The following is a 115,343-nucleotide window of genomic DNA, read 5'->3' as shown; positions in this document are numbered from 1 at the left end:
GCGACAGCGCGGATGTAGTGCCGACGCATCGCGGGAACTTCTTCCAGCGGCTGGGCGGCTGTGGACGTCGCTTCGCGCGCCGCTGCGTGACGGCGCGCAGGCACCATCGCGAGCAGGTCGCTGATGACCGCGCTGGCGGTCGGCTTTGCTCCGGCGCCGGGGCCGTGCAGTCGAATCGCTCCGGCGTGCTTCGCGATGATCTCGAACGCATTCTCGCATCCCCTCGCCGCCGCCAGCGCATGACCGCGCGGAACGAGAGTGGGCCCAACGCGCAGCGACAGGCGCCCATTGCCATCGCACTGCGCCTCGGCGACCAGGCGAATAACGCAGTGCTGCCGCAGCGCGCACTGCACGTCCTCGGCCGTGATCGATTCGATCCCGGTCGTGTGCACGTCCTGAACGCGCGGCCATCCCCAGCCGGCCCGGTGCGCCAGAACGCACAGTTTCTCCGCGCTGTCGCGGCCGGTGATGTCGGCCGAGGGATCCGGTTCGGCGTATCCGAAGCCCTGGGCCTGGACCAGCGCCTCAGAGATCGAACAGCGCGTCTTCTCAACGCGTTCGAGGATGAAATTGCACGTGCCGTTGACGATGCCGCGAATCGCGCTGATCCGGTCGCCGCGCAGCTGGTCGAGCGCGGCGAGCACCGGCACGCCGGCGCCGACCGCGGCTTCGTACCGCAAGTGAACGCCTCGCGTGCCGGCGATTCGGTGCAGCGATTCGCCATGCCGCGCGATGACCGACTTGTTGGCCGTCACGACCGGTACGCCGCGCTGCAGCGCCGCTTCGATATGCGTGCGCGCGGGCTCGACGCCGCCAAGCAGTTCGATCACAACGTCAGGCCGACTCACGAGTACGTCGTCAAATGAATCGGTCAGCAGGTCGCGCGGCGCGGGCCGCTCGCGTGCGAGATCGCGCACGAGCACAGAGACGACCTCGATCGACGACCGCGACTGCAGTTGCCGGACCACCTCCGAGCCGACGTTGCCGCACCCGAGGATGGCGATGCGGCTGATCGCCTTCGATATTGATACGGGTGTATCGAGCAGGCGGATCATGCCGACACCTGCTCTTCCCGCCCGGCCCGCGCCGACTGCTCCAGCGCTGCATCGAGGTCGTCGATGAGGTCGTGCACGTCCTCGATGCCGACCGAGAGGCGCAAGAGGCCGTCGCCGATTCCGATGCGACGACGCTCGGCCGGCTCGACCGCGGCGTGGGTCATGGTCGCGGGGTGGCACAGCAGCGACTTCACGCCGCCGAGGCTCTCGGCCAGCGGCCAGAGGCGCAACTGGCCGATGAGCGACCTCACCCGCTCGATGCCGCCTTCGAATTCGACGCTGACGACGGCGCCGAAGCCCGACGCCTGGCGCTTCGCGAGTTCATGCTGCGGGTGACTGCCCAGCCCCGGATAGATCACGCGTCGCACCTCTGGGTGCGCTTCGAGATGTTCGGCGATGCGCTGGGCATTGGCGGCGTGCTGGCGCACGCGCAGCGAGAGCGTCTTGATGCCGCGCAGCAGCAGGAAGCACTCCTGCGGCCCCGGAACGGCGCCGGTTGCATTCTGCACGAACTTCAATTCGGCGAATGTCTCTTCGTCGTTGGTCACCAGGGCTCCGCCGAGCACATCGCAGTGCCCGCCAATGTACTTGGTCGTCGAGTGCAGGACGATGTCGGCCCCGAGTTGCAGCGGCTGCTGATGCACCGGCGTGGCAAACGTGTTGTCCACGACGCTGCGGATGCCGCGCGCTCGCGCGACGGCGCAGCACGCCTGGATATCCGTGATCCGCAGCAGCGGATTCGACGGTGTTTCGAGCCAGAGTAGCCGGGTCGCGCCAGTGATGGCCCGCTCGACGTTGCGCACGTCCGTCGTGTCGATGAGCGAGAAGGTGACGCCGAAACGCGAGAAGATCTTCGTGAAGATGCGGTAGCACCCGCCGTAGAGATCCTGCGAAGCGACGACATGATCGCCCGCGCTGAGGGTCTGGAGCAGGGCGTTGACGGCCGCGAGCCCGCTCGCAAACGCGAGCCCGTATCGCGCGCCTTCGAGTGCGGCCAGGCTGGACTCGAGGGCCGTGCGCCCGGGATTGCCCGTGCGCGAGTAGCAGTAGTCGGGCTGTCCGCCAAGTTCATGCTGGGCGTAGGTGGTGGTCTGGTAGATGGGCGTAACGACGGCGCCGGTGAGGGCGTCGTTGGGCTGGCCGGCGTGGATCGCCAGCGTGTCAAAGCGGTAAGACATGATTCGATTCCCCTTGTTCGGGAGTGCTGAAGGCAGAAGCACAACGCGGTCCGGTGCAGGCCCGGACGGGGGAATCGAGTCATTGCGGTGGTGGGGAACGGTCGATCAGCGAGCGACGCCCAACCAGCCGCAGGATTCGAATCCCGCGCCCGGGCTGGGCATGGACATCATCATGTCCGTCGCGATGTGAAGGCGATCAACCATCGGCATCGAGGATAGCCTTGCGGCGGCGGCCGTCAAGCGGCAGTTCGCCTACGAGGCCGCGATGGCCTCCTGGTAGCAGCGAATGACCTTCGCGCGCGTGATCAGGCCGAGCGGCTGGCTCGGGTTGCGCTGCGCCAGCAGGCACAGGCTCGCCACGTCGTGTTGGGCGAACTTGTCGAGAACCGTGTCGAGCGTTTCTTCAGGATCGATCGTCGGCAGATCCGTGCGCAGCAGTTCAGCAACCAGCAGCAGGGGGATGGCCTCGCGATCGACCAGCGCCGTGCGCAGGTCTTCGCCCGTTACCATGCCGAGATAAGCGCCGTGTTCATCGACGACGACGAAGTCCGGAGCCGTGCGCGGCATGTGCATGGCGATGAGTTTGGACAGCGGATCAGACGGATAGATCGGCTCGCTGGGCAGGGGCGTCGGCGGCACGGTGCGGGCCTGCACGCGGCGCATGATGGTCAGGTCGCGCCCGCCGCCGAGCAGCACGCCCGCCTGGCGCAATTTCATCGTGTAGATTGAGTCGCGCATCCACAGGTGCGAGCCGATGGCCGCGATGATGGCCGTGAGCATTGCCGGTAGCATGACAAACGGCTCGCGGGTCAGTTCGAACAGCAGCAGAATCGCCGTGAGCGGCGCGAAGGTCGTGCCTGCGATCACGGCGGCCATGCCGACGAGGGCATAGGAAGCGGGCGTCACGCCAGCGGGTATGAGCGAGAGCCGTTCGAGAATGAGGCCGAACGCTGCGCCCGTCGTCGCGCCGATGTACAGGCTCGGCGCGAACACTCCGCCGGATCCGCCCGAGCCCAGCGTCAGGCAGGTGCCCAGTGCTTTGAACAGCGTCAGCAGCACGAGAACGCTGATGAGCAGCGGCGGCGCATCGGCCTCGGCGGCTGCGTCGTCGGCTCGGTCGTCCACCGTGTCCGGCTCATCATTCCGAACGGCGATCTCCGTCTGCACGCGCTCGATATCTGCCGCCGGCGCGGCCAGTGGCTGAGGCTCGTAGGTTCGTGGCTCGATGAGATGGACGATGGTGGGGTAGCCGTTGCCGTAGAACGGCGGCACGTGCTGGTTGGCGTTGTAGGGGCCCCGCATGAGCAGCACCCAGATGATTCCGGTGATGCCCAGCAGCGCCGCGCCCAGCACCGGCAGCAACACGCGCGGCATTTTCACTTTTGCGAACTGATCCTCCGCGAAGTGGAGCAGGCGCGTCATACCGACGCTCACCAGTACGCAGACCAGGCCCAGCAGCACGTAACTGGGCATCTCGGCAAAGGTAAATTCATAACCGGTCAGTTCGACGGCAAAGATCGCATCCTTGTTGTGCAGCAGCGCCTGCGTCACCGCAGTGGAAAACACGCTGGCGACCATGATCGGGGTGAACGTCTTGAGCGAGAAGTCGCGCAGCAGGATCTCAAGAGCGAACAGCACGCCTGTAATAGGCGCGTTGAAGATCGAAGCGATCCCGGCGGCAGCGCCGCAGCCGACCAGAGTGCTCAGATCAATACGCGTGACTCGCGCGATCTGCCCGAAGACCGAGCCGGACGTCGAGCCGATCTGCACGATCGGCCCCTCCGCTCCGGCCGAGCCGCCCGAGCCGACGGTGGCAATCGAGGCAAGGACTTTGACGACGCCCACTTTCCAGGAGATCTTGCCGCCGCGCCGGGCGATGGCGTCGATAACCTGCGGTACGCCGTGGCCTTCGGCGTCTTTGGCAAAGGTCTGAACGAGGATCCCGGTTACGAGCGCCCCGGCCATGGGCAGTAGGGGAAGCAGCCAGATCGGCCAGGATCGCTGCTGCTCGTAGCAGAGATGCTCGGTCCAGTGCAGCGCCTTGGCGAAGCCGACCGCGCCGGCGGCCGTCAGCGTGCCGATGATCGCGCCGTAGATGATGAGCACCCAGTCCCGGCCGAGGTCGAGATTCAGTCGCCTGATGCGGCCGACGAGGTTGCGCAGCAAATCAGTCATCGGCAGGCATGGTGCGGCTCGATCTCGGGGGCCGACGGGACGCGCCGGCTGCAATTGGGCCCGGAATGCATCAAGCCCCGGGAGTTCCGGGGCTTGCAAGAGCGGGTGATGAGATTCGAACTCACGACTTTCACGTTGGCAACGTGACGCTCTACCACTGAGCTACACCCGCGCGACGAGGCGGAGTATACCGGGTCATCGGGTTTTTGACAAGTGAGGTTGAAGGCTCATCGCGCTCCCGGCAGCCGCTGCCGCTTGCCCAGCCGATTGAGTGCCTCTTGCAGCCGGTCGAGAACCTCGCGCTCCAGCTCCGGGTCGCCGAACAGCCCGATCCGCAGATACGCCCGTTGCGGACCGGCGGCGCTTTCCCGGTCGCCGGTGACGATCAACATTCCCTCATCAGCGGCGAGTGTGCGCAGGGTGAAACGTGCCGCAAAGCGCCAGCGGTCCACGCTCACTACTGTGAGATCGACCGAATGTTCCGACACCCCAGCCCCCTTGACGGCGGCCTCGAGATCGATCCAGCGGCCGGTGATGGTCGCGGTGCTCCACGGGCCGGGCACTGGTGGCGCCGGTTCACTGCCGGCCGGCGCCTGGGTCAATCCCGCGGCGATCGCCTCCGCCAGGCGGCGCTCGCGCTCAGGCCGGCCCAGCAGGCCCAGCCGTGCTTCCACGGCGGTCTGATCAGGCAATTGGGGGTCGTACTTGATCACCAGAATCTCACCGGCTTCGTTCCCCTCCTCGAGGAGTCTGCCGTGCACGAAAGCCGGCGCCGACTCGCCCACGTGCAGCTCGAACCCCTCGCGTGAGAGCAGCGTAATAACCTGGCTGGGCAGGTCTTGCGCGCTGGTCTTCGCTGTAGACCAGCCCGCGGGCTCGGGTGGAGGCGCCTGGTAGAAGTCCCGTTGGGTCTCGGCGCAGCCCCAAACGAACAGCGAACAGAGCAGTGTTGCCGGTCCGTATTGAATTCGTCGCCCCCTCCCCGATAGCCGATTAGAATCATGGGCATCCCGCAATGGGGACACAGAGGCGGACGGAAGGAACTTCGCGCCGGCAGGTGCGAACGGAGTGGACCTGTTGCTCGAACGCACGCTCAAGATTCCTCCAGGCATCGATCGCACGACCCTGCTCGGCTCCTCCGACAGGAACCTCAAGATGATCCGCGAAGCGCTGGGTGTTCACATCACGGCCGCCCAGGACGGCCGCGTCGTCCTGCGGGGCGATGAGGCAGCGGTCAACAAGGCCGCCGCGGTGGTCGAACATCTCGCGCGCCTGGCGCAGAGCCGCCAGTCATTATCGCGCGAGCAAGTGCTCGAGGCCATCGTGTCGGCACCGGAAGCCCCGCGCGTGGATGAAACGCTCGTGGGCGATGATCTGCCCGCGTGGGACGGCCTGATCAATGTCTACGCCTCCGGCCGGCCCGTGCGTCCAAAGACGCCCAATCAGGACCTCTACCTCGAGGCCATACGAACCAACGACCTCGTCTTCGGCGTGGGACCGGCCGGAACGGGTAAGACCTACCTCGCCGTCGCCGCCGCGGTGCACATGCTCAAAACCGGCCGCGTGAAGCGCCTCGTTCTAGCGCGGCCCGCGGTCGAGGCTGGCGAGCGGCTCGGCTTTCTGCCCGGTGATCTGCAGCAGAAGGTCAACCCCTACCTGCGCCCGCTTTTCGATGCACTGGGCGACATGCTCGATTACCAGTCGCTGCAGCGCTTCATCGCCAACGACGTGGTCGAGATCATCCCGCTGGCGTTCATGCGCGGCCGCACGCTTAACGACGCCGCGATCATTCTCGACGAAGCCCAGAACGCCACTATTTCTCAAATGATGATGTTCCTCACGCGCACCGGCCGGCGCAGCAAGTGCATCGTGACCGGCGATCCGAGTCAGGTGGACCTGGATGACCCGAGCCAATCGGGCCTCATCGACGCGGTTCGCCGCCTGCACCGCATCCGAGGCGTGGAGACGGTCGCGCTGGGTCGCGAGGACATCGTGCGCCACCGCCTCGTGCAGCAGATTGTCGAGGCCTACGGCTCTGAAGCCGTGTCGCGGGCCAGCAAACCCGAGCGGCCCTTCCGCGCCGGGCCTGCGGAGAGTCCGCCGCGCCGGCCGGCCGAGAGCGAGGTGGCGCCATGACCCGCACGAATACCACGCGCGTGACGCGCCGCGGCGGGCGGCCGCAACTGCCCGGCCGGCGCGAGGAGTTCCGCCGCACGCGCTCGCCGGCCGATCGCCGCCCGCCCGCGACATGGCGCGACCGCCCCGAGATTCTCATTGCGCTGGGGATCGCGGCGTTGTATGTACTGGGTGCGGCGAGCCTGATCGTCTGGTCGCGCGGCCAGGCGATGCTCAGCGCGGGCCTGATCATGCGCGACACCTTCGCCGCGCGCGTGTCCTTCAACGTCCTCGACGAAAGCCGCACGCGCGCCCAGAAGGAAGTGGCGATGCAGCAGGCGCCGCGCATCTACACCGAGGTCGAGAAGGTGACCGGGCCGCTGCGCCAGTCGATTCTCGGCCTGCCGCGCGCCGTCGCCAACCGCGCTTCGCTCTCGGAAGTGAATGAAACGCTGGTGCGCTCGTTCAATCTGACGCCGCAGGCGTTGGGAGCGCTGCATCAGTTCACCGACGAAACCGGCGAGACGAAGCCGGAGTGGTCGTCGCTCGTCGATCAGTTCTTCGATCGCACGGTATACCGCCGGCCCATCATCGACAGCGACCGCTGGCAGCTCGAGCCCACGCTTACCCCCGTGCCCATTCACCTCAGGCTGGCCAGCGGCGAGACGCGGACCGTGTCCGTCTCCGATTTTGTCGATGCAGAGGGCGAGGCCCCCGAAGGCGTGCGCGAGAGTGTGATTCGCATCTTTCCCGAGCCGCTGCGGGCGCCGATTCTCCATCGGCTGCTCGCCGAGCAGCAGCCGACGTTCCAGTTCGACGAGGCGGCGACGCAACTGACGGCCCGGCGCAACGCCGACGCCGTGCCCAACCAGTGGAACACGCACAAGCGCGGGGAAGTGCTCTACACGAGGGGCGAACGGCTGACGAATGAGCAGGTGCAACTCGTGACCGCCGAGCACGCCGCCTATCTCGACAATCTGCAGGCGCTGCCGCGCTGGATCGGCCGCCTTGGCATCGCCGGACTGGTGGCGCTCATCGCCGGATCGCTCGGAGCGTATCTCTCGATCTTCTACTCGACGGTGCTCAACCGCCCGCGACACCTGCTGTCGATGTCGGTCATGAGCGTCGCCGCGCTGCTGCTGACCGTCCTGGCGGCCCGCGCCATGCCGCAAGCACTGGTGCTGGCGATTCTGGCGCCGACGCTGCTGCTTACGGTGATCGTGCACGTCGCTTTCGGCCGGCAGATGGCCATCGGCGTCAGCGCCATTCACGCGCTGATCGTGTGCTTTGCCCTCGATCTGCGCATCAGCGCCCTGATCCTGCTCGTGGTCGGCTCCTGCGTCATCGTCGCGTGCCTGCGCGACATCCGCGACCGGCACACGCTGGTGCGTGCCGGGGTCATGACCGGAGCGGTGCTGGGCGTGGGCGCGATTCTGCGCTCCATCTGGTCGCTGCCGATGACCGAGCCCGCGCCGTTCTGGCAGGCAGCGCTCTACGACGGCCTCTTTGCCGCGTCGGCAGGGGTGCTCGTCGGCGTGTTCGCGCTGGGCGTTCTCTCGACGATCGAGCGGGTGTTCGACGTCACCACCGGCCTGACGCTTGTCGAACTGCGGGACCCCAAGCACGAACTGCTGCGTGAACTCCAGCAGCGCGCCCCGGGCACCTGGAACCACTCGCTGCAGGTGGCCACCATCGCCGAGACCGCCGCCGAAGCGATCGGCGCCAATTCGCTGCTGACCTACGTCGGCTCACTCTACCACGACATCGGCAAGATGAGCAAGCCGCAGTACTTCGTCGAGAACCAGGACGACGGGCTCAACCGCCACGAGAAACTCAGCCCGGCCATGAGCCTGCTGCTCATTGTCGGCCACGTCAAAGACGGCCTGGAAATGGCCCGCGAGTGGGGTTTGCCCAAGCCGATCCACCACTTCATCGAAGCCCACCACGGCACGACGCTCGTCGAGTACTTCTACCAGGTCGCCAAGGAGCGGGCCGAGTCGGGCAAGACGCACGACGACGTGAACGAAGTGGCCTATCGCTACCCCGGTCCGCGGCCGCGCACCAAAGAAGTGGCGATCGTGATGCTCGCCGACGCATCCGAGTCGGCGTCGCGCGCTCTGCCAGACTTCTCGCCGACGCGCATCGAGCAACTCGTCCGAAGCATGGGGCAGAAGCGCCTGCTCGACCATCAGTTTGACGAGTGCAACCTGACGCTGCGCGAACTCACGCTGATCGAAGACTCGATCATCAAGTCGCTCTGCGCCATTCGACATGCACGCATCGTCTATCCGTCGCAGCAGGTCGAGCGAGAAACCGCTGAACGCGAGCAGACTCCGCCCACACCGGCCGCCACGGCCTGACCGGGCGTTACACGCGCTGCGCCTGGGCGTGGCGCACGGCATTGCGGAACATCGCCAGTCCGAGCGGCGTACCCGAAAGGGCCGATTGATCCAGCCGCGTCCAGCGGGGGTGCTGAATCCACCGGGTAAACCGTTCCGGATGCGGCATGAGGCCGAAGATCAGCCCGCTGGCGTCGCAGATGCCGGCGATGCGGTTCATTGAGCCGTTTACGTTGTGCCCCTCGGCGTAGCGCAGCGCGATGAAGTGCTCCGCTTCGAGCGCCGCGAGCGTGTCGGGGTCGGCGATGAAGCGCCCCTCGCCGTGCGCAATGGGCAGGACCAGTTCGCCGCCGACGTCATCGAGCTTCTGCGTCCAGATGCACGGGCACTGCGGCTCGATTTCGACGTTGACCCAGCGGTCGATGAAGCACCCGCCGGCGTTGTCCAGCAGCGTGACGCTCTGCGCCGGGGGCCGGTCGGTCGGCCAGGCTTGCCCGCGCGCCGGGCCCGGCAGCAGGCCCATTTTGACCAGCGCCTGAAAACCGTTGCACGGCGCAAAGATCGGCACGCCGCGCTCGATGCAGCGCCGCAACGCCGGATACAGCCGCTCTTTCATGAGCAGCGCCTGGATCTTCCCGGCTGCCACGTCGTCGCCGTAACTGAACCCGCCCGGCACGCCGAGCAGATCGAAGCGGTCGAGCAGCTCCGGCTGGTCCATGAGCACGTTGAGGTGGATCAACTGCGTTGCGGCGCCGGCACTGTCAAAGGCGTGCGCGAGCTCGCGATCGCAGTTCGTTCCCGCCGCCCGGATGATCAGTGTGTTCGGCTTCATGCGAGGTCAACTCGTTGCTACAGGTCGACGAGTTCCATGTCTGATTCGATGAACGAGCCCGCGAGGGGCGCGTGCACATCCGTCGTGAATTCCGTCAACTGCAACTCGCGCGCCATCTCCTCTCGCACCGTCGCGGCGTTGTAGCGCGGCAGGCCGTGGCCGTTGGCGCCCGCAGCGCGGCGGGCCAGCAGGTCGCTGAAGATCTGCCCTTCGCTCCGGCAGCGCTCGCGCGGCGGAATCGCCTGCTCAAATGTCTGCAGCAGGCCGTTCACGTTTTCGAACGTCCCGCTCTTTTCCGCCCATGTCGCGCCGGGCAGCACCACGTTCGCCTTGGCCGTGAAGTCATTGGGCAACGTGTCGATGAGCACGACGAACTTGCGGCTCAGGGCCTTGGCGAGGTCCTTGGTTACCCATTCGCTGGGATAGTTGCCCGTCAAGACCACCGCCTCGGCGTTCTTGATCGCCGCCAGCCACTGCTCAAACTCCGGCGGCTGGGCGGTGTCGCCGTCGAGCCGGTTGAATCCCTTGAGCACGCGCCGCACGCCGCGCGCATTTGGCGCTTTCTCGGCGCGGATGGTGAACGCGTTCTTATCCGAAGGCGAAGCGCCCGGCGGAAACGTCTTCTCTTCGCCGCTGACCGGCACCGGCCCGACGCCCAGGATCGGCTGGACCGGCTCGCTGCACAGCCCGCGCATCCACTTGCCCATGAGATACGCCTCTTCGCACGGCAGCATCGGGCTGATGAGCGCCGCCACCTTGCCGCCGCCCGCGACGACCGTCGAGAGCCGGTCGTGGATCTCGTCATAAGCCGCGGTGAAGCTCGTGCTCACCTGGTCGCCGTACTGCGCGCGCCGCGGCTCGTTGATGCGATCGTCGCGGTGGACGAAGTCCCAGCCGTAGCGCACCTCGTCGCTGATCCACCACTTGTTGACGGCGAGGTTGCGCCGCGGCTTGACGCGGTAGATCCGCCCGTCGTTGTGTTCGATGGAGATGTTGTCGCCCGACGCGGTGATGCCGTCGATGCTCGGTGTCTTCGTGAGCAGCCAGACGCGCTGGGCGAAGAGGAAATCCTTGTCGAGCAGCGCGCCAACCGGGCAGATGTCCGCCACGTTGCCCGAAAGTTCGTTGTCCAGCGCCTTGCCCGGAAACAGGTCGATCTGCTCGGCGGCCCCGCGCCCGACGACGCACAGCTCCGCCGTTCCCGTCACTTCGCGCGTGAAGCGCACGCACCGGCTGCACATGATGCAGCGGTCGCTGTAGAGGTAGATGTGCGGCCCGACGTCCTTCTTGGGCTGCTTGATCTTCGCCTCTTCAAAGCGGGATTCGCCTCGGCCGTATTCGTAGGAGTAATCCTGCAGGTAGCACTCGCCGGCCTGGTCGCAGATCGGGCAGTCCAGCGGGTGGTTGATGAGCAGGTACTCCATCACCGCTTTCTGGTTGGCGATCGATTTGGGGCTGTCGGTGCGGACCAGCTGCCCGTCGCCGCAGGGCGTCTGGCAGGTCGGCAGCAGGCGCGGAATCGCCTCGAGCTGGCCGGACTTCGGGTTGGGCGCCCAGACTTCGGCCAGGCAGATGCGGCACGACGCGACCACGCTGAGCCCCTCGTGGTAGCAGTAGCGGGGGATGTCGATGCCGTTGTCCAGCGCCACCTGGAGGATCGAAGGAGCGCCCTCAAACGCGCACGGCTTGCCGTTGATCGTGATCGTGCCCATGGAGCGCAATCGTAGCCGCCGACGGCGGCGGCGGGGACGCCGGGAAACGCCCGCATCTCTAGTTCAGAAGCGCGGCGTCCAGTCGTTCCACGCGTCTCGCGTCACCAGCACCTCCGCGTCGATGAGCCGGGCGTGCCCGTCTGCAAACAGCGCGTTCGAGCCGCTGCCGTGCCGATTGCTCGACAGGCGCCGGCCGCGATCGTAGTTCTCGAGCGGCGAACTGATGTGGACGCCTTCCCAGAAGTCGTACCACGACGCCACGCCCCGGTCGCCCCAGTTCGTGTACGCCACCCCGTAAGCGTTGGCGGCAAAAGATGCCGACTCGTCATCGGTGAATTCGGACAGGTAAATCGTCTCGGCGGGCCGGCGGAACTCGTCGAGCGTGGTGGCCGTGGCCAGTTCATCGCGCCCGCCGGTGCGGTCGAATTTGATTCCGTTCACGGCGTACTGGATGAAGTGCTCGCGCCGTGGGTGCGAGGGGCACTTGTACACGCTCAGAAATTCGAAGCGGTCCCCTTCGCCGCCGCGCTGCATGCGCTTGTAGTAGTCGCCAGGAGACGATGGATCGACATAGGGGCGAAAGGCAAACGCCCACGGAATGCTCGAAGCGGGCTTCCGAGCCCACGACGGCGCCGCCCGGTCGAAGTAGTGCCCTTCGCGCGGCACGAAGTCGTTGAAGTCGCGGGTGTAGAACTGGATGCCGCAGCCGATCTGCCGCAGGTTGGAGAGGCAACCCGTCCGCTGCGCCGCCCGCCGCGCCTGCGCCAGCGCCGGCAGGAGCAGCGCGATGAGCAGCGCGATCAGCGAAACGACGACGAGCAGTTCGATCAGCGTGAAACCGGATCGTCCGCGAGTGGCGCGATGCATGTTCACAAGCCTGCAGGTCTAGAAGCGGGGCGTCCAGTCGTTCCAGGAGTCCTTCTCGACCATGCTGTCGTCCTTGATCAGTTCAGCATGGCTGTCAGTGAAGAGGCAGTTCGACCCTGTCTTGTGGCGGTTTTTGGAGAGGCGGCGGCCCGTGTCGTAGTTCTCATTCTGTCCGTTGATATGGAAGCCGCGCCAGATGTCGTACCACGAGGCGACGCCGCGATCGCCGTAACTCGAGAATGCCGGGCCGTAGTTGTTCTGCGCGAATGACGCCGATTCGTCGTCCGTGAACTCTGACAAGTAGAGCGTCGTCGATGGACGTTGGAACTCCTCGTAGCGGGTGGCTGGACAAAGGTCATCGCGGTTTCCGCTGCGATCGAACTTGATGCCGTTGTTCACATACTGGATGTAGTGCTCCTTGCGGGGATGCGAAGGGCACTTGTACACGCTCAGGAACTCGAATTTGTCGCCCTGCCCGCCGCGCTGCATGCGCGTGTAGTAGTCTCCGGGCGTCTTGTCCACGTAGGGACGAAACGCGAACGGCCAGGGGATGTTCGACGAGAGGTTCGGGTTCCAACTTGAGTACCGTCGGTCGTAATAGTGCCCCTCACGCGGCACGAAGCTGTCGTAGTCCTTCGCGTAGAAGTGCATGCCGTACCCGATCTGCTTCATGTTCGACAGGCACGTCGCGCGGCGGCCGGCATCGCGCGCCTGCGACAGGGCCGGCAGCAGCAGGCCGATGAGCAGCGCGATGATGGAGATCACCACGAGCAGTTCGATGAGGGTGAAGCCCCGGCGGCGAGCGATCAGACGCGGCATTCGATTCTCCTTCAGTCAGCAGCCCACGAGCATCCGCAGAGCGTGCAGGCCGGCGAACGCGGCCCGATGCTCAATAATGTACCTGATTTGGCTATCTCACGCCAGTTTCTTTGGCGAATTCCTCACTTTTTGTTCGACTCCCGGTTGCAGGAGAGTCGCCGGGCACTCGCGTCGCTTGCAGTCGATTCGCCATCAAGCCGCCGCTACCCTCAGCCGCCATGGCTGAAAAGGAAGGTAAACGCGGCAAAAAGTTCCAGGGACCCAAGGGCACGCGCGACTTCTATCCGCGCGAGATGGCCCGCAGACGCTACATCGAGCGAGCTTGGCGCAAAGTGGCTATCCGGCACGGCTTTGACGAGATTGAAGGGCCCACCTTCGAATCCTCCGACCTTTACGCCGTCAAGAGCGGCGAGGGGATCCTCGGCGAACTCTTCCAGGCCTTCAGCGGCAAAAGCCCCGAAGAGGTCGAGCAGGTCAAAGCCACCGGCCGGGCGCCCTATGCCCTGCGGCCGGAGTTCACGCCCACGCTCGCCCGCATGTTCGCCGACAGGGCTGCCTCGCTGCCCCGGCCGACGAAGTGGTTCGCCATCCCGCTGCACTACCGCGCCGAGCGGCCCCAGCGCGGCCGGCTGCGCGAGTTTCTTCAGTGGAACGTCGATGTCATCGGCGACGACTCGCCCGCGGCCGACGCCGAGGTCATTGCGGCGGCCATCGCGCTCTTTCGCGAACTCGGCCTGGAATCGAAGCATCTCACGGTGCGCCTGAGCAACCGCGATCTCGTCTCCGAAATGCTGCAAAGCAGCGGGGTGGCCGAAGCAGATCTGCAGGCGGCACTTACGCTGCTTGACCGGCGCGACCGCATGCCGGCCGAGCAGTTCGATGCATCGTGCGCTGAGATCGGCCTCGATTCCGGCGCGTTTATCCGCGGACTCGACCAGGTACAGAGCCAGATGAACGAGGCGCTGGCCGCGCTCGAGAGCGGACGGACGATCCCGCCGATTGACAGGAGTTCCCCGGCGACGGCGGGCCTCGTGGCGTTGCTGTCCGAACTGGCGGCTCGCGCGATCCTCAGGTGGTGCGAGTTTGACTTCTCGATCGTGCGCGGCCTGGCGTACTACACAGGCACCGTGTTCGAGATCACCGCGCAGGGCCAGCGGGCCATTGCCGGCGGCGGGCGCTACGACCGGCTCATCGAGATGTTCGGCGGCCCGCCCACGCCTGCCGTTGGCTTTGGAATGGGTGACGTCGTGCTCTCGCTCGTGCTCGAAGAGAGCGGTCTGATGCCCGATGAGGAGATGCTCGCCGAACATCTCAACACGAGGCCCGACGCGTTCGTCATTTCGACGGGCGGCACGGAGTGCGACGCGGCGGTGGTGCCGCTGGTGGCTGAACTGCAGCGCGCCGGACTGCACGCGCGCCGCTCGTACAAGTCCACCAGCAAGGTCGAGAAGTTGCTCAAGGATGCCGCCTCGTGCTTCGCGCGGACGGCGATCATCATCGATGATGAGTACTCGGCCGGCACGGTGTCCGTGAAGGACTTCACCGACGGCCGTCAGCACATCCTCAAGCGCGAGGAACTGCTCGCCTGGATCCGCCAGCGCCGCGCGGCCAAGCCCTGAGCGCGCGACCCAAGCCGGGGGGCAGGCCGCCGAAGCCCCGGATCATCGCACACGTAGCGCGGAAACAACTTCAATCGCGTTCGAAATGTTCGGGTCGCGGCTTGGCGCGGCGGACCTGGCCCTCGACCGCGCGCGGCGGGGCCTTCTTGACATCCCAGATCAGACCGAGCTTTTCGGCCAGCAGGATGACGTAGTACGCCGGGTCAACCTGCCACCAGTGGAAGCCGAGGTTGGCCGAGTGCGGGTAGTAGTGGTGGTTGTTGTGCCAGCCTTCGCCGAAGTTAATCCACGAGAGCCAGGAGACATTGCGGCTGTCGTCGCCGGTGTCGTAACGCCGCCGGCCCCACAGGTGCGTGACTGAGTTGATGCAGAACGTGGCGTGCCAGGCCAGCACCGTACCCAGCACCGGTCCCCATACGAGCATCGCGCCGGCGCCAGCGCCAGCGCCGATGCCGCGGGCGTGTCCCAGCCAGGCGCCGAGCAGGCCGAAAGAGGTCCAGTAGACAATCGGTGGCGTCCAGTACCACTTGTCGAGGAAGCGCAGTTCGGGATACCGCGCCAGGTCGCGCACCCATTTGTAGTTCGACTGCTGATGCGCGTCTTCGAAGATCCAGACCATGTGCGATCGCCAGAACGCGAGCAGCGTGGGAGTGTGCGGGTCATCGACGGTGTCGGCAAATGCATGGTGCCGGCGGTGATGCGCCGCCCACCAAAGCGTGCCGCGCTGCGCGCCGCAGCCCGCCCAGAAGGCGAGGATGAACTGGAACGCGCGACTCGTGCGGAACGTGCGGTGACTGAAATAGCGGTGCATCCACCCCGCCATCCCGATCATCAGGAAGCAGTAGGTGAACACCGTCGCCGCCACCATCTCCCACGAGAAGAAGACGAACGGCACGAACACCAGCGACAGGTGGATCACCGTCACCAGCGTGAGCCGGCGCAGGGCGATGCCCAGGCGGACCAGGGGAGAGCGTCCGGCGCCGATCGCGGCCGGCGCGGGTGAGGCGCCGCCCAACGGCTGCCGGGCGTCCTCGGCCGCGAGGGCGACGGGCGCCGTTCCAGTTGCTCGGATCGACGGCAGAGGCCTGGACCCGATGGCCACGCCCCCGACACGTTCCACCACTTGCGTCATGCGCGTTCTCTCTCTTCTGCAGTCTCAGCCGCGGACCGTTGCTGGATCGCGCTGAGACACCTTCTCCCGCTCACATTGTCGGCGGTGTGCAAACCGCGTCGGAGGCGTGTGCTGCGACTGAGCCGTCGCCCCGATGCGTCCGTGCCGCCGACGGTCGATACCGGACGTATCAAGTGTATATCAGGATTTGTCCAAGACCCGCAAAACCTTGAACTGCCCGTTCAATTCTGCAGATCGGCGTTGCGGCGACGCCTGCGGTGGATTAAAGCGGAGGTCCGATGCCCGGTTATCGCCCGGATTGTCCCGGCCAGCGGCCAAACCTACCATCGCCGCCTATGGCACAAATCCGCGAGATCAAGAAGCGCATCAAGGCCGTCGGCAACATCCGACGCATTACCAACACGATGCAGATGATCGCCACGGCCCGCTTCAAGAGCGCCCTGGATCGCGCTACGGCGACCAAGCCATACACCGAGAAAGTCCGCACGCTCGTGGGCGAATTGGCCGCCAGCGCCGGCGGTGTCTCCCACTACCTCTTCCAGGCGCCCACGCCTTCGCCCAACCGCGAGCTGCTGCTGGTCCTGACGTCGGATCGCGGCCTGTGCGGCGCGTACAACTCGAATGTCCTGCGAACCGCCACCACCTACCTTCGCTCGATGCAGCGCGAGCGTCGCCTCGAGGTCGTGGGCAAGAAGGGCGTGCTGTTCTATCGCTTTGCCGGCTTTGACGTGGCCCGGCAGCACCAGTTCGGCGAGAAGCCGACCTACGCCGCCGTCGAGGTTTTGGCTGAGCGGCTCATGCGAGAATTCAAAGAGGGCGTGTACGACAAAGTGTCCGTGGCGTACATGAAGTTCATCTCGGCCGGGCGGCAGATGCCGGTCGTCGAGTCGATCCTTCCGCTGAGCGCGCCCGAGCACGCCGATGCGGGCGGTCCCAGGCGCATCGCGGAGTACGAGTTCAGTCCCGACGCCGAGAGCCTGCTGGCCGATCTGTTGCCCATCACCGTTAAGACGAGCCTGTTCCAGGCGATCAACGACGCGGTGGTCAGCGAGCATGTCTCGCGGATGGTGGCCATGAAGGCCGCGACCGACAACGCCGGTAAGTTGAGCAAAACCCTGCGACGCAACTACAACCGCGCCCGCCAGGCGCAGATCACCACCGAACTGAACGAAATCATCGGCGGCTCGGCGGCGCTGGGCTGAGAGTGATCGCCAAGATGGCTGGCCTGCTCCCGGACCCCCCGCACGGGTTATGATGTCCGCGTGGCGATCGGCGCGGAACCAACGACGGGCTCTGCTCGGCAGGTCGTGTTGCTCTTCAGCGACATCGTTGATTCCGTCGGCATGAAGACGCGGCTCGGCGACCAGGCCTATGTCCTGCTGCTCAAGCGCCACGCCGAACTGTTCCGCGATGCCATGTCCAACTCGCTTCGGGGCGTGCTGCTCAAGGACACCGGCGATGGGTTTCTGGCGCAGTTCGAGACGCCCGGTGAGGCGGTTTGTACGGCCCTTTCGTTCCAGTGGGCTTTGGCGAACGAGCCATGGCAGAGCGAGGCGATTCGTGTTCGAATCGCGATTCACGCGGGTACTGCGATCGAAGTCCCCGACGAGCGAGGCCGGTACGACGTGTCGGGGCTAGCCGTCGATCTGGCCGCGAGGGTGATGAGCCTGGCGGGTCCGAGCCAGATTCTGCTTACGAACCACTGCTTCAACGACGCGCGGCAGTACGTGCGCGAGCATCCCCGGATAGGTTCCGGTGAAGCGCCGCCGCTGGCGTGGCTGGCGCACGGCCCGTACGTTTTTCAGGGCGCAGACGAACCGATTCTCATCCACGAGGTCGGGGCGCGGGGCGTGGCGCCGCTCGAGCCTCCGCGAAATACGGATAAGGCGCGGCAGGCCGTTCCCGCCGGCGACGAGGAGACCTACGGCTGGCGCCCGGCGCGCGGCCTCGAAGTGCCGCATCGGCCAGGCTGGTTCATTGAGCGACAACTGGGAGTCGGCGGGTCGGGCGAAGTCTGGCTCGCGCAGCATCAGCGCACGCGCGGCTACCGCGTCTTCAAATTCTGCTTCGACCCGGATCGACTTCGTTCGCTCAAGCGCGAGTTGACTCTGTTCCGGCTCCTGCGCGATGTTCTGGGCGACAGATCCGATATCGCTCGGCTGTACGAGGTGAACTTCGAGTCTCCGCCGTTTTACCTCGAGAGCGAGTATGCGCCGCTCGGCGACCTGAGAATCTGGGCTCAGGAGCAGGGCGGCATCCAGGCGGTGCCGATGGACTTCCGACTCGAACTGCTCCGCCAGGTCGCGCAGGCCGTGGCCGCGGCTCATAGCGTGGGTGTGTTGCACAAGGACCTCAAGCCGTCCAACGTGCTCATCGACCGATCGGCGGACGGTACGCCGCGGCCGATGATCAGCGACTTTGGAATCGGCGTGCTGCAGGACCGCGCGCGCCTGCTCGAACGGCACATCACCATGTCTGGCTTCACGGTGACGCAGACGACGGCCAATCTGTCGAGCCGTTCGGGGACGCCGATGTATGCGCCGCCCGAAATGCTCGCCCCCGTTCCGAGTGGTCATGCAGATGCGAAACCTGCGGCCTTCACAGCACAGGGCGATGTCTACGCCATCGGCGTCATGCTCTACCAGATGCTCGCGGGAGACCTCGATCGGCCGCTCGCGCCTGGCTGGCAGCGCGACCTCGAACGGACTATCGAGGACCCGGTGCGGCGCGAGATCCTGACCAACGACGTGGCGGAGATGGTGGATGGAGATGTCGGCCATCGACTGGCCAGCGCGGCCGAAGCGGCTCGCCGTCTGGGCGCACTCGACCAGCGGTGTCATGAACTCGCCCAGGCGCGACAGGAACAGCTGGCGCGCGAAGAGGTCGATCGCCGCATGGCGGCGTTGCGGCGGCGCGTCGGCGCCGCGGTCCGCTGGACGATTGCGGCATCGCTGATGGCGCTGCTGGGTGTGTCGTGGTTCTTTCTGAATCGGGAGCGAGGCCTGCGGGCCCAGGAAATCGAGTCGCGCACGCTGGCGGAGAGCCGGGCGCGCGATCTGGAGGAAGTGAAGCGCTTTCTCGGTACGGTGCTGACCGGCGCGGATCTCGAAGCCATGAGCATGGACATGGTCGGCGAGATTCGCCAGGCCCTGCAGATGTCGGGCGCGCTGGGACGCAACCCGGACAGCCTGCCCGACCAACCGATTGCCGGCCCTGGCCCCGGGACGGGCGCGGACGACCGTCCGCCCCTCAGGCAGGACGGGCCGCCGATTGGCCGCGGCGGGCCGAACGACGCGCGCCGCCGGCCGGCAGTCGCCGCCCTCGACGAACTCACGCGTCAGGGCGCACCGACCGTGCTGGCGATTCACATCGTGAACAAGCACTTTTTCTCGCGTGCAATTGTCTCGTTGCGCGACGCCGACTCCGTTCGTCCCGTCGTGAAGGCGTCACTGTTTCAGACGCTGGCGGATCTGATGATGGACGTGGGCTTTCTCGAAGGGGCGGAGCAGGCGTTGTCTCGTGCGAGGGAGATCCGGGAGGAATTGCTCAGTCCTCACGATGCCGATTCGATTGAAACGAGGATCAGCCTCGGGGTGCTGCTCCGCGAGCAGGGGCGCATCGCGGATGCGGTAGAGCAGCTTGAGGCCGCATTGGAGACATGTCGCACCGCACTCGGTCCTGACGATCCGCTGACGATACAGGCGTCGCACAGACTCGCACTGACACTGATCCTCGGGGGCGAGCCGCGTCAAGCCATCGAACTCATCGGTGATCGCAGCGCGGCTGGCGGCGACGTCCTCGCCCTCAGCGGAGAGATCATCCACGCCCGAGCGTTGGGCGCGAGCGGCCGAGTCGATGAGGCCCGCGCCATGCTTGAGGCGACGTTCGCCAAAGCGAGTTCGGCGCTTGGGAGCGACTCGGCCCTGGCGATCGAAGCGGAACTGCGCTTCGCAGAACTGCTGGCGCGCGCGGCTCAAGTGGCTGATGCCAAGCCTCACTTCGAGAACGCGATTGCGCTGAGGCGGCGCACCCTCGGCCGGTCGCATCGTCAGACGCTTGAGGCAGAGTTGGGCCGGGCTTCGGTCCTGCTCGCGGTCGGCGAGTTGGATTCCATCGAACCGACGCCCGCCGCACTGTACGAGGACTGCCACAAAACGCTTGGTCCGGCGCATCGAGTTACAACAGAAGCGGCTGAAGTGCTGGCGCTGTTCCTGATTCAGTCTGATGAACTTGAAGAGGCAGAGTCGCTGCTCAACCGCATGCTCGACACAGCTGGTCCGGAGTTCGAGTATCGTGCGTGGAGAATCGCCGCGCCGGCGACAATCCTCGCCGATCGGTACGAGGCACTGCACGCGCAGTTTCCATCAGAGGACTACGGCGAGCGGGCGGCGATTTGGAGAGCGCGTTCGACAACGCTCCCGCCCGCGGGCGCCGATCAATGAAGCCGCTGGGCCGAAAGCGCGCTCTCGGATTGCCTATCGCACCGGCGTCAGCAGGGCGATCCGCGTCGCCGGGCCGCCGGAGGTGGACACCTGCGCTTCAGCGGCGATGCGGCGGGAGCCATCGATTGCCACGGCGTTGGAGATGTAGAGAATCGGCTCGCTCGAGTGGGCAATGAGATCGGTCAGGTCACGCATTACCCCGTCGCTCCAGACAAAGCCGTGCACCTGTCCGTTTGCCGCGGCGGACTCGCCGACGACCTGTCGTGCATCATTGATGCCGCGCGCGTAACTGTACGGCTGGCCGAGGTTACCCAGGCCAATCATCGACCGGGTGTCATCGAGATAGACGAAGGCTTCGGTGGTGAAATCCGGAAATGACGAGCGGCCGGCGATATCGCCCAGATCATTGATGCACAGCCCTTCACTGTTCATCGCGCCCGGAAGCACGCCGATGGGCAGCGGCGGCCGATCGACCCGATCCCAGCGAACGGCGACAAAGCCGTAGCCGGCGACGTTGTGCACGGCGCCGGCGACCTGGTTGTGTTCGTTGATGGCGAAGCAAGACCCGCGCGAAGCGTCGCCGAGGCCGCGCAATCGGATGCCGGCCGCCGCATGGTTCGGCCACACGACGGGGAACTGAGCGCCGGTGAAATCGCGGACGACTTCGCCGCAGATGATGCCCAGAGTATTGGCGTCGGATGCGGCGCCCTGCGGCAGGCCGCCGGCTGGCCGCAGCGCCCGGGGCCGGCCCTGCACCCACGCCACGGGAAACTGCGATGACGTGCCGACGACGAGCGCCGGGCCTGACAGGCCGAGGGGGAAGTTGAGAGAGCCCGTCGGCTTGGCGCCCTCGATGACGCGGCCATCGATAACGGCAACCGGTGTGGCGAGCGGGTCGTATCGATCATCTCCGCAGTAGCCGACGATCACTCCGTTGCCATCCATCGCGGTGGCAAAAATCGACGCCTGCCCCGTGATCGGCGAGAAGATCTCGGCGTCGTAAAGCGGCTGGGCGGACGCGGCGGCGGCAGCGAGCAGCGATGCGCTGAGGCACAGGGCAAAACGATCGAAGGCAGGCATGGGATTCCCTCCAAAAGGATCGGCTTTCTGTCAAATGCGTCATCATCGCCCAACGCACATTCGGCCGACGCGAAGGTGATACAATGAAGCCGATGGGCAGTGCTGCGGAAAAGGTGGAGCAATCGCCGGACGCCCGCCGGGCCGCGGGGGCAGGCGGGACTCCTCGATTCCCGGCGCCGACTCCGCAACTGCGCCTGCCCGATGTGCCGCTCGACCGGCTGCCGCGCAGCATCGCGATCATCATGGACGGCAACGGGCGCTGGGCAGTGGAGCGCGGCCTGCCGCGCATGCATGGCCACAAGACCGGAGCGCAATCGGTGCGGTCGGTCGTGACCGAGTGCGCCCATCTCGGCATCGAAGCGCTGACACTGTACAGTTTTTCCATCGAGAACTGGAAGCGGCCGGAGGACGAAGTCGATTTCCTCATGAGCCTGTATGAGGTTTATCTCATCGCCGAGCGGCAGGAGATGATCGACAACAACATCCGCTTCATCCAGTGCGGCCGCCGAAGCGGGCTGCCCGGGCGCGTCCTCGAAGAACTGGATCGCACCATCGAAGCGACGCGGCACTGCAGCGGCCTGAAACTGGTGCTCGCCATCAACTACGGGTCGCGGGCCGAGATCACCGACGCGGTCAAGGCGATTGCCTCGAAGGTGCAGGCGGGCGTGCTGCGCGCCGACGACATCAACGAAGAGACGATCCGCTCGCATCTCTACGTGCCGGAACTGCCCGATCCGGATCTGCTTATCAGGACGGCCGGCGAGATGCGCATCAGCAACTACCTGCTGTGGCAGATCAGTTATGCGGAACTGTACGTGACCAAGACGCTCTGGCCCGATTTCGGCGTGGAGGGATTGCGCGCAGCCATCCGCGACTACGCCAGTCGTCACCGGCGCTTCGGCGGCATTGACCACAGCAACTCGTGATCGGTCGCTGCGGCGTAAAGTTCAGTGCTGCCGGCCAGGCCTGCGGCACGCTCAGCAGAGCGCCGCAAACATCAGAATGGTCAGCAGCAGCACGCGGCGGCGGTTGTCGGTCAGGAGGAAGGTATTGAGCATGTCCAGTCTCCGCTTGTTCGTCCACAAGGGGATCAATCGCCGTGCCGCGGCAGTCGGTCCGGAAATACCGGCCCCTGTACGGCCGGCAGCGCGCCGCGGGCGCCATTGCCGGTACGGCCGCTCCGGCATGTGGCGGGCGGGCAACATGATGTTGGCGCCGCTCATCGCCTGTCTGGCGATGGCATTGCCGGCGCTCGGGCAGGGCGGCGGTGCGGCAACCTCGCAGATCGAGCCGGCCGATGCGCTTCGGACCTTCGCCGAGGTGTCCGAGTGGCTCGACGCATGGGAGACGCCAACCGACGCCCAGTTGCCGCGCGGCTGCGTGGGCGTGTGGGTCGCGATCCGGCTGGCCGGCCGGCCCGTGGGGGCCGGATCGGGGATAGACGCCAACAGCCTCGATACGCCGTCCTCGCGCGCTCTGACCGGCGCCGCGCGCCGGGCTATGGCCGCGGCGCTCGACACCGCGGGCGGCGTGACCGACGCCGACATCCGCGCCGATAAGCAGGAGCAGTTCCTCGCCTCTCCATTTCGGACCCTCGAACTCGATCTTGCCCATTCGCCCGAGCGAATCCGCGCCACCTCCCTTGACCGCGTGCTCGAATCAATTCGCCCCGGCCTCGACGGTTTGCTGCTCCGGCGCGAAGGGCAGACGTACTCGGTGTTCCCGGCGGAGATGCTGGCCTTTGACACGCGGCCGTCGAGCGCGATCGTCGCGCTGCTCAGCCGCAGTGGGGCGCCTACGGAAAGCCTCGACCGCGAAATCGGCGACGGCACGATTCGCATCTGGAGATTTCAGACCGTCCACCTGGCGCAGGCCACGCGCGACGGGGCGGCGGCGTTTCTGTACCGCGGCAGCCGCGCCGTGCCGCTGCAGTCGATTGACGTGGCCGAAATCCGCACCATGGCGCACGAAACGGCGGGCTACCTTCGGCGATCAACCATCGCCATCCCCGACCAGCCGGGTTACCTGCTGCTGCTTGGCGACTACCTGCCTCAGGTGGATCGCCGGCTGCAGGATCGGGCGACCCTTGCCGACCATGCGCTGGCGGCGCTGGCGCTGCTGAAATACGCCGCGATCGTGGAAAGCAGCGACTCCGCCGCCGCCCGCAGCAGCGCCTTGGCCCTGCTTTCGCTGCTCGGATACGACGAGGCCACGCGGTTGGCGGTGGGGCAGGATGCCCGCGCCGCAGCTTTGACCCATCTGGCGATCGAGCAACTGCAGCCCGCAGAATTGACGCCGGCGCTCTCGGAACTCTCGGCGGCGGTGGATGCGGGAATCGAGCGGGCGTTCCGCCCCGATCGCGGCTTCAGCGAGAACCTGTCTCCTGAAGACCGAGCCCTCGTGGCCGCGGCTCTGGGTACGCGCCAGGCCATCGATGCGGCGTGGGTATCTGTGGGACCGGCGATGCAGCCGCTGCTGATGCCCTGGCTGGCCATGGCGGAAGTGGAGCAGGCCCGCTCCGGCCGGGGCATCCCCTCGCTGCCGGCGCTTCGGGCCTTGCGGCAGCGCGTTCTGGCCGAGCAGCCGGGCTATGACCCGGGACAGATCGCCGAGCCAGACATGATCGGGGCGCTGAAGTACCGGGCGGCGATGGATCCGGACTGGCGGGCGGCGCACCTGGTGACGTACAGCGCGGTGATGCTCAGCGACAGCCAGTGCACCCCGCCGCAGGAGCGGCCCGAGCAGATCATCAACCTTCAGCGGTCACTGCGTTTCCTGCGGCAACTGCAGGTGCGCGATGCCGACCGCTACCGCACACGAAATCCTGAGACGGCGCTGGGAGGGGTGCGGACCGGCGTGTGCGACCAGACCATGCCCGTCGCGGCGTCGGCGGCGACGCTGCTGGCGGCGGTGAGCACGCTGGAAGCGTTCGAGCAGTCGGCCGGTGGCGGCCAATAAGAAGTGCCGTGCAGGCGAATTGAGTCGCATCGGGAATTCGCAAGCCGGTTGTGCCGATGTGGATTCTCGGGCGCGGCAGCGGAACAATCGGAGCGGTTTCGGGCAGATTGTGCCAGCATGGCCGGCTGCTATCATCCAGTAGAGTGAAGGCGGCACGAGCGACCGCCCGTGGCCTCCAAAGGCAAGGAGACTCCAATGCGTCGATTTATCATGACTCTCGCTGCGACGGCTGTGCTGGGTGGTGCGGCGGCTGTGGCCTCGGCCCAGGATATGCAGGCACGTTCTGAAGCGCTGGGCAAACTGCTCAACACCGAACTGCCCACCGTGGACTTCAGCGGACACGAGTTCCGCACCGTCGTCGGCTTCCTCTCCGAACTGGCGAACCTCGACATCCTCGCCAAGTGGAACGAAGAAGGCTTCGGCGAGGGATTCGATCCGAACGCGAAGATCACGCTTCAACTCAAGAACCCGACCTCGCTGCTCACCATTCTCGAACTCGTCATGAAGCAGGCGACCGACGAGGAGACGACTTGGGTGCTCGGCGACGGCTACGTCGAGATCGGCACCAAGTCGATCCTTAACAAGAACAAGTACGTCCGCATCTACCCGGTGCGCGAACTGCTCTTTGTGCCGCCTCGCTTCGACAACGCGCCGCAACTGGACCTCAACCAGGTGCTGCAGAGCAGCTCGCGGAGCGGCCAGGGCGGCGGCGGCGGAAGTTCGGGTCAGTTCTTCCGCGATGATCAGGGTGATGAGAACAACGTCGCTCGCGGCAATGAGGCGGATCAGGCCAACGAACTGATCGACATCATCACCTCGATCGTCGAGCCCACGCAGTGGGAATCGCTCGGCGGCGACGGCGGCAGCATCCGCTACTTCCGCGGCAATCTCATCATCAACGCGTCCGACTACCTGCATCGCCAGGTTGGCGGATATCCCTTCGCTCCGGCCCGCACGAACGGCGCTCGGTCCTCGGCCAACGCCGGCGGACGCGGCCTTGGCCTGGCCAATGCCATCCCTTCGCCGCGCTACGTCACACTGACCGGTGACTGGGGCGTGGCGAAGATCGTGGACATCGAAGAATCGAGCATCCCGGTGCTCGTCGGCGGCCGCGTCATCGACTCGGGCGATCCCGGCAGGTAAGCCATCGCAATCACATCACGTCCATAACCGCGGGTCGCCGGTCAGCCGGCGGCCCGCTTGCATTTGCGGTGTATCCACGACTCTCGGCGCTGGCTCGTGGACCGGGCCTGCACTACAATCCCATCCACGCCTCATCGGGTCTGCGCGGCCCTTTCACGACATGGAACTGCAGCCATCATGAGTTGGATCGAGAACCGTTTCGAAGACAATCTCATCATCACCGGCGTCGATTTCGCGCTCAACTGGGCCCGCAAGTCGAGCATCTGGCCCATGACCTTCGGCCTGGCGTGCTGCGCGATCGAGATGATGGCCTTCGGTGCTTCGCGATTTGACGTCGATCGATTCGGCGCCGGCGCTTTCCGCGCCACACCCCGGCAGTCGGATCTCATGATCGTCGCCGGCACTGTGACGTACAAGATGGCCTCCCGCGTGCGCCGGCTCTACGAGCAGATGCCCGATCCCAAGTACGTCATCGCCATGGGCGCGTGCACCGTCGGCGGCGGGCCGTACTTCAAGTACGGCTATCACGTCGTCAAGGGCGTCGATCTCGTCGTGCCCGTGGATATCTACGTGCCCGGCTGCCCGCCGCGGCCCGAGGCGCTCATTGAGGGCCTCATGCGCCTGCAGGACAAGATCAGTGCCCAGACCATCGGCCTGCCCAAGGGAGCCCGGAAGGCCGCCCGCGAGTACGACATGCCGATTCCCGCGCCGGCGCTGGCGACCTGACGATCCGCCCGTCGTGCAGTGCCGCTTGCCGGAAATGTCCGGCGGGCAGCGTCAATTACCCCATCGCCTTCGGTATAATGCCCCGACCGTCGCGCCGCGACGATGGGACATTTCGTTACGAGGCCGATGGACTTGCCCATTCAGTTCGACAATCCCGGCGCTCTTCTGCTCTGTCTGCTCATTCCGCCGGTCGTGTGGTTCGGCTGGAGGCACCTCACGGGCATGTCCCCGCTGCGGCGCGGCATCATCTGCGCGCTGCGCTCCCTCGTCATCGCCCTCATCGCCGTCACCGTTGCCCAGCCCAAGTGGCTCGAACGCAGCGAGAGCATGACGGTCATCCTCATGATCGACCGCAGCCACTCGATCTCGCACCAGCTCGAGGCGAACGCGCTCGAGTACCTGCGGCGAGCCACGGATGATCCCAAGGGCAAGCAGCCCTTTGACCGCCTGGGCGTGATCAACATCGGCGCCGAGGCGCGCGTTGTGCAGGTGGTCGATCGCGCCACCATCCTCGAACCGAACACGACCATCGAAGAACGCAACGCGACCAACCTGGCGCATGCAGTTCGCCTCGGCCTGGCCATCGCGCCGCGCGATTCGGCCGTGCGCTTCGTACTCGTGAGCGACGGCAACGAGACGACGGGCAACGTCATGACCGTCGCGGACATCGCCCGGGCCAACAAGATTCCCATCGACGTTCTGAAGTTGACCTACGACTACCAGAAGGAAGTCAAGTTCGAGCGGATCATGGCGCCGTCGATGGCGCGCGAAGGCCAGCCCATCTCGCTCCGCTTCGCCTTGCGCAGCCGCCAAGCCACCACCGGCCGCATCTCGCTTTACCAGAACGACACGCTCATCGATCTCAACGCCGACGACCCGGCAAGCATGAGCGTGCCCGTCCAACTGGAAGAAGGCATCAACGTCCGCACGGTGAACCTGACGCTCTCGCAGAAGGGCCCGCAGCGGTTTCGTGCCGAGTTCGAGCCGGACAACCCGCAGGACGACCCGATCTCAACAAACAACCGCGCCGACGCAGTGGTCGTCGTGGGCGGTGAGGGGCGCGTGCTGGTCATTCACGAAACGACCGACGAGACCGCGTCGCTGCGCGCGGCGATGCGCGACGCCGCGATCGAAGTCGATACGGCGCTGCCCAGTGAGGTCACGAGCGATCTGCTCTTTCTCTCCGGCTACGACTCGATCGTCCTGGCCAACGTGCCGGCCCATGCGTTTGGCGCGGGCGTCGATGATGCGCTGCGGCGCTACGTGCATGACATAGGCGGCGGACTCATCATGCTCGGCGGGCCGGACAGTTTCGGCGCCGGCGGGTGGATCAACAGCGAAGTCTCCAAAGCCCTGCCCGTGCGGCTCGATCCGCCGGAGAAGAGCCAGATGCCCAAGGGCGCGCTCGTGTGCATCATGCACAGCAGCGAAATCCCCCAGGGCAACTACTGGGGACAGCAGTGCGCCATTGCCGCCGTCGAGGCGCTCAGCCGGCTGGATGACGTGGGCATCATCGACTTTGACTGGAACGTCGGCGGGCCGAATGCCGGGTGCAACTGGGTCTACAAGCTCAGCCCGGCCGGCGACAAGTCAGGCGCGATCAGCGCGATCAAGAAAATGACGATGGGCGACATGCCCGACTTCGCCCCGTCCATGCAGATGGCCCTCACGGCGCTGCAGAACAACACGGCGGGGCAGAAGCACGTCATCATCATCTCCGACGGCGATCCGAGTCCGCCGGGCCAGGCGATGATCAACCAGTTCATTGCCTCGAAGATCTCCATCTCCACCGTCATCGCCGGCGGGCACGGCAACCCGCAGGACGTGCAGCAGATGGCCAACATCGCCCGTCAGACCGGGGGAACGGCCTACAACCCGTCGCGGCCCAACCAGATGCCCAAGATCTTCATCAAGGAGGCGATGATCGTCCGCCGCTCGCTCATCGTCGAGGGCGAGACCTACCAGGCGATCCACCAGCCGACCGGTCGGCCCGGCCCGTTCGCCGGTCGCTGGCCCGCGCTGCCGACCATGCAGGGCTACGTCCTGACAGCGCCTCGCCCCGGCTACGACCCCGAGATAGTCAGCAACTTCGGCGACCGTGATCCGATCATGGCGCAGTGGCAATACGGCTTGGGCAAGAGCATCGCCTTCACGAGCGACGCCACGAGCCGTTGGGGTCAGGCCTGGGTGGACTGGGCGGACTTCCAGGGATTCTGGGAGCAGGTCGTGCGCTGGTCCATGCGGCCGGCGGCTCCAACCAACATCCAGCAGTCCACGCGCATCGAGGGCAACAAGGCGATCGTCGAAGTCAACGTGCTCGGCAGCGACAATCAGTTCGCCAACTTCGGCAAGATCAGCGCCCTCGTGCTTTCGCCCGGACTGAAGGAAGAACTCTTCAATCTGCAGCAGATCGCGCCGGGCAAGTGGCGCGGCGAGTACACCGTCGATGAAGAAGGCTCGTGGATCGCCAACATGATCTACGAGAGTGCCGACGGCGAGCGCAGTTCGATTCAGTCCGGCGTGTCGGTGCCGTACAGCCCGGAGTTCAGCGCTCTGCGCGACAACGCGCCGCTGATGACCAACCTGGCGCGAGTGACGCAGGGGCGGGAACTTCCCAGCGACCCTGCGCAGGCTGATCTCTTCAACCGCGAGGGTCTTGAGACGCCCAAGAGTCTCACCGACATCTGGCCGCTCATGGCGATCATCGCCGCTGGCCTGTTCCTGATGGACGTGGCGGCGCGGCGGCTGGCCATCGACCCGATCGCCCTGCGGCGGCGCATGTACGCTTTGATGCACGGCGGCTCGTCTTCGGCTGGGCAGAGCCTCGATCGCCTCAAGCAGACGCGCAGTGAAGTGCAGGAGCGCGTCACCGGCCGGCGCAAGAGTTCGCAGCAGATCGCAGAGGAGCGCGAAGCGGCCGAGGCGCGCTTCGAGGCCGACGCCGCCGGCGGAGCGGCGATCGATCTCGACAAGGTCGGGTCCGATGAGGGCGAAGGATCGCTCAAGAAGCCGCCGCCGGCTCGCACAAAGCCCGAGCCCGCCGCCGACGAGGCGGACGAGGGCTCGTATACCTCGCGCCTGCTCGAAGCCAAGCGCCGCGCCCGTCAGCAGGGCAAGGACAAACCGCAGGGAGGCGGCGATGGCTGAAGCGATGCAACTGCCCGAACTGCGCCTTCTTCAGAACAGTGCCGCCGAGGTCGTCAAACGCTGCGAAGCGCTGCGCGCCGTGATGGGCAACCTCAAGCGGGAGATCGCCCGCGTCATCGTCGGCCAGGATGAGATCGTCGATCTCACGCTGGTGGGGCTCTTCGCCAATGGCCACATCCTGCTCGAAGGTGTTCCGGGCCTCGGCAAGACGCTTCTGGTGCGCACGCTGTCGCAGGCGCTGCTGCTGCCGTTCAGTCGCATTCAGTTCACCCCCGATCTCATGCCAGCCGACATCGTCGGCACAAACATCGTAATGGAGAACCGCACGACCGGCCGGCGCTCGCTCGAGTTCCGCGCCGGGCCGGTTTTTGCGCAGATCGTGCTCGCCGATGAAGTGAACCGCGCCACGCCCAAAACGCAGTCGGCTCTGCTCGAAGCGATGCAGGAGCGCCGCGTGACGGTCGCGGGACGCACGTACAAACTCAACGAGCCGTTCATCGTGCTGGCGACTCAGAACCCCATTGAGCAGGAGGGGACGTACCGGCTTCCCGAGGCCCAGCTCGACCGGTTCCTGTTCAAGCTCGTCGTGCCGTACGCGACGCGCGGCGAGATGACCAGGATCCTCGAGCGGACGACGGCGGGAGGAGCGCCCGAAGTCAAGCCGGTGATCGACGCCGAGCACATCCTCCAGGCGCAGCAACTCGTCCGCGGCGTCGTCGTGGCCGAGCACGTGCAGGATTACGCCATCCGGCTGGTGCTGGCGACGCACCCGCGTGGAACCGACGCCCCCGCGGTGACGAACCGGTACGTGCGGGTCGGCGTGAGCCCGCGCGGAGCGCAGGCGCTCATTCTGGGCGCGAAGGTGCGCGCGGTGATCGACGGGCGCTTCGCCGTGTCCTTCCGGGACATTCAGCAGATGGCGCTGCCGGCGCTGCGGCACCGGGTGATGGTGAACTTTGAAGCCGAAGCGGAAGACGTATCGAGCGATGACGTGATCAATGAATTGGTCCGCCTTGTGCCGTGCGAGCAGGAGTCGGATCTCCCCGCCGTGACGGTCAACGGCCGATGAAAGTCGCGGGACTGATTCCCGCATGATGTCCAGAAGGGACGCTTCACGCGATGACGCAGGTCTCCACCGCGATGCCCCAGAGCCGGCGCAAGCGGCCGCAGAAGATCGATGATCTCATCGACTCGCGCCTGATGTCGCGCCTCGATCAGCTCGACGTCGTCTCGCGCAAGATCTTCGCGGGGAAACTGCAGGGCGAGCGCCGAAGCAAGAAGCGCGGCCAGAGCGTCGAGTTCGCCGACTTCCGCAATTACGTGCCCGGCGATGACCTGCGCTACATCGACTGGAACGTCTACGCCCGCCTCGATCAGCTCTTCCTCAAGATGTTTCTCGAAGAGGAGGACCTGTCGTTCTTCATTGTGATGGATTCGTCGATGTCGATGGACTACGGCGAGCCGGACAAACTGACCTTCTGCCAGCGGCTGGCCATGGCGCTGGGCTACATCGGCCTCGTGAACTACAACCGCGTGACGCTCGTCTCGTTTGGCGAGGGCGTGCGCAGCCGCCTGAGCAACCTGCGCGGCCGGCGCAAGACCCAGCAGATGGGCCAGTGGATCCTCGAGATGCAGCCGCAGGGCACGACCGACTTCGAGGCGGCCATGAAGTCCGTCGCACTGAGCCGGCAGGGGCGCGGCGTGATGGTGATCCTGTCTGACTTTCTCTACAAGACGGGCTACGAAAAGGGCCTGCGCTACCTCGTCGGCGGCGGATTTGACACCTTCATCCTCCAGACGCTCAGCCCCCAGGAAATCGACCCCGGCGCCACCAACGCGCTCAGCGGCGATCTCAAACTGCGCGACATGGAAGACGGTAACACCGCCGAGGTGTCCGTCTCGGCGGCGCTGCTCAAGCGGTACAAGGAGAATCTCAACGCCTACTGCGGCCAATTGCGCGACCACTGCATCCGCCGCTCCATGGTGCACATGGTTCTGCGGACGGACATGAGCATGGAAACGCTCGTGCTCGACTACCTGCGCAAGAGGGGCCTGCTCAAATGATCTGGGCCACTCCATGGCTGGCGGCGGTAGTGGCGGCGTGTCTCATTCCGCCGCTCATCCTCCTCTATTTCCTCAAGCTGCGCCGGCGCGAGCACTACATTCCATCGACGCTGCTGTGGAAGCAGTCGGTGCAGGACCTGCAGGCCAACGCGCTCTTCCAGCGACTGCGCATGAGCTGGCTTCTGCTGCTGCAACTCATCGTGCTCGCCCTCATCCTGCTGGCCATCGCCCAGCCTGAGTACGTCGGCGAGATTCAGCGCGGCTCGCGCACCGTGATTCTCATCGACCGCTCGGCCAGCATGACGGCGACCGACGTGGATGGGGGGGGCAGCCGGCTCGACGAAGCGAAGCGCCAGGCGATCGAGTACATCGATGGCATGAAGTCCGGCGGCATCATCGGCAGCGCCGCAGATACCGAGCAGGTCATGGTCATCGGCTTCAGTGACGAGGCGCAGGTCTACAGCACGTTCACCTCCAGCAAGGCCCAGTTGACCGCCGCAGTCCAGAGCATCACGCCCACGCACGGCCGCACCGCCCTTGGCGAAGCGATCGAACTCGCCCGCGCGTACACCATCAACACCGACCCCGAAACGGCGGGGCGCGACGTCGGCCCGCCTGCGACGCTGCTGCTTTTTTCCGACGGGCGCATTTCCGATCTTGACGATCAGGTGGCGCGGGCGAACGAGCCGGTCGTCTACCGTCCGGTGGGCAAGTCCGAGGGAATTTGGAACGTCGGCATCGCGGCCCTGGGCGCCCGGCGGTCGCTTGAGGATTCGGAGAACCTCGAAATCTACGTGCGCGTGGCGAACTACTCGACCGAGCCGCGCACCGTCGATGTGGACTTGTCGGTGGGCGACCTGCTGGTCAATACGCGCACGCTGACGATCGAGGGAGCCACACTGGCCGACCCCCGCAAGGCCGCAGCGGAGTCGGGCGAGGGTGCGTCGACGACGCCGCTCGAAGGGGCGACCGAGCCGTCCGCGGAAGAGGGTTCGCGGCCCCAACTTCTCCCGGGCTCCAACTCGGTCACGTTCGCACTCAGCGATCCGCGCGGTCTGACGATCGGCATCCGGCTGCACGCCGATGACGGGCTGGCGATCGACAACGTGGCCTACACGGTCATTCCGCCAGCCCGGCAACTTACCGTTGCGCTCGTCGCCCCGCCGGACGGCTGGATCATCGAGTCGGCGATGTCGGGTATTCCGTTCCTCCAGCGCATTGAAAATCTTTCGCCCGAGCATTTCGCCAACCTGGCGTCGACGGGCGACACGGAAAAGTACGACCTGATCATCCTCGATGGCGTCAATGTTGAGAAACTCGGGCCCGGCAGGTATCTGACCTTTGGAATCGCGCCGCCACTGCCGGGCTTCTCCAAGGGCGAGTCGAAGTCGAACAACACCGCACTGTCGTGGAAGGAAGATCATCCGATCAATGCGAACATGAACTACCACACGCTCTTCGTGTCGCCGACCGAGCCGCTCGATGTGCCGCGCGAGGCGAGCGTGCTCGTGGAGGGTTCGGATGGGCCGATGGTGGTTGAGGCGTTTCAACGCGGCGTTTCGGTTATCGCCGTTCAGTTCCGTCCGGTGGCGTCGAACTGGCCATTTGACGTCAACCTCGTGAAGTTCATGCAGAACACGCTGGACTACCTTGGCCGGCTCGGCGATGCGCTCACCGAAGAGACCCTGCGCCCGGGCCAGGCGATCGTGGCGCGGCTGCCTTCCAACGCTTCGGAGATATCGATCCTCCGGCCAGACGGCGTTTCGGCGCCGATCGATCCGCTTGACCCGACGATGACGAGTTACACGTCCGACCTCGCGGGGCTCTACGTCATCAAATACAAAACGCCGGATTCTGCCGATGAGCAGACGCGCGCAGTGGCCGTGAATTTCTTCGACGAGGCGGAGGGCGACATCGCCGCGGCCGAATCCGTGCGGTTCGGGCGCGATGCGGTGGAGACGGTGGATGCCGAATCCGGCGTGCACAAGCGAACGCTGTGGCCGTGGGCGCTGCTGGCGGCGCTGGCGTTTCTGTGCGTCGAATGGGTCGTGTATAATCGCAAGGCCTACGTGTGATGTTCCGTTCGCGTCGCGACCGTGCCGCCCTCCGGTCCCGCCTGCTGGCGCTGTGCGCGGCGCTGCTGGCGGTGCTGGCGCTGACCGCACCAGCGGGCGCCGAACCCCAGCCGGTGCTCAGCGTGTCCGTCGGGCACGGCGGCGCGGTGCGGACGCACTACTTCTTCCCGATCCACGTCGAGGTTTCGTGGGTCTCCCCGCCGGGGGAGCCGATCACCGGCGACGCGCAGCGGGCGCACGTGCAGGTCCGCGTGCCCCAGGACATGGTCTACAGCCAGGTCATCACGCGCGAAATCACGATCCAGCCCGGGCAGAAGTCAGCTGTCGTCGTCTACGCTCGCACGCTTGAAGATTTCAGCGAACTTGAGGCGACACTGCGCGATGATCGTGGCAGAGTGCTGGCCCGCACGCGCCCCAGTTCGGCGGCCATCGGCGGCTGGTGGCGCATTCAGGACAGCGACGCCATCGTGATCGCCGTCGGGAAATCGACGCTCCCTCGCAGCGGCTGGCTCTTCGATCACGGCAGCGTCAGTCCCGTAAAAGTAGAAGAACTCGAAGCAGCCGATCTGCCGCGCGAGTGGCCGGGCTACGACGGCGTTACGCTGGTGGTGCTCGAAGACCTGCAGGCGCACCGCCTCGATGCGGCGCAGCTCGCGACCCTGCTCGAGTGGGTGCAAGGCGGCGGAAGACTGGCCGTCACCGTGACCAATCAGCTTGAGACCTTCAGGCAGGTACTCGGCGACATGGACTGTCCCGTCACGTTCGGCTCGTACGAGGCGAACCCGTTCGACCAAACCGTCGGCGACGTGCTCAGACGGGCAGTGGCGCGAACCATGCATCCGGATGAATACGGGCCGACGCTCACTCTCGACAGCAGTTCCCCTTTGGCGTGGTACAGCCAGTATCTCTCGACACTGATCAACGAACTGGCCTCCTATGGCGGCCGCACCTTCTACGGCCGGCAGATCGCTCTCGACGAGTCGGCCCAGGCGAAGGGATGGCGCATCCGTGATGCGAGGCTCGCGTTTGACCCGGAGCGAGCTGTGCCGGCCGAAAGCGCGCCCACGAGCGGGCACGTTGCGTGGGGTCCGCTGGGTCTGGGGGAAGTGACGCTGCTGGGAGTTGATCCGGCTTCGCTCGCTGGGGCGGACGCGAACGAACTGCGCGGCGTGGGCTGGTGGCACTGCCTGCTGCACATTGCGCCTCTTCGCTCCGCCGTGCCGGTGAGTCTGCGGGAATCGTCCGGCTACTACCGGGATGTTCAGGGCTCGGTCAACTCCGCGATGTCCACGACCGCCGTCAATGAGATGCTCGACACGCTCAGCGCGCCGTTCGGGGTGAGCCGGGGCCTGTTCGGCGCCATTGCGGTGGCCTTGCTTCTGCTCGTGGTGCTCATCGGGCCCGTTGATTTCTTCCTGCTGCGATGGATCCGGCGCGAGCCGCTGACGTGGATCACCTGCCCGCTGCTCGTGCTGCTCGCCTGCGGCGCCATCTATCTGGCGCAGGAAGCCGTCAGTTACGGCCGGGCCCGCGTGTGCCGCGCCACGCTCATCGACGCAGCATCCGGCGCGACGCGCGGCGTGACGACGTCACTCACCGCCATCTTCTCCAACCAAGGCGGTCGTTACGCTCTTCAAGGCTCCGAAGACGGCGTGTATCAAACTCCGGCCAGTTGGAATTCGCCCTGGGGCTACTACTCGGGCGGCAACGCGGGCGGAACGCTGGTGCCCATCGCGCAGGGTTCGCGAGGCTCGCTGGTTGAATCGATCAATGTTCCGCTCGAGAATGTCCGCTGGCTGATGGAGCGCGGCCCCGCGAGCGTTCCGGAGATGAGTGCGCTCGTTCATTTCGACCGGGCCCGCGACCGGCTGTTCGTAGATGTGTCGGCCCCGCCGGGCTGGGAAGGACGAGTGGCCGCGGTGCAGTGGAACGAGGGGTGGTATGTGCCTTCACCGGCTTCCGGCACGCTCCTGCAGGGCAAATTGCAGCGGGTGGAGTTCAAGCGCGATCCCGGAGATGAAGAGGCGGCCAAACAGCGGCAGCGCAGCAGCATGGCCGAGCCGTGGGGGTACTACTCGAACGACCTGCTCAGCGGGTGGGTCCACGACTCGTCGTACCAATTGCCCGGCCACCGCGAAATCGCGCAGCAGATCGCCGGGCTCGGGCCCTCCGTCGCCGCGGTGCTCATCGACTTCGACCACCGCAGCGAACTCGAATTGACGCGAAACGGCGCGACAGTGGACGCCGAGTGGAGCGAGGTCATACACGTGCGGCTGCTCGCGCCGGCCCAGCGCGCGGCGGCGGCGAACGAGGAGCCTGAGCCGTGATCGAATTGCGCCACGTCACCAAGCGGTTCGGCTCGCTCACGGCGCTGGACGACCTCTCGCTCGGGCTGGAGCGCGGCGACGTGTTCGGCTTCATCGGCCCCAACGGCGCCGGCAAGAGCACGACGATGAAGATCCTCGCGTGCCTGCTCAAGCCCGACGCCGGGTACGCCACCGTCTGCGGCATGCCATGCGCGACGCATGGCGCGAATATCCGCCGCGTCATCGGCTACATGCCCGATTTCCTGGGCGTGTATGCCGACCTGCGCGTGCATGAGTATCTGGACTTCTTTGCCTCCGCCTACGGCATGCCGCGGCGCGATCGCAAGAAGATCGTCGGAGACGTGCTCGATCTCACCGATCTGACTTCGAAGCGCGATGCGATGGTGGACAGCCTCTCGCGCGGCATGCAGCAGCGCCTGGGCGTGGCGCGCGTCCTCGTGCACGATCCGGACGTGCTGCTGCTCGACGAGCCCGCGTCGGGCCTCGACCCGCGGGCGCGCATCGAAATCCGCAGCCTGCTGCTCGAACTCCGCCGCATGGGCAAGACGATCATGATCTCGTCGCACATCCTCTCCGAACTGCACGAGATGTGCAACACCATCGGCATCATCGAGAGGGGCAAATTGCTCTTCAGCGGTTCGATCGACGAGGCCATTCGGCGCAGCGGGCTCCACCAGGGCATCGAACTCCGCGTGGACGATCACCACAAGGCGGCGATCGTGCTGCGCGGCCTGGATGTCGTCACCTCCGTCGAGATCGAGCAGGATCGGCTCGTCATCATGATCGAAGGCGAGCGTGAGGCGTCGCGCGCCGTGCCCGCGGCGCTCGTCGCCGCCGGCATCGGACTCGAAGCGATGCAGCCGCGCACCGTCAAACTCGAAGACGTCTTTCTCGTGCTCACCAAGGGCGAAGTCAGTTGACCGGCGCCACGGCCATACCGGATGCACCGCTCAACCGCTCGCGCTGGCGGTGGGCGATCTGGCTGATCGCATGGCCGTTTTGGCTAGTTCGCGGCAGCATCGGCCTCGTGCTCAATCCCATGCTGCTCAAGGAACTCAAGGTCTCCTCGCGGCGCAAACGGACGTACTTCCTAAGGGCGGCCTATTTGCTGGTGCTCGTCGCGGCCCTGCTGCTCACCTGGTGGATCGTGATTCAGGAGTCGATGACCGGCGCGACGGCGGAACTGCTCCAGCGCCAGGGGCAGACCGGCCAGGCGCTCTCGCTCACCCTCGGCTGGATCCAATTGATCGCGCTCGTGCTCATCGCGCCCATGCTCACCGGCTCGTGCGTAAGCGATGAGATCGAAGACCGGTCGATCGACGTGCTGCTCATCACGCCGCTGAGCGCGGGGCAGATCATCGTGGGCAAACTGCTCAGCCGGTTCGCCTACGTCTGCCTGCTCGTGCTGCTGTCGGCGCCGCTGCTGCTGGCGATGCGCACCTACGGCGGCTTCACGCTCGAACAACTGATCAAACTCGAATCACTCTCGCTGACGACCGCGCTGCTCGGCTCATCGCTGGCCATTCTGCTCTCGTGCTGGGAAGCGCGCGGCTGGCGTGCGGTGGCGATGGCCTACTTCTGGATGGCGCTGTGGTGGCTGGCGCTGCCGCTGCTGATCGTCGGCGTGTGGTTCATCGTAATCTCCCTGATTCAGCGCATCGCGCCATGGATGCCCCTGGGCCTGTGGATCTTCGACTGGGAGGCTTACCCCTTCCTGATGCTGCACAACAACCCGTTCATGGTGATGTGGCTGCTCACCTTTGAAGCCATGGCCGGCCCCGTCGTCCCCTGGCCCACCGATCTGGCGTTTATCACGACCAACGCGATCAACGTCATGACGTCGGCAGCGCTGGTGTCGCTGGCCGTGCCGCTGCTGCGGCGCACGGCCAGGAAGCGCATCGCCGCCACGGAATCGCTCGGCCGATCGTGGTTCGTTCGATTGCTGCGGCCACGGCGCAAAGCGCCCGTGGCGGCCGTCGGGCCGTCGATCGCCGCTGACGAGCCGGCGACGGCCCAGGCGGCCGCCCACCCCGCACACGCCGCGGAGGCGAATCTCGACGTGCCGCGCGTCTGGGAGAATCCGGTCCTGTGGCGCGAGATGCGCTTTGCAGTGCTGCGCCGGCCGATCGTGAGCGCCTGCGTGGCGCTGCTGCTGCTGGGGCTGCTTTTCTGGTACAACGTCAAGGCGTACATGCACATGGAAGCGGACATGGTGCTGCCACTGCTGTGGATCGCCGTCATCGCCCAACTCGTGATCGCCTGCGTCGTCAGTCCCACCACGATCGCCTCAGAAAAGCAGGCGCGCTCGTGGGAGGTGTTGCTTTGCGCGCCGGTGCGGCCGATGACCATCCTCTGGAGCAAGGCGGCAGGCGCGCTGAAACTGGCGCTTCTGCCGCTCGCCGCGCTCCTGCTCGAATCGCTCTACTACTCGACCCGGCACTCGGTGCTGCTCGCGGTGGCGCTGCACGTGGCGCTGATCGCCACGGCCTTTTCGATCCTGCTGGCCTGCACCGGCGTGCTGCTGAGCATGTTCATGAAGCGCAGCATGACGGCCATGGCGACCAACCTCGCCCTGGCGATTACGCTCTGGGGCGGCCTGCCGGCGATTGTGGGAATCTTCGCCGGCCTGAGCGGCGGCTCGAATCAGTTCGAAGAGATGTTCGGCGTGATGATGACCGTCAACCCGTTCTACTGGCTCGCGGTCGTCACCGACCATCTCGTCTCGTCGTCCTACGGCGGCGATGCGACATACGAACTGCCGTTCTGGGACACGCACCTGCGGCTGGCGGACTTCACCGCCGTGGTGATCTTCGTCTCGGTGGTTGTGAGCGCAGCTGGGCTGGGCCTGCTTTATGCAGGCTCGACCTGGTTCAACCGCATCGCGGGCCGGGCGAGTTAAGCCGCCGCCGCGCGCCGTGGCCGCGCGGCTTGGGGCCCGCCCCGCATCGTGCCGCTTCGAGATCAGGCGTGACGATCGATCGTCCGGTACACCGAGTTGAGGTGATCGTACCAGCGGCCGACCTTGGTCGCGGCCGTCGACTGGCCCTCGCCCTGGTTCTCGAGGAACTTCATGCCTTCGGAGAGGTAACGCATGCCGCTTTCCAGTTCGGCGCGGGCGCGGTCGGCGGTGACGGTGACGTTCTGATCACTGAGCCGTTCGAGCCGCTCGATCTGGCTGTTGACCTTGTTGAGGCGGTCAGCGAGGCGCTCGCTGTTGTTGCCGCCGTCGATTTCCTGCTGAAGCCGGTCGCGCATGGACGTGAGCCGGTCGCGCATGGAGTCGACGTCAATGCTGCCGGTGAGCTGGGTGCCTTGGATTTCGATTCCGATGCTGGACATCGCAAGCCTCCTTCAGGGGCGATCGTGGATGACGGAAGAATCCATTCCGCCGTCGCTCCGTGGCGCTGGTGCGGCCCTCCATGGCCTGCGGACATATGAACCGTCGGATCATTCGCAACCGCCATGCCAGAAAGACTTACCGGTTTTCATGGGAAAGAACCGGTGGTCCGCGCGCGCCTGAGGCAGGTATTGCGCTTCGCGCGGGGCATGGATTGCGCACCGGCGTTATTGCTCAGGAATCGCGGCCGGCCAGTCGCCAGCGCCGCGCCATCCACACGAGCGCCGCGATGCCCAGTGGAATGAACACCACGACCTCGCCGGCCCGATCGAGCAGCACCGCCGCATCGAGATGGCCGGTGAGTGATGGATCGGCCAGCAGCATCGAGCCCAGTTTGGCCACCGCGAATTCACGAAAACCCACGCTTCCGATCGGCGCCAGCGTCGAGACCATGCTGATGACAGTGAGGTAAACGCCGTCGCGCAGACTCAGATCCACGCCAAGAATCGTCACGGCGACGTACAGCCGCCCGCCGTAAGCCGTCATGTCCACCAGGCGCAGCAGCACGGCGAGCACGACCCAGCGCGGCGAAGCGATCATCCCCGAAGCGCCCTGCCAGCGCCCCGCCAGCAGTCGATGCGAGCCGACGTACACGCATGCGGCACAACCCGTGGCGAGCAGCCCCGCCAGCAGCCCCAGCCACCACGCGTCCACCTGCGGCCGGAGCAGCGTTGCCACGAGCACGCAGCCGAGCGTCATGAACATGAGGCAGGCGAGGGCGGCGTACCAGCCGATCAGTATTGAGTAGGGCAATCCATCCACCCGGCGATGGTGCGCCAGGCGGGCGGGCATGCCCAGGCGCACCGGGGCATAGTTGAGCAGGTTCACGCCCGCATTCACCGCCTGGATGTCCCACAGCGGGACGCGCGCGACCGGGTGGATGATGGCCCAGAAGATGCCGCCGTTGGCCACGACGCTGACAATCGTGCAGCCGACCAGAGCCGCGTATTGCTGCCAAGTCGCGTTCGCCAGGCCGGCGAACTGCTGTTCGCGGAGGGCGTCGTAGATGATCCATGCGAGCAGTCCGATGCCGACGATAAAGCCGGTGATCTTGAGCCCCGTCCGCCGCCGCGATGCCGCAGTGGGCGCCTGCTCGGTCTCCGCCGCTTCAGGCTGCGAGGGCGATTGCGTCACGAGCCGTGTTCCGCATCACGTCGTGTGCCCCGGCGGATGACGCGCAGCGCGGCCATGCCATCGGACCATTTGATCTTCTTGCCCTCTCCGACGCTTCGTGGGTGGTACGACACCGGCACCTCCTCGATGCGTTCGTTGATGGCCGCTGCGGCCGCCGTGATCTCCGGCTCGATGCCGAAGCGGTCCTCCCTGAGCATCGGCAAAATGTGGGCAAGCACGGGAGCGGCGAAGACTTTATAACCGCACTCCATGTCGGTCAGGTGCAGACCCGTGCGCCAGTTGGAGAGTTCGGTCAGCAGTCGATTGCCCAGCGCGTGCAGCCGCAGGCGAAAGGTCGCGGGTTCGTAGTGGGGGCCGAAGCGCGTGCCGAAGACGATTCGGCTGCGGCCCTGGACGATCGGTTCGAGCAGGCGCTCGTAGTCGGCCGGGTTGTATTCCAGATCGGCGTCCTGAACGATGACGGCATCAGCTTCGGCGGACTCTCCGAGCACCGCGGCAAAGCCGGTGCGGATGGCCGCGCCCTTGCCGCGATTGCGCGGCTGCGTGCGGATCGTGTGGCGCTCGGCGAATGATCGCAGCAGGGCCGGTGTGTCATCCGTCGAAGCGTCATCAATGAATACGAGTCGCCGCTCCCATTCTGGCCGAAGCGCAGCGGCTTCCACGCGGCTCACGCACTCCAGCAGCGTCGCTTGTTCGTTGTAGACCGGAATGACGATGTACAGCCGGGGCAAGTCGCGTGAGGTTAGGGGATTTCAGGGACTGAAACTCGCCCGCAAGACAAAACGCAGCGCGAACGAGCGCTCATACCTCGACGGCGATCGGCGCATACCACCGGTCCAGCACCGCCCGCCAGTCGGCGATTGTGTGCACCTTGATGAACTCGTTCTTCACTGCCTCGGGTTGCGGGTGGTGGTCGCTGAACTTGATGCCGAACTTGCGCATGAGTTTGCCCGCCATGGCCTCGCCGTGTTCGGCCACCGACAGCGAGAAATGTTCAAGCAGGACTTCGCGCTGCTCGTCGAGCGTGGGCTCCGTCGGCTCCTGCCCGCCCATGATCTGGCGCGCCTGACGGAAGATCCACGGGTTGCCGATGCACCCGCGCGCGACGCTCACGGCCTTGATGCCCGTCTCCTCGATCATGCGGAAGATGTCGGCGGCGGTCCATATGTCGCCCGAGCCGAAGATAACCTTGTCGGGATGGCGAGCCGTGAGATCGCGCAGGAACGCCCAGCGGCTCGGGCCGTTGTACTTCTGCACGACGGTGCGGCCGTGCACGGTGGCCCATGAATAGCCGAGTTCGTAGAGCGCATTGAAGATGCGCTCGAAATTGGCGGCCGCTTCGGTTGAATCATCTGAACCGCGCCGGAGTTTGACAGTGGTCGGGATGTGGCTCGGGACCGCATCGCGCACCGCCTTGAGCACGTCGATGGCATCTTCAGGATGGGCAAGAAAGTGGCCGCCTCGGCACTTGCGCGCAATCTTGCGCACCGGGCAGGCCAGGTTGACGTCGATGACTTCGTAACCCATGCCCGCCAGCAGCGCGCCCGCCGCGGCCATCTCGCCGGGCTCGGTGCCGATGATCTGGCCCGCCAGCGGGTGATCCTCGGCGCTGCCCGGCACGTTATCGGCGAGCACATCAAGATCGGCCTTGGCCAGTCCCTTGCCGCCAGCGAGCAGGATGCGATCAAGAAGGGCCTCGGTGATGCAGTAGGGGGCGCCGTGGCGGCGGGCGATGATGCGCATCGCCGCGTCGGAATACCCCGCCAGGCCCGCCTGGAAGAACGGTGCATCCATCGTGGGCAGCACGGCGCGAATGCGAGAATCGACTTTGAAGGCCTCGGTCATCGGCGAATCTTATATGCGGCAAGCGCCTGCGACGCGCGGCCGTTTGCCGGCGCTTGAGACACTGCACGATTCCGTCGCTTTCTGCCCGCCCCGGGCGCCTCCGTCCGTCATAACCTTGAGAGCGTGGCCGACGTGCTGCTCATTACGGCGGGATGGGTGCTGGCGGCCGTCGGAGCCGGCCTGGCGATCCACTTTGCGCTTGGCGATCGACTGCTGCGCCGGGGCGTGAAGGCGCGGCGATGCCCGAAGTGCTGGTACGACCTCTCCCATTCGCCCGGCCTCACCTGCAGCGAGTGCGGCTACGTGGCGCAGCGCGAGCGCCAACTCCATCGCGTCAGGCGGTGTCGTGGGCACTTGGCGCTGGCGATCACGGCGCTGCTGACCGGGCACGTGGCGATCCGTGGACCGGCGATCAAGCAGCGCGGCTGGTGGGCCGCCGTGCCGACCACCGCTTTCCTGCTTTTCTGCGAGCATCTGGAAGTATCCGCCGCAAGCCAGTTCTTGCCGTCGGGACCAGCATTTTCCAGCACCGCCATGCTGGCTCCAGTGGCGACGTCGACGTGGCGCTCGGACGCGGGAGATGAACTCTTCAACGAGCGCTTCTGCGGCTCGATGTGGGGCTGGCAGAGATGGATCCTGCTCTATCGCTGCTCGCGCCTCGTCCCTGCCGACACGTCCTCCGGCCAGGTTTTGTATACTGCCGCTTCGGGGTCTTCGGCATTGCCCGGTCGAGTGATGGAGAGCGAACTGAGCGCGCACATCGCCGATCCGACGCAATCGGCACACCTTCGCCGGCTTTGGAATCGGGCGCTCGACGAGGTCGTCATCACCGCGCCGAGCGTGGCGCCGGATGGCACGGTGTCGGTCACGCTGTCCGGTTCTCCATGGTTCCGATCCGAGCGCTGGCGTTGCCTGCTGCTGTTCGTGGAAGGCCAGACGGAGCCCGTCAAAGGCCGCCTGCTCATTCCCGCGGGCGGCGGGCGCACTGCGGCGACGCCGCTTCGCATCGCCGTTCCCGCAGATGGCGTGCTGCGCCTGCGCGTTCAGCTGGCCGAGCCGCGTCCGCCGCGAACCCTCGTGGAATTCTCCGAATGCACGCCAATCTGGGAGATCGCCATTGAGCGGCGATTCGAGTGGTGATGCGACCGGCTGCGCGGGCGGGCTTGTTCCCGCATCGCGGCGCGCAATGATTCGACTTCACGGCATTGAGCACGCGGAAAAGGAGTCGGGATGAACATCGGCAGGATGGCGGCGGCAGCGGCGATGAGCGCAGCAGTGCTCTTTCAGGCTTCGTGCATGAGCGGGGGCCGGCTCACCGAGGGCACCGAGCCGCGGCCGTACCCGTACGACGCGGAGATCCTTCGTACGCTGGACGTCCAGATCTTCCGTGACGGCTCGCACATCGAACTGGTCAGCCACACCACGCAGAGCCTCGATGATTTCGACCTCTGGCTCAACGAGCGGTACCTGCGGCACATCGACCATCTGCCGCCCGGCGGCTCGTTGAAGCTCTCGCTCTACGAGTTTCTCGACGAGTTCGGCGAGCCGTTCCGCGGCGGGGGCATCTGGAGCACGAACCTGCCCGAGCCGGTCGTCAAGGCGGAGGTCCAGACCGCAGAGGGGCTGGTCGGCTTGATCCCCATCCCGGAGCGCGACCGCTAGCGGGTTGGCTGCCGCCGTGCAGAGGCGCCCAAAAACCAGACAGCCGCGTTCATCATGAACGCGGCTGTCCGAGATTCGACAGGTCATCCTTGACCTGATTGAGACGCGAGAGTCTCAGGCGGCGCGGCGAGCGTAGCGGCGGGTGCCGTAGCGACGCGTGCTGCCGTAGCGGCGGGTGCGACCCGTGGCGCCGACGAGACGCAGCCCGGTGTTGGTGCGGCGGGTCTTGTTGGTCTTGCGGGTCTTGCTCTTGTAGGTGCGCGTGGTCTTGCCGGTCGCCTTGCGGGTCTTGCGGTTCTTCTTCGTGCCCGTGTTCGACTTGGTGGTGTTGTTCCACGTGCCATTGGTCGTCCAGTTGCCGTTCTGGCCGGGGACGTTGTTCTTGTAGTTCCGGCTGTTGGGATTGAAGTTGCCCGGCTTGCTGTAGCACTTGCTGAAGCAGTTGCTGATGTGGTAGCAGATCTGGTTCGTCGTCCAGTTGTAGCACTGGGCGGGGGTGATCCAGCCCTGCTGGAGCGCGTACTGGATGAACTGCGGCCAGATGGTCGCTTCGGTCTTCTTCCAGTTCTTGCTGTTGGTCTTGCAGGAGAAGGTGGGGAACCAGAAGGACTTGCCGTTGAACTTCGTGCAGAACGCGTAGCCGTTCTTCTTCAGGTTGGCCCACACGAAAGCGGGGGTCTTGCGATACTTGCTGGCGATGTTCTCGACGACGCTGTAGGGCGTCTTGCCGTTCTGAACGCTCGTCTTGAAGGTGCGGCCAAAGTTGTACGTCTTGCTCATGATGACTCCTCAAGTCATGCGGCACCGGTCATTCGTTCTCGACCTTGCTGTGCCTGGTTTGCGAATGTCCGGAGGACTGTCGGGTCGGATCAGTCTGTGGCGCTGAGCGAAGCACACTGCATCGCAATCGCCTTGATCGATCCATCCACCCCGCGGTCCAGTCTGCTCCTGACGCCAGTGAATCCACCAGTCGGTTGCGGATTTCCCGCAATGCCAGTGCATATCGACAGCGAAAGCCGGGGAAATAACTGAACTTGCAAAAGTTGTGAAAAACGTCCGGTAAGGGCCGGTCTGCTGTTTTCCCGGGAATTGGCGAAACCGCAGCGCGCAACATCTTCCAGCACAGCATCTTGGGCGCGCAGCGCCAAGCGCGACTCACGCCAGTCGAGGCTGAACGGGAGCCTGCACTTTTTCAGGCGCGCTCAAGAACTTCGCTCAACGCGTCGGCGAGACGAACACTTCGATCCGGCCGTCTTCGTGGAAGATGCCCACGCGGTCGGGATGTTGCGACCACAGGTGCTTGCCGAGATGCTCCGGGCGAAACCAGAATTCTGGAATGGACATTTCATCGCGCGCATAGCGATCGAGAAACCTGCAGACTGCCTGGCAGCAGAAGAGTCCGATCGTCGTCGTTTCAAACTCCTCTTCGCCCTCGGGAACCGAGGCTTCGTGGGTGAGGATCGCGGCCAGTTCGGCGGCGCGCTGGGCGGGCAATTGCCATTCATACAGCGCCACGGCTGAATCTTCCGCGCCCTCCAGACGCCAGCGCACGTATTCAGCCACGCTCGGGGCGCCCTCGACGATGACGTCGCGACTGCGGCGGACCTCGCTGCGATTGATGCCGTACTGCCCGGCGGGATCCCAGAACACCGCGGCCTCGTCCGCCTGGAGGATGCGCAACCCCGTGTGCGTGCCATGCACCTGCCCCTGGCAGATGAGCACCTGCATCGCCGGCTGCGGCTCGTCGAACGCCGCAGCATCCACTGCGGCGCTCTGGCGGTCGATCCAGTCGGCGGGAGCCTGCGGACCGCTCGACGAACAGGCGGCGAGCGAGCCTATCCAGAGCGACAGCAGGCAGGCCGGCAGCAGGCGGAGGATGTGGACGCGGTGGAGCATTGGTCGGACCTTGCGAAGACTATCGTTGTGCAGCCGTTATCCGGCCCCCGGCGGCGGCTGGAAGAGCGGAATCGGGCAATATTCGGCCGGGCGCGGCGTTGAACCCACTGGAAAAGGCATGGACGAGGCGCTGGACACCACCCTGGACTTGGCCTCGCGCGGTGACCAGAGCGCCTGGCGGGCAATCGTTGACCGGTACGCGCCTCGCGTCTACGGCCTTCTCAAGTCGCAGTGCGGCGACGCGGAACTGGCGGAGGAAATCGCCCAGAGCGTCTTCTGCACCGTGGCGGCGAAGTTGACGGGAAACACCGGCTATGTCGAGCAGGGCAAGTTTGAAGCATGGATCTTCCGCATCGCGGTCAATCGGCTGCGCGATGACATCCGCCGGCGCCGCAGGCAGGCGACCGCGGTCGAGCAGTCCGCCCTTGACGAGCGGGCCGCGCCCTCGCGCAACGGCTTTGTTCCGCGCGACGACGACGAGCACGTCGCCCTGCGAGGGGCCATCGAGCGACTCTCGGCGGCTGACCGGCAGATCATCGAGTACCGCTACATCGGCGGGCTCAGTTTCAAGCAGATGGCCGAACTGCTCGACGAGCCGCTGGGCACCGTGCTCGCCCGTCAGCACCGCGCGTTGCGAAAGCTCCGCGATCTGCTCGAACACTCGCCGGAAGATCAGACTACACCCCGACCTGCCCGAAAGGCGGGAACATCATGACTGAACGATACATTCCCGAAAAGCCGGACGTCCGGATCGAGCAGATCGACCAGCGATTGATCCGGATGCACGCGCCCGGCAACGAAGAATCGCTCGTGGCGGGGCGCATCTTCGAGGCCAGCCGCCGGCACCTGTCGCGGGCCGAGGTTCGCGATCAGCCGGCGCTGAGGCTCGTCGATGAAGACGGCCCGTCGATGCTGCCGGCTCGCGCCTGGTCCGCCTGGCCGATCATGGCGTCGCTCGCCGCCGTGGTCGTGCTGTCGATCACCATCGCAATGTTGTTCAGCGTGCAGGCTCAGCGGAACAATGAACAGCAGCCGCTGGTGACGGATGTCGGAGAGAACACCGAACTGGCGCCGATCGATGAGCAGTTCGAGAGCGAATTCAACGTGGCCACGAGCACGCTGATGAGCGACATCACCGCTTCGGTGGATTCACTGGTCAGCCAGGGCGATGAGTGGGCGTACGGATCGCTCGCGAGCGATTTGCAGACGGCGACATCGAGTCTTTGGGAAGATCTCGACTCGTTTTGATTCAAGTGGGGGCCGACGGCGAGCGCCGACGGCTGCAAGAGGCCTGATACGGCCGGGAGCATGCACGTGCCAACCAAGCGAACAATGTGCATCGGGTTGATCGGCGTCGGAGCGACGATGCTGGCGCTCAGTGCAGCGGCCCAGGACCGGCCGGCTGCCCAAGGTCAGACCGAACAGCCGGTCGAAACCCGGCGCGGCGGCGAGGCGGGCGAAGTGCAGATCACCCTCCGTCCGACCGGCGACGGCCGATACGAAGTCTTTATCGACGGCAGCCGCGTCGAGGGGCGCATCGGCGAACGCCTCGCTCGTGCCCTCGGCGACCAGCGCGGCGAGGGGATGCGGCGAAGCGCGCCCGGCGAGGGCGCGGCCGGCAACCGTCCCATGCGTCAGGGCCGCGCGCTGCAGGGGGATGCGCCAACCGGCGATCGACCGCCCGGCCCGCCGGGAATGGACGAGCGCCCGCCCGATGAGATGCCCCCGTTCCGCCAGCGGGTCGGCCAGTACTACGACGGCGAGGTTCCGGAACTGACGGATGAACTGCTCAGCGAAGTCATGGAAGTCATCAAGGACTTTGACGAGGCGCTGCACGCCCGCCTCTCAACCGCCATGCAGGCCAATCCGGACGTCGTGCGCGGCCGCATCCGAAGCGACCTGCGGCGCTGGATGGGTGCCGTCGAACTCAAGCGCAGCGATCCCGAGCTGTACGAACTGAACATCAAGGACCGGCATTTCGCGCACGAGACCAGCCGCCTCGCCGGCGAATTCGCCGCCGCCCGGCGTCAGAGCGACACCGCGAAAATGGAGTCGATCCGCGGCCAGTTGCAGGAACTTGTCGGCGAGCATTTTGACGTCCGCCAGAAGTTGCGCGAGCGCGATCTCGCTCAACTCGAGCAGCGGCTCGAGTTCCTGCGCACGCAGGTGCAGCAGCGGCGCGAGCGGCGGGAGGAGATTATCGCGGCGCATCTCGAGGAACTGCTCGGCGGTCCGACGGGTGACTTTTGATCCATCGGGGCCGTTGCGTCTGATCGGCGGCAGTTGCGGCTGCTGATCGGCTATGATGGCCGCAATGGGTCTGAACCGATCAGCAGTTGTCGGCGGCGTGGCGCGGCGCACGGGATTGCGCCTGTGGATCGTCGGCGCACTGGTGTTGACGGTCATCGCCGGCGCGTGCATCGGCTCACTCCCATACACGCTCGGCGCCGGCAGCGACCCACTGGACCCGGCAGGGCGATCGCGCCCGCGATACGACGTGCAGTCGCTGGATGTGAACCTCCTGCCGCCCGGCTGGAGCGGCCTTGACGACGAGGACCAGGCGAAGTACGAGGCGTACGCGCAGCGCGCACAGGCCGCGGCGCAGGCCGCTGACGCGCCGGTCCGCGTGCCTCGATTCTGGCTGGGCTCGGACATGCTCGGGCGCGATTTTCTCACGCGTTTGCTGCTCGGCGGCGCGGTGAGCCTGGGCATCGGCGTGGCGGCCGCGGCCATCTCCGTCTTCATCGGCACGCTCTGGGGGATGATCGCCGGCTACGTCGGAGGCAAGACCGACGCCGTCATGATGCGCATCGTTGATGTGCTCTATGGCCTGCCGTACGTGCTGCTCGTTGTTCTGCTGGCGGTGGGCGTGGATGGACTCGTCGAGAAGGTGCAGATGCGCATCATCGAGCAGCAGGCGGAGGCTGCGGCTGCGGGCCGGCCGCTTGGCGAGTCGGTATGGCTCGACTTCATCCAGGAGCACGGCGCGCTCATCAACGTTATCACGCTGCTCATTGCCATCGGCGGCGTCAGTTGGCTTACCATGGCCCGAGTCATTCGCGGCCAGGTGCTCAGCCTCAAGGCGCAGCCCTTCATGGAAGCGTGCCGCGCCATCGGCGTGCCGACGCGCGTTCAGTTCACGCGCCATCTGCTGCCCAACCTGCTCGGCCCAATCATCGTGTACGCGACGCTCACCGTGCCGCAGGCGATATTGCAGGAATCGTTCCTCTCGTTCCTGGGCATCGGCATCCAGGCGCCGCTGCCGAGTTGGGGCAATCTCGCGGCCGAAGGCCTCACGCAACTCAACCCGGTCGAATCGCGCTGGTGGCTGCTGCTGTTTCCCTGCCTGCTGCTTGCGTTGACGCTGCTGGCGCTGAACTTCATCGGCGAAGGGTTGCGCGAAGCGTTTGACCCGAAACAACGAACCCTGCCCCAGGCCTGACCGTGACCCACCCGACGCATCCGGACAACTCGACCGACGCTGCGGTGGATGAGATGGAGCAGCCGCTGCTGGAAGTGGCCGACCTGGCGGTCTCTTTCGACAATGGTCAGGCGCCGCGCGTGCAGGCGGTCAACGGCGTGCATCTGAGCATCTATGGGAACCAGACGCTGGCGGTGGTGGGGGAGTCGGGCTGCGGTAAATCGGTGACGGCCATGACCACGCTGCAGCTGATCCCGTCTCCGCCCGGCCGCATCGATCGCGGAGCGATCCTGTTCGGCGGTCGCGACCTGCTGAGCCTCACGCCGCGCGAGATGCGCGAAGTGCGCGGGGCGCAGATTGCGATGATTTTCCAGGAGCCGATGACGAGCCTCAATCCCGTCTATACGATCGGCGATCAGATCATCGAGGCGGTGCTGCTGCACCAGCGGGTGGGCCGAGCCGAGGCGCGCGACATCGCGGCTCGAGCCCTGACCGACGTGGGGATGAAGGATGCCGCGCGGCGGCTGCGGCAGTATCCGCACCAGTTCTCGGGCGGAATGCGCCAGCGCGTCATGATCGCCATGGCGCTGGCGTGTCAGCCCAGGCTGCTCCTTGCCGATGAGCCGACCACGGCGCTCGACGTGACGATTCAGGCACAGATTCTCGATCTGCTCGACGACCTCAAGCGCTCGCGCCACATGGCCATGATGCTCATCAGCCACAATCTGGGCGTGGTGGCGGAAAACAGTGACGTCGTCTGCGTCATGTACGCCGGCCGCGTCGTGGAGTACGCGAGTGTGAATGAACTCTTCGCCAATCCGCTCCATCCGTATACGCGCGGGCTGCTGCGATCGATCCCAAGGCTCGGCGAGCGCCACGAGACGCTCGTGACCATTCGCGAAGTCATCGACGACCCCGAGCAGTTCAAGCGGCTGGGCCAGGGCGTGCGGCCGTGGTGGCCTGAGCACGATCCGCCCGACGACATGGTGCGCCGGCCCGGTCACGACCCATTTCGGCTGCACGAAATCGCGCCGGAGCACTGGGTCGGCTGCTGGAACACGGAGGCGATTGCCGGGCAGCCCCTGCGCCGGCCCAACGTCGCGTTCCGGCGCGACGCGACTGCGGCGGCGGGCGAGTCGGCGGCTGCGGAAGCGTCGTCCTGAGCGATACCATTGCCGCTCGACGCGAGGAAGATCTCCATGGACAATCCGATCTGGGGAAGCGACTGGCCGCAGGTCCGCGCGAACTGGACGCTCGATCCCGAGGTGACGTTTCTGAACCACGGCTCGTTCGGCGCGACGCCGCGCTGCGTGCTCGAAGTGCAGTCGGCCCTGCGCGCGGAGATGGAGCGCCAGCCGGTGCTTTTTCTCGATCGCGCGCTGCGGGTCCGGCTCGACGCGTCGCTCGCGCTCGTGGGCCCCCTGCTGGGAACCGATGCCAGGAACCTCGCCTTTGTGCCCAACGCGACGTACGCGATCAACTCCGTCGTCAAGTCGCTTGACTTTCAAACCGGCGATGAACTGCTCATCCTCGGGCACGGCTACGGCGCCATCATCAAGACGCTGCAATGCGTCGCCGATCGGAGCGGGGCAAGGCTGGTTCGCGTGCCGACTCACTTTCCGGTCGAATCGCCCGATGAGCTCGCAGCGCCGGTGATCGCCGCTCTGACCGAACGCACGCGGTTTGCTGTCATTGATCAGATCACCTCGCCTACGGCGATGATCATGCCGGTGAAGTCGATCGTGGATGCATGCCGCGCGCGAGGCATCCTGTGCATGGTGGATGGCGCGCACGCGCCGGGCATGCTGCCGATCGATCTCGATTCAATGGCGCCCGACTTCTGGACGGGCAATCTTCACAAGTGGGTCTGCGCGCCCAAGGGCGCGGCGGTGCTCTATGTCCGGCCCGAACTGCGCAACCGGGTCGAGCCGGTCGTCACTTCGCACAACTTTGGCATGAAGTTTCCCGAGGAGTTCTTCTGGACCGGCACGGATGACCCCACGGCGTGGATTTGCGCCGGAGCCGCGATCGAGTTCATGGCCTCACTCGGCTGGCCGCGCGTGCGCGCCCACAATCACGCGCTGGCGCGCTACGGCCGGCGCATCGTGGCGGAGATGATCGGCGGAGGCCTGCCCGTGCCGGATTCGCCGGAGTTCTACGCGGCGATGGCGGTTATCGAATTCCCGGCGAAGATCAGCTTCGCCGACATCGAACAGGCCCGCGACTTCCAGAATCGCCTTTACGCGGAGTATCGCATTGAAGTACCGATGATGGTCATCGACAACCGCTCGTTCATCCGCATCTCCGCCCAGGCCTACAACGCGCCGCGCGAATATGAACGGCTCGGCGAGGCGCTCCGCGCGATGATTGGCTAAGCGGTGCGTCAGGCGCCGATGACCGCATCGACTTCGATTTCAACGCGGCAGTCGGATGAGGCCAGGGCGCTGACCGCCACAGTTGTGTTCGCGGGCCGGATCTCGGCGAACACGTCCTGGTGGGCCCGGCCGACTGCTTCGAGATCCGCCATATCGACGAGGAACACGCGCACGCGCACCACGTCGGCCAGTGAGGCGCCGGCCTGCGCCAGCGCGAGGCCAATTTTGGCCAGCACGTACCGCGTCTGCTCGCCGGCGTCTCCGGGAGCGTGAATCCGGCCCGATTCATCAGAAGCAATCGTGCCCGAAACGAAGACCAGTTGACCCACGCGGACGGCCCGGCTGTAACCGACGCGGCGCTCCCACGGCGTGCCGGATGAAATGAGTTGACGATCGGCGGTCATGATTTCTCCCGGAACTTCACGGCGCGAATGCTGCGATCACGAGGACGAGGTAGATGAGCAGCGCCAGGGCAGACTTGATGACCGTGCCGACGGCTTTGCCCGTTGCCGCGGCGCTGCCGATGGCCAGATGGGATCGCCAGTGTCTGTTGCCGGAGGTGAACTCGCCGATCACCGCGCCGACGCCCGCACCGACCACGCCCCAGATGATGGCGCCGATGACCGGCGGGAATGCGGCGCCGGCAATGGCGCCCACGATGCCGCCGATGAGTGCGCCCAGGCTCGCGGTGCGCGTGCCGCCCCCGGTTCGGGTTCCGACGGCGCCGGCGGCGAACTCGACTATCTCGCCCACGATCGCCAGCACGAGGCAGGCCCCGAGCGTCCACCAGTTGAATGTGTCAGGCCGGATCCACTGCGCGATGAGGGCCAGGGCAATGAGCAACCATGTGCCGGGCAGGCCGATCACGGTGAGCGCCGGGCCGAGCAGGCCGATCAGGCTCAGGCAGATGGCGAGCAGCCAGTACACATCAGACCATTGGAAAAAGCGTCAGTAGAGTTTCGGCCACTGCCACGCGACATCCGGCGTGAGCATAATGATGATGAACACGAACAGGGCCGTCGGGACCGCGAGGATCGCGTTCAACTTCCAGCCATCGAAGCGCAGGTGCATAAAGTACGCGCCGACGAGCGCTGCTTTGATGAGAGCGAGCACGGCAAGCACGCCGATGCGCATCGCCCAGCCGGCGGTCTGGAATCGCTCGCTCGGCGCCATGGCGGCCGCCGCGTCTTTCACGGCCTCGTCCACGCCCTCTTCCTGGTACGCATCCGGCGCCAGCACCGACGGCGTGAGGCGATCGTGGCCCACTCCCTTGATGTGCACCAGTTCCGGGATGCTCACCTCGATGAAGGTGAGAATCACCAGCCAGATGAAGATGGCGACGTAGTTCGGGTGATGGCTGTGCCCGGCGGCGTGGCTCGGGATGGATGCGGCAGTGGCGGTCGTCATGGTGTTCGTTCAGCCGTTGCGAAGAGTTCGGCGGGACGTGCGGCCCGGCGTGTTACATGAGATAGACGATGGTGAACAGAATGATCCACACCAGGTCAACGAAGTGCCAGTACAGGCCGACGACTTCGATCGCCATCGTCCCGGCTTTGCGCACCGCGTAGAGGGCGAGAATGGCGATCAGCGCCACCACGCCGCCGAACACGTGGAATCCGTGGAACCCGGTCATGATGTAGAACGTGCTGGTGAAGTTGTCGCGGCTGGGCACGAAGCCCTCGGGATAGAGGTTCTGATGCCGGCCGACCTTGCGGAGGGCTTTGCCTTCCTTCGAGTCGGCGGGAATCAGGGCCGCCAGCGCGATGGTCTCCTGCAGGACGTTGCGGTCCCACTCGCGGAGTTCTTCGAGTTCGGACGGCGCGGCCGTCTTCTTGATGTCCGGCCGGCCCTGCGCGAGCAGGCTATGCAGCTTCTCAAGTTGGTCCTTGATCGCCTGCTCGTCTGATCGACCCATCGAGGCGAGAACGATGCTTGCGGGGGCCGCGGCGTGTTCGCCGTGGCTTTCAACGGCCATGCCGCGCTCGGCCATCATGTGCTCGACCTGCTCGAGCAGCACGTGCGAAGGCTCGTGGAGCAGGTGGCGGTACTCATACACCTGGATGCCGACGAAAATGGCCCCGCCAACGATCGTGGCGAGCAGGAACTTCATCGCCTTGCCGCGATCGCCCGCATCGGACCACTGGAACGCCTTGACCATGGTCACCGACGAGCAGATGAGCAGGAAGGTGTTGAAGGCGGTGATGCGAACCGCCAGGATGTCGTACGGGTTGGGCCAGCCGGCCGTGCCGAAGCGGATGACGATGTACGCCCCGATCAGGCCGGCAAAGAACATGACCTCGCTGACCAGAAACAGCCACATGCACAGTTTGGTGTTGGGCAGGCCGATGGCCGGCGGCATGGTCGCGCCGTGGCCGTGGTCGTGGCTGTGCTGGTGACCCGAGACGCCGTGATGGGAGATCGCTGTGCTCATAGAGGGCGACATGGTATCGGTGCTGCGCGGCTCCGCCAAGCGAGTGACCTCTGCAATTCAACATCGGCGGCGCGGTCGGCGACGCGTGACTTGAGGATCGGCTTGTCCTTCGCCGCGGCTCGGCGGGGCGGCATTCAAAAGTGCGCGCCGGCTTGTTCCCCTGAGAGACGAAGCGCGTATCATCTGGCTCCATCGGGCTTGTGAAGAAATGCACAGACCCTGTAGATTCCAGCCCGGCGGCTCCGCCCGCCGGCCATACACGATCTGAAAGGGAAGTCGAATGACACGGTTGACTGGTTGGATGAAATTGGCGGCCACGGTTGGAGCCGTCGGCCTTGGCGCCGGCGCCGCTCTGGCGGATGGCACCGTTAAGGGCAAAATCAACTTCGACGGCAAGATGGCCAAGCCCAAAGTGGTTCGAGTGAACGCCGACGCTTTCTGCGTTCAGGCGCACCAGAGCGAGCCGCTGCTCGCGGAGACCTATGTCTTCAATATTGAGAAGTCCACGCTGTGCAACGTGGTGGTCTGGGTGAAGGGACCGGTCTCCGGAAACTTCGAAGTGCCCAGCAAGCCGGTGGTCATCGACCAGGTCGGCTGCCAGTACATCCCGCACGTGGCCGCCGCGATGGTCGGCCAGACCGTTGAGATGCACAATTCCGACAACACGGCGCACAACCTGAAGTTCACGAGCGAGAAGAATGGCCAGTTCAACGAAGGCCAGCCCGTGGCCGGCATGGTCAAGGACGTCAAGTTCAACAATGCCGAAGAAGGCATGCACCTCGCGTGCAACGTCCATGCATGGATGAACGCCTACATCTTCGCGTTCGATCATCCGTTCTTTGCCGTCAGCGACGAGAACGGCGAGTACGAAATCAAGGGCTTGCCCGCGGGCAAGTACACGTTGACCGTGTGGCACGAGTTCGACAAATTCAGCCCGGTCGAGAAAGAGATCGAAGTCGAAGTCAAGGATGGCGAGACGGCTGAAGTCGACTTCACCTACAAGCCGCCCCAGTAGCAGTTCTGCTGCGGCGAAACAGATGTGGATAACCCGGCGCCCGCGGCAGCAGACCTGTCGCGGGCGTCTGCGGCTTTGATCATTTCAGCGCGAGGATTGCTGCGACTATGAAGCGACGTGTTCCCCTCCTCGGATGCCTGGCCATCGTTCTCGCTGCCGCGCCGGCATGGGCGACCTACGGCACCGGCGACCCGTCGCTTTGGCATCCGCTGCGCCGGGCGGTGACGGAGGTCGGCTTCGACATCGACCGGCTCTACTGGGGCATCCTGCTGCTCACCGGCGGCGTCTTCATTGCCGTCCAGCTCGTGCTGCTCTATTTCACCTTCCGCTACCGCGCCGTGCCCGGCGGCAAGGCGAAGTTCATTCACGGCAATAACAAGCTCGAAGCGACGTGGACGATCATCCCGTCGGCCATCCTCGTGCTCATCGCGGCGCTGAGCAAGAGCACATGGAACGAGATCCGCTACGACGCGCCCACGTCTGAAGACACCGTGCAGATCGAGTGCGTGGCGCAGCAGTTCGCGTGGTTTTTCCGCTACCCCGGCAACGATGGCGCGTTCGGGCCGCGCGACGCGATCGCTCTCGCCGAAGCGCGGGCCAACAACGACCTCTCTGATCCGATCATGGTTGATCGTGAAGCCGTGCCGGCGAACTGGCAGGGCGAGTTCCCTCCAGGCGCTGACGACTACACCAACCAGGCCGAACTGCGCATTCCGGCCGACCGCCCCGTGCGCATTCTGCTCACGAGCAACGACGTGCTGCACTCCTTCTTCGTGCCCGAGTTCCGCGTCAAGCACGACGCCGTGCCGGGCATGAACGGCGGGCGGCTGTGGTTCGAAATCCCGTGGGACGAGGCCAAGGGATACGACTACTTCGATCTCGTGTGCGCTGAACTGTGCGGCCTGCAGCACTACTCGATGCGCGGCCGCATCATCGTCATGCCCACCGGCCCCGTGGCGGCCGAGGCGCAGGAGAAGGACGCGGCCACGTGGCTGGCGGAATTCGACGAAGACGAGTTCGCCGTGCGCGACTGGCTCGACAAGCAGACGTGGGAAACCTACATCCACGTCATGTCCAAGATCACCCTGGCGCAGCAGACCCAGGCCGAAGACGAGGGATACGGGTATTGACGGACCAGCCGGCGCGGCAGTGGCGAGCCGCGGCGGTCCGAAGAACCAATCGATCGCGACGGGCGACGCGTCGCGGCACTTTCAGCAGAGGCACGAGCACGCATCATGACCACGCTTCCGGTTGATCACGCATCGCACGCACACGATCACGCGCACCATCACGAGATCGGGTTCATCCGCAAGTACGTGTTCTCGATGGACCACAAGGTCATCGGGATCCAGTTCCTGTTCACCTCGCTGCTGCTGATGGTGGTGGGAGGGCTGCTGGCGCTGGCGGTGCGGTGGCAGATCGCCTGGCCGTTCGACGCGGTGAATCCGATCCCCGGGCTGGCCGGCAAGTTCTTCCAGCCGACGACGCAGTCGGCGCCGATCACCGGCGACTTCTACAACATGCTCTTCACGATGCACGCGACGTTCATGATCTTCTTCGTGATCATCCCGCTGCTCGTGGGCGCGTTCGGCAACGTGCTCATCCCGCTGCAGATCGGCGCGCGGGACATGGCCTTCCCGCTGCTCAACATGCTCTCGTACTGGCTGGCGCTCAGCGGCGGCGCAGTGATGATCGCCGCGTTCTACTACGGCGGCGCGCAGGGCGGCTGGACGAGTTACCCGCCGCTCTCTCTGGCGACCTTCTCGGGCCAGGCGCAGACGCTGTGGTTGATATCGCTGCTGCTCGTGGGCTCGAGCAGCCTCATGGGCGCGATCAACTACATGACTACGATCCTGAACCTGCGCTGCCCGGGCATGTCGCTGTTCCGCATGCCTCTGACGGTCTGGTCGCTGTTCATCACGTCGATTCTCATTCTCATGAGCACGCCGGTTCTCACGGCCGCGTTCCTCATGCTGCTCTTCGACCGGCACCTGGGCACGACGTTCTTCACCATTTCGTCGGCGGTCCGCGCCGGGGCTGAGCAGACCACGCTCGACTCGGGCCAGCCGCTCATGTGGCAGCACCTGTTCTGGTTCTACAGCCACCCGGCGGTGTACATCATGATCCTGCCCTCCATGGGCATGACCTCCGACATCCTTGCCACCTTCGCCCGCAAGCCGATCTTCGGCTACAAGCCCATGGTGTTTGCCATCGGCGGCATCGCGTTCCTCGGCTACATCGTGTGGGGCCACCACATGTTCGCGTCGGGCATGAACCCGATCCTCGGCACGGCGTTCATGGCCTCGACGATTCTCATCGCCGTGCCTTCGGCCATCAAGACTTTCAACTGGCTCGGCACGCTCTGGGGCGGGCAGATCCACTACACCCCGGCGATGCTGTTCTCGCTCGGATTCGTCTCCATGTTCGTCATCGGTGGCTTGTCGGGCATCTTCATGGCGGCCGCGCCTGTGGACATCTATTTCCACGACACCTACTTCATCGTCGGACACATCCACTACGTGCTCTTCGGCGGGTCGCTGCTGGGGATCTTCGCGGGCATCTACTACTGGTATCCCAAGATGTTCGGCAAGATGCTCAACCAGCGCCTGGGAGTGCTGCACTTCTGGCTGACCATCATCGGGTTCAACCTGACCTTCTTCACCATGCACATCGTCGGCATCGGCGCCCACCCGCGCCGTTACGCGACGATCCTCGAGTACCCGTCGCTCGAACACCTTCAGCCGCTCAATATCTTCATGACCATCGGCGCGCTCATGCTGGGCATGGGGCAGATCCCGTTCGTCATCAACTTCTTCTGCTCGCTGGGCAAGTTCGGCAACCGGTTTATCATCTACCCGCTCATCGTCGTCGTCTTGCAGTACACGCCGCTGCACCTGGCGTCGCTGCTGTGGAACCTGGGCGGGGACTCGCGCTCGCTGCTCATCCCCATCGTCGCTTTCGGCCTGCTGTTCGTGCTCATGGCGCTGATCGATGCGCTGATCGTCAACGTCGCCCGCATCGACTGGGGCCAGCCGGTCAACAAGGCGCTGGTCGTTGCGACGTGGGTCATCGCCGTGCCGCTGTTCATGTTCCCGGTGTTCGGCAAGGGCGACTTCTGGGAGTGGATCGGCGTGAACAGCGCGACCTACGCGATGTCGAGCGATGATTTCATCCGCTCTCCAATGCAGCCCTATGCCCGGCGGGTGGACGCCTCGCGCACCGAACCTTCCGCAGTGTTCAAGCACGCCGAAACCGGTGAGCCGGCTCAACTGCCCGTCGCCACAGCCTACATCCTGAATTTCGATAAGTTCTACAACGCGGCCCAGAGCGCCAACGTCGACTGGAGCACCACGCCGCTGGCGCAGGTCGTCAAGGACTCGCCCAAGACCTACAACCAGGTTGAAGTGAGCACGGAGTTGATCGCGTCCCTGCCCGAGGACGTGCGCTCGCTCGTCGAGGCCAATCGCCTGATGGTGACCGCCTCGACGGCCGAAGTGGCGCGGCTGGATCACGCGAGCAACCAACTCGTCTCGCGTACGTGGAAGAGCCCGGGCACGGGCGAGTTCCGCATCGTGGTTTGGTCGAATGTGGCGCTCGGTTGGATCTGCGCCGGGCTGACCGGCGTTCTCGGCCTGCTCTGGTTTGCGGCGTGGGGCCGTAAGGAGATGGCGTTTGGCCGCGTTGTCGGATCCAATCCGTGGCGGGCAAATTCGCTCGAGTGGTACGCGACGAGTCCGCCGTGGCATGAAAACTTCCACGAGACGCCGGTCGTGCACCGGGGTCCGTATGAATTCTCCTCCCCGGTGGCTCATCACTGCGGCCGCGACGATTACCTGCCGCAGTGGGACGAATTGCCTGACGGGGTATCGGAGCCAAGCGGTCACTGATTGCCGCGCCTGCGGGGCGCGAACTTCGCAGGCCGGCGAGCGCCGCGGGTAAGCAGGTGTCGGTGTGTTGAATTCGGCTGCTGCCAGTCTCAGTCCGGAGCCGGTCGCGTCATTGAGCGAGGCGGCGGTGATGGATCGCGCCACGCTCATCGAGCGCGCCATTCCGCGCGGCATGGCGATCGCCACGTGCGTGTGGTTGCTGGCCTTTGTCGCCCGTCTGCCTGCGGTGCTGCTCGACGGGCCGTTGCTGCTGGCCGTGCTCCTGGGCGCGCTTGTGCTGGGGGCGATGCTCATCGGTTGGCGGACGGGCTCGGTCGCCCTTGCCGCGTCGTCGCTGCTCGTCGCAGGACTGGTCAACTGTCTGCTCGTTTCGTCCGCCGTCCATTCAGATCAGCCCGCACCGTCAGAGGTCGCTCGCGTTACGCTGAGCGACTGGGCGTGGATACCCGGTAACCTCATCGCATCGGCTGTGATCGGCGCCACGCTTGGCTTTGCCGGCACGCTCGTGCCCGGCGCGCGTCGACAGCGAACGGAATCGTCGACGCGCTCGCAGGCAACGCTCGCGGGTCTGTGCATCATCACGACGCTGTGTCTTATCGCGGTCGGAAGCCTGGTGACGTCGATGGAGGCCGGCCTCGCGGTGGACGACTGGCCGACGAGTTTCGGCTACAACATGTTTCTGTTCCCCTTCACGAAGATGGTGGCGGGGGCCTTCTACGAACACTCGCATCGCCTCATCGGCACCCTGGTGGGCATGCAGGTGCTTACGCTGTGCTTCTGGCTTTGGGGCCGGCGGCCCATCGCCGGGCGGAGCCTGCCGCTGTCGGCGGGGCGCTGTCCGCGCTGCGGGTATTCGATTCAGGGGCTTGAGAAGCGAATGTGTCCGGAGTGCGGCGAGGCGTGGACGGCGCGCGACGAACGCGTCGGCCGCGGCGCTCGGTTTCTGAGGCGCCTGCCCATGTCTGTTCAAGAGCGTCCTGTCCCGTGGCTTGCCACCGCGGTTCTCATTCTCGTCATCGCCCAGGGCGTACTGGGCGGCCTGCGGGTGACGCTGTTCAACCGCTTCGGCGAGGCCGGCACCAACGTGCTGGCCGTGGTCCACGCCTGCTCGGCTCAGATCTTCCTCATCAGCCAGGCGCTCCTGGCCATCGTGTTATGGCGCATCGCTCGGCGCGGCAGTGAAAAAGACGGCGGCCCGCTGATCGCCAATGCGGCGGCCCAGATTCTCGGCTGGCGCGTCGGCGGCGCGCTCGTGGTGCTGGCGCTCGCGCAGACCGCACTGGGCGCCATCACCCGGCAATTTCACTACGACTGGGCGCTGCTGCTGCATGTACTCGGGGCGCTGGCCGTGGTTCTGTGCGCCCTGACGCTGGGATCGATTATCATCATGAACAGCGCCTCGCGCCGCCTGCGGCTGGGCGCGGGCCTGCTGATCGGCACCGTTATTGTGCAGGTGCTGCTTGGAGCGACGACCTGGTGGCTCAAGATGCGCATTGATCCCTTCGAGCGGCCGATGAGCGCCGCCTATACGCTGCCCGCATCCGCGCACGTCATCATCGGCGCGCTGGTGTTGCTCGAGGCGTGGGTGCTCACGCTGATGATCGCCGGCCACGATCCGGCGGGCGATCCGGCAACGGCCGAGCCCTCCGGCCAGCCGGTTGCGCGCGGCAATGCGGCTCGGATCCAACGGGGGATCGCATGACGCGAGTTGACGCCGGAACTCGGGTTCATGAGCGGATCGCGGCACAGACAGCGCCCGCACGCGGCGCGCCTTCGGCCGCCGTGGCGACCATGCGCGATTACATCGAACTGACCAAGCCGCGGCTGAATTCGCTCGTGCTGGTGACCACGGCCGTGGGCTACGCGATGGGAGTCGGCCCGCGACCGTTCGACGCGCCAATAACGGCGGTGCACACGCTCGTCGGCACCGCGCTCTGTGCCGGCGCCGGTTCGGTGCTCAACCAGTGGTTCGAGCGCGACACCGATCGACTCATGGCCCGAACGGCCAATCGCCCGCTGCCCGATCGCCGCCTCGCGCCCAGCGCGGCCCTGCTGTTCGGAGCGGTTCTGGCGATTCTCGGCGTGGCGCAGCTGACCTGGCTCGCGGCCAGCCCACTCGCGGCGCTCATCGCCTTTGCCACGCTCATCACCTACGCCCTCGTCTACACGCCGATGAAGCGCATCAGTTCGACGGCGACTCTCATCGGCGCCGTCCCCGGCGCGCTGCCGCCGCTCATCGGCTGGGCCGCGGCCACGGGGTCACTCGACGCGCGCGGATTCACCCTGTTTCTGCTCATGTTTGTCTGGCAGATGCCGCACTTCCTCGCCATCGCATGGTTCTACCGCGACGAGTACGCCCTGGCGGGCATTCCGGTCATGTCGGTCGGTGATCAGACCGGGGCTCGGACCGGCGCCGCGATGTTGAGCTGGAGCATGATTCTCCTGCCCACGACGCTGCTGCCGGGCATGCTGGGTATGGTGGGGCCGATCTATCTGCTCGTCGCCTTGGTTCTCGGGATTGTACAGATCGTCTTTGCGGCTCAGGCCGCGCTGCGCCGCACCGACCGCGCGGCCCGGCGGCTGTTCTTCTTCACGATCATCTCGCTGCCGATTCTGCTGGGCGTGATGGTGGTGGATGCGGCGATCCTGCCGCGCTGGCTTGCGTCATGATCCATCCAAACGAGAACGCGATTCTCGACATCGAAGGACTTCGCTTCGTCTATCCGCGCCGCCGTGGGCAGGAAGCCCACGAAGCGCTCAAGGGCGTCTCGCTGCGCATCCAGCCGGGTGAGTCGGTGGCGCTGCTCGGGCCCAACGGCAGCGGCAAGTCCACGCTCATGCGCCTCATCTGCGGCATGATGCCGCCGACGCACGGATCGCTCCGCGTCGATGGCCTCAGCGATCCGCAGCAGTACCGGACGCACCTGAGCGTGGTGTTCCAGTCCAACGGGCTCGACCCGCACCTATCCGTCGAAGAAAACCTGCAGTGCCAGGCGAGCCTTTATGGGCTGAGCGGCAAACTGGCGCAGCGGCGCATTGACGAGGAACTGGAGCGAGGCGCCCTTGCCGACCGCCGCCGCGATCTCGTCAAGACACTCTCGGGCGGGCTCAAGCGACGCGTCGATCTCGCCCGCGCCATGCTGCACCACCCGCGCCTGCTGCTGCTCGATGAGCCGACCGTCGGTCTCGATCCCGCCGCGCGCCAGACGTTCCTCGACGCGATCGAAGAGCGGCAGCGCGAGGCGGGCATGACGCTGCTCATGAGCACGCATCTCATTGATGAAGCCGATCGCTGCGACCGGGCCGTGTTTGTACACCAGGGGCAGATTGTTGCCGACGGTCCGCCGGCTGACCTGCGCCACAGCGTCGGTGAAGCGTTCGTGACGGTACACGACACGCAGAAGCCCGACATGAATTTCGGTTCGCCCTGGAAGCCGTCGGGCTCTCAGTGGGTGGCGGCGCTCGATGAACGCCAGCGGGTCGAGGCGGCTGCCGCGCTCGCGAAGCTCGGCACGCCCTTTACCGTGGCGCCGCCCACGCTTGCGGATGTGTTCGCCAGCCTCACCGGCGCGGCACTGATCGACCACGCTTCGGAATCCTACACTCCGATTCAGGAGTTGTGAGGCTATGAGCCGCACCGCGACAACATCCCCCGCCGCCGCCGTTGTTTCTCCAGGGATGCCGACCGATCTGGAGCGGCACGTGTCGAGCGCAGCGGTCATGTGGACGATTCTGTGGCGCGAACTCGTCCGCTTCCGGCGTCAGCCGACCCGAATCGCCGCCGCCATCGGCACACCGCTCATGTTCTGGGCATTTCTTGGCATCGGGTTCTCGAACTATTTTGCACACCCTGCAGATGAGAGCAAGGGCGGCTACGGCCTGTTCCTTTTGCCGGGCATGATGACCATGGTCGCGCTGTTCACGGCGATCTTTTCTAGCATCTCCGTCATTGAAGACCGCAATGAAGGCTGGCTGCAGTCGGTGCTCGTCTCGCCGGCTTCGCGCTGGTCGATCGCCATGGGCAAGGTACTCGGCGGAGCGATCATCGCCTTTCTCCAGGCCGCGGTGCTGCTCGCGGCCCCGCCGGTCTGGTCGCACTTTCCGACCATCGCCAATCTTGGTCTGATCCTGCTCGCGCTGGCGCTTACGGCACTGATGATGACGGGTATCGGCGTCGCCTTTGCCTGGAAGAGCGAGACCACGCAAGGCTTCCACGCGGTGATGAACCTCGTGCTCATGCCGATGTGGGCCTTGTCCGGCGCGATCTTCCCCGTCGCCAACCAGCACGCGCTGCTCAAGTGGCTCATGCTCGCCAATCCGCTCACGTGGTGCTCGCTGGCGATCTCCGCGCCGCTCCACGGCCGCTCGCCGTGGCTCCCGCTGGCGCTCTCAGCCGCGTTCGCCGTCGTGGCGCTCTCATTGGCGACGTGGGTCGTGGCTTCGCCCGATCATCGAGGACACTGAGTTCATGAATCAGCGGCGATCACGGCGTGCGATGACCCGGCTCGATCTGCTGATCTGGGTGCTCATGGTCGCGGCGTGTGCCGGCATGATCATCTGGTCGTGGATCCGCTTTGCTCCCGACGCCGGTCCCGGCCCCACGCCCACTCGGCCGTCTGCAAAAGTCCAGGCGCCGCAAATCCGGATGACCGACCAGGAAGGTCAGCCTTTCGACTCGCAGTCGCTGCGAGGCAAGGTGTGGGCGATCGATTTCATCTTCACGAACTGCCCCGGGCCGTGTCCGATCATGACCGGCAACCTCAGCGCGCTGCAGGATGCCATCGGCCCGAATCCGAACGTGCACCTCGTCTCGATCACTTGCGATCCATGGCGCGATGACCCCGCCACGCTTAAGCGCTATGCCGAGTCGTACGGCGCCGATCTCGATCAGTGGACGTTTCTCACAGGCGAATTCGCAGACGTCCAGAAGTACGCTGCTGCGTTTCTGCTCACGGCTGAGAATCCGCGGCAAGCGGCTGAGTCGCTCCAGAGCGCCGGCGACGATCACGCGGATTCAACCGCGCCCGGCTACCACTCCGGACCCATCGTGCACAGCAGTCGCATCGTTCTGGTCAATCGTCAGGGCGAGGTGTACGACTGGTATCTCGGCACCGATGCTCAGGACATGCAGCGGCTGATCGGAGACATGCGGATCCTCGCCGCCGCCGGTGCTTCGCAGGGACGCTACGGCGGTCTGCTCAAAGCCCTGCCAACGGTGAACGCCTCTCTCAACGCTCTGGCGGCAGTGCTGCTGCTCATCGGCCGGGTGCTCATCCGCCAAGGCCGCAAGGCCGCCCACATGCGCTGCATGATCGGCGCGTTTCTCGTCTCGGTCGTCTTCCTCGTCAGCTACGTCACCTACCACACCTTGCGGCAGATGGAGCAGGGCCTCGGCCACACGAAGTGGGAGGTCGATGGCCTTCTGCGCTGGGTCTATTACGCGATCCTGCTCTCGCACGTCGTGCTCGCGGCGGCCGTCCCGTTCCTGGCCGTGCGAACGCTCTGGCTGGCCTCGTCGGGGCGGTTTGCTCAGCACCGCCGCCTGGCGGTCGTCACGTGGCCGATCTGGATGTACGTGTCGGTCACGGGCGTGCTCGTCTACCTCATGCTCTATCACCTTCAGCCGCTGCTGGCGGCAGCATGACTTCTGCGGCTCAAGGCCGCCTAGGATTGGCCACGATGTTCAGATCACGCACGCGCCGGATCCCGCTCCTCGTCGCCGCCGCCACGCTGGCCGCGCTGGCCACCGTCCCGGCGCTGGCCTGCCCGCTGTGCAGCGAGGAAACCGAGCAGCAGCAGAAGGAAACGGGCGTGAACGTGGCGATGGGCTATTCCGTCTCGGTGCTGCTCATGATCGCCGTGCCGATGTCGATGGTCGGCGGCCTGGGCTATGCCCTCTACCGCAACCAGCAGCAGATGGGCGCCGCGAGCGACATGACACGCGCTGACGCAAAGGACTGACCGCCACCGGAACGAGCCGCAGCGGCTCCGCGGCTATCATGCTGCGCGCTCAGTTTCCCAACCTCAGCCGGAGTGTCGAAGTCATGCCTCTGACCGCTGCGCAGAAGCGCCCGATCCGTTCTCAGCGCCTGCTCGATCTGCCGCCTTACCTCTTCATCGAAATCGATCGCAAGCGCCGCGCCAAGATTGCCGCCGGCGCCGACGTGATCAACCTCGGGGTCGGTGATCCCGATCGACCGACGCCTGCGTTCATCATCGATGCGATGGCCGAAGCGATTCGCGATCCTCGCAACCATCCGTATCCGTTCGACGCAGGCCACCCTGATTTCCGAAAGGCGGCGGCCCGGTTCCTCAAGCGCCGATTCGACATCGACGTCGACCCCGCGGCGCACATCCTCACCTGCATCGGCAGCAAGGACGGCATCGCGCACCTGCCGCTGGCGGTGCTCAACCCCGGCGACGCCGTGCTTGGTGCTGACATCGGCTATCCCGTCTATCGCAGCGGCGCCATCTTCGCGGCCGCCGAGTACATCGAAATGCCGCTCAAGGCCGAGCGAGGCTGGCTGCCGGACCTCGGCGCGATCGACGCCGAAGCGCTCGATCGCGCCCGGCTCATGTGGGTGAACCACCCCGGTAATCCGACAGCGGCGGTTGCCGATCTGGACTTCTACGAGCAGGCCGTGCAGATCTGCCGGGACAACGACATCATCCTCGCCAGCGACAACGCCTACAGCGAGGTTTTCTTCGAGAAGCAGCCGCCCTCGATGTGGCAGGCGCCCGGAGCTGACATTGACAAACTTCCCGCCATCGAGTTCCACTCGCTGAGCAAGACATTCAACATGACCGGCTGGCGCATCGCGTTCGCCGTGGGGCATCCGGAAGTGGTCGCAGCGCTGGGAGCGGTCAAGGGCAACTGCGACTCGGGCCAGTTCAACGCGATTCAGCAGGCCGGGGCCGTCGCGCTCGACAACAGCGAGCATCCGCAGGTCGTCGCCATGCGCGAGACGTATCGGGAGCGCCGCGACGTGCTGTGCAGAGGCCTGCGCGAGATCGGCGTCGATGTCACGCCGCCCAGCGCCTCGTTCTTCGTGTGGGCGCCGTGTCCCAGGGGCTACGACTCGTTCCAGTTCTGCTCGCGCTGCCTGGAAGAGGCGAACGTGGTGTTCGTGCCCGGCGGCGGCTTCGGCGCCAGCGCCAAAAACTGGTTCCGCGCAGCGCTCACCGTCGAAGTCGAGCGAATCGCCGAGACCATCGAGCGGCTGAAGGCAATCAACTGGTAGACGGCGTCAACGCGCGCCCGACGGCTGCGCTTCGATGACCGCCGCCGCAGTGTGCCCGCCAAAGCCACTGGCGAAAATAGCATGGCGGCGGAACGTGCCGCGCTCACCCGCGCTCGAAAGGCGGATCTTCGTCTCGATGGGCTCGCGCAGCCACGGCATCGGCGGCACGCGCCCGCAGCGCGCGATCAGGCACGCCACCACAAGACTCGCCAGCCCCGCCGCCCCCAGGCCGTGCCCGATCGCACCCTTCACGGCGTAGGCGGGTGTTGCTTCCGCGGCCGCGCCCAGCGCCGCCGCGTGCACCACCATCTCCGCCTCGTCGTTCTCGCGCGTCCCGGTGGCGTGGGGGTGCAGGAGATCGATCGCCCCCAGTTCGCGCAGAGCCCAGTGCGAGAGGCGCGCGAGCACTTCGCCTTGCGGAGAAGACTTGATGACGTGGTGCGCCTCGTCAGCTGTGCGCACTCCGAGCACGCGCATGGGCGTGATCGCCGCCGCCGCCGTGGAGCGTGTTCGACGCGGCTGGGCTTCGAGAATGATCGCCGCGGCCAGTTCCGTCAGCGTGAACCCGCAGCGCTGCCGGTCGAGCGGCAGGCAGCGATATCCCGCGTTGGTCACCGGCGGCAGCACGCCCAGCCGGCGGTAACTGCTCATCAGCAGCGGCACCAGCGAGGCCTCGACCGCAACCACCGCCACGCGCTGCGCCTCGCCCCGATGAACCATCCGCGCGCCCGCCTCCAGCGCCAGCAGGCCCGACGCGCATGCCGCCACGACCGCACGGCAGGAAGGGGCGCGCGTCGATGTCCGGATCAGCGAGCAGAGCAGCCCGTGCGGGCCCTGCGTCGCGGCGTGCAGGCTCATCGTCGGATCGAACAGCGCGCCGATAGCGCCCTTGCTCGACGCAACGACAATCGGCGTGCGCGAGAGTTCACCAGGCATCAGGCCAGCGTTGGCGGCCGCTTCGTTCAGCGCCCGAATGGCCAGCGTCGCCGTCGGGTCGCCGTGGCCCAATTGCGAGTCGAAGATGCGGCCGGTGCCGCGGATGATGGTTTCCGCGTCAATGGACTCGGCGATCTGCCCCAGACGGTCGGTGATGGCGCGGCCCTTGAGCAGCGCGCGCATCGTCGACCAGGCCGACGTTCCAAGCGGCGTGAGCAGTCCGACTCCGGTGATCCATGCGTCTCGTGCGGACATGGGCCCGGATCATAGCGGCAGCCGGCGCGAGCCCGGCCCGCGAGGCTGCGCACGCTTGACCCATTCCGGACGGCGCGTACTGTTTCCTCTGCGGCCAGATAGCTCAGTTGGTAGAGCACAGCACTGAAAATGCTGGGGTCGCCGGTTCAAGTCCGGCTCTGGCCATTCCGACAATTAGAGCGTCGTTGCTGTTTGCACCAGGCTGCCGTGTACCCGCACCCCGCCGCGTGCCTCGCACAGGCGCTTGGGACCGGGATGCGGAATTGCCGTGGTCGGATGGGTGTGTCGCCCCTACAGTCTTCCGTCTGGATATTGGCCACGGGAACAAGCGCAGATGCATCGAGTCTTCCGACTTGCATCCTGGATCATGTCACTTTGCCTGCTTGTGCAGGCGGTGGCCGCGTCAGCCGGCGGCGTGCTGTGCATCGGCTGTGCTGAGGTTGATTCCGGCGTCCGAATCGCGGCCGCCGTGTGCGCTCCGGAGATGTCATCTTGCCGCGAGCACACCGAACTTTCAGCAGACGACGCATCCGCGCCGGAGTGCGGTTCGATTCATTCTCCCGCTGACTGCGGTTGCGTCGACGTGAATCTTGCTCCATACGGCGAACAGATCGCCATCCACTCCCACAAGTGCGCCAAGCACCATCCCGCTGAAGCCCACGGCGTAGGGGACCTGCCGCACGTGAGCACGCCAGCAGCGCTCTGGCCCACCGGTGGCTGTTCGGTGGGGCCGCGCCCGCATCATGCGGATGCCCATAAGCGATCGCCTCTCAGTTTGCGCACGGTGCTGCGCATCTGAACCGCACATCCTCCCTGAGTGCTTCGTGATCGTTCGTTTGCTCGATGCGAACGAACCGTTGCGGTGTCTCGCTGCCCTGCGCGGCGGCGCGAACCGCCGAACGAATTCTGGAGGTTGTGTATGTCGGTCTCGCGTGCGCATCCGCTGCAGTGCGGTGCGGCAGTCATCCTGGCGTTGTGCTCGATGTCATGCGTATCGCGCGGCCTCCATTTTCCGCCGTCTGAGCGGGAGGCGATCGCGGAACTCGTGAGCCGCGGAGTGCCGGCGCCGCTGGAACACGCAGACGTTGCTTCGACGGCGATCGATGCCACTTCGCCAGCACTCCCCGTCGAGGGACCTGTCGGCCTGGCTGATCTGTGGGACCTGGCCCGGCGATTCAATCCGCGCCTGGCCGCAGCCCGAAGCGGTGTCGGAGTCGCGGCGGGTCGAGCGCTGCAATCTTCGCTCTATCCCAACCCCACGGTCGAGGTTTCGTCAGAAGAAGTTCCCTTCGGGCCGGGCGTGCTCAACGAAGGGTCCAGCGTCCTGAGCATCACGCAGCCGATCGTGATCGGCAGCCGCCTCGATGCCGGGCGCGAGGCGGCGCGCGCCGAGCAGGCCGTGACCGAGGCTGAGGTGGAAGTCGTCGAACGGGAGGTGCTGGGCGAAGTGGCCCTGCTGCACAATCGTCTGGTGACGATCCGCGAGACGAGCCGCTTGTATGCGAGCCTTGCCGACCTGGCCGAGCAGACGCTTGCGTCGGCCCAGGCTCGCTTTGAAGCGCGCGCAGCGCCGCGCACGGAAGTGACGAAGGCGGAGATCGAGGTATACCGCATTCGGCTGCTTCGCACCCGGCTGGACAAGGAGCAGTCCGCAGCAGCGGTGCAGCTGTCGCTGGCCATCGGCGGGGCGGCGGTCGACGTGGCGCGGCTCGAAGGATCCCTTGACACCTCGCCACGAGCGATCAATCTCCGTGAATTCGAATCTCAGCTGCGGCGCGACCATCCCGCGCTCCGGGCGGCTGATCGCGAGATCGACGCAGCCGACGCGCGCCTGCAGGCCATGAAGGCGGAGCGCACTCCCGATCTGGATGTGCATGCCGGCGTGGGCTACCGCGGCGAGAGCAACGAGCCGATCTATGAACTGGGGGTCGGGATGACGCTGCCCCTCTGGGACGATCGGCGAGGCGAGATTCTCGCAGGTCGCTACGGACTCATGCAGGCGAGGCAGCACCGCAAGGCGCTGGAGACCGAATTGCTCAGCCGGCTTGCGGCGACGCACGGCGAGTACGAAGCATCGCGCGTCCAATTGGAGGCGGTGCGAATGCAGATCCTGCCCGCAGCCGAACAGGCATTCGAGCAGACCACCGAAGCGTACCGCGGCGGACATGCGTCGTTTCTCGATGTCCTCGATGCTCAGCGAACGCTCACTGAAGCGCGCACGACGGCGATCGAGTTCAGCGGCGAAGTCGCCGCAGTGCGGGCGCGTTTGTTTCAAATTGTCGGCGCTGCCGACCTGCTGATTCCCGCAGTCGATGCGCCATCGCCCGAAAGACAAGAGTCATTACCCACAGAGCCCCGGCACGGGGCGGAGGACTGATCATGCAAAGACTTACTCATGTTGCATTCGTATTGGTGGCCGGCGTCTGCATCGCGCTGGCCGGCTGCGGCAAATCAGGCGATTCCAGCGACCAGTCAGCCGACGGCCGCTGCCCGCACGAGATCAAGCAGGAGAAGTGCCCGTTCTGCAACCCGGAAATGGTTGCGGCGGACGGCTTCTGCGGTGAGCACGGCGTCGCCGAAGCGCTCTGCGCCAAGTGCCGGCCGTACCTCAGCGCCGCCTTTCGCGCCAACAGTGACTGGTGCGCCGAGCACAACACGCCCGAGTCGCAGTGCATCGACTGCAACCCGGCCCTTGCGGCGAAGGTGCAACCCGGTGTGCACGGCGGAGCGGTGTCCGCCGGTGTGCCAAGTGGATCGGACCCGGTCAATTGCGAACACGGCATTGCATCTGCCAAGTGTCCATTCTGCACACCGAGCCTGATCGAGTCGGCGGGCTTCTGCAAGGAGCATGAGATCGCCGAGGCCCTGTGCGTGCAGTGCCGGCCCTACCTCAAGACGGCGTTCGTCGCCAAGGGGGACTGGTGCGCCGAGCACGAGACGCCGGAGTCGCAGTGCCTGCAATGCAATCCCGATCTGGAGCGATCCTCGAATGAAGGAGGCGGATGATGGCGATGCTTCGTCAATATGTACTCATCGCGATCGGCTGCGCGTTGACTTGGGCGATCCTGCTCGGCGTCACGGCCGCAGCGTCAGCGCAGCAGCCCGTGATCAATGGACAGACATGCCCCCACGACATCGACCAGGCAAAGTGCCCGTTCTGCGACCCGACGCGGATCGATCGGCTCGGGATGTGCAACGAACACGGCGTGCCTGAAGCCCTCTGCGTGGAGTGCAGGCCGCTGTTGAAAGCGGCGTTCATCGCGGCCGGCGACTGGTGCGCCGAGCACGCAGTGCCCGAATCCCAGTGCAAGGTGTGCAACCCGCGAGCAGGCGAAGAACTCTCGCGCCGCGCTGCGGCGGCCGGGGCTGAACTGCGATGGCAGCGCGAGCCCTCGCCGGGGTGCGTCACGTCATCGACGCCGGTAACGCTGACTTCAAGCGAAGCGCTGAGCGCCGCCGGCTTTGAGTACACCCAGATATCGCCTCGGCCGCTCGCGCGCGTCATCGAGCGCAATGCCCAGGTCGCTTACAACACAAACCGCTATGCCCGGCTGTCTCCGCGAGCGTCTGGCGTGGTAACCGAGGTGCTCAAGGACTTTGGCGATCGCGTTCGCGCCGGCGAAACCGTCGCGATCGTGAAGTCCACCGAGCTCGGCTCGGCCAAAGCCGATCTTCTGCAGGCGATCGAGTTGATGAGGCTCTGGGAAGCCAACGCGAAGCGCGAAGAAGACCTGCTTGCGCGAGGCGTGGGCATCGAACGGGAAGTGCTCGAAGCCGGTACGCGCCTGGCCGAGGCCCGCATCACGGTCAGCCGGGCCCGGCAGCGGCTGCGCAATCTCGGCCTTTCCGACGAGGTGATCGACGGGGTTGAATCGGACGGAGACACCTCGCCACTGCTGCAGGTCGAGGCTTCATTCGAAGGCATCGTCATCGATCGCACCGCGGTTGCCGGCGACGTGGTCGAGCCGGGGCAGCCGGTGATGGCGATTGCGGATACGCGCGTCATGTGGGCGATGGCCGATCTGGCTGAATCGGATCTCGCGACGGTGCGCGTCAGCCAGACGGCAACGCTGATGCTCGACGGTCTCCGTGGCCTGATCTTTCCCGGAAGGCTCACCTGGATCAGCACAGCGCTCGATCCGGAGACGCGCACGCTGCGCGCCCGCGTCGAATTCGACAACGCCCAAGGCGTCCTGCGCGCCAACATGTTCGGGCGAGTGCGGATCAACACCGGCGGGAGCGAGGCTTCGCTGATGCTGCCCAAGGAGGCGGTTCAGTGGGAGGGCTGCTGCAACGTGGCCTTCCGTCGGTCGGCCTCCGATCCGCTGACGTTCCAGCCGGTCCGCCTCGTGCTGGGCTTTGACGCGGGGAACCACTACGAAGTGCTCGACGGCCTTGACGCCGGCGACGTCGTCGTTTCCCGAGGCAGTTTCATTCTCAAGAACGAAATCCTCAAGAACTCCGTCGGCGCGGGCTGCTGTGAAGTAGACCACCTCAAGAAGTAGCGCCGATGCGGTGACGTGAGGCCGGCGTGAAGCCGCGCGGAGCCTGTGCATGTTGAACTGGATCATCGACTGGTCGCTGCGCCACCGGCTGCTCGTCATCCTCGGCACGCTGGTGTTCGTCGCATGGGGGGTGTACTCGATGGCGCATCTGCCCATCGATGCGTTCCCTGACACCACGCCGGTGCAGGTGCAGATCAACACCGTGGCGCCGGCGCTCTCGCCCGAAGAGATCGAGCAGCAGATCACGTTTCCGGTCGAAGTCGCCATCTCCGGCCTTCCCGGCCTCTCCGGTGTCCGATCGATATCAAAGTTCGGCTTGTCGCAGGTCACCGTCACGTTTGACGACGGAGTAGACATCTATTTTGCGCGACAGTTGATCAACGAGCGGCTCAGCGGCATTCAATTGCCTGAGGGGATCGAGCGACCCGAAATGGGCCCGGTGGCGACCGGGTTGGGAGAGGTCTTCCACTACCTCGTCGTCGGCAAGGGCGAGAGCCCGGCAAGCCTCACCGAACTGACGACGGCGCAGGATTGGATCATCGCGCCGCAACTGAGGCAGGTGCCCGGCGTTGCCGAAGTGAACACATGGGGAGGCCTGGTCAAGCAGTTCGAGGTCGTCGTCGAGCCGGCGCAACTGATCAAGTTCAAACTCACGCTCGACGAAATCGCCGCGGCGCTCGAAGTGAATAACGCCAGCGTCGGCGGCGGGCAGGTCACGCGCGGCGGCGAGTCGATGATGGTGCACGGGCTGGCGCTGACCACGACGCTGGATCAGATCGCCAATGCGGTCATCAAGGCCGAAGGCGGCACGCCGGTGCGCGTGCGCGACGTGGCCGAGGTGCGCGAGGGCCATGAGATCCGGCGCGGCGCCGTCACGGCTCAGGGCAGCGGCGAAGTCGTTCTCGGGCTGGGTTTCATGCTCATGGATGAGAACAGCCATGAAGTCACGAGCCGGCTGGAGGAGCGACTCGAAGAGATCCGCTCGATCCTGCCGGACAACGTGGGTGTGGAGGTGGTCTACCGGCGGACGTACCTCGTCGATCACGTCATTCACACCGTGACCGAGAACCTGCTTCTGGGCGCGCTCTTCGTCGTCGCCGTGCTGTTCATGTTTCTGGGCAATCTTCGCGCAGGGCTGATCGTCGCGCTGGCGATTCCGCTGGCCATGCTCTTCTCGTTCTCGATGATGATGCAGTTCGGCATTGCCGCCAGCCTGCTCAGCCTTGGCGCCATTGACTTCGGCCTCGTCGTGGACAGTTCGGTCATCATCGTGGAGAACTGCGTCCGGCGCATCGGGCACGACAACGACGCGGGTGCGAAGACCCCGATACTCGATATCGTGCGCGACGCTTCGATTGAAGTGCGCAAACCGACGATGTTCGGCGAACTGATCATCATGGTCGTCTTCCTGCCCATCCTGCTGCTCGAAGGCGTCGAGGGCAAGATGTTCCGCCCCATGGCGCTCACCGTCGTGTTCGCGCTTCTCAGTTCGCTCATCTTCTCGCTAACGCTGACGCCGGTCCTGTGCAGTCTCCTCATCAGCCGGCGCATGCATGAGCGCGAGAACTGGCTCGTTCGCGCCATGCAGTGGGTGTACCGGCCATTCATCCACGTGGCGCTCCGGTTTCGCTTGCTCGTCGCCGCCTTCGGTGTGCTGGTCGTCGCGCTGGGCGTGATGCTGGCGGGGCGCCTCGGCACGGCTTTTATTCCGCGGCTCTACGAGGAGGCCATCGCCGCCAACATCGTGCGGCTCGCCGGCGTCTCGATCGACCAGTCCGTCGAGTACAACACGGGCATCGAACAGTTTTTGCTTGACCGCTATCCCGACGAGATCGATCGCATCTGGACCCGCCTGGGAACGCCGGCCGTCGCCACCGACCCGATGGGATTGGAGCAGAACGACGTCTACATCACGCTCCGGCCGCGCGAAGGCTGGACGCGCGCCACATCGCAGGCCGAACTCTCAGCGATGATCCTCGCGGATCTCCAGTCGCTGCCGGGCATCAAGGCGATCATGACCCAGCCCATCGAGATGCGCATGAACGAGATGGTCGCCGGCGTTCGCGCCGACGTCGGAATCATGATCTTCGGGGATGAGATCGAACAGTTGGCGACGGTCGCTTCGCAGGTGCAGTCGATCGTCGACTCCATTCCAGGCGCCGACTCCGTCACCGTCGAGCAGGTGACCGGCGCGCCGGTGCTCGAAGTGCGCGTCGATCAGGACGCCATCGCCCGTTACGGCATTCCGGCGCGGCACGTGCTGGAAATCGTCGAAGCGCTCGGCGAGGTGCGCATTGGACACGTCCGTGACGGCCAGCGCCGCTTTGATCTCACCCTCGAACTGCCGGATCGATATCGCGGTGACCCGGACGCCGTAGGCGAGATCCTCGTGCCGACGGCCGATGGCGGGCGGCTTCCGCTTGCCCGTCTGGCGCGCGTATCTATCGTGGACGGTCCGACCGTGATCAACCGCGAGTGGGGCAAGCGCCGCACCATCGTCCAGACCAACGTGCGCGGTCGCGACCTGGGCGGATTCGTCGCCGAAGCGCGCGAGCGCATTACCGCCGACGTGCCGATGCCGCCGGGCTACTACGTCGCCTTTGGCGGACAGTTCGAGCACTACGATCGTGCCACCCGCCGCCTGTTCATCATCATCCCAATCGTCATCGCGTCAATCGCGCTGCTGCTCTACTTCAGCATCGGCAGCGTGGTCGATTCGCTGCTGGTACTCACCGGCGCGCCTTTCGCGGCGTTCGGCGGGGTGGCGGCACTGCTCCTGCGCGACCTCGACTTCACGATCTCCGCGGCGGTGGGATTTGTTGCCGTCTCAGGCGTGTCGATGCTCTCGGGACTCGTGCTCGTGTCCACGATCCGCCAGCGCATCGCGGCCGGGGCGGCCATTGACGACGCAATCGAACAAACGCGCCTCATCCGCCTCCGGCCGATTCTCATGACGGGGCTGGTGGCCGCACTCGGATTTCTGCCGATGGCTCTGAACACCGGCGTCGGCGCGGAGGTGCAGCGGCCGCTGGCCACGGTCGTCATCGGCGGCATCCTCTCGGACAACCTGCTCACGCTGTTCATTTTGCCCGCGCTGTACTCACTGTTTGGCGGCCGCGACGTGCGGCCCGGCGATCAGAAGTCCTGAACGGCGGAAATGGGCCACAGGAACATGGCGCTCCCGCCCGGTCGTGGTGGTGGTTGGCGCAGGATGTCCACATTGGCTCGGGCGACGGCGTTCGATATACTCGCCCTTCAATGACGTCCCGCTCGAGCCGCCCAACCTCCATGCCGCGCCACTACGCCGACCGGCTCGCCCGGCTGCGGCGGGCCATCGAGAAGGCGGGCGTCGACGCGCTGCTGGTCACCAACGCCCATGACATCCGCTACCTCACGCCGTTCAGCGGCGAAGACAGTTACGCGATCGTCACGGCTCGCCAATTCGTGCTCATCAGCGACAGCCGGTTTGCCGAGGAGATCGAGCCGCTGGGCGCCTGGCTGGACATCGCGCTGCGCAAGGGGCCGATTGCCGACAAGGTCGGCGAGGTCGCGGGCGATCTGAAAATTGATCGCCTCGGCGTGCAGTCCGAGCACGTAACGCTGGCTACCCGCCGCGCGCTGGCCAAAGCGGTGGGGGCGCGCAAGATCGTCGAGACCAGCGGCCTGTTCAGTCAGCTGCGCGTCATCAAGGATGAAGTCGAACTGGGGCTGATCCGAAAAGCCATTCGTTGCCAGCAGCAGGCTCTGGAAGCGACCCTTGCGAGTTTGAAGATCGGCCAGAGTGAGGCCGAGATCGCCGCACGCCTCGAATACGAGATGAAGCAGCGCGGCGCGGAAGGCTCGGCGTTTGGCACCAACGTGTCCGCGAAGGCCAACAGTTCCAAGCCGCACTACCGTCCATCCAGCCGGGCCAAACTCACGCGAGGCAGTACACTGCTTATCGACTGGGGCGCCAAGGTGGAGGGCTACTGTTCGGACATGACGCGCGCCTGGGGCGTGGGTGCGATGCCGAAAAAGATCCAGGCGATCTACCCAATCGTGCTTGAAGCGCAACTGGCGGCGATCGACGCCATTCGCGGCGGCGCGCTCTGCCGGGAAGTCGATGCCGCGGCGAGGCGGATCATCGACGGCGCTGGATATGGCGACTACTACGGCCACGGCCTCGGACACGGCATCGGCCTGGATGTTCACGAAGCGCCGAGCATGTCGCCTCGCAGCGGAGCCAAGGATCGGCTCGAGCCCGGCATGGTCGTGACCGTGGAGCCGGGCATCTACCTGCCCGGCGTCGGCGGTGTGCGCATCGAAGATGACGTGCTGGTGACAGACAAAGGCTGCCGCGTTCTGTCCGACTGGCCCAAGTCGCCGGAGAGTGCAAAAGTTCTTTAGCGGGTTGGCGGTCATCGGTGGATGGTCGCCTGCACGAGAATCTGCAACCAGGGGTGTAAGCGAGAGCCATGATCGACCGAAAGACCATCGAAGACCTGATCAAGATGATGGTGGACCACGAGATCGTCGAACTCGATGTCGCCGACGGCGATCAGAGTGTGACGATCCGCCGCGCCGGGGCATTCGCCGTGCCGCAGGTGACGCCGAGCGCACCGCTTGCCGCCGCGCCGGCGCCGCTGCAGCCGCAGGGCGCTCCCGCCGCACCGGCGGCCGAGTCTGCGCGACACGCCGCCGGCGGAGGCGAGGGACACGTCATCAAGAGCCCGATGGTCGGCACGTTCTATTCGAGGCCCAATCCCGACGCTGAGCCGTTCATCAGCGCCGGCGCCAAGGTCTCCGACTCGACGGTCGTGTGCCTCATCGAAGCGATGAAGGTGTTCAACGAAATCAAGGCCGAGTGCAGGGGTACGATTGCCGAAGTGCTCGTCAATGACGGCGACGCGGTCGAATACGGTCAGCCGCTCTTCCGGATGAAATAGCCGTCGTCGCGCAACCGCCCAGTCTACGTCCCGCGATTCGGTCGAGTGCTCGCCGCTCGTGGGCGACTCCGCAAATCTCAACTTCCAGGCGTCCCGTTCAATGTTCAGTCGCATCCTGATTGCCAACCGAGGTGAGATTGCCGTCCGCATCATCCGCGCTGCGCGCGAATTGGGGATCCAGTCGGTGTGCGTGTTTTCGGAGGCGGACCGCGGTGCGCCGTATCTCGAGCTGGCCGACGACGCGGTGTGCATCGGCCCGCCGCCGTCGAAGCAGAGCTACCTCAACATCCCGCGCATCATCTCGGCCGCCGAAGTCGCCAACGTGGATGCGATCCATCCCGGCTACGGCTTTCTCGCGGAGAACTCGCATTTCGCGGAGGTCTGCCGTTCGTGCCAGATCGAGTTCATCGGCCCCTCGCCTGAGGCGATGAACCAGCTCGGCGACAAGATCAACTGCAAGAAGCTCGCCAAGGCGAACAAGGTGCCGATTTTCCCCGGTTCGCCCGGCGGTATCGAGAGCAAGGAAGAAGCCGTCAAACTCGCCGAGGAGATCGGCTACCCGGTCATCATCAAGGCCTCCGCGGGCGGCGGCGGGCGCGGCATGCGCATCGCCCACAACCGCGTGGCGCTTGAGTCCGGCATCGACGCCGCCCAGCAGGAAGCCCAGGCGGCATTCGGCGACGGCACCGTCTACATCGAGAAGTTCCTGGAGAAAGCCCGCCACGTCGAAGTGCAGGTCATCGGCGACAAGCACGGCAACGCGATCCACCTCTACGACCGCGACTGCTCCACCCAGCGGCGCCATCAGAAGCTGATCGAAGAAGCGCCTGCGCCCGGCGTGGACAACTCGAAGCGCGAAGCGCTGTGCAAGTCGGCGGCGAGGCTCATCCAGTCGGCCCGGTACGCCGGCGCGGCCACCGTCGAATTCCTCATGGATGAGCAGCAGAACTTCTACATGCTCGAAGTCAACACGCGCGTGCAGGTCGAGCATCCCATCAGTGAGATGATCACGGGCGTGGACATCGTCAAGACCGGCATCCTCGTCGCCGCCGGGGAAAAACTGCCGTACCAGCAGAAGCACATTTCCATCAACGGACATTCGATCGAGTGCCGCATCAATGCCGAGGATCCTGATCGTAACTTCGCGCCCAGCCCCGGCGACATTCGTCGATTCGACGTGCCGGGCGGTCCGGGCGTGCGCGTGGACACGCATTGCGTGGCCGGCTATCGCGTGCCGCCGAACTACGACTCGCTGATTGCCAAACTGATTGTGCACGCCGACGACCGCAAGGCGGCGCTGGCGCGCATGAGCCGCGCGTTGCGGGAGTTTCGTGTGGAAGGCATCGCAACGACGATCGACCTGCACCGCCGCCTGATGGCCTTTTCAGGCTTCATCAAAGCCGATTTGGACATCCACTACCTCGAGCGGCTGTTGCGGAAGTAGAGTTCAGCAGCTCTGCTCGCAACCGAAATTCGGCTCCTGTGCGGCGTCACCTGGTGGGCGGTTCGGAGTAGCACCGGTTGCTGAGCGAGCCGGGCGGCGTCGCGGGTGTGTGCCTTCAGCTGCTCGATTTGAGCTATTGCGCCATTTCTCGGAGATCGAGTCCGCTCAACTGGCGTGAGCGTGGCACTGGCATCGCTCACCCGCACCCCGTACAACTTGGGTGCCCCACATACTCTCGGAGCCCCGTCATGCGCCACGCCAAGACAAGTCCCCTTCTGTTGGCAGTGGTGATGTTTCTGCTCGGCGGATGCGGGACGAACTTGCGTCCGTTTCCAACTGTTACCGACGGCGTCTACCCCCATGCCGTCGTCGCCGCCGATCACGCCATTGCTTCGCAGGCGGGGCTCGACATGCTCAGGCGCGGGGGCAATGCGGTGGATGCCGCCGTCGCCACCAGTTTCTGCCTGGCGGTCGTGCGGCCGTACAGTTGCGGCCTCGGCGGCGGCGGATTCATGCTCGTTCACATCGCCTCCGATGCGCCGATGCCTTCGCAGAGCGTGGCGATTACCTATCGCGAAACGGCGCCCGCCGCCGTCGGACCTGACTACTACGTGCAACTCGATGCACCCGGCGCTTCGCGCTACGGCCCGCACGCCGTGGGTGTCCCCGGCACTGTCGCCGGGCTGATGACCGCGCTCGAGAATTACGGCACGCTCGATCGCGCCACCGTGCTCAAGCCGGCCATCGAGGCTGCCGAACACGGCTTCGCCATCGACGCCGACTACGTTGCCAGCGCGCAGGAAGTGATCGACGAGATCCGCGAGCACCCCGAGTGGATCGATCTCGTCGGGGCCGATCGATTCGAGTGGTTCTACCACCGCTTTCTCTTCGACGGCGAGCCGAAGGTCGGCCAGACGCTGCGCCAGCCGGAACTGGCGCGGACGCTGCGGCTGATAGCGCGCGACGGCGCTCCCGTTTTCTACGCAGGCGAGATCGGTCAGGCCGTCGCGTCGACGTGCCCGCAGATGTCGGCGGAAGACCTTGCGCAATACGAGCCGCGCCTCTCGCAGCCGTTGCGCGGCACGTTCCGCGGCCGAACCGTGCTGGCGATGCCGCTGCCGTCGAGCGGCGGGATCGCGACGCTGGAGACGCTGGGCATTCTCGACCGGCGCTGGACGGATCTCCAGGAGACAGCGCCAGGGTCGCCGCCCTACATCCATCTCGTCGTCGAAGCCATGAAACACGCCTTTGCCGATCGGGCGGAGTGGCTTGGTGATGAGCGCTTCGCCAACGTACCCGCCACGAGCCTGATCAGCGATACCTATCTCGACGTGCTCGCGAGGCGCATCGATCCGCGCCGCACCCAGCCGCCCGGGAGTTACGGCAGCAGGGAGCAGTTGCCCATCGACACAGGCACCAGCCACTTCGGCGTGGTCGATCAGTGGGGCAACGCCGTTGCGTGTACGGAGACGATCAACCTCTCGTTCGGCTCGCTGCTGCCGGTGCCGGAGTACGGCTTCATGCTCAACAACGAGATGGATGACTTCCTCACCATCCCCGGTGAGCGCAACGCCTTCGGCCTGCAGCAATCGCAGCGCAACCTCCCCGAAGGCGGCAAGTGGCCGCTGTCGAGCATGTCCCCGACCATCGTGCTCGGCGAGGACGGCGGCGTTGAAATTGTCGTCGGCGCCTCGGGCGGGCCGCGCATCATTTCCGCGACGCTGCAGACGCTGCTCGACGTCGTTCTACACGACTCGTCGGCGCCCGAAGCCGTCAGCGCGCCGCGCTTCCACCACCAGTGGATGCCCGACGTACTGCAGTTCGAAGACTGCTGGACGGATTCGGCGACGATGGACGCCATGCGCGAGTTCGGCCACGAGATCGGCCGCCGCGAAGATGTCGGCGTCGTCCAGTTGATCCGGCGCAGCGGCGTCGGCTGGAGCGCTGCAAGCGACCCGCGCAAGGGCGGCGCTCCCGCGGGCTGGTGAAACGCCAAGCCGAAGCAAAGGCCGATGCGGCTACAATGCGGCCGTGATCGCCGCGGTCCTCTGCCTGATTCCCGCCGCACTCGCGCTTTCCTGGCCGCTCACGTGGTGGTTGAGGGCCGTCGGGGCGCGCCTGGGCCGGCTCGATTCGCCCGGCGCCGCCGGACACCACAAAGCGGAGATCCGGGCGATACCCAACATCGGCGGCGTAGCGATCACCATCGCGATACTTGCGCCGCTGATCGTCGGCCTGATCGCGCTTCGGTTGGCGCCGGAGTCCGCGATCGTTGATCTCGCTCCATCCCTTCAGCCCCACCTGCCGGGCATCATCGAGCGCACGCCGATGGCGATCGCGTTGGCGCTGGCGCTCGTGGGCATGCACGTGCTGGGCCTCATCGATGATCGCCGCCCGCTGGGGCCGTGGGCCAAACTCGCAGCGCAGTGCGCGCTGGCGACGTTTATGGTGCTCATTCCGTTCGACTTTGCCGATGGTCTCGCGTCATCCAGCCGGCTGCTCACGCTGCTCGACACGGCGCCGGGCCTGGCGGGACTCGCCCCTTGGCCGTCGATCGCGCTTACGGTACTCTGGCTGGTGGTCGTAACGAACGCGATCAACTTCATGGACAACATGGACGGGCTGGCCGGCGGGGTGTCGTGCATCGCAGCGGCGCTGTTTCTGGCCGCTGCGTTGATTAACGGCCAGTGGTTCATCGCCGCCATGCTCGCGCTGCTCGTGGGCGCGCTTCTCGGGTTTCTCTGGTTCAACTTTCCGCCGGCGAGCATCTTCATGGGAGACGGCGGGTCGCTCGTCGTCGGCTTCCTGCTCGGCTTCCTCACGGTCCGCACGACGTACTTTGAAGGCGATGCGGCGACGGCGTGGTACGGCGTCTTCATGCCCCTTATCGTCCTCGCCGTGCCGATCTACGACCTGCTGGCGGTCGTTACAATCCGGCTCAGCCAGGGACGCAGCCCGTTTGTCGGCGATCAGCAGCACTTCTCTCACCGGTTGGTCAAGCGCGGCCTGAGCGTGCGGCGGATGCTCGCGGTGATCTACGGCGTCACGCTCACGACCGGGTTGACCGGCATCTACCTCGGGCATCTCGAACACGGCTGGGTCGCCGCGCTCGCCGGGGCCCAGGTCATCATCCTGCTCATCGTTCTGGCGGTGTACGAACGGTCGATCGCCGCGGCGGCCGGCGGAGTGCGGTCGTGAAGGCGGCGGGTTTGCTTCGCTGGTGCGGCTTTGTGCTGCTCGCCGCGCCGGCGGTGCTGCGGACGCTGCTGGTCATCGCCGTCGATCCGTTTTTCGCGATCGATTCTCGCGTACTGCCCGTGCCGCTCGAAGGGCTCGGGCCGGCGGGATCCGTCACGCTCGATCTGCTGGCGCTGCTCGGCTGCCTGTGCGCGCTGCTGGCGGAGACGCTCGATGGTCGAAGCATCGACTTCAAACTGCTCGTGCTGCTGCTCACGCCTGTACCCGTGCTGGCGTGGCATGGGTGGAGTGACGCCGAGCAGTGTCGCGCCGGCTCGCAATGGTTCGGCGCCATGAGCACGGCTGTCGGCGCGATGCATCTGGCGCGCGAAGTGCGCTGGCGCATCGTGCTGCTCGGCGCTGCCGTCGCCATCACCATTCCGCTGGCGATCAAGGGTCTGTATCAGGTCACCATCGAATACCACGACACGCTCTCCTCCTTCGCGAACAACAGGGAAGCGCTGCTCGAATCTCAAGGCTGGGAACCAGGATCGAGCGCGGCGGGAATCTACCTGCGCCGCCTCACCCAGCGCGAAGCCACCGGCTGGCTTTCGCTTTCAAACGTCTACGGCTCGCTGATGGCGATGCTCGCGGCATTCTGGGTCGGCGCTGCTCTGGCTGTGGCCCGCTCGAAACTGCAAAGCGGCTGGCTCGGCGTGGCGATCCTCCTGGCCGCGGCCGCGCTCGCGGGACTGACGGCCTCGTTCTCCAAAGGCGCGGCAGGCGCGGCGGCGATCGGCCTCATCCTCGCCGCCATGTGCCTGTTGCCGCGGCGCTGGAAGCAGCACGTGCGGCCCCACGCGGCAACCGTGACCTTCGCCCTGCTTGCCGCGGCGCTGGTCGTGACGGCGCTGCGCGGGATGCTCTTCCCCGAAGGCCTCCAGCAGGTCGATGGGTACAGCCTCCTGTTCCGCTGGCACTACTGGTCCGGCGCCGTCCGCATGTTCTCGGCGCACCCGCTGGCGGGCGTCGGCCCGGCGGGCTTTCAGGATGCGTACCTGCTCGTTCGGCCGGCGCTGAGCCCCGAAGAGGTCATGAGCCCGCACAGCGTCTTCATCGACTGGCTCGCCGGGATCGGTATCTGGGCCGCGGCGTGGATCGCGCTGGTGCTGATCCTGCTCGCTCGCTCCGCGCCATCAGGCGCCACCGCGCCACCCGCAGCCGAGGAATCTGCGCAGCCGGCCCCGGGCGCCGACGTGCAGCCCGCGCCGCGCGAATCGTGGCTCAAATTCGCGGCGCTGTGTGGCCTCGCGGTCGCCGTTGCCGCGGGAGTCAGCGCCTGGGTTCTCAACCGGCGGGCGCTGCTCATCGACTACCACCTGCTGCTCATGCCGCTGTCGCTCATCGGCCTGGGGGCGACGGTGCCGCTGGTCGCGCTGCTGGTGCGCTCCGTTTCGCTCGGCATGCTGCGATGGGCCGTCTGGGCGGCGCTGACGGTCGTGCTGCTGCATTCGCAGATCGAAATGACGCTCACGCAGCCCGGCTCGGCGGCCATCGTCATGCTGCTGCTGGGCGCCGCCGCAGCGCGAGCGCCGCAGGGAGCGCCGCCTCGCCCGGCGCTTCGAAGCGCGTCCTTCGCTGCGATTGTGGTCTTTGCGGCTCTGATCGTCGCGCACGGCGCCCTGGTGGCCGTGCCCATCGGGCGCATCCAGAATCACCTGCGCACGGCGCATGCATCGCTCGAGAGCATCGGGCGGGTCCGTTCGACGCTCGATCAGGCCGGCCGCACGCGCAGCGCCGATGAGCGCATCGCGCTGCTTCAGGAGGCGGAAATGCAACTCCAGCAGCAGGGGATCGAGATCGACCTGGCCGGAGCCTGGCGCGAAATCAGATCGGCGATACAACTCAACGACGGCCAGCGCGTGCAGCGACTGCTGGCCACTGGAGGCGCCGCCATCAGCGACGCGCTGCGGCGACTCGAAGTCGAGAGCGTCACGGCTGCACTGCGCGAACTCGAAGCAGCGCGGCCGTTGCGGCCGCTGGATGCGATTGCCTGGCGCGAATCATCGCGCCTGTGGATGCACCTGGCGACGCTGCACGAGCAGCGCGGCGATCCGGCCATGCGCGATGAGGCCGCGCAGGTTGCGATTCAATTGGCCGAGGAGCTTGCGAACAGGCGGCCGCTCGACGCTAATGCCGCCGCCATGGCCGCGCGGCGATGGTATGAGCAGCAGCAGTTCACCGGCGATGCCGAGATGCTCGCTCGCGCCATCGAGTGGCAGAAAAAGGTCGTCCGACTCGATCCCAACGGGCTCGAAGCGCAGCGCACATTCGCGCAGATGCTCGACGAAGCCGGCCGGGGCCGCGAGGCGCTGTCGGCCTATGAGCGCACGCTCGAAATCAACGAGAACATGCGCCTGGACCCGCTCAAGCAACTGAACCCTCAGCAATTCGACGATGTGCGCGGGCGTATCGAAGCGCTGGGAGGAGGATGAGATGGATTCGGCGCCGCCAACCCCCGGCATCTCGCAGGTGGCTCTCGTGCCCGCCCGGCCCGAGCACGCCGAGTTGTGCTGGAAGTGGAGACACGATGCGGTCGCGAAACAGTTCAACCCCTACGACGATCTCACGCTCGATGAGTTGACCATGCGCTTCGGCGCCGTCGGCGGGGACCTGCGTAACCGCGCATTCAAGGCCTATCGCTGGATGGTTCACGCGCCTGGCGCGGGTCTGGTCGGCACGGTAAGCCTTCGCGTCAACTGGCGCATGCTTCACGGCGAACTGGGCTACCAGATCGACCGCGCGTGTCAGGGCCGGGGCCTGGGACTTGCCGCGGTGAACGCGCTCATCGAACTCGCGTTCACCACGTCCGATCTCGTTCGGCTCTTTGCAACCATCAGCGTTGGCAATGAGGCCTCGCGCCGCCTGATCGAGCGTCTCGGCTTCGTGCACGAAGGCACGCTTCGAGGGCATCACCTCATCGGAGGGCGGTTCGTGGACCAGTGGGTGTATGGCCTGCTGCGGCAGGAGTGGGGGCAGCGAGCGTCGGCGTGAGCGAACCCTTTATGGATCAGCCTTCGCCGTTCCATCCGATGATCGGGCCGCCGCAATTGCTTCAGCCAGCGCCAGCGGACCCAAAGTGTCGATCCGCGGCGAGTCACGTTCCGGCCCATATATCGCGACGCTGGGAGGGCCAGGCGAGTCCAGCTGTTTGAGCAGGTCCCATCCTGGCGCCTGATTCGACGTCACGTCGACCTCGAATCCGATCGTGCCGGGCTTCAACAGTTCGCTGCGCACGGCCTCACTTTCAACGATTTGACGGTGGAGCAACACGTTGGTCAGGTCCCACTCCGCGTAGAAAACGAGGAAGACAACCGCACCAGAATCGAGTGCCTCCTCGAATGCTTCTGCGGAGTATTCACGCATCACCGGAGAGCGCGCAGCCTGGTCTCGACTTGAGCGAGCTGCCGCGATCGCATCAAGCACCTGCTGGGATGTGTAAGCGTTGCTCAACCACGGATCATCGCTGCCGGGCGTGTAGATCGCCAGCAAGGGAATGCCCGTCTGGCCGAGTTCCTTGATGTACGTCCAGCCCGGCGCGCTGTTGCTCGTGAGATCGACAACGAACTTCACGACGTCGTCGCTGTTGAGGGTGCTCAGGACCGGCTCCTTGTTGAGCACGGCCGCCTTGATGATCTTGCAATTCAGGCACCACTCGGCGGTGAAGTCGGCCACGACGATGTGTCCGTCGGCGCGGGCCTTTTCAAACGCCGCCGGCGTGTACTCGTTCCACGCGCCGTGGATGTAGACGGCGCCGCCGCCGGCCTTGGCCAGCGCTTCCTGGTGCACGAGCCAGTCCGCGCGCGATCTGGCGGTCTGGCCGGCGGCGTAGAGCACGGCGATCGCCCCCAGGAACAAGCCGACAATCGAAAAAACGATGCGCGGCTTGAGGCGCGCCGTGATCTGGTACGTCCGCACGATCAGCCACAACCCGGCCAGCGCCGCAAACAACGCCACCGCCCACCAGTGCAACTGGTGCGACAGGTAGGGCTTCTCACGCACCAGCGCGATGAGCCCGGCTCCGATGAAGAACGCCGCCGCGGCAAGCAGCAGCAGGCCCATGACCTGCTTGACCAGTTCGCTCGCCGGTCCGGTGCGCGGCAGGCGGTCGAGCCACTTCGGGTTGGCGGAAAGCACGATGTACGGCCCGCCCATTCCGACACCCAGCGAGATGAAGATCACCATGATCTTCAACGGAGGCATCGCCGCCACGCCCGCCAGTAGCGCCCCGGCGACGAAGCCGAAGCACGGCAGGCCGAGCACCGCCGTCATGATGCCGAACACGAACGAACCCCACGCTGAATCGGCCCTGGGGTTCACAGCGTACACCGCCTGCGGCAGCTGGATTGTGAACAGGCCCATGATGCCCACGCCCATCAGCGCGATCACGGCGCCGATGCCCAGCGTGAGCCACCAGATGCCAAACAGCCGCGAAGGATCGCTGATGCCCGTAACGCTCACGAGCGCTACAGGCACGCCGATCGCGGCCCAGAAGGCGACGACGCCCAGCGCCATCCACAGGCCCAGCACCAGCCCCCGGCCGGGGTGGTTCGCGTGCTGCATGATCGTCATGATTTTGATGGGAATGACCGGCAGCACGCACGGCGTGAGGTTGAGCAGAAATCCGCCCAGCGCCGAGATGCCGATTAGAAGCAGCAGCCCGACGAGACCATCCTGCCGGGGAATCTCGATGCCGAAAAACGTGTGTGTGTTTGGGAGCGCCGCCGGGGTCTGAGTCGATGGGTCGGCCGCGCCCGCCGCCGGCGCGGGTTCGGCTTGAACGGGTTCGCTGGCGGCGACGACGGGTTTGGCGAGCAGTTGGGCAAACGTCTCGGCCAGCGCTGGATCGTCGCTGGCTTCGACAGCTGTCGCGTCGCTCACCACGGTTGTCGAGAGTGCAGCGCGCGTGTCCGTGGGGGGCTCGCAGGTTATGTCATCGCACGCCTGGTAGGCGACGGTGACGCTCCCGCTCGCGGGTCCCCCCGCGGCGTCGGTTGGAACAAGGAACGGAATGTAAGCGACCGCCCGGCCCTCGTAGACCTTGACTTGTTCCTGTGCGCCTTCGGGACCGAAAGTTACCTCGTGTGCGGCGGGCCACTGGATTTCGCCTCGCGTCCAGCCATCCGGCAGCGCGAGTTCGATCGAGGTGGGAATGTACAGTTCGGGCGCATCGGGCGAGCCGATCCCGGGGTAGATGTGCCAGCCGGGCTCGATCTGCAGGATGACCGCCATCGCTCCCTGCGAGCCGGGCAGGTACGCGTTGTGCGACCACTCGACCGTTGCTTTGACGCGAGGTTCGGTGCCCGGAGGCTGGGCGGCGGCCGGCTGGAATGCGGCAAGCAGCACGAGCAGCAGGGGCAGCAACCGCCATCGAAGCATTTTAGGGTCTCCCGGGAAAGCAGCCAGCCGAATCAGGCGAGTATAGCGACGAGGTTTACTCTCTACGAACCGCGACGGCCGGGGTTCAAGTGGCCCCTCGGCGGTGTCCGATAAAGCGGATGGGTCCGGCGTGCGGCCCCGGGTCGGGCTGCGCGCGATGGCTGGCGGCAGGGTGCATGAACGACATACTCGATCAATCCGACATTGACGCCCTGCTCGCCGCGGTCGATTCAGGCGCCATTGAGGAAGAGACCACCGCCGGCCAACTCTTTTCGCGCCATCGCCGCGATCTGGATCAGGTCGAGATCCGGGCGTACGACTTCAAGCGGCCCGAGCGCGTCTCCAAGGAGCAGATGCGCTCCCTCGAGACGCTGCACGAGTCGTTCGGCCGCATCTTCGGCGCTGCGATCTCCGGCTTCATCCGCACCATCGTCGAGGTCAAAGTCGCGACGACCGAGCAGATGACGTACTCGGAGTTCATCTCCAGCCTGCCCAATCCGACGGCGTTCAATCTCATCCGCGCCGAGCAGCTCGAAGGGATGATCTGCCTCGAACTGAGTCCGCTGATCGTCTACCCGCTTGTTGATCGGATGCTCGGCGGGGCGAGCAACGAACTGTTCATTCCCCAGCGCGCGCTCACGGTCATCGAGATCAAACTCCTCAGCGTCGTGCTCGGCCGGGCCCTCAAGGCGCTGAGCGAGGCGTGGGAGGGCATTCGCCGGCTGGACTTCACGCTGGTCGAGACCGAGAGCAATCCGCACCTCGTGCAGATCGTCCCGCCCAACGAAGTCGTCGTCGTCATCGGCTTTGAGATCAAGATGGGCGCGCGCGCGGGCACGATGAACCTGTGCATTCCCTTCAACGTCATTGAGCCGCTCATGCCCGAACTCAGCGCCCAGTCGTGGTTCAACGTGCAGCGCGATGACGATGACATCGAGTTCGCCAAACGCATCACGCATTCGCTCGCCGGCGCGGTGCTGAGCGTGGGCGGCACGCTGGCCGAGACCACGCTCACCCTCGACGACCTGATGAACCTCTCCGTGGGCGATCTGATCGTCACCGACAAGCCCGCCACGCGGCCGGTCGTGCTTACCGTCGAGGGCGAAAAGAAGATGCTCGCGCACATCGGCCAGCACCGCGGCAACCGGGCGCTCAAGATCGTCCGGCCGATCCGTCCTGACGACCGCGTGTGAGCGGGCCGGGGCCGCTCAATCGCCCGCAGCCCCGTTTGACGGGCCGCTCTCCGCCGCCATGATGATCAGACATGTTCAAGCGATACGACCCCTCCGTGCTCAGCGTGGCCATCATCGCCTGCGACAATGAAGCGACGATCGGCCGCACCATCGAGAGCGTTCGCTCGCTCGCCGGCCGCGTGGTCGTCGTCGATTCCGGCTCGAAAGACCGCACCGTCGAACTGGCGCTCCGCCTGGGCGCCGAGGTGATTCATCACGACTGGGAGGGGCACGTGCGCCAGAAGCAGTTCGCGCTGGATCAGTGCGACACGCCGTGGGTGCTCAGCCTTGACAGCGATGAGTCGGTCGATGCACAACTGGCGGGCGAGATCGGCTCGGTGGTGAGCAGCGACGATCCGCACGTGGCCGGGTGCGAAGTGAACCGCCGCGTGTGGTTTGCGGGTCGAGAGTTGCGCTACACCTGGCAGCCGGAGTGGCGGATGCGCCTCGTGCGGCCACAGTCGGCGCGCTGGGCGGGCTACGACCCACACGACCGGCTCGATGTGTCGGGGCCGTCGCGGCGGCTGCGCGGCGTGCTGCGGCACGATGCGTTTGCCAGTGTCGCCGAACTGCTCCGCAAGCAGATCAACCATGGCGTGCACGCCGGTGAGAGTTACCACCAGCTCGGCCGCCGCGCTTCAGTGCTCCACCTTGCCATCTCGCCGACGGCGGCGATCCTCAAGCAGATCGTCCTCAAATCCGCGTGGCTCGACGGCTGGCCCGGCTGGGCGTGCGCCATGGGCGCGGGCATCAGCGCCGCCGCCAAGCACATGCGCCTGCTCGAACTGGCCTCGGGCGCCGCGCCCGCGGACCGTCAGCCGTGAATGTCCATCCCGCCAGGCCGGCGCCCGATGATGCGCTGGGCATGATGGCGCGCGCCCGCCAGCGCGATCCGATCGGCGATCGCGTGCACACGGGGCTGATCATGGCCACGCTGTTTGTGCTCCCGCTGGGCACGGCGCCGCTGGCGATCATGGCCGGCATCGCCATCGGCTACTCGCTGCTGCGCCTCTGGGCGACGGGGCCAGCTGTCGGCTATCTCATTCGTCTGCCCATCGTGTGGGTCCTGCTGGGCCTGCTGGCGTGGACGCTACTCTCGCTGCTCTGGTCGGAGGACCGGCCCGAGGGATGGGACGAGGCGATCATCCTTCGCTTTCAGGCGCCGTTTCTGATCGCCGTCTGGCCCATCGCGCATCGCTGGCGACTGCTTGTGTGGGCGCTGGCCGCAGGCGCGGCGGCGGCCGCGGTGGTCCAGATCGGCCAATGGATGCTTCCGGAGCATTGGCCCATGTTCCTGTGGTGGCACGCCGAGCGCATTGCCGGCCGTTACCCCGGCCTCGTGCATCCCAACTCGACGGCCCTCGTCGCCGTCTCCGCCATCTGGCTGCTGTGGCTCATCCGGCCGGGCGGCGCGCGAGGCGCCGCCGGTGCCGTGCTGCTCGCGCTCGCCGCTGCAGTCGGCCTGGCGCTGACGGGCAGTCGCGGCGGGTGGATTGCCGCGCTCGCTGGCCTAGCAGCGGCGCTCCCCGCGCTGGCAAGACAGTGCTCCGGCGCCAGCCGCCGCACGCGGGCCGCGGCGGCGACTCTGCTCCTGGGCATTCTCGCCATTGGCCTCGTGCTCGGCCCGCAGATGCTCAGTCGGGTTCGCGGCGCGGCAACTGATCTGCGCGCGGCCATTGGTCGCGGCGACTACTCCGGCGACGTCGCGGCTCGGTGGCGCCAGAAGGACATCACGCTGCACCTGCTGAAGCATCACCCGCTTCTGGGGGTGGGCGCTGGCGGCTATGTGGGCGCGGCGCGTCAGTATGTTCAATCGCACCGGCCCGCAGTTCCGGAGCCGTTGGCCGATCCATCGGTGCACGCATCGACCGGGTTGCTCACCCATCCGCATAGCGCGCTGCTCTACCATGCAGCAGTGCTTGGCGCGCCGGGGCTGGCGCTCTATCTCGCCTTCTGGGCGGCGCTCGCGTGGACGCCGCGCGCGGCTGGCCGAAGAGTGCCGCTCCAATGGTGGCCGCCTTGGGCCGCGCTCTTTGTCGCGTTTGCATTCGACAGCCACCACATGAGCGCCCCGGGAATGATGATCCTCATGCTGCTCGTGGCGATCGGTGCCTACGAGTCGCGCGAGCCCGCCCGCTGGAAGCCATCCGAAAGCCGGCCATCCGCGCCACCTGCTTCGACGGAGCAACCATGCGCATCGTGATTGCCTACGAACATGTGCGGCGTTTCGTCGGCGCTCACGCGCAGGTGGTGACCGAACTCGGCCGGCGCTTCGTCCAGCGCGGCCATGAAGTCACCATCGTCTGCGATACGGTGACTGATCCCGAGCTCTATCCCGATTTGCGCATTATCGCCCGGCGGCTCTATCAGTCGGGCGCATCGCACCGGCCGCTGATGCTGCACCGCTGGGCCGGGCAGGTGATGCGCGATCTGCCGTGCGATGCCTCGATCTCGTTCCATGCGGCGATCCCGGCGGACATCCTGATCCCCACGTTTGGCTTCGCTCCCGGACCCGACCGCCAGCCCGGCCGCGGCGCGCGGCGCCTGCTCAATCTGATCGATCCGCGGAAACTCGTCTCCCTGACCGTCGGCCTGCGCACACGGCGGGACCGGCGGCTGGGATGCGTGGTGGCGCTGAGCGACGCCATGGCCGAGGCTCTGCTCGACGAAGCGCCGGGAATCGAGCGCCTGTTGCGGCGAATCCCAGGCGCTTCTCCCATCGAGCCGCCCATGGAGCAAACCAAAGCGCTGCAGCAGCGCCAGGAAGCGAGAGAGATTCTCGACATCGATCCCGGGCAGGTCGTTTTCCTCTGGGCGGCCAAGTCGCCGGCGCGCAAGGGCGGTTCGGCGGCGCTGCGGGCGTTTGCCGAGACCGTCGACAGCGGCCACCCCCAGGCGCGGCTCGTCATGGCGTGCGAGGATCCTTGGCCCCTGCACGATCTGGCCGTCGATCTCCGCTGCGACGAGCACATCCGGCTCGTCTCGCGCACGCGCGAGATGGAGCACCTGCTCGCCGCGGCAGACGTCGGGATCATCCCCGCGGCGAGATCCATGTTCGGCCGTTTCATCTGGGAGTGCCTCGCGTTCGGTCTGCCCGTGATCACCACGACGGCGACGGCCGGGGCCGAGCGGATGCGAGGCCCCGACCAGCGCCTGGCCGGCCGCATTGTCTCGACGGCGCGCGCCCAGGCGCTGCGCGACGCCATGATCGGCCTGCTCGAGGAATCGCACCACCAGGCCGCGAGGCGCACCGCGCAGGCCATCGCGCCGAGCATGCGCTTTGATCTTTTCGTCGATCGAATGGAAGCGCTCGCGCGCGAGTACGCCTGTTGATCGGCCGGCGCAGCCGCTGCGCTATGATCGCGCCCCCGCTGGGAGCCGCTGCGTGACCGATCCCGTCAAATGGTCCATTCTGCTCGTCGCCGCCTACGGGGTCGGTTCAATCCCATTTGCACTGATCATCGGCCGCGCCCGCGGCATCGACATCCGCCTGCACGGCTCGGGTAACGTCGGCGCCTCCAACGTCGGCCGCACGCTCGGGCGCAAGTATGGCATGCTCTGTTTCGCCCTGGATGTCTGCAAGGGGCTCGGCCCGACGGTTGTGGCGGGGGTGTGGTGCGGCCTGTTTGCGGCCGACATGCGCGACGTCGAAAAGGACATCACGCAAACCCAGATGCTGCTGTGGATCGGGGTGGCCTTCGCCGCGATCGTCGGACACACCAATTCGATCTTCCTCGGCTTCAAAGGCGGCAAGGGAGTCGCGACCGGCTTTGGCTCGTTGCTGGGCATCTACCCGCATCTCACCTGGCCGATCCTCGGCGCCCTGGTGGTCTGGCTGGCGGCGGTCAAACTCTGGCGGATGATCAGCGTCGCTTCGATGCTCGCCGCGCTGAGTCTGCCGCTGTGGTATCTGCTGAGCATCGCGTCAACGACCGGAGGCTCTGCCGGGGGCTTTGTCGGTCGTGCAAGCGACCGCTGGCCATTCCTGCTGGTTACGGCGCTGCTGGCGCTGCTCGTGCTCTGGAAGCACCGCAGCAACATCGCCCGCATCCGCGCGGGCACCGAGACGCGCGTCGGCGAACCCGCGCCGGGCGAAAAAAAGTGATCACCCCTCCAGCGCGATGAGCCCGCGCGTGGTCTCAGTCGTCGGCTGGCGAAAGTGCCGCTCGCGGCCCTTCTTCACCAGCGAGCGCAGCGCGACGTAGCGTTCGAGCCAGCCCGTCACCGCCAGTGCCTGGCGCAGGTTCGATCCCTTCAGCCACGCCGAGCCGACACGCGGCCACTCGTAAGGTCGGGCCGGGTTCAGGCGACTGCCAAAGGAAAGCGTGACGCCCGCGACAAGCCCGCACTGCTCCATCGCTCGTTTCGTGTCGGCGTTGAACTGCCCGAACGGGTAGGCGAGCACGCCGCCGCCTTGGCCGAACCACTCCTTGACGAGCGACTGGCTGCGGCCGATCTGGTCCGCCTGCACATCCGGGGGCAGGTGGGGCAGCACGGGGTGATCGTGCGTGTGCGGATGGAGTTCCCATCCGAGGCCGACCAGTCGCTCGAGCCCGGCTCGGTCGAGCAGCGGAATTGTTCGATAGGGGCCGGGCATGCGGTACCACTCCGGCGACCTGCCGACGAGGCCGGTGACTACGAACGTCGCGGCGCAAAAGCCGTGCTCGGCCAGCACCGGAGCCGCGTGCGTGAGCAGCGACTGCATGCCGTCGTCGAATGTCAGGACGAAACTGCGGGGCTCGATGGGGCGGCCGGCCCTGACGAGGGCCGCCGCCTCGCTCAGCGCCAGGGTCTTCCAGCCGTGCGCGGCGAACCACTGCATTTGCCGCTGGAAAACCTCGGGCGAGACTGAGATCGACGTGCCGAATTCGTCGATACTGTGGTAGGCGAGGATGGGCAGGACCGCTGCGGGGTGCACAACTGGCTCAACGGGAAATGAAGACGAAGTTTGCCGCGTGTGGGCGGGATGATACTCTGTATGGCCCGGTGGCGCATCCGGATGATCGGCCGTCGAGCGGGTGACCAAGATTCTCCGGCCCCGGCGGCTGGCTTGCACGGGGCCTGTGGACTGCAATAATGCTGGACCGCCGTCGGTTCGATCGGCGGCTCGCAACCGGAGAGACGAGAGTGAACTCACGCGTGGATGGATACTTCCGGACTGGAATCGTTCGTCTGCCGGCCTTGGCGGCATTCGTCGCCTGGTGCGTGATGGTCGGCGGCTGCAACATGCCTACAGACATGCAGCCAACCGGCTCGGACTTCGGCGCCCCGCCCGCAGTGGAGGGGGCCGAGCCGCAGCGTCCCATCAGCGCCAGTTCACTTCCCTACACGCTCGTGCCCGGAGACCGCATCGCCATCCGGGTCTACCAGGATCCCAATCTCGACGGCGAATACACGATCGACTCTGACGGCGGCATCCAGTACCCGCTCGTCGGCCCCATGCGGCTGGAAGGTCTGACGACCGCCGATGCGCGGCGCAAGATCGCGAGCGGCCTGCAGGGCAATTATGTCGATCCCTCGGTGACGGTGAATCTCATCAGCCAGATGCAGCAGTACGTGCGCGTCATGGGTCAGGTGCCCAAGCAGGGACGCGTCGCGTATCAGCGCGGCATGACGATCCTCGACGCCCTGGCCGACGCCGGCGGCCCGACGCGCGACGCCTCGCTGCGCAAGATGGTTCTCATCCGCCGCATGTCCGATGAGTTCGTCGCGGCTGGCCTGTTCGACTACCGCGAGATGATGCTCAATCCGTCGATCGAATCGCTCTCGGCCAACATCCCGCTCGAGCGCGGCGACATCATCTTCGTTCCAACCAACGAGCGCGCCCAGTGGGAATCGGCCTTCCAGTTCATCAGCACCATGTTCGGCGCTGCAGTTGACGTCGAGCGCGGCATCGTGCTCTACCCGGACGTGCGCGAAATCCTTCAGACCGGTGACAGTTCGACGCGGACCACGGTTATCGTTCGCTGAGTTCGGGCGGATCGAGTCCCATGACGATTCCCAGCATTGGCCAAGCGCCCCAGCCCGGCCTGGGCGGCTTGCGCACCGGGCGCCCCCTGCGCATCGCCTACTGCATCAGTCGCACGTTTGAACGCTTCCAGGGCACCTACGGCCGCTACTGCGGCCAGGCGCGACTGCTGCGCGACGCCGGCCATGACGTGACCGTCTTTGCCGTCAATCGCGAGATGAAACTCCCGCCTGACGAGGATCACTTCGGCGTGCGGGTGCACCGCGTGCCGGTGCGGTCGCAGAGCTGGGGCGGGCCGAAGAACTTTCTCAGTTTCCGAAAGATGCATCGGGCGATTTTCGACTGCCTCGCGAGCGGCAGATTTGACGCGGTCAAGATCATCGGCCAGGACCTGAGCCCAATGATCCCCATGATTCAGCGCCGGCTCAATCTGCCCGTCATCTTCGATGCGCACGAGCCGGAGATCTACGGCTTCTGGACCGGCCCCCGCCGCATGCTGCTGCCCATCATCTACGGCCTCGAGCGCCGCTACAGCCGCATGGCACAGGCCGTGCAGATCACCAGCAACTGGCAGAAGAACAAGTACGAGCAGTGGGGTTGCCGCGACGTGACCATCGTCGGCAACCAGCCTCTCTGGGACGAGCGCATCGACGCGTGGCCCGAAGGCAAGTTCGACGCCGTCAAGGCCGGCGGGCCGGTCATGTTCGGCCGGCTGGGCACGGTGTACAAGGGGACCGGCCTGCACGAGTTGCTCCAGGCCTTTGCCGCCGTGTTTGCCAAGTACTCCGATCGGGCCCGGCTGCGCCTTGCCGGCAAAGTCGCCGAGTACTACGAGGATGAATTCGCCCGCACCATTGAGCCGTACCGCGATGGAATCGTCCTCAGCGGCGCGTACTCGACCACGGATATGCCGGAGTTGTACGCGCAGATGCACGTCTCCGTGCTGCCGTATCTCAATGACGCCAACTTCCGCTACATCAATCCGAGCAAGTTCTATGACTCGATCGCCAACGCCTGCGTCGTGGTCATGACGCCTATCGGCGACATGGGTGAGATCCTGGCCCGCGTGCACTGCGGCCGCACCATCGACCCCGAGCGCATCGACACAATCGTCGAGGCGATGACGCACTACCTTGAGCATCCTGAAGACATCGAGCGTGAAGCGCGCGCCGGCTTCGAAGCCAGCCTCGGCGAATTCTCCTGGAAGGCCAATCAGCGCCAGCTCGAAGAGACCTTCCAGCGAATCGTGCAGTAGGCGGCCCGCGAGCCTATCCAGCCAGGGTCGCATCGGCCGAGCGCACCGCATCGCAGAAGCGCCGGATGGCGTCGGGGTTCTTGATCCCGCGCTCGGCCTCCACGCCGCTCGAGACGTCCACGGCGTACGGGCGGACAGCCGCGATGGCCTCTCCCACGTTTTCACGCGTGAGCCCGCCCGCAAGCATGAGCGGCGCGCGGATCGAGTCGCGCTGCCCCGCCAGGGCCCGCCAGTCCAGAGTGGCGCCGCCCCCGCCGTCGGACCCGTCCACGAGCAGCATGTCGATACTCTCCACACCCGACCAGCGGCGCATCGCCTCCTCGCCGTAGCGGATGCCTTTGATAACCGGGAATGCCTCGCGCACCATCTCAACGCACGCGGCGTCCTCTGAGCCGTGCAGTTGCACGAGATTGATGCACGCTTCGCCAGCGATTTCGCAGACGACGGCGGCCTTTTCATCGGCGAACACGCCCACGGCGTGCACGAGCGGCGGCAAGAGGCAAACCAGGTCCGCGGCCGCCTCCGGTTCGATGTATCGTGGTGAAGAACGCACGAAGACGAATCCCACGGCATCGGCGCCGGCATCGACGGCGGCGAACACATCCGCTTCCGAGCGAAGGCCGCAGATCTTGACTCTCGTTCGGGCCGTCACCCGGCCGCCTCGCCTGCATCGCGCACGTAATGCTCGATGACTTCTACGCGCGTCATCCCGATGCGGCCCAGCGCTTCTGTTGATGTTTCATCCGTCTCGTCCACCGCCGCGATAATCTGCCGGAACTGCGATCGCTTGGCGAGATCGACCACGTGCCAGAGCAGGGCATCCACCGTGGCGTCGAGGTCGGCGTGGTCGTCCACGCGCAAGGCCCGAAGGATGCCGATCTCGGAGACGGTCAGCGCGCCGACGCATCCGACCACCTGACCGTCCTTGCGAACCGCCAACACATCGAGCGCATCGGAATCGAGCAGCCCGGCTTCGCACACCGCCAGGCAGGAGTCGGCAGCGCAGGAGCGCGCCGCCGCCCAGCGATCCAGAAACGCGCAGTAGCCGGGGACAACAGCGCGGGCCGACACGACCTGATAACCTTCGGGCCGCCTTGGCGAATGAACGGTCGTTCCCAGCATCAGAAGGGCCTGGTGGCGCGTGGTGTAGTCCCGCCGCGTCAGTGGCTCGTGCCACGAGTCGTCGAGTGCTGCGGCAGTCGGGGCGAGAAGATGACACGTCGCGTGCTGGGCTGAAAAGTGCGCTTCGATTCGGCTGAGCACGCCCTCGGCATCGCTGCCCGCCGGGACGTGGACGTCGCGAGCGCAACAGGCCGCTGGGCACATGCTGAGATTCTGATTGCACAGCGCCAGCGCCCCCTCGAGGGGCGTCTCCTGCGGCGCAAGGGCGCGGCTCAATTCGAGGTTCCCCTTGCGCACGGCGCGCACGAGGGCCTCAATGGTCGCCGCACCTCGCCCTCCGATAACCGGCAGTTCCATGCCCAACAATAGCCCGCCATGCTGCGCCGCCGCCTCAGCGGTGTGCTCGCCCGGCAACATCCTGCAAGGCGCGACGGCGGCGTGCCGCCCATTTATCGTCCAAATGCCGTGCGGTGGCCCCGGCGCGCCGGTTGTACAATTGCGGCAGGAGAAGATGATCATGAACTCAAGAGCAGTCATTGCCTGCGCGATCGCCGCGCTGCTGTCCGGGTGCGCCTCGTCCCAGCCGCAGGGCCTTTCACGCTCGGCGCAGCGCCCGGCGTCAGCGGCTGCGCCGCCGGAGGGAGCACATCGAGACCCCGCACTCGCCTTTGCCACGCCCGAAGTGCGCCAGATGCTCGCCGCGCGCTGGCTTGCACCGGGATTCACCTGGGACGACTGGGAGTACAGCCGCAACGACGCGCGGCTCTCGGTCGGGGCTCCTCCGCCGCGCTCCGCATTTGGGGCCTTTCAGATTACGCAGTACGACCGGCTGTATGACTTCTCCGGCCGGCCGCGCAGCAGCACGCAGACGACCGTCCGATCGATCCAGGGCGGGGCCACGCGCTGAGTCGCCGCGACCAGCGAGGCCGCCTCTCCAGAAAAATTCGTGGGGTTTTCTGAGCGGACAAATCTGCAGATTACCTGTTTTCTCTCCGCTTTGCCCCTTGACGGATTCGATCCAACACGCCATACTGACAGGAGTTGTGGTTGCGTCCGACGCTGGCGCACCGGCTGGAGTGTCCCCGGCGCGGTGGAGGTCGTCGCGATCATTCAGGTGTTTCTCCTAGGTGGGTGAGCAATGTCACTCTTCCACGCCGAGGAGAGAGAAGTGCGAGCCCAAATCAGAGTCGGGGTGGCTGCCGACTCGGATCCCTGGAAGGGGGCGCATCACATGCCGAACGTGACCAAGAAGGATCTCATCGATGGCATCGTTGAGACGACCAAAGAAAAGCGAGTCGCCGTGAAGGGCATCATTCAGGAGTTCCTCAACCTCATCGTCGAAGAACTCGGCAACGGCAACCGCATCGAACTGCGCGACTTCGGCGTTTTCGAAGTCAAACACCGCGCCCCGCGCGTCGCGCAGAACCCCAAGACGCTCGCCAAGGTCGACGTTCCGGCGAAATGCTCCGTGAAATTCAAGCCCGGCCGCCTCATGAAAGAGAAGGTCGACTTCGGCGATGCCCCGTCGCCGGATCGCGACGGCCGCGATGGGCGCGTTGCCGGGCCCGGCGCGCCCATCGTTCAAACCGCAGGCGCCCGAAGTCCCGCCCGGCTTTAGATCTCTACTCGTCCCCCCGCCGGTCCAGTGGCCAGATGAAGCGCGCCTGATCCGCTGGCGCCGCTCAGGGACGCGCCATCACTCGTTCATGTCCGCCAAACGCTCCAGACCCTGGTTCGATCGACTCACTGAACGTCTCGACGAGCGGCAGACAACCGGCTTGTGGCGCTCGCTGCAGGTCCGACGCGACGGGTCCGAACCGTTTGAAATCGATCTGTCGAGCAACGACTACCTCCGGCTCGCCAGTCACCCGCTTCTGATCGAGCGCGTTCGAAAGGCGGCGCTGTGTTCTGGCGTGGGCAGCGGATCGAGCCGGCTGGCAGGCGGCACGCGGCAGGCGCACGCCGCTCTCGAGGCGCGCTTCGCCGCATTCAAGAAGGCCGAGGCGGCGCTGCTCTTCCCAACCGGCTACATGGCCAACCTCGCCGTCCTCTCGACCCTGGCCGAGCGCGGCGACATCATCGTCCTCGACAAACTCTGCCATGCGAGCCTGTTCGACGGCGCCCGCCTCGCCGCCGCGCAGGGCGCAGCCGTCCGCACCTTTCCGCATCTGCGTTACGAGCGGCTCGATGCGCTGCTGACCGGCCACCGGCGCGCCCACCCCAACGCCGCCCGCTTCATTGTGACCGATTCGGTCTTCTCGATGGACGGCGACGCAGCCGACCTGCCGAGGCTCGCCGCCGCGCGCGACGCCCATGACGCGTGCCTCATCGTCGATGAAGCCCACGCGACGGGCGTGCTCGGACCGTGCGGCCAGGGGCTCGACAGCAGAGGCGTTGCCGACGTGACGATCTCGACGGCGAGTAAAGCGCTGGGTTCGCTGGGCGGCATCGTCTCCGGGCCGCGTGTCGTTATCGACTGCCTCGTCAACGCCGGCCGATCGTTCATCTACACCACTGCGGCGCCGCCCACGCAGGTGGCGGCGATCGACGCCGCGCTCGACGTGATTGAGCGCGAGCCGCAGCGGCGCCATCGCCTCGCCGAACTGTCCGAGACGATTCGCCATCGACTGATCAGCCTCGGCTTGACGATGCAAATGGATCCGACGCCCATCATTCCAATCCACGTGGGATCTGCACAGCGCGCGCTGGTGCTCGCCGCGCACCTCGATTCGCACGGCATCCTCGCGCCGGCCATCCGCCCGCCGACGGTCGCGCCCAATACGGCCCGGGTCCGGCTCAGCCTGCACTGCGGCTTAACGGAAGAGCAGGTTGATCGCCTCGTGTTCGCGCTGAACACCTTCGACTGGTCAGCGGAATGAAAAACGCTCCTCTCGGCTCTTGAGCACGAGAGGAGCGCTCCTTCACAATCGAATCAGAGTTCGGCTGATCGTTGCGTCAGCGGTGCCGGCGCATCGCCTCGATGCGGATCGCGACGAGCATCCGACCGCCGCGGGTGCGATGCCACTCAGCCAGAACGTGGGCGCGATCGCCGCGCTGGAGGGAATGGAGCCGGGCGGGCTCGCCGTTGAGCGTGATGCGGGTGTGCTCGGTGACGTGAATCCGGATGTCGCCGCGATCGGTATGCAGCGCGATGCCGTGATCGCCCACGGCAGAAATCACCCCGCTCAGTCGAACAGGCTCGGCGGCATTGGCCGTCTGGGTGGGGGCAAACGCGAGCAGCGCAAGAACGGTCAGCACGATGGTCAACAGATTTCGAGTCATGTCAGTCTCTCCTGGCGGGATTGGGTACTCCGGCGCCGGCGGCTCCGGCCGGCCGTCATCTCTCCAACGCCCAGCCCGATGCGACTATTGCAGAAGCGTTTCCCGAATTCTGCGCATGTCTCACTCGCCTTTCAAGGGCGTTTGAGCACCTGAACACGGTCGTTGCGACTGTCCACGACATAGAGGCGCTGCGCGTCGGCCGCGAGACCCCAGGGCGTCTGCAGACAGCCTGGGTCGTCTCCGAGCGTGCCGTAGATCCCCAGACACCGGCCGTCCCGGGCGAGGTGCTGGATCCGGCTGTTGCCAAACTCGCTGATCAGAAACGACCCGTCCGGTTGCAGCACGAGCCCGTAGGGATAGTTCAACTCACCTGATGCGCTGCCAGGCCGCCCGACGGTGAACTTCCAGCGGCCCTCGCGATCCGTTACCACTACTCGATGATTGCAGGCGTCGAGGATGACCAGTTCATCGCGCTGCGCGTCGTACTCGACGGATTGCGGCCGATTGAACTGGCCGTCTCCAAAGCCGAACTCGCCGAACATGTACAGCGGCTGTCCCTCGGCGTCAAATGCCTGGATCCGGTCATTGCCGCCGTACTCGGAGACGAAGCAGACCCCATCTGGCCCGAATGCGATGTCCGTCGGATAGAGCAGCTGGCCCGGCTCCTGACCTTCTGAGCCGAACGTGCGCTCCAGCCGGCCATCCGCGTCGTAGACGAGCACGCGGTGTTCGTGGGTGTCGGCGACGAAGAGCCGACCCGTTTCCGGCTCGACGCTTAGACCCGTGGGAAACCCGCGATCGAAGCTGGGCAGCACGATCGCGTCAACGAGTTTCCCCGCCGCGTCGAAGCGCTGGATGCGACCGGTCTTATCCACCACGCACAACAGGCGCCGGGCCTGATCCAGGGCCATTCCGCGCGGATAGACGAACTGGCCCGGACTGCGGCCCGTGGAGCCGATGATCATCACCGGCTCGAACGGCGCCTCATCGAGGCTGGCCGGCTTCTCGCAACCGCTCAAGCTCACCACCGACGCAGCACTGACCAGCACCAGAAGCACCGGTGCCGCGCGCGCAGCGCGCCGGCGCAACGCGGCGAGGATCATCGTCGCCACAAAGCCGGCCGGAACGACGATTGCCAGCAGCATCAGGCAGGTGGCCACAGCGGAATCTTCGCGCGCGTAGTGCATCTTGTTGAGCAGACTCTGCGTCAGACTGTGCGGACCGGGAGGCAGCACGATCATTGTCGTCGAAACCTCGCCCAGCGACAAGGCCGCTCCGAGGACTCCGGCCATCGCGGCGGCGGCGCCGACCCCCCAGCCACGCGCCCGCAGCCAGTTCACGAGCCCGGTGGCGCCGTCGAGCAGCCGGGCGGAGCGAAGCGATTCATCCTCGCTTCGCGCCATCCACCAGCCGATCAGCACGCTCAGTAACCCGTAGGTAGCGAGATAGCCGACGATCACCACGACGGGCCAGGCGATGTACCTCGCGCCGGGCAGGGGAATCCAGAGCGTCTCGGGATAAACCCCGTCAGTGAAACGGTCGGCGATGATCGCGCGTGACTGCAGAAGCGCCGCTCCTCGTGTGGCGGCGGGCAGAATCCCCACGACGGCCCAGCCCGCGGCTGAGAGCGTCGTGAGCCGGTGAACAGCCGGTGCGCGGTGCGACCAGCCGTAGCAGTGGCCCAGCGCCATCAGTGCCAGCAGCAGCCCCGCAGACGCAGCCCAAGCGAGACTCTCGCCGATCGCCCGTCCCTCGAGCGGTCCCAGTCGCGTCAGCGGCTCAAGGCCGCCGAGTTGCAGAGCCATGATCGCCGCCGGCGCCGCGATCGAGATGCTCAGTGCCACTCCTGCACCGATGTGCGCTTCGGCCCGGCCCGGCCGCGAGTCCTCCGATTCAGCTGCGAACGCGGTTCGCGCTCCAAGCGCCACGAGGCCGGCGAGCAGAAGGCTGACCACGATGAGCGGGCCGGCCGCGATGATCGCAGCCTCGGCGCCCGCTTCGAACCGAATCCGCCTCAGTACGCTCCCGTAGGTATCCGCAACGGGCAGACTCGCCGACGCGAGATCAAACGCGGCAAAACCGAGCAGCGTCGAGAGCAGCGCCACGCCCGCGCCCAAGGCCATCGCCGGCCGCACGTCCATGAGCGCTGCGCATTGTCTTCGCCAAACTCCGGCGCCATCGATGACGAGCATCTCATCGAGTTCCCGCGGCCGCCGGCGCAGCGCCGCGGTGACGACCAGCGCAACCAGCGGCCAGGTCCACCACGTCAGCCCCCACCAGAGTTGCCAGATCTGAATAGCCGAGGCACGCTGCGGATGGTTGGTTGCCCAGCGGGTGAGCGGCGAGTCCGGCGACTGCAGCAGCCCCCAGACCCAGTAGAGCAGATAGGGCGGGATGCAAAGCACGGCCACCGACAGCGCCGTCCACCACGTCGAGCCGCGCGGGCCAGTTCTCGCCAGGCACAGCGCCACGGGAACGCCGATGAGCGTGGCCGCGACCGTGATCGCCAGCGACCAGCCCAAGGTGACGCCCAGCAGCGCCGGCACAGCCGCCCAAGACCACAGCGGACTCGACGCCAGCCGCTCCAGCGCCTCCGGGCCGGACACGATGAACGTCCACGTCAGCGCGCTCAGCGGCGCCAGCACGCCCAGCAGCCACAGGCCGCTGAGCGCTAGGGCCAATGCCACGCCGGCAGATGCGCCTGTGAGACGGTTCACAGGGCGATTCTAGAGGTTTCGCCGGCGCGGCGGCACCCGCGCCGAGCCGACCGCGACGCCGGCTCGTTCTACACTCTGGCGTGAGTGAGAACCCCCCCCTGGGCGCTTTGCGTTCGTGTCGATGTTGCGGGCTGATTCAGCGCGCGGCGGCGCACGGCGAGGGCTTTGAGGCCCGCTGCCACCGATGCGATGCGCGCCTGCGAGGACCGGCTGCGCCTAAGTCGATGGCGCGATCTGCGGCCTTCGCACTGGCGGCTCTCATTCTCTATCCAGCCGCGATGCTCCTGCCCGTCATCGAGATCGAACAGATGGGGCACACGCATGGTGCGACCATCTGGTCCGGCGTAGTCGATCTGCTTGCCGAGGGTTCCATACTCGTCGCCGTCATCGTGCTGCTCTGTTCCATCGTCATCCCGCTGGCCAAGATCCTGGCCACCTTTTTGATTTGTTCGGGCGAGATGTTCCTGCATGGCCGGCACCGAGCAATGACCTATCGCATGCTCGAATGGATCGGCCGCTGGGGCATGGTGGATGTGCTGCTCGTCGCCCTGCTCGTGGCCGTCGTGAAACTCGGCAGTTGGCTGCGCGTCCATCCCGGGCCGGGTGCCGCGGCGTTCGCTGGAGTCGTCGTGCTCAGTCTGCTCGCCTCGGCCGTTTTCGATCCGGAAGCCATCTGGCAGGAGGAGGAATCTGCATGAGCGATTCGGCCGATCCGGAACGCGAACCTGCGGCAACCGACGCGTTGCCCGAAGCTCGCATCGTGCCGCGCCGGGCGTGGGGGTCCTGGGCGTGGCTGGCGCCGGCCATCGCTCTCGTTGCCGTTGCGGCGCTGGCCTACCAGGCGATCCGCGAACGAGGCTTGCCCATTCAGATCACCTTTGCCAACGGGCGCGGCATTTCCGCCAACGACCCCGTCAACTGCCGCGGCGTTCAGGTCGGCGTCGTCGAGCGCGTGCGTCTCGACGGAGACCTCCAAGGCGTCATTGTCAGCGTGCGCTTGTTTCCAGACTCCGAGCCGCTCGCGGCCGAAGGCACGCAGTACTGGATCGTGCGGCCGGAAGTCAGCCTCAAGGGCGTGACGGGTTTGGATGCGCTGCTCGGCCCGCGCTACATCGAGGTGGCGCCTGCCGAGGTCGGCTCGCCTCGAAAGACGCGCTTCGAGGGTCTCGAATCGCCGCCGCCGATCGGCAAGTTGCTGCCCGGGACGCTTGAAATCGTGCTGCAAGCTACGCGCCGCGGCTCGGTGACCATCGGCGCGCCGGTGACCTACCGCGACATGCGGGTCGGCCGCGTTATTGACGTTCGGCTGAGTCCGGATTCCACGCGCGTGGAGGTTCTGGCGGCCATCGAGCCGGCGTTTGTGCCGCTCGTGCGCGATAACTCGCAATTCTGGAACGCCAGCGGAGTGGGCGTTGATTTCGGTCTGTTCGGCGGACTGACACTCCGAGCCGACTCGCTCGAATCGATCCTCACAGGCGGAGTCGCCTTCGCCACCCCGGACAAGAAAACAGGCGATCCCGTCCACAACGGGCATGTCTTTGAATTGGCCGCGAAAGCGGAGGATGAATGGCTCACCTGGGAGCCGAGCATCGCGCTCGACGCGGATTCGCGCGGAGCTGAGCCGTAGAGCGGCACCCGGTGAATGGCATGGAACCGGAGAGGGTGATCACGCGAATTGGAACTCGCTGGATGATCGCGCGACGGGGGCAGGTTGGGGCCTGTACCTCGCATTTTGCGCACTCACATCGGGGTCATCGGTGGCGACTCCCGCCATTTGAGGATAATGTCAGTGATGCGATCGCGGCGTCCAGTCGACCCATTTTCGGGCCGGGCGCTGTGATTCTTTCGATGAGACCGGGCGAACACTGACGGACTGGAACGGAGCCTCATGGCCAGAAAGCGCCTCAAACTCGGGGAGCTCCTCGTTCAAGAGGGCAAACTCGACGACAAACAACTCGCACAAGCGCTGGAAGTGGCCAAGGGCCAGGGCAAGCGGCTCGGCGACACCCTCGTGGATCTCGGGTTCGTCCAGGAATCGGACTGCGCCAAGGCGATCGCCCAGCAGTTCGGCCTCGAATTCTTCGATCTCAATGCCCCGGGCGCCACTGAAAAGGTCCAGTTCGACCTGCTCCCGGAGGACCTGATCAAGAAGCACTTTGTCCTGCCACTGAACAAGACCAACGGCCGACTGAAGCTGCTGATTCACGATCCCATGGATCTGCAGTTGCTTGACATGCTGCGCTTCCGCCTGAACTGCGAGATCGACACCAAGGTCTCGCCGCGCAGCGACATCAAGGCCTACATCGACAATCGCCTCGGCGGGCCCGCCGCGGGCAAGTCGATGTTCGAAGAGGCCGGCTCGTTCGTCACCGAGTCCATCGACGTCACGATGGACAAGTCGGTCGACTCGTCGATCGACATCGCGGCTGGCGAGGATGCGCCGGTCATCAAACTGGTCAGCCGCATCATCACCGAGGCCGTGCGCAGCCGCGCTTCGGATATCCATGTCGAGCCCTTCGTCGATCGCGTGCGCCTGCGCTATCGCATTGACGGCGTGTGCCACATCCGCGACGATCTTCCGAAGCGCATGCAGAACGCGGTGCTGGCTCGCATCAAGCTCATGGCGGGCGTCAACATCGCCGAGAAGCGCCTGCCGCAGGACGGCCGCATCAAAATGAACGTGGACAACGCGATGATTGACTTCCGCGTCAGTTCATGTCCGGCGTACCACGGCGAGTCGATCGTGCTGCGTATTCTGCGCCCCGATTCGGTGCGCATCGGCCTCGAGAGTCTCGGCTTCGAGCGAGACAATCTCGAAGTCTTCAACCGCATCATCCGCCGGCCCAATGGCATCTTCCTCGTAACGGGCCCGACCGGCTCGGGCAAGACGACCACGCTCTATTCGGCGCTGTCAGTGCTCAATCGGCCGGACAAGAAGATCATCACGGCCGAAGACCCGGTCGAATACAACTTCACCGGGATCAACCAGTGCCAGGTGCGAGAGAAGATCGGCCTGACCTTCCCGTCGATTCTCCGATCGATGCTCCGTCAGGCGCCCAACATTGTGCTCGTGGGCGAAATCCGCGACCGCGAAGTGGCGGAGGTTGCCATCCAGGCCGCCCTTACCGGCCACCTCGTGTTCAGCACGCTGCACACCAACGACGCGCCTTCGGCGATCACGCGTCTAATCGACATGGGCGTGCCGCCGTTCCTGGTGGCCAGTTCCATCCAGGCCGTCATGGCCCAGCGGCTCATCCGCGTGCTCTGCCCCAAGTGTCGCGCGGCCGACGACCAGCCCGATCCCAAGTTTCTCAATCTGTGCGGCATCACGGCCCAGGATCGCCAGACGAAGACGATCTATAAGGCGGTCGGCTGCGCCAACTGCGGCGGCACCGGCTTCCGCGGCCGTAAGGCCATCTTCGAAATGATGCTGATGAACTCCACGCTGCGCGACATGGCCTTCCGGCGCGAGTCGCTGGCCGCCATTCGAGCCGAGGCCCTCGCGTCGGGCATGCGGCCGCTGCTGGGCGACGGCCGCATCAAGATCCTCAGCGGCGTCACCACGCCGGCCGAGATCGCGCGCGTGGCCCAGGTAGCGGGTATCGTCGAGGAATAAGGGACCTTCGCCCTGGTGTTGAAATCGCGTATCGGCTCGCCGCGCCGGGCCCCGGACTCCTGAAGAAAGCAAACGCCAATGTCCACGCTTCAGATCGACCGACTGCTTGAAACCGTCATTCGCCAGGGCGCCTCGGACCTGCACCTGGCCGTGGGCCGCAAGCCAACCATCCGCCTTCACGGCCGCCTGCGCGAACTCAACACCAAGATGCTCGGCCCCGACGACACCATGGCGCTGATGAAGTCGATCACCTCCGAGCGCAGCCAGCAGGAACTGCAGGAAGAGGGCACCTGCGACTTCGGCTTTGCCTACGGCGAGGAGGCGCGTTTCCGCGTCTCCGTCTTCCGCCAGAAGGGCTCGCTCTCGCTGGTGCTTCGGCAGATTCCCAACAAGATCATGTCGTTCGAGCAGATCGGCCTGCCTCCGATCTGCAAGGAACTGATCCGCCGGCCGCGCGGCCTGTTTCTCGTGACGGGGCCGACCGGCTCGGGCAAGACGACCTCGCTGGCGACCATGATTGACTACATCAACGTCAACATGGACCACCACATTGTGACGATCGAAGACCCGATCGAATACTACCACCCGCACAAGAAATCGATCGTGAACCAGCGCGAAGTGGGGGTGGATGTCCCCTCGTTCTCCGAATCGCTCCGGCGCGTGCTGCGTCAGGACCCGGATGTGATCCTCGTCGGCGAAATGCGCGACCTGGAGACGATCGAAGCGGCCATCACAGCCGCCGAAACCGGCCACTTGGTCTTTGCCACCCTGCACACCACCGGCGCCGCGGGCACGATCAACCGCGTCATCGACGCCTTCCCGACCAACCAGCAGGAGCAGGTGCGCGTTCAGTTGTCGGTCACCCTGATCTGCATCCTCAGCCAGGCGCTGCTGGCGCGGGTGGACAAGCCCGGCCGCGTGGCTGCATACGAGTTCCTTGTCGTCACCCCCGCCATCGCCAACCTCATCCGCGAGAACAAGGTCTTCCGCATCGACTCGGCCATCCAGACCGGCAAGAAGTTCGGCATGCAGCTGCTCGACGACCACCTCTGGTCCCTCTACGAGCGAGGTTTGATCTCGGCCGACGAGATGATCGACAAGGGCAAGAATCCGAGCGATCTGACGGAAAAAGTGCACCGCTCCGGCGGGGTGGTGGGTCGGACCGAACTCGACGAGTCGGAAGAGTGAGCCAGACGATCGGGCCAGCGCGGATCAACTTTCTCCTGCGTAACTGCTGCGGACTCACTCTTTCGGGTGATGGAACTCAGCCACCGTCCGCGCACGCTGTTCATCGGGAGGAGGCGATTCACGGCAAGTTCAGAGCCGTTTCGAGCCTCTTCCGGCGCGCCGGACGTGGCGCGGAAAAGGACCTCCGGCGGATCAATTTGGTTTTGAAACCACAAAAGAGCACTGAAATCTACGAGAAATAACGTTTCAATTCGTTTTTGTGGGTTGTTGGACTCTGGATTCGCGGCAATAATGGAACTAGGTAGCCGGGGGTGGCCCGGTGCGAGGCACAGCGTGCCGGACCACTCCCGTGTTGCCCAACTGTGAAAGCGGGATCATGGCAGATCTTTCAGAATACAAAGGACGGAAGTTCGGACGCGTCCTGACCAAGATGGGCAAGGTGTCCCGCGAGCAGGTTTACGAGGGTCTTGCCCTTCAGAAAAAGCGCAAGTGCCGGCTCGGCGAGGCGCTTTGCGAACTTGGCTACATCAAAGAAGATGACATCCTCAAAGCGCTCGCTTACCAGGCCGGCATGGAACTGGTGGATCTCGAGTCGCTCCCGGTGAACGAAGAAGCGATCGCGGCGCTGCCTGCCGTATCGGCCAACGCCTACCAGGTCGCTCCGATCGACTTTGAGGCCAAAGGCCGGCACATCACCGTCGCCATCAAGTCGCCGGACAACTTTTCGGCGGTCGATGACTTGCGACTGCTCATGGGCTTCAAGGTCACGGCTGTGCTGGCGCCCGAAAAGCAGGTAACCGAGTTCATCAAGAAGCACTATTCCGCTGCGGATACCGGCCTGACGTCGATGTACGACGAACTTGCCGGTCGCGAGGACCTGGCCCAGTTCCAGGGCCGCGGTGATTCGATCGACCTGAGCGAGATTGCGGCGGCGGCGCACGACAACCAAGTCATCAAACTGATCAACCTCGTTCTGCTCCAGGCCATCCGAGACCGCGCGTCGGACATCCACTTCGAGCCGTTTGAAGATGAATTCAAGATGCGCTACCGCATCGACGGCGTGCTCTACGAGATGATCCCTCCGCCGACGTACCTGGCGATGCCGATCGCTTCGCGCATCAAGGTCATGTCGAACCTGGACATCGCCGAGCGCCGCCTGCCACAGGACGGCCGCATCGAACTGCAGGTCGGCGGCAATCCGGTGGACTTGCGCGTTTCGGTGCTCCCGACGATTTTCGGGGAGTCGGTGGTCATGCGTGTGCTCGACCGCTCCAACGTGCAGTTGAGCCTCGACAAGATCGGGCTGCGGCAGGACGAGTTCCAGAAGTTCCGCCAGCTCGTCAACAAGCCCAACGGCATCATCATCGTGACCGGTCCGACCGGCAGCGGCAAGACGACCACGCTCTACGCGGCGCTCAACACCCTGAACACGCCGGAGGTCAAGATCCTCACGGCCGAGGACCCGGTCGAATACGACATCGACGGCCTGTGCCAGGTGCAGATGAACGCCGAAATCGGCCTCACGTTCGCGCGAACGCTGCGAAGTTTTCTGCGTCAGGATCCGGACATCATCCTGGTGGGCGAAATCCGCGACAAGGAGACGGCGGAGATCGCCGTCCAGGCGTCGCTCACGGGCCACCTTGTGTTCACGACGCTGCACACCAACGACGCGCCCAGTTCGATTGTGCGTCTGCTGGACCTCGGACTCGAGGCCTTCCTTCTGACGGCGACGATCGAAGCGATCGTGGCTCAGCGCCTGGTGCGGCGCATCTGCGTCAAGTGCAAGGAGCAGTACAACCCGTCGGAGGCCGAGTTGATGGAACTCGACCTGCGGCCCGAAGACGTGCGCGGCCGCACGTTCTTCCGCGGCAAAGGCTGCGAAGCGTGCAACAACTCGGGCTTCAAGGGGCGCATGGCCATCTTCGAGATCATGACGATCGACGACGACATCCGCGAGATGATCATGAAGCAGGCGAGCGTGGGCGTGCTGCGGGCCGAGTCCCGCAAGCGCGGCATGCGCAGCCTGCGCGAGTCGGGCCTGAACGCGATCTACGAAGGACAGACGACGATCGACGAAGTGATCCGTGAAACGATCAGTGAAGAGGATTAGAGGCGGGGAGTGATCGGCGCGTCGCCGCGGGCGACGGTCGGTTGAACGAAGATCAGACAGGCGGCGAGCATCGCCGCATCGGCATTCGGAGCAGCCACCATGCCCACATTCGCGTATGAAGCGCTCGACGCGTCCGGCAAGCCTCGCAAGGGCGAGATTGACGCCGGCACCAGCGACGAGGCGATCACCAAGATCAAGAGCCAGGGGTTCTTCCCCACGTCGGTGCGCGAGCGCAAGAGCAAGGGCGGGCCCAAGACCGAAGCCGCCAAAACGACCAAGCGCAAGAAGAAGAAGGGCGAGATCAGCATCAACATCGGCCGCGTGAAGGTCAAGACGCTCACGCAGTTCACGCGGCAGCTGTCCACGCTGCAGGACGCAGGCCTCTCGCTGCTGCGTTCGCTGCAGGTGCTCGAGCAGCAGCAGAAGCCGGGCATGATGAAGAACATCATCGGCGAAATCGCCGAAGACGTCGAAGGCGGCAGCACGCTTTCAGACGCGATGGCCAAACAGCCCAAGGCGTTCGACCGGTTGTACGTCAAGATGGTGGCGGCCGGCGAGGTCGGCGGCGTGCTCGACCTCATCCTTCAGCGCCTGGCGGACTTTCTCGAAAAGGCCCAGCGGCTGCGGGCGAAGATTCGCGGCGCCATGATCTACCCGGCGGCAGTCATCAGCATCGCGGTGCTCATCGTCTCGGGCATCATGGTGTTCGTCATTCCCAAATTCCAGGAGATTTTCATCGACTTCGAGATTGAGCTGCCCGGCCTGACGGTGTGGCTCATCGACACCAGCCGATGGATGGCCGCGGCCGATCCGGGGCAGACGATCCCTGGCGCCGTGTGGGTTATTTTCTCGCCTTTCATTGCGTTCCTGTTCATCAAACTGGTGCGCAAGACCGAGCCGGGCCGGGCGGTGGTCGATCGAATCAAGCTGTATCTGCCGCTGATCGGGCCGCTGATCAAGAAGGCGACGGTCGCGCGATTCACGCGAACGCTTGGAACGCTCATTTCGGCCGGCGTGCCGATCCTCGAAGCGATCATGATCACGCGCGACACGTCGGGCAACTATGTGTATGAGAAGGCGCTGACGAAAGTGCACGACTCGATCCGCGAAGGCGAGTCCTTCGCCAACCCGCTGCGCGAAACGAAGGTCGTGGATGCGATCGTCGTGAACATGGTGGACGTTGGCGAAGAGACCGGCGACCTCGATGCGATGCTTCTCAAAGTCGCCGACAACTACGACGAAGAAGTCGAAGTCGCAGTCAGCTCGCTCATCTCCCTGCTCGAACCGCTCATGGTCGTGATTCTCGGCGTGATCGTCGGCACGATCGTCGTGGCGCTGTTCATGCCGCTGGTCACGATGATCGAGTCGGTGGGCAACCAATGATGCGGTTCGCCAGCCGACACCGGTGCGGCGCCGGGATGAAAGGAAGGCCGCGATGACGCAACGCAAAACGCGCAAGCACGTCGCCAACGGACGGATTCGACGGGGATTCACCCTCATCGAAGTGCTCATGGTGGTGGCCATCATCGCGGTCCTCGTCGGCCTGCTCATCGTCGCGCTGAACAAGGTGCGCGGCACCGGCGAAAGGGCCTCGACTGAGAAGCTCATGCAGTCGATCGATGCCGGGCTTTCGCAGTTCAACGCCGACCACGGTTTCTTTCCGCCGCTGCTCGATGACACCATCGGCACGGGCGGCGGAGGCGAATTGCAGCCATATCCCGTCGATCGCTCCGACGACATCGATTACTACAGCGCGCTCACGCTGGCGCCGTATCTCATGGGCGTGGGCGATCTCAATGGCGACGGCGACGTCGACCAATACGACGACGGACTCGAAGGCGCCGGCTTCCGCGAACCCGGCCCGGACCGCGCGTGGGGCTATTCCTACAGAGGCACGAACGGCAACGGCCGCGCGGCCTATTGGGCGAGCAAGGAAAAGGTGGTCAATCAGCAGCGGCAGATCCCCGGCAAGACCTACGGCCCGTATGTCCAGGTCAGCGGCGATCGGCAGGTGGCTATCGGCAAGAACCGCGCCGGCGTGCCCTTCGACCGCGACGTGCGGCCGCTGTTCGTCATCAATGACTTCTGGGGCGGCTCGATCCGCTACTACCGCAATTGGCCCAAGGTCCTGCCTCAGGGCGAGCGACTCGAGGACCACGTGCCGGTGTGGTTCGGCTCGCTGGCGGCGGACCAGGTCGAGAGTTTCCGCATGCAGGCGCGCAGCGTCGAGTACGTGCTCATGTCCGAGGGCCCGGATACGAAGGCGAAGAACGACGACATCGACGCGGCAGAGAACCGAGACAACATCGTGAGGGCGCAGTCATGACGGCGGCCAACGCACGCCCAATCTCCCTGGCTGGATCCCGGCCGGCATTCTCGCTCATCGAGATGATGATCGTCATCGGGCTGGTGGTTCTGCTGGCGGTGATCACCGTGGTGGTCGGCCGCAGCGTGGTCGGCAAGGCGAAGGTCGATCAGTGCCGGCAGGTGCTGCAGACGCTCGATGCCACGCTGACGGAGTATCAGGCGGAGCGGGGCGGCATCCCGCCGTTCCAGGTCCGCGCCTACATGCCGCCGTCGGGTATCGGAGCGAGCGAGGCGAGAGTGCGGCGAGAGATCGCGGTCTACCTGGAGCAGGTGCAGGGGTTCACCGGCATCGACAAGCAGCTGGCCACGATCGATTCGTCCTTCCTCGTGAAGCGCCAGCAGATTTACACGGATCTTGCCGGGTACCCATACGCCGGACGCGTGAGCAGCGACGATCGCGCGTCGGTGCGCGATCCGTGGGGGATGGAGATTCTTTACATCCATCCAACTGAAGAGAACGAAAAGGCATTCGAGGCCTTCGGCAAGCCGCTCAACGAGCGGCCGTACTTCATGTCCGCCGGCCCGGACGGCGAATACGAAACGCTGGACGACAACATCTACTCCTACGAGGTGGACAAGCCTCGCGAGGGGCGGGGCTGAGCCCGGCAGAACGTCGGCGCCCCCAAGGCAAGTGAGGATCGGGATATGCAGATCATGACCCACAACCGCGAATCGAAGCGCCCCGCCGCATTGCGGCGTGCGTTCACGCTCGTCGAATTGCTCGTGGTGATGGGCGTGATGCTGGTGCTGGTGGTGACGACGCTGCCCGCGTTTCGGTCAATCCAGAAGTCCGGCCGCCTTTCCGGCGCGATCAACGCGGTGACGACGACGCTCAACAACGCCCGCTCCCAGGCGGTGCGCGAGGGTCGCGACGTGGCGGTGATGTTCCGCTTCGACACGGTGCGGCAGGTGTGTTCGATGGAAGTGCTGCGCGCGGAGGCGACGGTGTACGACGCCGATCGCCTCAGCGGCCGCATGGATGCCGCGACCGTTTTCGTGGCGATCAAGGGCCAGGCGCCCGTGGACCTGCCCCGCGGCGCCGGCGTGTTCGGCTACGGCTACGGCGCCTCGCGCGGAAGCGGCGGCATCGATTCGCACAACTGGTACGAAGATCTCGGCGCGATTCCGGAATTCCGCGGGGCGTATCCTGTTGATCCCTGGCTCCAGCCGCGCACCGACGTGCGCGTGTTCGCCGAAGACAGCGAACCCACAACGCCGGATGTCGAGATGCTCGACACGTTCATCATCCGGTTCAGCCCCGACGGCTCAGTCGTTTCAAATGCGGAAGAACTCGGCAGCCTGGCCAACGGCGGCGACTCGTTCCTCGATCTCGATGAGCCCGACAGCACCGAATACCGCGTCTGGAAGCCCAAGGTGACGACGGGTAACTTCAATAACGCGCGAGAGAAGTCAGTGCATGCGGAATACCAGTTGCGCTGCGTGCCGATGCTGGCGGTGGTTGATCTTTTTGAGATGAGTGATGCGATTGGAGTGCGCCAGCCTTGGATGGTGCTCGGCCCCGATTTTCAGCAGGACCGGTGGGATGCAAACGCCAACGGCCGGGCGGATCAACTCGAAATCAACGACTGGATTGAACTCAACGCCAACTCGATCTCCTTCAACCGGTTCACCGGCGAACTCATGCGCGATATTAAGAGGTGATCCATGCACAGGGATCCGCATCGACATTCTGAATCATCCGGCTTTCGCTGGCGCCGCAGTCGCGGCTTCACGCTTGTCGAAGTGCTGATCTCCGCGATCATCCTCGCGATCGGCCTGATCGGCCTGGCCGCGGTGTTTCCCGCCGTCATCAGCCAGCAGCAGTCGGCCAATGACCTCACGACGGCGGTCTCCGTCAGCGCCACGGCCGACAGCGTGCTCGCCACGCGCCTGCCGGCGCTGCGCGAGCGGCTCAACGACGAGGGCGTCGCCAACTTGCTCGGCACGTCGTGGTACCGCATCAACGCCGCCGAGGGCCGCGACGACAACTTCTACCTCCAGACGCCGTGGCGGCCGCCGTTTCCCGATCTGCGCCTGCGTGAGGACGCGACGTTCGAGATCGGCTCGGGCAGCCCGGGCGTGCATCACGAGTACGACGTTCAGTTGCCGTATCGGCCCATTGCCAACGACGGCGAGCCGGGCGACCTGCTGGTGCGGGTGATCTATCAGCGCTCCGGTGTGCCGGTGGATGAATACTTCACTCTGGTTCCCGACCCGTCTGCGCCGACCAATCCGCAGTTCATCGAAGGCGAGAATGCGCGCGGGTGGCTGTCGGGCCAGCAGGGGCCCAATCGGATCAACTTCCTCACCGGGCGCATCCAGTTCTACTTCAATCTCGGCGTGAACGAAGTTGTGAAGCAGGTGACGGTCGAGTACCGCTGGCTCAATGACCGAATCGTCTCGCACCCGGATCGCACCTATCCGACCGCGTCGCCGCGCTATGCGTGGGACATGGCCTTCCGCCGCAATGCCGACGGCCAGATGCAGTACACGACTTTTGTGTACCGCTTCGACGGGCTCAACGCGCCCTTCGAGCCGGAGATTCCCGGCCGCTGGAGTATTTCCAACAACGAACAGTCGGGCATGCTGCGAAGAGATTTCGCATTGGTGGTCTACAACAGCCGCGAAGGCCGGTACGAACTGCAGACGCGCGGCACCGGGATGGCCCAGCAACTCGAGGCCGGCTCATGGCTGCTGCCCATTGACGGCACCAGCGTGCTGCGCGTGCGCCGGTCCATCCCCAGCACGGGCGCCTCGCCGTGGTTTGAACTCGAAGGCCCGCCGATGCGCGTGCGTCCGGACGGCGTGGCCGAGCCGATGACGGGCAGCGTGGAGTTCTGGTACATGCCCACGACGATCAAGGCGTTCAGCGAGCAGGGTCAGGAAATCGGCGTGTGGCGCATTCGCCCGCTGCTGGCGACGACCCGGCAGGTGCAATTGTGAGAAGGGCTGCCATGCATCATCCATTCGCGCCTCGTTCGCGCCGCGCGTTCACGATCGCCGAACTCATCGTGGCCGTCGGTGTGGCACTGCTGCTCATCGTCGGCGTGGGGCGCATCTTCACCACCACCCGCACCACCATCTCCACCGGTGAGGCGTCGGCGCAACTCACGCAGTATGGCCGCACGCTCGAACGCCTCTTGCGCGACGACTTTGGCTCGATCATCCGCAACGGCCAGGCGTACATGGTCATCCGCAACGAGCGGCTCGGCAGCGGAAACGACGTGCGCACCCGCTTCAACAGGCGGCGCGGCATCTATTTCGACCAGGATGAAGAGCAGGCCGGGCGCGACCTTGGCACGCGCCGGCTGGACCAGATCGTCTTCTTCACCGGCGGCGACCAGGCCAGTTATCAATATCGGAATCCCAGTTTCGGCCAGCAGAACATCATCGCGCGCAACGAAGCCTCCGCCGTCGCGCGGGTGTGGTGGGGGCACGGACTGCGCGATCCCAATGTCAATGACGGCGTGGACGGCATCAAGATCGGCACCGGGCTCAACGGTTATAACGCCTACTTCGCCCAGGACCGCACCGCCGGCGGCGTGGGCGGCGCCGACACCGCCAATCGGTACGTCAAGGACTGGGTGCTCGCCCGCCAGCCGGCGCTGCTTTACACCCGCGCCCAGGCCGGGTGCGACAACTCCACGAGCGAACTGGAACTCAACTTCGCGCTCAGCCCCATCGAGATCTACAACG

Annotated in this window: 96 protein-coding genes and 2 tRNA genes (2 of these 98 only partly in view); 68 read left to right on the top strand and 30 right to left on the bottom strand. The window is 65.7% G+C overall.

Features of this window, described 5'->3' with window-relative positions:
- The 5 genes from IT430_13245 to IT430_13225 form a co-directional block, all read right to left on the bottom strand.
- Nucleotides 1-1,055, bottom strand: partial view of a homoserine dehydrogenase gene (locus tag IT430_13245; protein MCC6908902.1) — the 5' portion only. Its footprint begins 238 nt before the window's first position; 1,055 of the gene's 1,293 nt are visible here — the first part of the coding sequence; its start codon is at nt 1,053-1,055; its stop codon lies beyond the left edge, outside the window.
- The gene (locus tag IT430_13240; GenBank protein ID MCC6908901.1) at nt 1,052-2,233 is read right to left on the bottom strand and encodes a PLP-dependent transferase; all 1,182 of its coding nucleotides are present in this window, start codon (nt 2,231-2,233) and stop codon (nt 1,052-1,054) included. The genes IT430_13245 and IT430_13240 overlap by 4 nt, the downstream gene beginning before the upstream one ends.
- 252 nt (nt 2,234-2,485) lie before the next feature.
- The gene (locus tag IT430_13235; GenBank protein MCC6908900.1) at nt 2,486-4,408 is read right to left on the bottom strand and encodes a chloride channel protein; all 1,923 of its coding nucleotides are present in this window, start codon (nt 4,406-4,408) and stop codon (nt 2,486-2,488) included.
- A 100-nt stretch (nt 4,409-4,508) separates the two neighbouring features.
- Nucleotides 4,509-4,580, bottom strand: a tRNA-Gly gene (locus IT430_13230).
- A 55-nt stretch (nt 4,581-4,635) separates the two neighbouring features.
- Nucleotides 4,636-5,193 (bottom strand): hypothetical protein, encoded by a 558-nt coding sequence (locus IT430_13225; protein MCC6908899.1) that lies wholly within the window; start codon nt 5,191-5,193, stop codon nt 4,636-4,638.
- Between the two features lie 292 nt (nt 5,194-5,485).
- Between IT430_13225 and IT430_13220 the strand changes: the two genes are divergently transcribed.
- Complete coding sequence (locus IT430_13220; protein MCC6908898.1) at nt 5,486-6,544, top strand: PhoH family protein; 1,059 nt, start codon at nt 5,486-5,488, stop codon at nt 6,542-6,544.
- Entirely contained in the window at nt 6,541-8,883 is a 2,343-nt protein-coding gene (locus IT430_13215; protein ID MCC6908897.1) for an HDIG domain-containing protein, read from the top strand. The genes IT430_13220 and IT430_13215 overlap by 4 nt, the downstream gene beginning before the upstream one ends.
- A 7-nt stretch (nt 8,884-8,890) precedes the next feature.
- On the opposite strand, the gene IT430_13210 is transcribed toward IT430_13215, so the two are convergent.
- The 4 genes from IT430_13210 to IT430_13195 form a co-directional block, all read right to left on the bottom strand.
- Nucleotides 8,891-9,694, bottom strand: coding sequence for a phosphoribosylformylglycinamidine synthase subunit PurQ (locus IT430_13210; GenBank protein MCC6908896.1), 804 nt, complete (start codon nt 9,692-9,694; stop codon nt 8,891-8,893).
- A gap of 17 nt (nt 9,695-9,711) precedes the next feature.
- On the bottom strand, nt 9,712-11,406 hold the full coding sequence (locus tag IT430_13205) for a molybdopterin-dependent oxidoreductase (protein MCC6908895.1): 1,695 nt from the start codon (nt 11,404-11,406) through the stop codon (nt 9,712-9,714).
- A 63-nt stretch (nt 11,407-11,469) separates the two neighbouring features.
- Complete coding sequence (locus tag IT430_13200; GenBank protein MCC6908894.1) at nt 11,470-12,273, bottom strand: DUF1559 domain-containing protein; 804 nt, start codon at nt 12,271-12,273, stop codon at nt 11,470-11,472.
- An 18-nt stretch (nt 12,274-12,291) separates the two neighbouring features.
- Nucleotides 12,292-13,092: a DUF1559 domain-containing protein gene (locus tag IT430_13195; GenBank protein MCC6908893.1), complete on the bottom strand. Its 801-nt coding sequence runs from the start codon at nt 13,090-13,092 to the stop codon at nt 12,292-12,294.
- A 218-nt stretch (nt 13,093-13,310) separates the two neighbouring features.
- Here IT430_13195 and hisS point away from each other — a divergent pair, with 218 nt between their 5' ends.
- Entirely contained in the window at nt 13,311-14,711 is a 1,401-nt protein-coding gene (gene hisS / locus IT430_13190; GenBank protein MCC6908892.1) for a histidine--tRNA ligase, read from the top strand.
- Between the two features lie 70 nt (nt 14,712-14,781).
- Here hisS and IT430_13185 read toward each other — a convergent pair whose 3' ends face one another.
- On the bottom strand, nt 14,782-15,843 hold the full coding sequence (locus IT430_13185) for an acyl-CoA desaturase (protein ID MCC6908891.1): 1,062 nt from the start codon (nt 15,841-15,843) through the stop codon (nt 14,782-14,784).
- 335 nt (nt 15,844-16,178) lie between these two features.
- Between IT430_13185 and atpG the strand changes: the two genes are divergently transcribed.
- Both atpG and IT430_13175 read left to right on the top strand, forming a co-directional pair.
- Nucleotides 16,179-17,045, top strand: coding sequence for an ATP synthase F1 subunit gamma (atpG, locus tag IT430_13180; protein ID MCC6908890.1), 867 nt, complete (start codon nt 16,179-16,181; stop codon nt 17,043-17,045).
- Between the two features lie 60 nt (nt 17,046-17,105).
- On the top strand, nt 17,106-20,285 hold the full coding sequence (locus IT430_13175; GenBank protein MCC6908889.1) for a tetratricopeptide repeat protein: 3,180 nt from the start codon (nt 17,106-17,108) through the stop codon (nt 20,283-20,285).
- A 33-nt stretch (nt 20,286-20,318) separates the two neighbouring features.
- On the opposite strand, the gene IT430_13170 is transcribed toward IT430_13175, so the two are convergent.
- Nucleotides 20,319-21,365 (bottom strand): hypothetical protein, encoded by a 1,047-nt coding sequence (locus IT430_13170; protein ID MCC6908888.1) that lies wholly within the window; start codon nt 21,363-21,365, stop codon nt 20,319-20,321.
- A gap of 92 nt (nt 21,366-21,457) precedes the next feature.
- On the opposite strand from IT430_13170, the gene IT430_13165 reads away from it, so the two are divergent.
- The gene (locus IT430_13165) at nt 21,458-22,291 is read left to right on the top strand and encodes an isoprenyl transferase (protein ID MCC6908887.1); all 834 of its coding nucleotides are present in this window, start codon (nt 21,458-21,460) and stop codon (nt 22,289-22,291) included.
- 51 nt (nt 22,292-22,342) lie between these two features.
- Here IT430_13165 and IT430_13160 read toward each other — a convergent pair whose 3' ends face one another.
- Nucleotides 22,343-22,588 (bottom strand): hypothetical protein, encoded by a 246-nt coding sequence (locus tag IT430_13160; GenBank protein ID MCC6908886.1) that lies wholly within the window; start codon nt 22,586-22,588, stop codon nt 22,343-22,345.
- Between IT430_13160 and IT430_13155 the strand changes: the two genes are divergently transcribed.
- The 10 genes from IT430_13155 (at nt 22,569) to IT430_13110 (ending at nt 38,704) form a co-directional block, all read left to right on the top strand.
- Entirely contained in the window at nt 22,569-24,323 is a 1,755-nt protein-coding gene (locus IT430_13155) for a hypothetical protein (GenBank protein ID MCC6908885.1), read from the top strand. The two genes, IT430_13160 and IT430_13155, sit on opposite strands and share 20 nt — an antisense overlap.
- Before the next feature lie 195 nt (nt 24,324-24,518).
- On the top strand, nt 24,519-25,466 hold the full coding sequence (locus IT430_13150; GenBank protein MCC6908884.1) for a hypothetical protein: 948 nt from the start codon (nt 24,519-24,521) through the stop codon (nt 25,464-25,466).
- A gap of 177 nt (nt 25,467-25,643) precedes the next feature.
- Nucleotides 25,644-26,192 carry an NADH-quinone oxidoreductase subunit B gene (locus IT430_13145; GenBank protein MCC6908883.1) on the top strand — a complete coding sequence of 183 codons (549 nt, stop codon included), beginning with the start codon at nt 25,644-25,646 and terminating at the stop codon, nt 26,190-26,192.
- 126 nt (nt 26,193-26,318) lie between these two features.
- On the top strand, nt 26,319-29,339 hold the full coding sequence (locus IT430_13140; GenBank protein ID MCC6908882.1) for a hypothetical protein: 3,021 nt from the start codon (nt 26,319-26,321) through the stop codon (nt 29,337-29,339).
- A gap of 4 nt (nt 29,340-29,343) precedes the next feature.
- Complete coding sequence (locus IT430_13135) at nt 29,344-30,408, top strand: MoxR family ATPase (GenBank protein ID MCC6908881.1); 1,065 nt, start codon at nt 29,344-29,346, stop codon at nt 30,406-30,408.
- 50 nt (nt 30,409-30,458) lie between these two features.
- Nucleotides 30,459-31,403, top strand: a complete 945-nt coding sequence (locus IT430_13130) for a DUF58 domain-containing protein (GenBank protein ID MCC6908880.1) — start codon at nt 30,459-30,461, stop codon at nt 31,401-31,403.
- On the top strand, nt 31,400-33,478 hold the full coding sequence (locus tag IT430_13125; GenBank protein MCC6908879.1) for a BatA and WFA domain-containing protein: 2,079 nt from the start codon (nt 31,400-31,402) through the stop codon (nt 33,476-33,478). The genes IT430_13130 and IT430_13125 overlap by 4 nt, the downstream gene beginning before the upstream one ends.
- Entirely contained in the window at nt 33,478-35,805 is a 2,328-nt protein-coding gene (locus IT430_13120; protein MCC6908878.1) for a hypothetical protein, read from the top strand. Before IT430_13125 ends, IT430_13120 begins: the two co-directional genes overlap by 1 nt.
- Nucleotides 35,802-36,725: an ABC transporter ATP-binding protein gene (locus IT430_13115; protein ID MCC6908877.1), complete on the top strand. Its 924-nt coding sequence runs from the start codon at nt 35,802-35,804 to the stop codon at nt 36,723-36,725. The genes IT430_13120 and IT430_13115 overlap by 4 nt, the downstream gene beginning before the upstream one ends.
- A 107-nt stretch (nt 36,726-36,832) precedes the next feature.
- Nucleotides 36,833-38,704: an ABC transporter permease subunit gene (locus IT430_13110; protein MCC6908876.1), complete on the top strand. Its 1,872-nt coding sequence runs from the start codon at nt 36,833-36,835 to the stop codon at nt 38,702-38,704.
- A gap of 62 nt (nt 38,705-38,766) precedes the next feature.
- Here IT430_13110 and IT430_13105 read toward each other — a convergent pair whose 3' ends face one another.
- The 4 genes from IT430_13105 to IT430_13090 all read right to left on the bottom strand — a co-directional run bounded on the left by IT430_13105 (nt 38,767) and on the right by IT430_13090 (nt 42,181).
- The gene (locus IT430_13105; protein MCC6908875.1) at nt 38,767-39,144 is read right to left on the bottom strand and encodes a hypothetical protein; all 378 of its coding nucleotides are present in this window, start codon (nt 39,142-39,144) and stop codon (nt 38,767-38,769) included.
- Nucleotides 39,145-39,376: 232 nt separating this feature from the next.
- Nucleotides 39,377-40,336 carry a flippase-like domain-containing protein gene (locus IT430_13100; GenBank protein MCC6908874.1) on the bottom strand — a complete coding sequence of 320 codons (960 nt, stop codon included), beginning with the start codon at nt 40,334-40,336 and terminating at the stop codon, nt 39,377-39,379.
- Nucleotides 40,333-41,067 carry a glycosyltransferase family 2 protein gene (locus IT430_13095; GenBank protein ID MCC6908873.1) on the bottom strand — a complete coding sequence of 245 codons (735 nt, stop codon included), beginning with the start codon at nt 41,065-41,067 and terminating at the stop codon, nt 40,333-40,335. Before IT430_13095 ends, IT430_13100 begins: the two co-directional genes overlap by 4 nt.
- A 70-nt stretch (nt 41,068-41,137) precedes the next feature.
- A complete protein-coding gene (locus IT430_13090) occupies nt 41,138-42,181 on the bottom strand; it encodes a tRNA-dihydrouridine synthase (GenBank protein ID MCC6908872.1) in 1,044 nt (347 codons plus the stop codon).
- A 123-nt stretch (nt 42,182-42,304) separates the two neighbouring features.
- Between IT430_13090 and IT430_13085 the strand changes: the two genes are divergently transcribed.
- A complete protein-coding gene (locus tag IT430_13085; GenBank protein MCC6908871.1) occupies nt 42,305-43,321 on the top strand; it encodes a hypothetical protein in 1,017 nt (338 codons plus the stop codon).
- A gap of 90 nt (nt 43,322-43,411) precedes the next feature.
- Nucleotides 43,412-43,843, top strand: a complete 432-nt coding sequence (locus IT430_13080; GenBank protein ID MCC6908870.1) for a hypothetical protein — start codon at nt 43,412-43,414, stop codon at nt 43,841-43,843.
- 114 nt (nt 43,844-43,957) lie between these two features.
- Here the strand turns inward: IT430_13080 and IT430_13075 are convergent, their stop codons facing one another.
- The 3 genes from IT430_13075 to IT430_13065 form a co-directional block, all read right to left on the bottom strand.
- The gene (locus IT430_13075) at nt 43,958-44,623 is read right to left on the bottom strand and encodes a hypothetical protein (GenBank protein ID MCC6908869.1); all 666 of its coding nucleotides are present in this window, start codon (nt 44,621-44,623) and stop codon (nt 43,958-43,960) included.
- A gap of 89 nt (nt 44,624-44,712) precedes the next feature.
- Nucleotides 44,713-44,991 (bottom strand): hypothetical protein, encoded by a 279-nt coding sequence (locus tag IT430_13070; protein MCC6908868.1) that lies wholly within the window; start codon nt 44,989-44,991, stop codon nt 44,713-44,715.
- 67 nt (nt 44,992-45,058) lie between these two features.
- Nucleotides 45,059-45,739, bottom strand: a complete 681-nt coding sequence (locus tag IT430_13065; protein ID MCC6908867.1) for a hypothetical protein — start codon at nt 45,737-45,739, stop codon at nt 45,059-45,061.
- A 118-nt stretch (nt 45,740-45,857) separates the two neighbouring features.
- Between IT430_13065 and IT430_13060 the strand changes: the two genes are divergently transcribed.
- The 6 genes from IT430_13060 (at nt 45,858) to IT430_13035 (ending at nt 51,535) form a co-directional block, all read left to right on the top strand.
- Nucleotides 45,858-46,454, top strand: a complete 597-nt coding sequence (locus IT430_13060; GenBank protein ID MCC6908866.1) for an RNA polymerase sigma factor — start codon at nt 45,858-45,860, stop codon at nt 46,452-46,454.
- Nucleotides 46,451-46,987 carry a hypothetical protein gene (locus tag IT430_13055; GenBank protein MCC6908865.1) on the top strand — a complete coding sequence of 179 codons (537 nt, stop codon included), beginning with the start codon at nt 46,451-46,453 and terminating at the stop codon, nt 46,985-46,987. Before IT430_13060 ends, IT430_13055 begins: the two co-directional genes overlap by 4 nt.
- Nucleotides 46,988-47,053: 66 nt before the next feature.
- Nucleotides 47,054-47,989 (top strand): hypothetical protein, encoded by a 936-nt coding sequence (locus IT430_13050; protein MCC6908864.1) that lies wholly within the window; start codon nt 47,054-47,056, stop codon nt 47,987-47,989.
- Between the two features lie 64 nt (nt 47,990-48,053).
- Nucleotides 48,054-49,181: an ABC transporter permease gene (locus IT430_13045; protein MCC6908863.1), complete on the top strand. Its 1,128-nt coding sequence runs from the start codon at nt 48,054-48,056 to the stop codon at nt 49,179-49,181.
- Nucleotides 49,182-49,234: 53 nt separating this feature from the next.
- Complete coding sequence (locus IT430_13040; GenBank protein ID MCC6908862.1) at nt 49,235-50,323, top strand: ABC transporter ATP-binding protein; 1,089 nt, start codon at nt 49,235-49,237, stop codon at nt 50,321-50,323.
- Between the two features lie 36 nt (nt 50,324-50,359).
- Nucleotides 50,360-51,535 carry an aminotransferase class V-fold PLP-dependent enzyme gene (locus IT430_13035; GenBank protein ID MCC6908861.1) on the top strand — a complete coding sequence of 392 codons (1,176 nt, stop codon included), beginning with the start codon at nt 50,360-50,362 and terminating at the stop codon, nt 51,533-51,535.
- Nucleotides 51,536-51,543: 8 nt separating this feature from the next.
- Here IT430_13035 and IT430_13030 read toward each other — a convergent pair whose 3' ends face one another.
- From IT430_13030 to IT430_13015, 4 genes are read right to left on the bottom strand one after another with little or no spacing between them, the layout of a single operon-like run.
- Nucleotides 51,544-51,939, bottom strand: coding sequence for a RidA family protein (locus IT430_13030; GenBank protein MCC6908860.1), 396 nt, complete (start codon nt 51,937-51,939; stop codon nt 51,544-51,546).
- A 16-nt stretch (nt 51,940-51,955) separates the two neighbouring features.
- Nucleotides 51,956-52,462 (bottom strand): DUF456 domain-containing protein, encoded by a 507-nt coding sequence (locus IT430_13025; GenBank protein ID MCC6908859.1) that lies wholly within the window; start codon nt 52,460-52,462, stop codon nt 51,956-51,958.
- Nucleotides 52,463-52,483: 21 nt separating this feature from the next.
- Nucleotides 52,484-52,942, bottom strand: coding sequence for a cytochrome C oxidase subunit IV family protein (locus IT430_13020; GenBank protein ID MCC6908858.1), 459 nt, complete (start codon nt 52,940-52,942; stop codon nt 52,484-52,486).
- 52 nt (nt 52,943-52,994) lie between these two features.
- Complete coding sequence (locus tag IT430_13015; protein ID MCC6908857.1) at nt 52,995-53,966, bottom strand: heme-copper oxidase subunit III; 972 nt, start codon at nt 53,964-53,966, stop codon at nt 52,995-52,997.
- A gap of 280 nt (nt 53,967-54,246) precedes the next feature.
- Between IT430_13015 and IT430_13010 the strand changes: the two genes are divergently transcribed.
- The 10 genes from IT430_13010 (at nt 54,247) to IT430_12965 (ending at nt 66,109) form a co-directional block, all read left to right on the top strand.
- The gene (locus tag IT430_13010) at nt 54,247-54,981 is read left to right on the top strand and encodes a carboxypeptidase regulatory-like domain-containing protein (GenBank protein MCC6908856.1); all 735 of its coding nucleotides are present in this window, start codon (nt 54,247-54,249) and stop codon (nt 54,979-54,981) included.
- Between the two features lie 107 nt (nt 54,982-55,088).
- Complete coding sequence (locus IT430_13005) at nt 55,089-56,111, top strand: cytochrome c oxidase subunit II (protein ID MCC6908855.1); 1,023 nt, start codon at nt 55,089-55,091, stop codon at nt 56,109-56,111.
- Nucleotides 56,112-56,216: 105 nt separating this feature from the next.
- Nucleotides 56,217-58,868, top strand: coding sequence for a cbb3-type cytochrome c oxidase subunit I (locus IT430_13000; GenBank protein MCC6908854.1), 2,652 nt, complete (start codon nt 56,217-56,219; stop codon nt 58,866-58,868).
- A 130-nt stretch (nt 58,869-58,998) separates the two neighbouring features.
- Nucleotides 58,999-60,570 (top strand): hypothetical protein, encoded by a 1,572-nt coding sequence (locus IT430_12995; GenBank protein MCC6908853.1) that lies wholly within the window; start codon nt 58,999-59,001, stop codon nt 60,568-60,570.
- A complete protein-coding gene (gene cyoE, locus IT430_12990; GenBank protein MCC6908852.1) occupies nt 60,567-61,538 on the top strand; it encodes a protoheme IX farnesyltransferase in 972 nt (323 codons plus the stop codon). Before IT430_12995 ends, cyoE begins: the two co-directional genes overlap by 4 nt.
- A complete protein-coding gene (locus IT430_12985; GenBank protein MCC6908851.1) occupies nt 61,535-62,491 on the top strand; it encodes an ABC transporter ATP-binding protein in 957 nt (318 codons plus the stop codon). Before cyoE ends, IT430_12985 begins: the two co-directional genes overlap by 4 nt.
- Nucleotides 62,492-62,570: 79 nt before the next feature.
- Nucleotides 62,571-63,332: an ABC transporter permease gene (locus IT430_12980; GenBank protein MCC6908850.1), complete on the top strand. Its 762-nt coding sequence runs from the start codon at nt 62,571-62,573 to the stop codon at nt 63,330-63,332.
- 4 nt (nt 63,333-63,336) lie between these two features.
- The gene (locus IT430_12975; GenBank protein MCC6908849.1) at nt 63,337-64,512 is read left to right on the top strand and encodes a DUF420 domain-containing protein; all 1,176 of its coding nucleotides are present in this window, start codon (nt 63,337-63,339) and stop codon (nt 64,510-64,512) included.
- A 35-nt stretch (nt 64,513-64,547) separates the two neighbouring features.
- Nucleotides 64,548-64,829 carry a hypothetical protein gene (locus IT430_12970; protein MCC6908848.1) on the top strand — a complete coding sequence of 94 codons (282 nt, stop codon included), beginning with the start codon at nt 64,548-64,550 and terminating at the stop codon, nt 64,827-64,829.
- Between the two features lie 83 nt (nt 64,830-64,912).
- Entirely contained in the window at nt 64,913-66,109 is a 1,197-nt protein-coding gene (locus IT430_12965) for an aminotransferase class I/II-fold pyridoxal phosphate-dependent enzyme (protein MCC6908847.1), read from the top strand.
- Nucleotides 66,110-66,115: 6 nt separating this feature from the next.
- Here the strand turns inward: IT430_12965 and IT430_12960 are convergent, their stop codons facing one another.
- Entirely contained in the window at nt 66,116-67,300 is a 1,185-nt protein-coding gene (locus IT430_12960) for a hypothetical protein (GenBank protein ID MCC6908846.1), read from the bottom strand.
- Between the two features lie 92 nt (nt 67,301-67,392).
- Here IT430_12960 and IT430_12955 point away from each other — a divergent pair.
- The 12 genes from IT430_12955 (at nt 67,393) to IT430_12900 (ending at nt 84,405) form a co-directional block, all read left to right on the top strand.
- A tRNA-Phe gene (locus IT430_12955) sits at nt 67,393-67,465 on the top strand.
- Between the two features lie 880 nt (nt 67,466-68,345).
- Nucleotides 68,346-69,677 (top strand): TolC family protein, encoded by a 1,332-nt coding sequence (locus IT430_12950; GenBank protein ID MCC6908845.1) that lies wholly within the window; start codon nt 68,346-68,348, stop codon nt 69,675-69,677.
- A 2-nt stretch (nt 69,678-69,679) separates the two neighbouring features.
- A complete protein-coding gene (locus tag IT430_12945; protein ID MCC6908844.1) occupies nt 69,680-70,306 on the top strand; it encodes a hypothetical protein in 627 nt (208 codons plus the stop codon).
- Nucleotides 70,306-71,805: an efflux RND transporter periplasmic adaptor subunit gene (locus IT430_12940; GenBank protein ID MCC6908843.1), complete on the top strand. Its 1,500-nt coding sequence runs from the start codon at nt 70,306-70,308 to the stop codon at nt 71,803-71,805. Before IT430_12945 ends, IT430_12940 begins: the two co-directional genes overlap by 1 nt.
- A gap of 49 nt (nt 71,806-71,854) precedes the next feature.
- Complete coding sequence (locus tag IT430_12935) at nt 71,855-74,953, top strand: efflux RND transporter permease subunit (protein MCC6908842.1); 3,099 nt, start codon at nt 71,855-71,857, stop codon at nt 74,951-74,953.
- A gap of 140 nt (nt 74,954-75,093) precedes the next feature.
- The gene (locus IT430_12930) at nt 75,094-76,191 is read left to right on the top strand and encodes an aminopeptidase P family protein (protein ID MCC6908841.1); all 1,098 of its coding nucleotides are present in this window, start codon (nt 75,094-75,096) and stop codon (nt 76,189-76,191) included.
- A gap of 68 nt (nt 76,192-76,259) precedes the next feature.
- Nucleotides 76,260-76,730 (top strand): acetyl-CoA carboxylase biotin carboxyl carrier protein, encoded by a 471-nt coding sequence (accB, locus tag IT430_12925; GenBank protein ID MCC6908840.1) that lies wholly within the window; start codon nt 76,260-76,262, stop codon nt 76,728-76,730.
- A 100-nt stretch (nt 76,731-76,830) separates the two neighbouring features.
- The gene (accC, locus tag IT430_12920) at nt 76,831-78,174 is read left to right on the top strand and encodes an acetyl-CoA carboxylase biotin carboxylase subunit (GenBank protein MCC6908839.1); all 1,344 of its coding nucleotides are present in this window, start codon (nt 76,831-76,833) and stop codon (nt 78,172-78,174) included.
- Nucleotides 78,175-78,422: 248 nt separating this feature from the next.
- Nucleotides 78,423-80,162, top strand: a complete 1,740-nt coding sequence (gene ggt, locus IT430_12915) for a gamma-glutamyltransferase (protein MCC6908838.1) — start codon at nt 78,423-78,425, stop codon at nt 80,160-80,162.
- A gap of 43 nt (nt 80,163-80,205) precedes the next feature.
- Entirely contained in the window at nt 80,206-81,372 is a 1,167-nt protein-coding gene (locus IT430_12910; GenBank protein ID MCC6908837.1) for an undecaprenyl/decaprenyl-phosphate alpha-N-acetylglucosaminyl 1-phosphate transferase, read from the top strand.
- A complete protein-coding gene (locus IT430_12905; protein MCC6908836.1) occupies nt 81,369-83,846 on the top strand; it encodes an O-antigen ligase family protein in 2,478 nt (825 codons plus the stop codon). The genes IT430_12910 and IT430_12905 overlap by 4 nt, the downstream gene beginning before the upstream one ends.
- Nucleotide 83,847: 1 nt before the next feature.
- Entirely contained in the window at nt 83,848-84,405 is a 558-nt protein-coding gene (locus tag IT430_12900) for a GNAT family N-acetyltransferase (GenBank protein ID MCC6908835.1), read from the top strand.
- A 9-nt stretch (nt 84,406-84,414) separates the two neighbouring features.
- On the opposite strand, the gene IT430_12895 is transcribed toward IT430_12900, so the two are convergent.
- A complete protein-coding gene (locus IT430_12895) occupies nt 84,415-86,790 on the bottom strand; it encodes a thioredoxin family protein (protein ID MCC6908834.1) in 2,376 nt (791 codons plus the stop codon).
- Between the two features lie 176 nt (nt 86,791-86,966).
- Here IT430_12895 and fliM point away from each other — a divergent pair, with 176 nt between their 5' ends.
- The 5 genes from fliM (at nt 86,967) to plsY (ending at nt 92,127) form a co-directional block, all read left to right on the top strand.
- A complete protein-coding gene (fliM, locus tag IT430_12890) occupies nt 86,967-87,983 on the top strand; it encodes a flagellar motor switch protein FliM (GenBank protein ID MCC6908833.1) in 1,017 nt (338 codons plus the stop codon).
- A 71-nt stretch (nt 87,984-88,054) separates the two neighbouring features.
- Nucleotides 88,055-88,846 (top strand): glycosyltransferase family 2 protein, encoded by a 792-nt coding sequence (locus IT430_12885; protein ID MCC6908832.1) that lies wholly within the window; start codon nt 88,055-88,057, stop codon nt 88,844-88,846.
- Nucleotides 88,843-90,225, top strand: coding sequence for an O-antigen ligase family protein (locus tag IT430_12880; GenBank protein ID MCC6908831.1), 1,383 nt, complete (start codon nt 88,843-88,845; stop codon nt 90,223-90,225). Before IT430_12885 ends, IT430_12880 begins: the two co-directional genes overlap by 4 nt.
- Nucleotides 90,213-91,355 carry a glycosyltransferase family 4 protein gene (locus IT430_12875; protein MCC6908830.1) on the top strand — a complete coding sequence of 381 codons (1,143 nt, stop codon included), beginning with the start codon at nt 90,213-90,215 and terminating at the stop codon, nt 91,353-91,355. The genes IT430_12880 and IT430_12875 overlap by 13 nt, the downstream gene beginning before the upstream one ends.
- Before the next feature lie 52 nt (nt 91,356-91,407).
- The gene (gene plsY / locus IT430_12870; GenBank protein ID MCC6908829.1) at nt 91,408-92,127 is read left to right on the top strand and encodes a glycerol-3-phosphate 1-O-acyltransferase PlsY; all 720 of its coding nucleotides are present in this window, start codon (nt 91,408-91,410) and stop codon (nt 92,125-92,127) included.
- Here the strand turns inward: plsY and IT430_12865 are convergent, their stop codons facing one another.
- Nucleotides 92,128-92,940 carry a polysaccharide deacetylase family protein gene (locus tag IT430_12865; protein ID MCC6908828.1) on the bottom strand — a complete coding sequence of 271 codons (813 nt, stop codon included), beginning with the start codon at nt 92,938-92,940 and terminating at the stop codon, nt 92,128-92,130.
- 209 nt (nt 92,941-93,149) lie between these two features.
- Between IT430_12865 and IT430_12860 the strand changes: the two genes are divergently transcribed.
- Both IT430_12860 and IT430_12855 read left to right on the top strand, forming a co-directional pair.
- Complete coding sequence (locus IT430_12860) at nt 93,150-93,992, top strand: polysaccharide export protein (protein MCC6908827.1); 843 nt, start codon at nt 93,150-93,152, stop codon at nt 93,990-93,992.
- Between the two features lie 20 nt (nt 93,993-94,012).
- Nucleotides 94,013-95,245, top strand: a complete 1,233-nt coding sequence (locus tag IT430_12855; GenBank protein MCC6908826.1) for a glycosyltransferase family 4 protein — start codon at nt 94,013-94,015, stop codon at nt 95,243-95,245.
- 13 nt (nt 95,246-95,258) lie between these two features.
- Here the strand turns inward: IT430_12855 and IT430_12850 are convergent, their stop codons facing one another.
- Both IT430_12850 and IT430_12845 read right to left on the bottom strand, forming a co-directional pair.
- Entirely contained in the window at nt 95,259-95,897 is a 639-nt protein-coding gene (locus IT430_12850) for a phosphoribosylanthranilate isomerase (GenBank protein ID MCC6908825.1), read from the bottom strand.
- Nucleotides 95,894-96,724 carry a hypothetical protein gene (locus IT430_12845; protein MCC6908824.1) on the bottom strand — a complete coding sequence of 277 codons (831 nt, stop codon included), beginning with the start codon at nt 96,722-96,724 and terminating at the stop codon, nt 95,894-95,896. Before IT430_12845 ends, IT430_12850 begins: the two co-directional genes overlap by 4 nt.
- 160 nt (nt 96,725-96,884) lie before the next feature.
- Between IT430_12845 and IT430_12840 the strand changes: the two genes are divergently transcribed.
- The 3 genes from IT430_12840 (at nt 96,885) to IT430_12830 (ending at nt 99,246) form a co-directional block, all read left to right on the top strand.
- The gene (locus IT430_12840) at nt 96,885-97,274 is read left to right on the top strand and encodes a hypothetical protein (GenBank protein ID MCC6908823.1); all 390 of its coding nucleotides are present in this window, start codon (nt 96,885-96,887) and stop codon (nt 97,272-97,274) included.
- A gap of 324 nt (nt 97,275-97,598) precedes the next feature.
- A complete protein-coding gene (locus IT430_12835) occupies nt 97,599-97,985 on the top strand; it encodes an integration host factor subunit beta (GenBank protein MCC6908822.1) in 387 nt (128 codons plus the stop codon).
- Nucleotides 97,986-98,073: 88 nt separating this feature from the next.
- Nucleotides 98,074-99,246 (top strand): 8-amino-7-oxononanoate synthase, encoded by a 1,173-nt coding sequence (locus IT430_12830; protein MCC6908821.1) that lies wholly within the window; start codon nt 98,074-98,076, stop codon nt 99,244-99,246.
- A 76-nt stretch (nt 99,247-99,322) separates the two neighbouring features.
- Here IT430_12830 and IT430_12825 read toward each other — a convergent pair whose 3' ends face one another.
- Nucleotides 99,323-99,634, bottom strand: a complete 312-nt coding sequence (locus tag IT430_12825; protein MCC6908820.1) for a hypothetical protein — start codon at nt 99,632-99,634, stop codon at nt 99,323-99,325.
- Nucleotides 99,635-99,780: 146 nt separating this feature from the next.
- On the bottom strand, nt 99,781-102,366 hold the full coding sequence (locus IT430_12820; GenBank protein MCC6908819.1) for a hypothetical protein: 2,586 nt from the start codon (nt 102,364-102,366) through the stop codon (nt 99,781-99,783).
- A gap of 224 nt (nt 102,367-102,590) precedes the next feature.
- Here IT430_12820 and IT430_12815 point away from each other — a divergent pair, with 224 nt between their 5' ends.
- The 12 genes from IT430_12815 to IT430_12760 all read left to right on the top strand — a co-directional run.
- Entirely contained in the window at nt 102,591-103,064 is a 474-nt protein-coding gene (locus IT430_12815) for a paraquat-inducible protein A (protein ID MCC6908818.1), read from the top strand.
- On the top strand, nt 103,061-103,993 hold the full coding sequence (locus tag IT430_12810) for an MCE family protein (GenBank protein ID MCC6908817.1): 933 nt from the start codon (nt 103,061-103,063) through the stop codon (nt 103,991-103,993). Before IT430_12815 ends, IT430_12810 begins: the two co-directional genes overlap by 4 nt.
- 261 nt (nt 103,994-104,254) lie before the next feature.
- Nucleotides 104,255-105,982, top strand: a complete 1,728-nt coding sequence (gene tadA, locus IT430_12805; GenBank protein MCC6908816.1) for a Flp pilus assembly complex ATPase component TadA — start codon at nt 104,255-104,257, stop codon at nt 105,980-105,982.
- 78 nt (nt 105,983-106,060) lie between these two features.
- Nucleotides 106,061-107,170, top strand: coding sequence for a type IV pilus twitching motility protein PilT (locus IT430_12800; GenBank protein ID MCC6908815.1), 1,110 nt, complete (start codon nt 106,061-106,063; stop codon nt 107,168-107,170).
- Nucleotides 107,167-107,412, top strand: a complete 246-nt coding sequence (locus tag IT430_12795) for a hypothetical protein (GenBank protein MCC6908814.1) — start codon at nt 107,167-107,169, stop codon at nt 107,410-107,412. The genes IT430_12800 and IT430_12795 overlap by 4 nt, the downstream gene beginning before the upstream one ends.
- Before the next feature lie 134 nt (nt 107,413-107,546).
- On the top strand, nt 107,547-109,280 hold the full coding sequence (gene tadA, locus IT430_12790) for a Flp pilus assembly complex ATPase component TadA (GenBank protein ID MCC6908813.1): 1,734 nt from the start codon (nt 107,547-107,549) through the stop codon (nt 109,278-109,280).
- A 99-nt stretch (nt 109,281-109,379) separates the two neighbouring features.
- Entirely contained in the window at nt 109,380-110,663 is a 1,284-nt protein-coding gene (locus IT430_12785) for a type II secretion system F family protein (GenBank protein MCC6908812.1), read from the top strand.
- Between the two features lie 52 nt (nt 110,664-110,715).
- Nucleotides 110,716-111,606 carry a type II secretion system protein gene (locus IT430_12780; GenBank protein ID MCC6908811.1) on the top strand — a complete coding sequence of 297 codons (891 nt, stop codon included), beginning with the start codon at nt 110,716-110,718 and terminating at the stop codon, nt 111,604-111,606.
- A complete protein-coding gene (locus IT430_12775; GenBank protein ID MCC6908810.1) occupies nt 111,603-112,247 on the top strand; it encodes a type II secretion system protein in 645 nt (214 codons plus the stop codon). The genes IT430_12780 and IT430_12775 overlap by 4 nt, the downstream gene beginning before the upstream one ends.
- A 45-nt stretch (nt 112,248-112,292) precedes the next feature.
- Nucleotides 112,293-113,309: a prepilin-type N-terminal cleavage/methylation domain-containing protein gene (locus tag IT430_12770; GenBank protein ID MCC6908809.1), complete on the top strand. Its 1,017-nt coding sequence runs from the start codon at nt 112,293-112,295 to the stop codon at nt 113,307-113,309.
- A gap of 3 nt (nt 113,310-113,312) precedes the next feature.
- Complete coding sequence (locus IT430_12765; protein ID MCC6908808.1) at nt 113,313-114,590, top strand: prepilin-type N-terminal cleavage/methylation domain-containing protein; 1,278 nt, start codon at nt 113,313-113,315, stop codon at nt 114,588-114,590.
- 11 nt (nt 114,591-114,601) lie between these two features.
- On the top strand, nt 114,602-115,343 hold the beginning of the coding sequence (locus IT430_12760) for a hypothetical protein (GenBank protein ID MCC6908807.1). Its footprint extends 887 nt past the window's final position; only the first 742 of its 1,629 coding nucleotides appear in the window; its start codon is at nt 114,602-114,604; its stop codon lies off the right edge, out of view.

It is taken from the genome of Phycisphaerales bacterium (genome assembly GCA_020852515.1).
In the GTDB taxonomy this organism is placed as follows: domain Bacteria; phylum Planctomycetota; class Phycisphaerae; order Phycisphaerales; family UBA5793; genus UBA5793.
The sequence above is the reverse complement of the archived record's forward strand: the minus strand, read 5'-3'. Positions and strand labels throughout refer to the sequence as shown.

Bases quoted from the DNA above. Each gene is read 5' to 3' on its own strand.
- IT430_13240 (MCC6908901.1), bottom strand. From the start codon at position 2,233: ATGTCTTACCGCTTTGACACGCTGGCGATCCACGCCGGCCAGCCCAAC.
- IT430_13235 (MCC6908900.1), bottom strand. From the start codon at position 4,408: ATGACTGATTTGCTGCGCAACCTCGTCGGCCGCATCAGGCGACTGAAT.
- IT430_13215 (MCC6908897.1), top strand. From the start codon at position 6,541: ATGACCCGCACGAATACCACGCGCGTGACGCGCCGCGGCGGGCGGCCG.
- IT430_13210 (MCC6908896.1), bottom strand. From the start codon at position 9,694: ATGAAGCCGAACACACTGATCATCCGGGCGGCGGGAACGAACTGCGAT.
- IT430_13205 (MCC6908895.1), bottom strand. From the start codon at position 11,406: ATGGGCACGATCACGATCAACGGCAAGCCGTGCGCGTTTGAGGGCGCT.
- IT430_13200 (MCC6908894.1), bottom strand. From the start codon at position 12,273: ATGCATCGCGCCACTCGCGGACGATCCGGTTTCACGCTGATCGAACTG.
- IT430_13195 (MCC6908893.1), bottom strand. From the start codon at position 13,092: ATGCCGCGTCTGATCGCTCGCCGCCGGGGCTTCACCCTCATCGAACTG.
- hisS (MCC6908892.1), top strand. From the start codon at position 13,311: ATGGCTGAAAAGGAAGGTAAACGCGGCAAAAAGTTCCAGGGACCCAAG.
- IT430_13185 (MCC6908891.1), bottom strand. From the start codon at position 15,843: ATGACGCAAGTGGTGGAACGTGTCGGGGGCGTGGCCATCGGGTCCAGG.
- atpG (MCC6908890.1), top strand. From the start codon at position 16,179: ATGGCACAAATCCGCGAGATCAAGAAGCGCATCAAGGCCGTCGGCAAC.
- IT430_13170 (MCC6908888.1), bottom strand. From the start codon at position 21,365: ATGCCTGCCTTCGATCGTTTTGCCCTGTGCCTCAGCGCATCGCTGCTC.
- IT430_13165 (MCC6908887.1), top strand. From the start codon at position 21,458: ATGGGCAGTGCTGCGGAAAAGGTGGAGCAATCGCCGGACGCCCGCCGG.
- IT430_13155 (MCC6908885.1), top strand. From the start codon at position 22,569: ATGATGTTGGCGCCGCTCATCGCCTGTCTGGCGATGGCATTGCCGGCG.
- IT430_13160 (MCC6908886.1), bottom strand. From the start codon at position 22,588: ATGAGCGGCGCCAACATCATGTTGCCCGCCCGCCACATGCCGGAGCGG.
- IT430_13150 (MCC6908884.1), top strand. From the start codon at position 24,519: ATGCGTCGATTTATCATGACTCTCGCTGCGACGGCTGTGCTGGGTGGT.
- IT430_13145 (MCC6908883.1), top strand. From the start codon at position 25,644: ATGAGTTGGATCGAGAACCGTTTCGAAGACAATCTCATCATCACCGGC.
- IT430_13140 (MCC6908882.1), top strand. From the start codon at position 26,319: ATGGACTTGCCCATTCAGTTCGACAATCCCGGCGCTCTTCTGCTCTGT.
- IT430_13135 (MCC6908881.1), top strand. From the start codon at position 29,344: ATGCAACTGCCCGAACTGCGCCTTCTTCAGAACAGTGCCGCCGAGGTC.
- IT430_13130 (MCC6908880.1), top strand. From the start codon at position 30,459: ATGACGCAGGTCTCCACCGCGATGCCCCAGAGCCGGCGCAAGCGGCCG.
- IT430_13125 (MCC6908879.1), top strand. From the start codon at position 31,400: ATGATCTGGGCCACTCCATGGCTGGCGGCGGTAGTGGCGGCGTGTCTC.
- IT430_13120 (MCC6908878.1), top strand. From the start codon at position 33,478: ATGTTCCGTTCGCGTCGCGACCGTGCCGCCCTCCGGTCCCGCCTGCTG.
- IT430_13105 (MCC6908875.1), bottom strand. From the start codon at position 39,144: ATGTCCAGCATCGGAATCGAAATCCAAGGCACCCAGCTCACCGGCAGC.
- IT430_13090 (MCC6908872.1), bottom strand. From the start codon at position 42,181: ATGACCGAGGCCTTCAAAGTCGATTCTCGCATTCGCGCCGTGCTGCCC.
- IT430_13080 (MCC6908870.1), top strand. From the start codon at position 43,412: ATGAACATCGGCAGGATGGCGGCGGCAGCGGCGATGAGCGCAGCAGTG.
- IT430_13075 (MCC6908869.1), bottom strand. From the start codon at position 44,623: ATGAGCAAGACGTACAACTTTGGCCGCACCTTCAAGACGAGCGTTCAG.
- IT430_13065 (MCC6908867.1), bottom strand. From the start codon at position 45,739: ATGCTCCACCGCGTCCACATCCTCCGCCTGCTGCCGGCCTGCCTGCTG.
- IT430_13060 (MCC6908866.1), top strand. From the start codon at position 45,858: ATGGACGAGGCGCTGGACACCACCCTGGACTTGGCCTCGCGCGGTGAC.
- IT430_13055 (MCC6908865.1), top strand. From the start codon at position 46,451: ATGACTGAACGATACATTCCCGAAAAGCCGGACGTCCGGATCGAGCAG.
- IT430_13045 (MCC6908863.1), top strand. From the start codon at position 48,054: ATGGGTCTGAACCGATCAGCAGTTGTCGGCGGCGTGGCGCGGCGCACG.
- IT430_13040 (MCC6908862.1), top strand. From the start codon at position 49,235: ATGGAGCAGCCGCTGCTGGAAGTGGCCGACCTGGCGGTCTCTTTCGAC.
- IT430_13035 (MCC6908861.1), top strand. From the start codon at position 50,360: ATGGACAATCCGATCTGGGGAAGCGACTGGCCGCAGGTCCGCGCGAAC.
- IT430_13030 (MCC6908860.1), bottom strand. From the start codon at position 51,939: ATGACCGCCGATCGTCAACTCATTTCATCCGGCACGCCGTGGGAGCGC.
- IT430_13020 (MCC6908858.1), bottom strand. From the start codon at position 52,942: ATGACGACCGCCACTGCCGCATCCATCCCGAGCCACGCCGCCGGGCAC.
- IT430_13015 (MCC6908857.1), bottom strand. From the start codon at position 53,966: ATGAGCACAGCGATCTCCCATCACGGCGTCTCGGGTCACCAGCACAGC.
- IT430_13010 (MCC6908856.1), top strand. From the start codon at position 54,247: ATGACACGGTTGACTGGTTGGATGAAATTGGCGGCCACGGTTGGAGCC.
- IT430_13005 (MCC6908855.1), top strand. From the start codon at position 55,089: ATGAAGCGACGTGTTCCCCTCCTCGGATGCCTGGCCATCGTTCTCGCT.
- IT430_13000 (MCC6908854.1), top strand. From the start codon at position 56,217: ATGACCACGCTTCCGGTTGATCACGCATCGCACGCACACGATCACGCG.
- IT430_12995 (MCC6908853.1), top strand. From the start codon at position 58,999: ATGGATCGCGCCACGCTCATCGAGCGCGCCATTCCGCGCGGCATGGCG.
- cyoE (MCC6908852.1), top strand. From the start codon at position 60,567: ATGACGCGAGTTGACGCCGGAACTCGGGTTCATGAGCGGATCGCGGCA.
- IT430_12985 (MCC6908851.1), top strand. From the start codon at position 61,535: ATGATCCATCCAAACGAGAACGCGATTCTCGACATCGAAGGACTTCGC.
- IT430_12975 (MCC6908849.1), top strand. From the start codon at position 63,337: ATGAATCAGCGGCGATCACGGCGTGCGATGACCCGGCTCGATCTGCTG.
- IT430_12970 (MCC6908848.1), top strand. From the start codon at position 64,548: ATGTTCAGATCACGCACGCGCCGGATCCCGCTCCTCGTCGCCGCCGCC.
- IT430_12965 (MCC6908847.1), top strand. From the start codon at position 64,913: ATGCCTCTGACCGCTGCGCAGAAGCGCCCGATCCGTTCTCAGCGCCTG.
- IT430_12960 (MCC6908846.1), bottom strand. From the start codon at position 67,300: ATGTCCGCACGAGACGCATGGATCACCGGAGTCGGACTGCTCACGCCG.
- IT430_12945 (MCC6908844.1), top strand. From the start codon at position 69,680: ATGCAAAGACTTACTCATGTTGCATTCGTATTGGTGGCCGGCGTCTGC.
- IT430_12940 (MCC6908843.1), top strand. From the start codon at position 70,306: ATGGCGATGCTTCGTCAATATGTACTCATCGCGATCGGCTGCGCGTTG.
- IT430_12935 (MCC6908842.1), top strand. From the start codon at position 71,855: ATGTTGAACTGGATCATCGACTGGTCGCTGCGCCACCGGCTGCTCGTC.
- IT430_12930 (MCC6908841.1), top strand. From the start codon at position 75,094: ATGCCGCGCCACTACGCCGACCGGCTCGCCCGGCTGCGGCGGGCCATC.
- accB (MCC6908840.1), top strand. From the start codon at position 76,260: ATGATCGACCGAAAGACCATCGAAGACCTGATCAAGATGATGGTGGAC.
- accC (MCC6908839.1), top strand. From the start codon at position 76,831: ATGTTCAGTCGCATCCTGATTGCCAACCGAGGTGAGATTGCCGTCCGC.
- ggt (MCC6908838.1), top strand. From the start codon at position 78,423: ATGCGCCACGCCAAGACAAGTCCCCTTCTGTTGGCAGTGGTGATGTTT.
- IT430_12900 (MCC6908835.1), top strand. From the start codon at position 83,848: ATGGATTCGGCGCCGCCAACCCCCGGCATCTCGCAGGTGGCTCTCGTG.
- IT430_12895 (MCC6908834.1), bottom strand. From the start codon at position 86,790: ATGCTTCGATGGCGGTTGCTGCCCCTGCTGCTCGTGCTGCTTGCCGCA.
- fliM (MCC6908833.1), top strand. From the start codon at position 86,967: ATGAACGACATACTCGATCAATCCGACATTGACGCCCTGCTCGCCGCG.
- IT430_12885 (MCC6908832.1), top strand. From the start codon at position 88,055: ATGTTCAAGCGATACGACCCCTCCGTGCTCAGCGTGGCCATCATCGCC.
- IT430_12875 (MCC6908830.1), top strand. From the start codon at position 90,213: ATGCGCATCGTGATTGCCTACGAACATGTGCGGCGTTTCGTCGGCGCT.
- IT430_12855 (MCC6908826.1), top strand. From the start codon at position 94,013: ATGACGATTCCCAGCATTGGCCAAGCGCCCCAGCCCGGCCTGGGCGGC.
- IT430_12845 (MCC6908824.1), bottom strand. From the start codon at position 96,724: ATGGAACTGCCGGTTATCGGAGGGCGAGGTGCGGCGACCATTGAGGCC.
- IT430_12840 (MCC6908823.1), top strand. From the start codon at position 96,885: ATGAACTCAAGAGCAGTCATTGCCTGCGCGATCGCCGCGCTGCTGTCC.
- IT430_12835 (MCC6908822.1), top strand. From the start codon at position 97,599: ATGCCGAACGTGACCAAGAAGGATCTCATCGATGGCATCGTTGAGACG.
- IT430_12830 (MCC6908821.1), top strand. From the start codon at position 98,074: ATGTCCGCCAAACGCTCCAGACCCTGGTTCGATCGACTCACTGAACGT.
- IT430_12815 (MCC6908818.1), top strand. From the start codon at position 102,591: ATGGCGCGATCTGCGGCCTTCGCACTGGCGGCTCTCATTCTCTATCCA.
- IT430_12810 (MCC6908817.1), top strand. From the start codon at position 103,061: ATGAGCGATTCGGCCGATCCGGAACGCGAACCTGCGGCAACCGACGCG.
- tadA (MCC6908816.1), top strand. From the start codon at position 104,255: ATGGCCAGAAAGCGCCTCAAACTCGGGGAGCTCCTCGTTCAAGAGGGC.
- IT430_12800 (MCC6908815.1), top strand. From the start codon at position 106,061: ATGTCCACGCTTCAGATCGACCGACTGCTTGAAACCGTCATTCGCCAG.
- tadA (MCC6908813.1), top strand. From the start codon at position 107,547: ATGGCAGATCTTTCAGAATACAAAGGACGGAAGTTCGGACGCGTCCTG.
- IT430_12785 (MCC6908812.1), top strand. From the start codon at position 109,380: ATGCCCACATTCGCGTATGAAGCGCTCGACGCGTCCGGCAAGCCTCGC.
- IT430_12780 (MCC6908811.1), top strand. From the start codon at position 110,716: ATGACGCAACGCAAAACGCGCAAGCACGTCGCCAACGGACGGATTCGA.
- IT430_12775 (MCC6908810.1), top strand. From the start codon at position 111,603: ATGACGGCGGCCAACGCACGCCCAATCTCCCTGGCTGGATCCCGGCCG.
- IT430_12770 (MCC6908809.1), top strand. From the start codon at position 112,293: ATGCAGATCATGACCCACAACCGCGAATCGAAGCGCCCCGCCGCATTG.
- IT430_12765 (MCC6908808.1), top strand. From the start codon at position 113,313: ATGCACAGGGATCCGCATCGACATTCTGAATCATCCGGCTTTCGCTGG.